Genomic DNA, 115,343 nt, shown 5'->3' with positions numbered 1-115,343 from the left:
AGCCCCGGTCATCCGGCAAGTGGCGGCTGGTCGGTCAGCGCCGTCCTCGAAGACCGTTATGGTGGCGAGACGCGGCTTGGCACCGGCATCGCTCCCGCGCCCGACAGCCGGGGCGAGACCAAGCGCGTCACCCGCATCGACGGCTCGCCGGCCAGCGGCCCTACCGCGCTGCTCGACTATCTCCGCTTCGTCTGGCTGACCCCGGCGCAGGACCGGCTGTTCATGGAAGGCGCCTCCGAACGCCGCCGCTTCCTCGACCGCATGACCATGTCCCACGATCCCGCCCATGGCCGCGCCGCCGCGACCTATGAAAAGGCGATGCGCCAGCGCACCAAAGTGCTGGAGCGCTGGCCCCAGGTCGATGAGACCCTGCTCGGCGTCCTCGAAACGCAAATGGCCGAAGCCGGCGTTGCCATGGCCGCCGCCCGGCTCGACATGGCCCGCCGCCTCGCTGCCGGGGCGCGGCAGATCGACGAGGCGGTGTTCCCCGCCGCCGGCGTCGCCCTCGACGGCACGCTGGAAGAACAATTGCAGTCGATGAAGGCGGCCGAGGTGGAGGAGGCATTCGAGGCAAGGCTGCGGGCCATGCGCCCGCGCGATGCCGAGGCGGGCCGCGCCCTTGCCGGGCCGCATCGCACCGACCTGCTTGTCACCCACAAGGCCAAGGGCCAGGCGGCACGGCTGTGTTCGACCGGCGAGCAAAAGGCGCTGCTGATCGGTCTCGTCCTCGCCAATGCCAGATCGCTGCGCCAGGAAGCCTCCGACATCATTTCAGGCGTGCCGCTCGTGCTGCTGCTTGACGAGATCGCGGCCCATCTCGATCCAGACCGCCGCGCCGCTCTGTTCGACATTCTGGAGGAGACCGGCCTGCAGGTTTTCATGACCGGGACCGACCCGGATCTGTTCGCCGCCTGGGGCCGCCGCGCCCAGTCTTTCACCGTCCGCGACGGCATGGTGAAACAGGCCGGTTAGTCTCAAAAAAACCCTTTGAAAAACAGGCGTTTACAATTGGACGTGGGCGGCCAAATCCGCTAGTTTGGACCGACTCAGAAACCTCATATTTTCAAGGAATTTCATGGCCGACGAGCCGACAGAAAACAGCCCCGCCAATCAGCCGGAAAACACGTCTGAAACGGCCCCTGAAACCCTCAGCGAACTGGCTGCCGAAAAGCACGAATATGGTGCAGGGTCGATCAAGGTCCTCAAGGGTCTGGACGCCGTGCGCAAGCGTCCCGGCATGTATATCGGCGACACCGATGACGGCTCGGGCCTGCATCACATGGTCTACGAAGTCGTCGATAATGCGATCGACGAGGCGCTTGCCGGCTATTGCGACACGGTCGAGGTGATCCTCAACGAGGACGGCTCGTGCACGGTACGCGACAATGGCCGCGGCATCCCGGTCGAATGGCACGAGGACGAGGGCATGTCCGCGGCGCAGGTCATCATGACCCAGCTGCATGCGGGCGGGAAATTCGACCAGAATTCCTACAAGGTTTCCGGCGGCCTGCATGGCGTCGGCGTGTCCGTCGTCAATGCGCTGTCCGACTGGCTGCGCCTGCGCATCCGCCGCAATGGCAAGCTGCACGAGATGATGTTCCACCTTGGCGATGCGCAGGGCGACCTGCAAGTCGTGGGCGAGGCGGCGGGCCGCACCGGCACGGAAGTCACCTTCCATCCGTCTGCGGAGATTTTCGCGATCACCGAGTTTGATTTCGAGACGCTGGAACGGCGCCTGCGCGAACTGGCCTTCCTCAATTCCGGCGTGACCATCATCATCAAGGATGGCCGCCATGTCGAGGGCAAGGAAGTCAGGCTGTTTTACGAGGGCGGGCTCGTCGAATATGTCCGCTATCTCGATTCAACCAAGACCGCGATCGTTGCCGACCCGATCTCCTTCGCGGTCGACAAGGATGGTATCACCGTCGAAGTCGCCCTGTGGTGGAATGACAGCTATCACGAGAAGGTGCTGTGCTTCACCAATAACATCCCGCAACGCGATGGCGGCACCCACCTGGCCGGTTTCCGCGCGGCGCTGACGCGCATCGTCAATAATTACGCGACGAGTTCCGGGCTGTTGAAGCGGGAAAAGGTCTCGCTGACCGGCGATGATGCCCGCGAGGGGCTGACCTGCGTCCTGTCCGTCAAGGTACCGGATCCGAAATTCTCGTCACAGACGAAAGACAAGCTGGTCTCTTCCGAAGTGCGCGCCGTGGTCGAAAACGTCGTCGGTGAACATCTCGGTTTCTGGTTCGAGGAACACCCGACGGAGGCGAAGAAGCTGGTCCAGAAAGTGGTCGAGGCCGCTGCCGCCCGCGAGGCAGCGCGCAAGGCCCGCGACCTGACCCGCCGCAAGGGGGCGCTCGACATGGCGTCCCTGCCGGGCAAGCTCGCCGACTGCCAGGAACGCGACCCGGCGCTCGCCGAATTGTTCATCGTGGAGGGTGACTCCGCCGGCGGCTCGGCCAAACAGGCCCGCGCCCGCGAGAACCAGGCGATCCTGCCCCTGCGCGGCAAGATACTGAACGTGGAGCGCGCGCGCTTCGACCGGATGCTGTCGAGCCAGGAGATCGGTACGCTGATCACCGCGCTGGGCACCGGCATCGGGCGCGACGATTTCAACATCGACAAGCTGCGCTATCACAAGATCATCATCATGACCGACGCCGACGTCGACGGCGCCCATATCCGCACCCTGCTGCTGACCTTCTTCTTCCGCCAGATGCCGGAAATCGTCAAGCGCGGCTATCTCTATATCGCCCAGCCGCCGCTGTTCAAGGTGTCGCGCGGAAAGTCGGAGCAATATCTGCTCGATGAAAAGGCGCTGGAAGACTATCTCTATGCGGATGGTCTCGATGGCGCCCAGCTGGAGCTGGCCTCTGGCGAGAAGATCATCGGCGCCGACCTTGCCGACACTATCGCCAAGGCGCGCTCCTTCATGGACAAGCTGGCCAATTTCCCGGCCCGCTTCTCGCGCGAGGTGCTGGTCCAGGCGGCGCTCGCCGGTGCCATGGGCAAGACAATCGACGACGGCGACGAAGGGCAGACGATTGCTGACAAGGTGGCCGCCCGTCTCGACATGGTCTCCGACGAGGTCGAACAGGGCTGGGTCGCCCGTCTCGATGGCGCCGGCGGTTTCTCGGTCGAGCGCGAGCTGCGAGGCGTCATGGAAGTCCATACGCTGCATGCGGAGCTTCTGGCGAGCGGTGATGCCCGCCGCTTGAATGAGGCGACGGAATCGATCCGGGAGATGTTCGACAGGCCGTCGGTGTGGCGCCAGGGCGATGATGAACGCCCTGTCTGGGGACCGGGCATGATGCTGGAGGCGATCCGCGCTGCGGGCCAGAAAGGCATCAAGATGCAGCGCTACAAGGGTCTTGGCGAGATGAACCCGGACCAGCTGTGGGAGACGACGCTCGATTCCAACGCCCGCACCCTGTTGCAGGTACAGATCGACGATGGCGACATCGCCGACAGCGTCTTCTCGCGCCTGATGGGCGACCTCGTCGAGCCGCGCCGCGAATTCATTCAGGACAATGCGCTGTCTGCGGCGCTTGATATCTAGATCGTATACGCCGCCTTGAGTGCGCCTTTCTCGTCATCAACCCCGGGAACTGACTTGATGACAACAGGGAAAAAGTAGAGAGATACTTATCCCCGCCTCCCGAAAGGCAAGTATAACTCTCCCCAAGCCGGGTGAGGACCCGGTGGAGACGCCGCTCGCGAAGTGTGACCTGCACGGAGCACCGGCGTATCAGGTTTCTGCCGGCATTGGAGGGTGTGTACAGCTTTGCATCGTCCGGCGGAACGGTGACCCGGGGTAGCCCCCGGGCGGGAGAGCTATGCACTTTGGCCCCGCATCGATCACCGCCGTGCATGGCGAGAGCTATGCCAGTCATTATTATTATAAATGAGGCGATGGCCGCCATGCACGGGCCCCCTCCTTGTCGCGCCGAAGCGTCAGCGAAGGCGGATCGTTCAATTCTTCACACCGCAGCCATGCTGACGGTGCTTTTGGTGCTGCCTTTCTTGTCTTCCCGGGGGATGCACAGCATCAACCCGGGATCCATTTTCCAGAGGCTTATCGGTGACGAGAAAAGAGAGCCCCATGCGGAACAAATTTTTTATCATGGCCACGCCTCTGGAAAATGGGTCCCGGCTCGCGCTTCGCTTGGCCGGGATGACAAGCGGGATAATATGAAAAGAAACTCGACGGCGAATCGCGCTGGAGTCTCGCTTCCGCATTCAACCCAAGCCCGCAAGACTGCCTTGCAGGCTTGGTGCACCTAAACCTCAGCCTACTGCATATTCATGTAGTATTCCGGATAGATCATCGGCTCGCTCGTTTCGAACCCGTCTTCGGTCACCTCGAAGGAGACTTGAGAAAAGCTCGGCGCGCCCATGATCGAGGTGACGTTATAGGCGCTCCAGCCATCTTCCGGCCAGCCCTGCGGGGCCATGTCGAATTGCTGGTTGGCGTTGATGTCATGCCAGATCGAAAACGCATAGGTGCCGGGCGCGATCCCGTCCAGCGTCACGGTGAGGTCGCCATCGGCATTGACGCTCATGCTCTCGCCGCCGACTGTGTTCATGCTCATATACTGGTCTTCGGTCTGCAGGCCGACATAGAGCGTGCCGCCTGCCTTGACGCCAGTCAGGGTGATCGACACGTCGGCTGCAGTCGCGGCGCTGGCAGCGCCGAGCGTCATGCTGGCTGCAGCGGCGGCGCAGGTCAGGCGGGTAATGAGTGACTTTGACATTTGACTTCTCCTCGGTTAGCGGGCTTCGAAAACCCATGTACTTTATAAAACAAAGTGCAAAGACATTTCAAGGAGGGACGGCCACGAATTTTGGTACCGGGCGCTGGCGGGATCTCCGGGCGGGCTTGAAAGTCGTGTAAAAACAAGGGGCTGGTCGTGCAACCAGCCCCCTCGAGAAGAAAGTCGATTGATGCGCTATTCAGTGTTGCTGTCGCGTCTCCGGGTCTTGCCGACGCCGGTCAGGATGCCGAGACCGGCGAGGACGACGCCGGTAACGCCGAGCCAGACGGGCGGTACGCCGAGGAGGCTCAGGCCCCAGACGACGCCGGCCACGAAAATGATATAGCCGATCAGGTAAATGCCAAATGTGGACATGCAGGGGGACTCCATCGGTTGATTTTCTATTGCGCTACAAACACTTCAAACTAGCCAAAGGTTCGCTCGCCCCCTGTCGCCGCAAGAGCGGGCGCGCCGTGGTGCCAGCCGCTGAGGCAAGTTGCCGTCGCGCCGGTGAAGGGGAAGGCGAGATCCGGGCGGGAGGCATCGTGACACCGGCGCTGATCCGCCGTCGCGCCTGGCTCCGACCCCATCCGCAAAGCGGGCTTTTTTGTGTCAGGGGCAACAGCAGGTCTCGCAATTGCGCCGATACAGGCTAGGGTGTCGCCAGGTATGGTATGGCTGACGCTGAGCAGAACTCGGGCGGCCCGGCGGTTGCAATGACCGCAAGCGGGCAGGGCACCCCCAATGTGGAACAACCGTGGCTGGACTACCAGCCGCGTGAGCGCATGGCCGTGCTCGCCGCGTCGATCCTCGGCTCGTCCATGGCGTTCATCAATGGCACGGCAGTGACCCTCGCCCTCGATCCGATCCAGGAGGGGCTGGGCGCAAGCCTCGGCGACATGCTCTGGATCGCCTCGATCTACATGATGTTCCTCGCCTCGCTGATGCTGATCGGCGGCTCGCTGGGCGATTTCTACGGCCGCCGCGCCGTTTTCGCCTGGGGCGTCGGCGTCTTCTCCCTCGGCTCGCTCGCCTGCGGCATCGCCCCGACGGAGGAAATCCTGATCGCCGCCCGCGCGGCGCAGGGGATCGGTGCCGCCTTGTTGACGCCGATGTCGCTGACCCTGATCGCCAATGCCTTCGACCGCGAGCATCGCGGCTCGGCGATCGGCATCTGGTCCGCCGCCTCGGCGCTGATGACCGGGCTCGGCCCGCCGATCGGCGGTATCCTCGCCGAACAGGTTTCGTGGCGCTGGATCTTCTTCATGAACATCCCTTTCGGCCTCGCCGCGCTCGCCATCACCCTGTTGATGACGACATCGCGCCCGCCGCCGCGCCAGCCGGACCGGATCGACTGGAAGGGGGCGGTGCTTGCCATTATCGGCTGCGGCGGTATCGCCTTCGGCCTGATCACGCTGTCGGAGACCCGCAATGTCGAGCCGATGAGCTTCCTGACCAGCGTCTGGGGACTCGCAATTCTCATCGGTATCATCGCCATCGGCGTGTTGATCCGTGTCGAGCGTACTGCCCGAACGCCGATGGCGCCGCCGCGGCTGTTCGAGTCGAGCATGTTCAACGCGGTCAATGTCGTGACCATGCTGATCTATGGCGCCCTTGGCGGCATCTTCGTGTTCTACCCGATCGTCCTCAACGACGCCTGGGGCTATTCGGTCGACCAGTCGGGCATTGCGTTTCTCGGCTTCGCCGTGCCGATGGTCATGATCACGACGATCTCCGGCTATCTGATGAAGCGCGTCGGCGTGCGTCTGATGCTCGCCGCGGGCTCGCTGACCTGCGCGCTCGCCTTCTGCTCCATGGGTGTCTTCCCGTGGTCGGATTCGATCTTCGGGGCGTTCATGTCGATGCTGATCTTCGGTGTCGGCATGGCGCTGGTCGCACCCGCGATGACGACCGCCATATTCAATGCGACACCGGAAGACAGCCATGGCGCGGCGTCCGGCATCAACAATGCGCTCGCGCGGGCTGCAACGCTGTTCGCCATTGTCGGCTTCGGCGTCATCTCCGCCTTCGCCTATGAGCGGGCCGGCGGCATGATTGCTGAAGTGATCGACTATGGCGCCGGCGATTACCTCTATGGCGAGCAGGCGGAAATCTATAAAGCCGCCATGGCCGAAAGCTTCCGTGCCCTCGTCTGGGTCTGCGTTGCCCTGTCCTTCGCCTCGGCCATGGTTGCGGCCTTTTTCATTGACGATACAATCGAAAAACAGTCATTCGAGACCAGACCGAAACATCAGATATTCGGCTTTCTGCGCATGTTCGAGACGGCCCCGTCGCGGGAGCGCGATCTCGACCGGGACCCGGATAGCTCAGATAAAGCCGGCAAGGAGACCTGAATGCTCGATACGATTCCCGCCACGGCGGCAGAGGCAAGCCGCCATGACTGGACGCGGGAGGAAGTAGAGGCGCTGTTCGCCCTGCCATTCACCGAATTGCTGTTCCGGGCACAGACGGTTCATCGCCAGCATCACCGGGCCAATGCCGTACAGGCCTCGCAGCTATGCTCGATCAAGACCGGCGGCTGCCCTGAGGATTGCGGCTATTGCAACCAGTCGGCCAAATTCAAGACCGGGCTGACCGCTTCAAGGCTGATGGCTGTCGAGGCTGTGGTTGCGGAGGCTGAGGCCGCCAGGGCAAGCGGTGCCTCGCGCTTCTGCATGGGAGCAGCATGGCGTGAGCCGAAGGACCGTGACATGGACACGCTGACCGAGATGGTCTGCCGCGTGAAGGCCATGGGGCTGGAGACCTGCATGACGCTCGGCATGCTGTCGGACAGTCAGGCGAGGGCGCTGTCCGATGCCGGGCTCGACTACTACAACCACAACATCGATACCTCGCCGGAGGATTATAGCCGTGTCATCTCGACACGGACCTTCGAGGACCGGATCGAGACACTGGAACGCGTGCGCCAGTCCGGCATGAAAGTCTGCTGCGGCGGCATTATCGGCATGGGCGAACAGGCGGAGGACCGCGCCGGGCTGCTGATCGCGCTCGCCCGCATGACGCCGCACCCGGAAAGCGTGCCGATCAACGCGCTGGTGCCGGTGCGTGGCACACCGCTGGGCGATGAGGTGCTCGATGGCGAGAAACAGATTTCCGGTATCGAGTTTGCCCGCGTCATTGCCATTGCGCGCATCATGATGCCGGCCTCCATGGTTCGGCTCTCGGCCGGACGTGAGGCGATGAGCGATGAGACGCAGGCTCTGTGCTTTGCTGCCGGTGCAAACTCGATCTTCGTCGGCGAGCGTCTTCTGACCACGGACAATCCGGGCGAGAGCCGCGACGAGGCGCTGTTCCGCGAGCTGGGGCTGGAACTGTTCTAGCCGGCGAGGATCAGCAGCAGCACTGTGACAGAGATCAGGCTGAGCGGGGTCAGCGTGACGAGCGCAGCGGCGCAGCGGCGCTCATAGACCCCGAAATGGCTTGCCTGCACCACGGCAGAGACGGCAGGCGGCAGGCTGGTGAAAAAGGTTGCTGTCGCGACCAGCGTCATGTTCCAGCCGGTGAACAGGCCGCCGAGCAGGAAGGTCAGGCCCGGCAAGAGCAACAGCTTCGCCGTGCCTGTCATCACGATCATGTCGACATATCTGCCGAGCTCTGCCTTCGGCAAGGCGGCGATATAGAGCCCGACGACGAACAGGCCGGTCGGCGCGGCGGCGGCACCGAAGAAGCGCGCGAAGTCGGCAATCATCGGCGGCAGGGCAGTTTGAGTGACGGAAGTGGCAAGACCTGTCAACGTCGCGAGTACGATCGGGGTACGCAGGGTACGTCCAAGGGCCTGAAGCAGTAACCGGCTTACCTTGACGCCGCTGCCATCGTTTTCCGGCCACTGAAAGAGAAGAACCGATGCGCCATAGACGAAGGTCCCTTCGATCAGCATCAGCATCAGGAAGGGCTGGCCCCAGCCATCGATACTGAGCGCGATCGGCAGCCCGAGAAAGATCGCATTGCCGCAGGTCGAGACGAAGGCATGGGCACCCGTTTCCGGCACGGTGAGGCCATAGCGCTTGCGTGCGGCAAGGCCGGTGACAAGCATCATGATCGCGGCTGCAAGGAAATAGGCCGCCATCATCGGCAATACCTGAGCGTCCGGCGGCGGCGCGGCGGCAAAGAAGCCGAACACCGCGACCGGCATGGCGAACAGGAAGACGAAGCGCGACAGAACCTGCGCCGCATTCTGCCCCATCACGCCGAGCCGGCCGGCGAGCCAGCCGGCAGCGATGACGCCGTAAAGCTGGATGAGCGTGGCAAACAGGCTGGACATAAGCCGAGGGCTAGCACAGCTTGCGCAGCGTCACAGCCAGAATTGTAGCGACGATGCGGAAAGGGAATGGTCCAGACGGGAGACGCGATACGTCAGCGGAGGGGCTGGGGGGCGTATTCCGGCGACGCACACTCCCGCCTGGAGGACCGGTTATCGCGGAGCATTCGGGCATCGGGATGGGCAAATTGCGGCGATTTCGCGCTTTCGGCCGCGAGCCGGTTTGATCCGCTACAAGAGTAACGAGACTTGTCAGAGGGCCAAAGCTGTCATACGTTTTTCACAATGACGCCCTTTGAACCAGCGCAGCAGCAGTCTCACCGGCAACCGGCCGTGGTTGCCTTCAATCGCGGCGAGCTTAGCAAGATCCTCAATGTCTACGGGTTCTTCGTCGCGTCGGGCGACTGGCGCGATTATGCCATCGACAGCCTCCGCGATGCCGCCGTTTTCTCGATCTTCCGGCGTACGTCGGAAGCACCGCTCTATCGCATCGAGAAAACCCCGAAACTGGCGAAGAAGCAGGGTGCATATTCGGTCATTTCAATGACCGGGCAGGTATTGAAGCGGGGGCACGATCTGGAGCAGGTGCTGCGCTACTTCGACCGCCAGAAGCTGAAACTGGCCAATTAAGCCCGGTGCCCGCCCCCCGGCATAGGCCGGCTTCATCATGACGCCAATGTGACCGAACTTCCACAGACTTGCCGTGTTTGCCGTCTGCATCGTTACGTCGAAAGAAATGTTGAGCGAATGTCTGCTACTCTCGAAATCAGTCCCGATATTGTCGAGCAAATCATTGTTTACCTGCGGAAATGGCACGCTGTAGAAGCGACGACCTCGCAGAATGATGGATCGAACGACACTGACGATGTTCACGACAATCTCGAAATGCACAGTACGCGGGTCGATCGTGCGGACCTCGAAGGCGTCTACACCTCGCTCAACGATTCGCAGAAAGAGGATATCTCCGCACTGGTCCTTATCGGGATGGAGGAGGAGAGCGAGTTGGACGCCGCCCGCGAACGCATCAAGCGGGAAGAGGGCCTGAGTCTCGACGACCTTCTCGAGATGCCGATGTCGTCGGAATATCTCGCCTCAGCGCTGAGCCGGATCGAGCAGGCTGACCAGAGCAATGTGGTCCGTCTGCACACGCCGGCGCAGTCCAAACAACCCTGATCTTCAGCCCGCGCTGTTGCTGCTGCCCTCGAAGGCCATGGTCAGCCTGCGGGCAGCGTCCAGGGTCTGCCCGAAAATGGCGCGCTGGGCATGGCTGCCACCGATTTTTTCCAGATAGGGCATTGCCGCCGTCAGGTGATTGACGGCATTGTCCGTGTCGCCACGAGCATAAGCGACGATACCGCGCGCAGCCGGCACGGCAGCTTGCTGCCAGGCGGTGCTCGTGTTCTCACAACATTCCCCCGCCCGATTTTCCAGCGAGTGAATGAAATCCTCGGTCTCCCCATCTCTGCCACAGCGCGCCAGGGCGAACAGATAGTGAAGGTCATGAAAGGGGAAGAGATGATCGTCCTTACGGGTACGGGCCTGGTCGGCCACCGGCTGCCAGCGGTCGCCGGCATCAAAGCCCTGCAATTCCAGCCGCCACAGCATCGATGCCGCGCCGATCTGCTCCTGCGGAAACTCCGGCCATTCGCCCCACAGATGGCCGTCGAAAATCTCGAACACCGCTGCCTCATTGCCGAGGGCCAGATGAAAAAGTGCCGTGTGCCACCAATTATGTTCACGAATGAAGGTCCCCTTGGCGTCCCAGATATGGGCGCAATGGGCCATCCACTTGACGCCCTCCTGCGCCCGGCCCTCCGTCTCCATCACATGGGCCAGAGCATGGTGTGCCCAGGCATCGTCGATCGCGACCTCAACGGCGAGGCGGGCTTCGCGCTCAGCCCCGCGCAGATCGTGGGACTGCTCAAGCGCAAAGGCTAGCAGGCCATGAACATAAGGCTTGCCGGCATGATGCTCCGTCGCGATCTGGCCAAGGCGTAACAGGGCGGCCTGATCGCCAAGATTGAAGGCGTGGTACTGGCCCCACTTGATCGCGACAAGGTCGGCTGGCCAGTCACGTGCCAGAGCCTCGAACCGGAAGAGGGCACCATTGAAGTCGCGCCGCGACCAGGCGGCGACAGCATCGCAGAACTGGCGCTCATGCTCGGTTGCAATGCCAAGCGCCTTGCCGGCTTTGACGAGATAGGGCGCTGCATGCTCCCATCCTTCGCGCCCTTCGAAGGCCAGGTGCAGACAGGCAGCATTGGCATTGAGCAGGATGCAGTCGGGTGCGGCATCGGCCGCCGCGAAGAGATCGCGCAGCCGGGGGCCATAGCCGAGGAGCTGGGCGCAATAGTGCTCATAGGCAGGCAACGCATTTGCATCGCCGCCTGTCATCGCGGGGAAAGACGGTTCGAAAAAGATCATACACTGAATACTAGATGCCCTGCCCGGCCCACGGAAACTCGCAAGCCCGTGTCTGGGCTCACTTTTCCGCTATGCGCGCTGATCCACAAGGGAAATCTTCGCGCCCGTATGGCGGCGGCAATAAAAAAGCCTCCCGAAGGAGGCTTTTTCTGAAGGAATATCAATCGCTTGTCGCTATTCGCGCATGATCCCGAGAATATTCAGGATATGGATGAAGATGGTCACGAAAGCCCCGTAAAGGGCGAAGGCACCGAAGATCGAGGCGCGGGCATTGGCTTCGCCGGCCCCTTCACGATACAGATTCTTGATCATCTGGGTCTCGAAGGCCGTGACGACCGCCATGAAGATGACGACGGCAAAGGAGATCAGCAGGCTCATAAGCGTCGAGGCAAAGAAGAAGTTGACGACGATTGCGAGCAGCAGACCGATACCGATCATGGTCAGGATCCCGCCCATGCCGGACATGTCACGCTTGGTGGTGTAGCCGTAGAGGCTGGTCGCACCGAACATGGCGGCGGTGATGAAGAAGGCCTGATAGACGATTTGCGCCATGCCAAGGCCGACATAGGCAGCGACCATCGGGCCGATCAGCACGGCCCAGAGGCCGACATACAGCCAGTAGATGCCGTGGGCGACGGCGCGTGAGCCGGTGCTGAAGATCATCTTGCTGCCGAACCAGCTGACCCCGATCAGGGCGATGAACGGGATGAAGCTGAGACCGCCGACGGCAGCGCTGAGCGCCGGATTGCTGATGAACAGCATGGCGATAACGGCCGTGGCCGCGAGACCGAGGCCCATATAGTTGTAGACGCCGAGCATGTAGCTGCGCAGGCCCTCATCAACGGCAAGACCTTCGCCGGTGCGCGTGGTGCTGGAATACTGGTTTAAATCGTTCATGTACCTCTCCAAGAGTTTCCTGACTAATATCGTCAATCCCCGTCCGCTTTTCAAGACAAACCGGTACCGACACTGATCGGAAAAACCTATCGGTTTCAGGTATTTGCCGGGATTGAAGGTTAATTCTTGCTTAATGTCACGCCGGCTTGCGCAGGGCGGCGGCGTAAAACCCGTCCATGCCGCCGGTCGTCGCCAGCATCGAAGGCAGTGTGCGGATCGTACCATCCTTGCGTATCGCCTTCTCAAGCCCCGGCAGGGCGACCTCCGCAATCGGGTCGATCGCCAGCCCGCCATGACGCGACAGCGCCGCCTTGACCTGGTCCTCGCCTTCCTGGACCAGCAGCGAACAGACGCAATAGACCAGAAGCCCGCCGGGCTTGAGGAAGCCCAGCGCCCGGTCGATCATCAACGTCTGGAGAGCGGTCAGGTCCTTCACATCCTGTTCCGACTTGGCCCAGGCGACATCCGGGTTGCGCCTGACCGTGCCGGTCGCGGTGCAGGGCGCATCGAGCAATATGGCATCGAAGGCGCCGCCGGAATCCTCTGCCGGCTCCCAGACCAGCATGTCGGCCTTGATCGTTTCGGCGGGCAGGCCCGTGCGCGCAAGGTTCTCCTGCAGGCGCCTGAGGCGATTACCGGAAATGTCGAGCGCCGTGACCCTGGCCCCGGCGGCGGCGAGCTGCAGCGTCTTGCCCCCCGGCGCTGCGCACAGGTCGAGCACGCGCTGGCCGGTGACGTCGCCGAGCAGGCGGGCAGGCAGGCTGGCTGCGATATCCTGTACCCACCAGTCGCCGGCCTCAAAGCCCGGCAGAGCGGTGACATCATGGGCGGCGGACAGACGGACATGCCCCGGCAAATGGGAGATCGTGCCGTCCAGCACCGTCAGGGCGGATATGTCGGCCCCCGGTTTCAGACTCAGATCCAGCGGCGCCTCGGTCCGGTGCGCCTCGGCGATCGCGGTTACCAGCGCCGGGCCATAGGCCCGTTCAAGCGAGCGCCACAGCCAGCCCGGCGTGTCGGTGCGCAGCGGCAGGGCGATCAGCTGGTCCTTGCCCTTCTCGGCGATGCGCCGGCAGATCGCGTTGACCAGCTTGGCATAGCCACGCGTTTCCTGCTTCTGCCCGGCGAGTTCCGTTGCGGTGGCAACGGCGGCATGGGCCGGCGTGTCGAGCAGGACGAGCTGTGTCGCGGCCAGACGCAGAATATCCATCACCTCGATGCTTTTGCCCGGCAGCGGCCGGTCGAGATAAGCCCCGATGATCGCATCGATGGACCCGCGCCGGCGCCAGCAGGTCGACACCATATTGCGGGCAAAGGCGCGGTCGGGGCCCTGCAACACGGTAAAGGAGCGCCCCTGCGCCAGCGCTTCGTCGAGCGAGCGGCCGCGGCGCATGATCGCGAGAATGTCGAGCGCGGCGCGGCGGGCCGCCAGGCCCGGCATCTTGCTCTCGAGGAAATCATATTTTTCTTCAGCGGCCTTGGCGAGGCGGCGGGCGCCTTCCTCGGCTGACTCGTCAGGACGGCGCTCCTCGCGGCGCGGCGGTCTTGGTCCTTTGAAGGGGCCTTTCGGCGGACCCTTGCGCGGTGGGCCCTTACGGTCGTCCGACCGCGAGTCCGACCGCGAGTCCGGGCGCGCTTCGCGGCGTTTGCCCTCGAAGGCGCGGTCATCGGGCTTGCCGCCAGAACGGCCAGAAGAAGGGCCGCCAGAACGGCCGGAAGATGGGGAGGGTTTGCCCCCGCGGGGCTTGTCGTTGTCGGTCATGGTCAAGGTGCTTCGCGTTTGAGGTAGGGACGCCAGCCACAGGGCAGGCACCGGAGAGTCGCGTCTAAGCACGGATTTGGTTACCTGTCAGTGAAAATCTGGCCTGTCCTGCGGGCTGAGGGCGCCGGCTATTGCGGACTCGCCAGAGCCGCATTTACCGGCTAGGCTTTTTACAGTAGCCTTGACGGGCAATGGGGTTGCCGAGGTTTTCCGGTCGTCGGGGAGGCCGGAAAGCATGGCCGAGATATCTGTGGGAAGGGGTTTGATCATGAAGAGACTGAGTGCAGGGATTGCGATTGCCGCGCTGGTGGCTGGCGCTGGTATCGGCGCCGCGGCGGCGCAGGGCAACAGCCTGTCGGCCAAGCCGGACGCGACCGAGATCATTACCGATGCCGGCAAGCTGATGTATGATTATGATGTCGAGAACATCGTCCCCATCCTGCAGGAGCTTGGCCTGAAATGGCAGGGCCGCACCGCCCCGCAGGGCCAGAAGGTGATCATCGCCGAGGCGCCGAGCGGCATGTCCTTCGTGCTGATGCCGACCGCCTGCAAGAGCGGCGTTGCCGCCGGCTGTGTCGGCGTGTCGATGACCGCTGTCTTCGGCGGCGATATCGACCAGCGCACGGTGACCTCGTTCAACTACCGCTACCCGTTCACCAGCGCCGGCGTCGAAGAGGGCGGGTCCGCCTTCATCAACCGCTACGAGATTGCCGATTACGGCATGCCGCGCGGCAATTTCGTTACCTCGCTCAGCGTCTTCCTCGTCCAGGCGGAGATGCTGCAGGAGAGCCTGATCACGGCGACCCAGACCGTCAGCCAGAAATCCTATCTTGGCGACCTGTCGGCCAATGCCCTGAACATGCAGCAGGTATTCGCCGATGAAGGCGCGGCGCAGCTCGCCGGCATCAGCGCTGACAGCCATCAGGCGAGCCTGGAAAGCACGGCCGAATTCGTCCGCGTCCTCGTCGAGGCAGACCGGCAGTCGCCGGGCAAGATCGTCAACATCACGGTCAACAAACCGGCCGCTGGCGACGAATAGGCATCAGCCGGCGCTTGGGCCAGCACTGGGACCCGCACCCGGATAAGAGCGAAGGGGCGGTCCCGTCAGGGCCCCGCCTTCATGGATGCCCTTTTGCAGGGCGGCTGTGCGCAAACGCATGTTGCCCGCCCCGCGAGTTTCCCCTATAGCCTAGCCATGGTCCGTTCCGAACAGGACCAACCGCACCCGTAGCTCAGCTGGATAGAGCGCTGCCCTCCGAAGGCAGAGGTCACAGGTTCGAATCCTGTCGGGTGCGCCACTTCGTTTTCAACGCAAAAGTCCTCCCCGATACTATCCCTGTGTAGGGGAAGCCTTTCAACTATCGGGCTGCGTGTAGCGGTTCTTACTGCCTCGTCGAAGGATCGCGGGTTCGTCGCGGTCTGTTACGCCAGGCAGCGGCCCATGTCACCGTCCCTCGGTGTCCGCCCCTCTGTGTCCGCCCCTCAGTTTACCAAATGTGAAATGAAGTGCCGAGGCAGGTATCATCCGGCAGGAATGCTGCGCCATCAAGACACTGGAGAAATACCCCCATTGCCCTATTATGGAGCAACCAAGCTCTACCGTGCGACCATAAGAGGAAATGCCATGAAACCGTTGCTGCCAGCCCTTGCCGGCGTCCTGACCCTCGTAACGCCGGTTCTGTCCTGGGCCCAGTCATCGGAATGCGCCGCACCGGCATCGGTCTGCTTCACCGGCCAGGGCGGTGCCATGGAACTGATTCTCTCGGGAATGCCCGCCGCCGTGCTGGTCGATGGCGACGCCGACCCGGCAGTGCGTCGTGTCGCCGCCGATCTTGCACGGGACCTGGAACGGGTCAGCGGTCAGGATGCGGTCCTCGCGACCGGGAAGGCCGGGGTCGAGGGCCCTGTCGTGATCGTCGGCGTTGCCGGCCATGCCGGAATGATCGACGATCTCGCCCGCGCCGGGCTGATCGACCTGTCCGCCATCGAGGGCGAGTGGGAGGCATTCTCCATCACCGTTGTCGATAATCCTTGGCCGGACGTGCCGGCGGCACTGGTGATCGCCGGGTCCGACCGCCGCGGCGCCGTGTTCGGCACCTATGATCTGGCCGAAGACATCGGCGTCTCGCCGTGGCATTATTTCGCCGATGTGCCGGTGGTGCAGCGCGACGACGTGTCCATCACAGCCGGCACCCGCGATGACCGTCCCGTGGTGAAATATCGCGGGCTGTTCATCAATGATGAGGATCCGGCGCTTGGCAGCTGGGCGCGGGAGAAGTTCGGCGGTGTCAATGCCGATATGTACGAGCATGTCTTCGAACTGTTGCTGCGCCTGAAGGGCAATTACATCTGGCCCGCCATGTGGGGGAAATCTCTGTATGGTGACGATCCGCGCAGTGGCCAGATGGCCGATGACATGGGTATCGTTGTCGGCATGTCGCATCACGAGCCGCTGATGCGCGCCCATGTCGAGTGGGAACGCCATGGCGAGGGCGCGTGGAACTACAGCACCAACCCGGAGGGCCTGCAGGAGTTCTGGCGCGAGGGGATGGAGCGGGCGAAGGATTTCGACAAGGTCGTCACCATCGGCATGCGCGGCGATGGCGATGAGGCGATGTCCGAAGACACGGCGATCGATCTGCTCGAACAGGTCGTTGCCGACCAGCGCGAGATCATCGCCGACGTCACCGGCGAGCCTGCATCCGAAACGCCGCAGGTCTGGGCCCTCTACAAGGAAGTGCAGGATTACTACGATCAGGGCATGTCCGTGCCCGACGACGTGACGCTGCTTTTTGCCGACGACAATTGGGGCCAGAACCGCCGCCTGCCGACGAAGGACCTCGACCGCACAGGCGGTTTCGGCGTCTATTATCATTTTGATTATGTCGGCGCGCCGCGCAGCTATAAATGGACGAACACGAACCAGATCGAAAAGACCTGGCAGCAGATGGATCTTGCCTGGCGCCGCGGCGTCGAGGATGTCTGGATCGTCAATGTCGGTGACATCAAGCCGATGGAATTTCCGCTCGACTTCTTCCTCACCCATGCTTGGGACCCGGAAGAGATGACCCCCGATGCCGTCGCGTCCTTCCCGGCGGAATGGGCAGCGGAAACATTCGGGCCGGCGCATGCGGAGGCGATTGGTGCGCTGGTGACCCGCTACAGCCGCTATGCGGCGCGACGCAAGCCGGAACTGATCGACGCCGGCACCTGGCCGATCGGCACGATACAGGGCAACAGCCTGACCCGTGGCGAACTCGGCATGTATCTCGATCAGTGGCAAGCGCTGGTCGCCGACATGGAAGCAGTGAAAGAGGTCCTCGATGAAGACCAGCTCAGTGCCTGGTACCAGCTGGTCGAATACCCGATCCTGTCCATGGCCAATATCTATGAGCTGTACCATGCGGTCGCGTGGAACCGGGCTCTGGCCGCAGCGGACGATCCGCGCGCGAATTATTTCGCCGATCAGGCAGAAGCGGCGTTTGCGCGCGATGCCGCTCTCGCCGAGGCCTATCACCTGCTCGAGGACGGCAAGTGGAACCATATGATGGCCCAGGCCAATATCGGGTTTGAGGACTGGCGCGGGCCGGATCAGGACATGATGCCGGAGGTGATCCGGGTGGCTGGCGATACGCCAGCCTCCGTTCGCTTCAGCGGCACGGTCGAGCGGGCGGACATGCTGATCGACGCCACCGACTTTGACCGGGCGGTACCGGGCGGCGATCTGGAATGGAGCGCGATCGCCAATCTTGGCCAGTTCGGCAGCGGAGCGATGATCGCCACGCCGCAGGGTCAGCCCGCGACCACTGTCGAGGATGGCATGCGTCTGGAATACGATATCGATCTAGAGAGTGCCGGCGATATCGTGGTCGGCGTCCGGCTCTCCCCGACACTCGATACCATTGGCGAGGAAGGCGTTCGCCTTGGCATCTCGCTCGATGATGGTCCGGTTGAGGTGCTGAACCTCGATCTCATTCCCCATTGCTGCGGGCCGGAACGCCAGGAGCAGGTGGATTGGGATGCGGCCGTGCGCGACAACGGATTCACCCTGACGGCAGAGTTCGATGACCTCAGTGCCGGCGCCCATACGATCAAGCTCTGGCGCCTCGACGACAATATCGTCATCGAGCATTTGCGGATTGAAACGAAATAATCAGCAGGCGTCGCGAGAACGGATACGAGACGGCCGGTTCATCAGTTTTTGTCGCCGGCAATTGCGCTCCACGCAGCTGGTCAAAAGCCCATGTGGACCTGCTCCTGCGCCAGCGCGGCCAGTCTCTCATCATGGGTGACGTAGACGACGATCCGGTTCCGGCATTCGACCAGCAGCTTTTGCATAAGGCGTTTTGCCTGGGCCGCATCCAGATGCTCGCCCGGTTCATCGAGCAGCACCACCGGCTCGCGGGAGAGGATGGCCCGGGCAAGAGAAATGCGCCGGGCTTCGCCGAGTGAAAGGCTGTCCTGCTCAAGAGCGCTGTCGAGACCACCGTTCTGCCGAATTCTGTCGGCGAGTTCGACAGTCTCAAGCGCTTGCCAAAGGCTGGTATCGTCTGCGCTTGAGAAAAGATTATCGCGCACGCTGGCTGCCATGATTGCGGCATCATGCAAGGACAGATGACATATCGATCGCGCGACAATTCTCCTTGCGCCGAGCGGGGCAGGGGTTTTCCCCCGCCAGTCCGTCCATCCGGCGATTTCCTTTATCAGCGACGTCTTGCCACATCCGGACGGCCCGGTGATCGCCACGGCTCTGCCGCGCTCGGCGGTGAAACCCGAGACTGTACAGAGCTTTGTCCCGATCGGCGAATATACATCTCTTTGTTCCACGGTCAGTCGTAGCGGCGTGGTAGAGTCGCGGGCGTATTCCTCTGCGCCCTGCCAGCTCTCCAGAGATTGCTCAGCATAGCGAGCCTGCGCCCGGGCGAGCAGAAGGCGGGGCAGGCCGGACACGGCTTCTCCGGCAGCAAGCCAAAGAAATCCTGCAAAGATGGCGGGTAGAAGTGTCTCACCCGTCATGCCGGTCTGCCACGCGATACCAATCGTCAGCATCATCAACATCGGTGCGGCCAGACCCGTGGCTGTTTCGACACCGGCGAGGAGGCGTGCCTGTTCGGAACGCGAGTGCGTGCTCTGTTCGATCAGCGCAAAGGACCCAGCCAACGCCGCCTTACGATCGCCATTCCCGGCGAGGGGAACGAGGGCATTGATCTGGCGGCCAAGCGTGCGGGACCAGTCGGCCTCCACCTGTTGGGCGTCATGGCACTGCTGTGCGGCCTTTTCGGCCATGTGGCGGGAATAGAACGCGACGACTACGAGAAGCAGGAGGGTAAAGGGCAGCGCCAGCGGTGCTGTGATGGCAGTGGCAACGAGGCAGACCGCCACCAGCACCATGCCTGTCATGGCAGGCAGGCTGGCCCGAAGAGTGGCGAACTCCACCTTCTCGACATCGTCGATGAAAGCGCCGAGCTGGTCGTCGCGCGACAGCTGCCAGCCATCTTCATAGACAGTACGCGCTGAAGCCATGTCGCGAAAGAGCCGGGTACGGTGCTTCATCTGGTCACGCAGCGCGGCAGCATGGCCGGCCAGACGCTCTGCATATTTTCCGGCAGTCCGCGTGATCGCGAACAGCCGGATCAAGCCCGCGGGCAGGTGATAATTATAGGCAAAAGCAGCGGCCCCTGCCGTTGCACCGACGCCGGCCGCTGCCCCTGCCAGCGCAACGGATGACAGGAACCAGCCGGAAACACCGACGAGCAACAGGCCCGATAGTGCCGTCACCAAGGCAATTATCAGCGCAGGCCGCCACGATTTGTCAGTCCAGAGGGCGGGCAGCGGTATACGGATCATGATGCAACTTCCCTCAGGCGGTGGTTGAATGAAACGACTTGATCGGCTGCCGCAATCAGGGCCCGATCGTGGCTTGCGACGACCAGTAGCCGGTCGCGTGACTCTGCTTTCAGCGTTTTGTGGATGTGGTTCGCACTGACAGGATCGAGCTTGGCGGTCGGTTCATCGATGAAAAGTACCTGCGCGTCGCTTGCCAGCGCCGCCGCGAGGGCCAAACGCATGCTCTGGCCGCCGGACAGGGTTTCGGGGGCGATGACGCCTCCCGCGAAACGCGGGTCACCGGAAAAAAGCGACGGGCGTTGATCATACAGGGTCCGGATTCTCTCCGGTGTCAGGTAGATATCGCTGCTGCTCCAAGCCTGTTTGATTTCGACGGGCAGGAGGATCTGCCCGGCAAGAGGCGGTTCGATCCCGGCGAGCGCGCGCAAGAGCGTTGTCTTGCCGCTGCCGCTGGGGCCGTTGACGATGACGAGGCCCTTTGCCGGCAGGGTGGCGTCGGGCACCGTTCCGACATAGGGCAAAACCAGATTGTGCCAGCCTATTGTGCTGTGGCCGTTTGCAGCAAGGCGCACATCCTCGGCCAATGGTGTCGCATCGATCGACGCCATAGAAGCAAGGGCGGCCTTTCCCTCGGCAGCGACATGGTAAAGCTCCGCATACCGCCTCAGGGGATTGAAGAATTCCGGTGCCAGCATCAGGACTGCAAGGGAAGAGCCGAGCGGCAGGCCGAAAAAACCGGGAATGTGCAGGAGCCCGAGATGGCCGAGCCCGAAAAAGATCGCCAGCATGGCGATGCTGAGCGACGAAAAGAAATCGAGGACCGCCGAGTTCAGGAAGGCGACTTTCAATACATCGAGACTGACGCGGCGGTGCTTTTCCAGCGCCGCCCCGATGACGTCTGCCTGGGCGGTCACATCATGATTGGCGGCAATTGTCGGCAGGCAGCGGATACGGTCGCCGAAAATGCCGGACAGCTGAGACAGCGCGGCCTCCTGGGTCTGTGCCCTGGACTTCGTCAGTCCGCCGACCAGGATGAAGAAGACGATCATGATCGGCAGGGAAGCGACAAGCAATCCGGCGGCCGCCGGTGACAGACAGGCGATCAGTCCGGCTGCCATTAACGGGCCGATCGCCATCAGGCTACGCGTGTTCTTTACCGTGATTACCGCGCTTGCAATGGCGCCGGGGTGACGGGAGATGCGGCTCACCAGATCGCCGGTATCATAGGCGTGAACCGTTGAGGGTGCACGTGTCTGGAGGAAGTGGCGATAGAGACCGGCAACGCGATTTGCAACGTCGCGCTCCGCCTGCCTTGTCGCTCTTGCTGCGACACGTTGAGCAACGATCAGGCCGACCGCGCACGCCCCTGCCGCCACCATGATCGGCAGAGCGGCGGCACCATCCATGACCAGCGCGCCGGTGATCACGGCAAGACCGGCCAGCATGGCAATGCGAAGGGCAAACGCCGCGCCGCCTGCAAGCAGGCTAAGGCGTGCGGCCATGCCAGCCTGCCCGCGCAAGCGCCGCTCCAGTGCCGTTTCGGGTGTCGGTGTTCTCTTCATGCCCGATACCTAGCCCGGACACCCGGTGGAGATTTTGAGCTAGGTCAAAAACCGCGCGGGCATTGCATGGCAAGTGGCAGACAAGAAACCGGAAAATCAACCAGGAGCCGTCCATGCCTGATCCCTTAATCGTTGACCTGTCGCGCCTGCAATTCGCGCTGACAGCGATGTATCACTTCCTCTTCGTGCCGCTGACACTCGGTCTCTCGATCCTGATCGCGATGATGGAGACAGTCTATGTCATGACCGGCAAGCCCATCTGGCGCGAGATGACGAAATTCTGGGGTGTCCTGTTCGGCATCAATTTCGCCCTCGGGGTTGCCACCGGCATCACGATGGAATTCCAGTTCGGGATGAACTGGGCGTTCTACTCGCACTATGTCGGTGACGTGTTCGGGGCGCCGCTGGCGATCGAGGGGCTGATGGCCTTCTTCCTCGAGGCGACCTTTGTCGGCTTGTTCTTCTTTGGCTGGGACCGCCTGAAGCCGGTGACTCACATGACTGTCACCTGGCTGATGGCACTGGGTACGAACTTTTCGGCGCTGTGGATCCTGATCGCCAATGGCTGGATGCAGAACCCGGTCGGATCGGCCTTCAACCCCGATACGATGCGCATGGAAGTCACCGATTTCATGGCTGTCCTGTTCAATCCGGTGGCTCAGGCAAAATTCGTTCACACGGTCAGCGCGGGCTATGTCACCGGCGCCGTCTTTGTGCTCGGCATCTCGGCATTCTATATGCTCCGCGGCCGCCATATGCAGCTGGCGAAGCGCTCCTTTGCCATTGCTGCGGCCTTTGGTGTCGCCTCGACCCTGTCGGTCATCGTGCTTGGCGACGAGAGCGGCTATGCGATCACCGATCATCAGAAAATGAAGCTCGCTGCAATGGAAGCGATGTGGGAGACGGAGGAAGCGCCAGCATCCTTCACCATCATCGGCCTGCCCGACATGGAGGCGCGCGAGACTCATTTAGCCATTCATGTGCCATGGGTCATGGGGCTGATCGGCACGCGGTCTTTCGATACGCAAATCCCCGGCATCTATGACCTCGTCGACCATGCCGAGGACCGTATCCGCAACGGGCTCTATGCCTGGGATGCGCTGGAGGCGATCAAGGCCGACCGGGCCAGTCCGGCTGCGCGCGAACAGTTTGCGCAGTATCAGGACGACCTGGGTTATGCCAAGCTGCTGTTGAAATACACTGAAGATCCGATGGCAGCGACCGAGGAACAGATCCGCGCCGCGGCGTGGGACACGGTACCCCATGTGCCGTCGCTGTTCTTCACCTTCCGTGTCATGGTGTTGTCCGGCGTCTTGCTGCTGGGGCTGTTCGTTGCCGCCCTGTGGATGATTTCGCGCGAGGATCCTCTGCCGCGCTGGCTGTTGCATCTGTCGGTATGGTCGATCCCCGTGCCGTGGATCGCCATGGAAATAGGCTGGTTCGTCGCCGAGTTCGGCCGCCAGCCATGGGTGATCGAGGGTGTCTTGCCGACCTTCCTCGCCGCCTCGAACCTGACCTTGCTGGACATCGCCATCACCATCACCGGATTTACGCTCGTCTACGGCATCCTCGCCGTGATCGAAGTGCGCCTGATGCTCGCCGCGATCAGCAAGGGGCCGGCGGTGGTCGATGCGATCGACGATCTCGTGCCAGGTATGGGTGAGGGCGGCAATCGCACGCCGGCGCTGACACCTGCAGAATAATTCCTGAAAGGACAAGACAATGCTGTTCGATTATGAAGTACTTAGACTGATCTGGTGGGCACTCCTGGGTATCCTGCTGATTGGCTTCGCCGTCACTGACGGTTTCGACATGGGTGCCGCGGCGCTGATGCCGTTTATCGGCAAGAGGGACGAGGAACGCCGGGTCATCATCAATACGGTCGGCCCGGTGTGGGAGGGTAACCAGGTCTGGTTCATCCTTGGCGGCGGTGCGATCTTCGCCGCTTGGCCGGCGCTATATGCGCTGTCATTCTCGGGTTTCTATCTGGCAATGTTCATTGTGCTCTTTGCCCTGATCTTGCGCCCGGTCGCTTTCAAGTATCGCTCCAAGCGCGATGGAGCGAAATGGCGGCGCAATTGGGACTGGGCACTGTTCATCTCCGGTGCCGTGCCGCCGGTAATCTTCGGCGTTGCAGTCGGCAATGCCATGGTCGGCGTACCCTTTTACTATACGGACGAATTGCGCCCGATGTATGAAGGCACGCTGTTCGGACTGCTCAATCCCGCTGCCCTTTTCTGCGGCATCGTCTCCATCGCCATGATCCTGATGCATGGCGCGGCGTGGATCGTGCTGAAGACCGAAGGTGAGATTGCCGCCCGGGCGCGACGGATCGGCTTCTACGCGGCGCTTGCCAGTGTCGTGCTGTTTGCCCTCGGCGGCGCCATTCTCTCATTTGGCTGGCTCGGCGGCTATGTGCTGACCAGCACGGCAGACTGGGCAGGACCGAGTTACCCGCTTGCCAAGAGTGTCGAGGTCGCGCGGGGGGCGTGGCTCGCCAATTACATGAACGTGCCACTGCTCGCCATCGTCCCGGCTCTCGGATTTATCGGCCTTGCCGGGGCAGCTGTCGGCTTCAAGACCGGTGGTGTCGAGCGATTGACGCTACTTGCCTCGGGCACCGGTGTTGCCTTCATCATCGCAACGGTGGGCGTGACCATGTTCCCGTTCATCCTGCCGTCGACGATCATGCCCGATCACTCGCTGATGGTTTTCGACGCCTCGAGCAGCCGCAACACACTGCGCAACATGCTGATCTCCGTTATCATCTTCCTGCCACTCATCCTCGGATACACCGCCTGGGTGTTCCACGTGATGCGCGGCAAGGTGACTGAAGACGGTATCGCCAAATCCTCACACGCTTACTGAAAGGACGACACTCATGTGGTACTTTGCCTGGATATTGGGCCTTGGTCTCGCCGCGACGGTCGGCATTCTCAACGCGCTCTGGTTCGAACTGAAATCAACGCGTGCGGATGAAAGTCCGGATCCGGAAATTGCGCCCTAGCAGGAACAGAACCTTTCCCAGAAAAAGAGCCGGTCAACCGGCCCGTTCGAATGCCTCTCCCAACTCGACAAAGCGGCCGGACACTGTCTTCAGGTGTCCGGTTTTTTTCAGCTTCGCGAAGGTGCGGCTGAGCGTCTCCATACGCAGGCCGAGAAAATCGGCAATATCCTGGCGCGGCATGGACAGATAGATGCGCGTCGATAATCGGTCGTCACCGCGGCGGGCGCGACCGATCAGTTTCAGGAAACTAAGCACCCGTTCTTCTGCCGTGTTCTTGCCGAGGAGAACGATGTGGTCCTGCGCCTTGGCAAGCTCGCTGGAGCCGCGGGCGATCAGCCGGTCCTTGATGCCGGGATGCTTCTCGCTCATCTGGTCGAGGAAATTATGGGCAAAACTGCAGATGAGAGAGGGCTCCAGAGCTTCTGCCGTATAGGAACTGTCACCCCGGCTCATGCCAACGAAATCGCCGGGGAACATGAATCCGGTGATCTGGCGGCGTCCATCTTCCAGCATCCTGACAAGACGGAACGTCCCGCTGACGATGATATTGAGATGGCTGACCGGTTCGCCCTCGGTCGCGATGGCGTGGCCTTCCTTGACGGAGTGGTGGGCCATTGTCTTGGAGATGGCACGGATTTCGTCCTCGTTCATCTCCGCGCAGATCGATTGCGGGCGCACGTCGCAAAGCGAGCAGAAATTCATCGCCCCGATAGTCTTGCCACAATGTATTTCAGGTGTATCGGTCCCACGCATCGGGGCAGATTAGGCAATTCCGCAAAGGATTGCTAGAGCGGCAAATCACACGGCCGGTGACAGGCGCGCGCCGCTATTATGCACTGCAGGATCGAACACGGCCGCGATCGCCCGTGACAACAGCCGCGCGCCGGGTTCGATGGTCAGCCGGTCGCCGGACAGTTGGATGAGACCGTCCCTTTGCAGGGGCGCCAGCCGGTCCATCAGGCTTTCCATTGCTGATTGCTCCCTGCCGGCAATGTTGAAATATTCGGCAAGACAGGCCTCGTGGCGGCAAAGCAGGCCGTGGATCCAGTCGCCGATGAGGCGCTGCTCCGGCGTGCTTACGATACCTCGCGTCGTCGCCCAATGTCCCTCGTCCAGTAGCCTTGTATAGCCGTCGACCGATTTTTCATTCTGGGCATGGACGCCATTGACCGAGCTGATGGCGCTGGGGCCGAGGCCGATGACACAGCGCGCCTGGTCTTCGGTGAAGCCCTGGAAATTGCGGTTCAGGCGGCCTGCCGCGTCCGCATTGGCGATCGCAGTATGCGGCAGGGCGAAATGGTCAAATCCGATACGGCGATAGCCGGCAGAGACAAGCGTGTCCGCGCCAAGCTCTGCCAGGGCCGAACGTTCGGACCGTCCCGGCAACTCGGCATCATCGATAAGCCGCTGGTGCCTCAGCCGGTCCGGCAGATGGGCATAACCAAACAGCGAGACACGGTCCGGGGCGAGGCTCAGCGTCTTGCGCAGGGTCTCGCGCATCGTATGCTCGGTCTGTCTTGGCAGCCCGTAGAGCAGGTCGAAGCTGATATCGCCGACGCCGCTTGTCCGCATCGCGGCGACACAGTCATGCACGAGCTCATAGGACTGGATGCGGTTGATCGCAGCTTGCACGAACGGGTCGAAATCCTGCACGCCGATGCTCATGCGGGTCACGCCGATCCGGGCAAGGTTGGTAATGCTGGCAGCAGAGGAAAGCCGTGGATCGAGCTCGATCGCGATGGGGGTGCCGTCGGTCAGGCCGAAGGCGTTCTCGATTTCGTCGAGAATGCTGATCAGGTCTTCGGCGTGGAGAAAGTTCGGCGTGCCGCCACCGAAATGCAGCTGCGAGGTTCGCCCGCGCCCGGCAAGCGCCGCAGCGACCTGATGGATTTCTCTCTTCAGGGCATCGAGATAGGGCCGCGTGCGCTCATAACGGTTCTCGACGCGCATATTGCAGCCGCAATACCAGCAAAGCTGCTGGCAGAAGGGCACGTGGATATAGAGGGAGACCGGTTCATAGGGACCGATCTCGCGCAGGGCATGGCGATAGGGTGCTGGCTCCATCGGCCCGAAGAATAGCGCCGAGGGATAGCTGGTATAGCGCGGGACCGACAGGTCCAGATATTTCTGCCAGGGTTCCTTCATGCGGCGAGCATTGCCCGATGCAATGCCGGGGCGGATGACTTAAGTCAAAATTCTTGTTGGGGGAGAATTGCTGTTGGTGCCGTTCCCGCGACCATCCCGACGCAGCCTGCCGTGCTTCATTGGATGAGGCCATTCGTTGACCGGCATCCGAAGGCGTGGCATTCATCTGGAATGCGCCCTTTTTTCTTCCCCGGCCTGAGCATCCTCACGGCATTCTGGTTTCTTTGTGCCCCGGCCATGGCCCAGGAGATACGGCCCACGATTGGTGTCGATCTCGAGGCAATAGGCCAGGTCCGTGCGCTGGCGGCGAACGAGATCGAGTCCTCTTCATGGTCGATCGGTGGCGAGACACTGGATCGCGACTACGCGGTATTTGCAAACTATGCCGACCATCTTGGCCCGCTCGGGGCCAAGGGAATCCGCTTGCAGGGCGGGTGGGCGAAAACCGAGACCAGTCAGGGTGTCTATGAATGGCAGTGGCTGGATGATATTGTCGATGGTGCAAGCGCCCTGGGCGTCAAACCATGGATACAGCTCAGCTACGGCAATCCTGCCTATCCCGGCGGCGGCGATTACGGGCTCGGGGGCGGGCTTCCGACGTCACCGGATGCGCTGGCAGCCTGGGACCGGTGGGTCGAGGCGATCGTTGATCGCTATGGCGACCGTGTCGACCAGTGGGAAGTCTGGAATGAACCCGATCTCAATCACACAGATACCGCCGGCGCAGCCGATTACGCGGCCCTCTTCATCCGCACGGCCCGGATCGTGCGCCGGGTACAACCGGATGCCGGGGTCTATGCCCTCGCGCTGGCCGATGATGTTGATTATGCCCGGGCTTTTTTCGACGAAGTGGCCGCGCGCGAGCAACTTCACCTGATCGATGCCGTCACGTTTCACAGCTATCCCGACAATCCTGACTCGACTGAAATCGTGGACCAGCTGCGACGGCACATAGCCGAGGTCGGCGGCGATTTCGATGTCCGTCAGGGCGAAACCGGCGCTACGTCCGGATACCAGGACTACTTCGCGCTTCAGGGCAGGCATATGACCGAAACGATCCAGGCGAAGTGGAATTTGCGGCGGATGCTTGCCCATCATGCCAAGAGCGTTCCTTTCAATCTCTTCACGATGGCCGACCTGCATTATCAGTGGCAAAAGGTTGAGATGAACTACAAGGGCCTGCTGGCTACCAACGCCGACAAGTCGATCGCCTATCGCAAGCCCGCCTATCGCGCAGCACAGTCGGTTTTCTCGGTTTTTGATGACCGGCTCAAGCCTGTAGCCCTGCCGTCATACAAGTCGACGTCGCTGCGATCCCTCAATGTCGATGCGTACGGCCAGGACGGCAAGGCCAGCGTGATCGCATACTGGTTCTTTGACGCCCCGCCCGACGATACCACCGGCGTCACCTACGCGGATCTCCGTCTCGAAGGGGTTGCGTTCGACACGCCTGTTCTCGTCGATCTGCGCACAGGCATCGTCTACGGCGTGCCTGAACAGTCGTGGCGGCGGGAAGATGCCGCAGTCGTTTTTCACCTGCCGATGTATGACAGTCCAATGCTGCTTGCCGAGCGTGACGCCATCCCCGTTCTTGAGTAAAAAACGTCCGGGTGCATCCTTGATCGGCTACGGTTTCCGAGAGACAAAAACGAGGCGATGCCGATATCCTGTGATTACGCCGCAGTGGTTCATCCCGTCGCCCTGGTTTATCGCTGAATCCGGACTGGAGGCATTAGCATGAGCGGCAGGCTGTTTGGCGGCATCGAGGCTGGCGGCACGAAATTCGTTTGCGCGGTGGGATATGGGCCGGACGATATCCGCCATCGGGTCACCATACCGACGACGGGGCCCGAGCAGACCTTCGCCGCCTGCCGCGCCTTTTTCGATCACGCGATCGGACAGCACGGCCGGTTGGCGGGTATCGGCATTGCCGCTTTCGGGCCGGTGAATGTCGACGCCGCGTCAGAGCAGTATGGTGTCGTCGGACGGACGCCAAAGCCCGGCTGGCCGGGGGCGAACTATCTGACGGCGTTTTCCGGCTATGGCGTGCCTGTCGCGATCAGTTCCGATGTCAGCGGCGCAGCGCTCGGCGAATATCTTGCCCAATTGCCGGGAGGCGCCAGGCAGGGCGCGCGGTCGCTTGCCTATGTCACGGTCGGCACCGGCATCGGGGCCGGGCTGGTCGCGGAGGGAAGGGTCCTTCAGGGCACGTCTCACTACGAATTCGGGCATATCTATCCGCCCAGAAACGGCGCTGACGCATTTGCAGGGCAGTGCCCCTATCATGGGGCCTGCCTCGAGGGGCTCGCCAGCGGCCCGGCGATCATGGCGCGGTGGGGCCGGTCCTTGTCCGACTTGCCCCCGGACCATGAAGCCCATGAGATCGAGGCCTTCTATCTCGCTCATCTCGCATTGGTGATTACGCTGACGCATATGCCGGAAAAGATCACCTTTGGCGGCGGGGTGATGAAGACGCCAGGGCTGATCGACCGTGTTCGAATGAAGACAGCGGAGCTGCTGAATGCCTATGCCGATGGCCCTTCAGCCGGGGATATGACCGCCTATATCGTGCCGCCCGGCCTGCCGGATATTTCCGGCATTGCCGGGGCATTGGCGCTTGCCCGACAGGCAGCGGATCTCGCCTGACAAGGCGCCTACTGCAGCACCAGTTCCGCGTGAAGGGCGCCAGCGGTTTTCATCGTTTTCAGGATGTCGATCATCTCGCGCGGCGAGACGCCGAGGGCGTTGAGGCCGGAGACGAGGTCGGACAGGGTCACGTTCTGCTGGACCGTCGCGATATTGCCGGGGCCGGTCTCGAACACATCGACCGTGGTGCGCGGCACGACGATGGTTTCGCCATTGCGCGAGAACGGGTTCGGCTGGGAGACCACGGGCGTCTCGGTGATGCGGATCGACAGATTACCCTGGCTGACGGCGACGGTCGAAACGGTAACATCCGCGCCCAGAACGATCGTGCCGGAGCGCTGGTCGATGACGACCCGCGCCTTCTGCGCCGGTTGCAGGGTGATGTTCTCGATACGACTCATCAGGCGGGCCGGGTCGATGCCATCGGCAAGCGACAGCTCGACCGTGCCGGCATCCATCATCCGCGCGATGGGCGTGCCGGTCGACTGGTTGATCGCGGTTTCGACCCGCTCTGCCGTGGTGAAGTCCGGATCGCGCAGGGCAAGACGCACGCGCGGCATCTGGGCGAAAGTGAAATCTATTTCCTTCTCGACAAAGGCACCGCCCGGGATCGTGCCCGCGGTGGGCACGCCCTCGACAACGGACTGGGCATCGCCTTCGGCCTTGAAACCGGAGACGAGGACAGAGCCCTGGGCGACGGCATAGATCTGGTTATCCGCTGCATTGAGCGGCGTCATGACCAGCGTGCCGCCTGACAGGGACTTGGCATCGCCGATGGAGGAGACCGTGACATCGATGCGCGAGCCGCGGCGGGAGAAGGGCGGCAGCTCGGCAGTGACGAGCACTGCAGCGACGTTGTTGGGCCGGAAATCCTCGCCCTGAACATTGACGCCGAGCCGTTCGAGGATGTTGGCGAGAGCCTCCTCCGTATAGGGAGAGTTGCGCAGCGTGTCGCCCGTGCCGTTGAGGCCGATGACGAGGCCATAGCCGACAAGATCGTTGCCGCGCACGCCTTCCACGTCGACGAGATCCTTCAGCCGCACATCGGCGCTAGCGGGCGACAGGGCGGCGAGACACGAGCCAATTGCCAGGGCGAAGGCGGCTGCTGTTCTTTTCATCATGGTGGTGCTCATATGCTGCTTCGCCTGTTGGATATAGTTGGCTAGCGAATAAAGTTGGTCAGGTTCAGGGCCGAGAGACGGGAGGTGAGCAGATAGCTCGTCTCCAGCTGCGTCTCCAGCTGTTTCAGTTCGGTTGCGGCTTCATACTGGTCACGGCCGACAAGGGTCTGGTAAACGGCGCTGAGCACGATGCGCTCATGGCCATCATTGTCGATGCCCTTCTCGATGGCGCCCAGCGTGACGCCCAGCTTCGCTTCCATGTCGAGAATACCGGCGCGGCCGACTTCCAGGCTATCGACCCCGGCGGTGACGACGGCGCGATAATCAGCACCCGGCTGTGTCATTGGCAGCGAGCGGTTCGTGGCCAGCACGGCAAGGCCGCGGATCGTGTCCTTGATCGCCTGATCGTCCGCCTTCACTGTATAATCCACGCGGGTACCATTGCCGAGCACGAGGCTGGAGGCATTGTTCTCGCCGCCCTTGTAGATCGTGGTCTGGAACCCGCCCGCGGGATCATTGAAGTAGAAATCCAGTGCGGCATTGACCACAACCGGGTCGCTGGACGAGGTCATGATCGATTCGACGTCGGCCAGCAGGTCCTGCGCCGGCCCGAGTGGTGCCGTCTGCGCCGCATCGCCGGAAAACAGCGTGCGGTTGCCCTGGCTGACATTCAGCATCGAGAAGACGCTTTCCAGCGCTACTTCGGCTTCGGTCGCAATCGTCCGCATGCCGGTGGAGTCGCCGGAATCGACCGTCGTCAGGGCGCGCGCGCCGATATCGTCGAAGGCGTTGCGGATATTGCCGAGCGAGGTGACCATCGTCTCGACCCGGGCCGAGACGAGGCCATAGAGCCCGATGCGGCTGTCGATATCCTGCAGGCCCTTCTTGATCAGATTGGCTTCGCCGATCTTCGCGCCGGTCGCGGCGGGAATATCGGCATGCCTGCCGGTCACGGCTTCGAGGGAGGCATCGCGCATGCGCGCCCGCATCTCCGTCGTCGCCTGGTTCATGCGCGTGTAGGTCAACAGGTTCGGCACGCCCTTGATCATCTTATATCTCCATCAGGCTGCGCATCATGTCGTTGACCGCCTGGATGACGCGCGCATTGGCGGCATAGGCCTGTTCGATCAGCAGCAAAGCCTGCATTTCCTGGTCGGTATCGACGGCGCCGACCTTCAGTTCCGCCTGTGCCAGGATGTCTGCACGGGCCATGGCCGAGGCGGTTGTTGCCTCTGACCGGGTGCGGGCCTCGCCGACGGCGCCGTTCACTTCGGCGATGGACTCTGCCATCGAAAAATTTCCCGGCAGGCCGGCGGTGCCAAGCGATGCAGTCTTGGTCGTCAGCGCGTCGATCATGTTATTGAAGATCGCGCCATTCCCTGTCGGGCCTGCAGCGGCGGCATTGATGCCATCGCGCAGGCGCCAGAGCTGGCCGCCAAGAGCCGGGTCAACGGCGGCATTGATCGACAGGCGCCCGGCAAGCCCGGCCGTGTCTGCCGGGTTCAGTGCAGCGCCATCATCCGTAAACAGACCGGCATCACCGGGTGTCAGTGTCGGGTCGAGCCCGGCACTTTCGAACCGGCTGACGAGGTCGGCGGCGAGAGCATCTATCTGGGCCTGGAATTCCGGCGCGATGCGGTCGCGAATATCGAAATAGCCCGCCATCGCCCCGGACTGAACGGCCATCTGGCTCGTGCCGCCGGGTGTGATGTCGACACCGTTCACGCTGAGCCCCGAAAGCCCGGACGCGGGATAGGAATCGCTGGCCGTGATCATATGGGACCGGGTGAACTCGACCTCGTGCACTTTCTCCGACAACAGATAGACGCCTTCGCGCGTCATCAGGTGAACCTGGTCATTATCGTTGCGGATGACCTTGACGGGGATAAGTCGTGAAACCTCGTCGATCAAACTCTCGCGCTGGTCCTGCAAGGTGGCAGCGGCCTCGCTTCCGGGATCGGCGCTCATCAGGCTCTTGTTGATATTGCGGATATCGGCGAGGGCTGTGTTGACCGTCTCGACGCCGGCAGCGATCGCCTCGTCGGCGGCGACGCGCTCCTGCGTGATCATCTCGCTGAGATTGTTGAATTCTGCGCTCAGGTCATTCCCCGCCAGGAGGAGCGCATTTTGCAGCGCTGCAGACTCCGGGGTCACTGACAGGTCGGTCAGGGTTGATTCGAAATTCCGGAAGACGGAAAAAAGTCCGTAGCCTGTCTCCGGATCGCCAAGGGCCTGGCTGAACTGGATGCGGCTGTTCGCCGTGACATCAGCGCGGGTGTAGGAGGCCTCGGCAATACGCCGGTCGGCGGTCAGGACAAGGTCCTGGGCGCGGTTGACGCCAGAGGCAATCACGCCGCCATAGGCACGCTCGGCAACGGACAAATCCCGGCGTGCATAGCCGGGATTGTTCGCATTGGCCACGTTGTTCGACGCGATCGAGGCCCTCAGCGCAGTCGCTGAGAGCCCGGATGTCGCGTTCGATAAGGCACGTGAAATACTCATTGTATCGCCTGTCGATGTGGATCGATGTGATCCGTCAGCCTAGGTCAGGAACCGGTTACCGTTTCAGGTTGGTGGTTTCCTGCAGCATCTCGTCAACAGTCTGCACGATCTTGGCGTTGGTCGAGTAGGCCCGCTGGGTCTCGATCAGATCGGTCAGTTCGGCGGCGATATCGGTCGTCGATTCCATCAGGGTGAAGCCCTGCGTGGTGCCGACGGCGCCGGTACCGGAATCCCAGAAGTAGACTTCACCGGAGTCGCGGGACAGGGAGTAGGCCTGATCACCCTGTGATTTGAGTCCGTTCATGTTCGGCACATCGGCGACGGGGATCTGGTAGAGGGTACGCCGCAGGCCGCTTTCATAGACGGCTTCCAGCATGCCCTTGTCGTCGATCTCGATCGACTGCAGCTCGCTTATCGGCGAGCCGTTCTTGGTCACGCTTGTCGGCGAGAAGGCTGCATCGAGCTGGGTCAGGCCATCGCGGCTGCCGGCGGTACCGACATAGAGGCTGACCGGTCCGTGTGCGGCGTTGATGGTGATCTCGCCAGTGGCTGCGTCGTAGGCCGCGCCGGCACCACCGGTCACCGTACCGACAGTACCGCCATTGGTAAGGCCGGTGTTGAAGTCGATGGTGAAGGAGGCAACCGGGGCACCGGGATTGGCGCTGTCGTTGACGGAAACGGTCCAGGCATTGCTGGCACCGGCGCCCGGCACGGTCGGCGAGAAGCTGAGCGTCAGCGTTTCCGAGGAACCGAGGCTGTTGAAATATTCGACCGGCAGGTCGAAGGGGGACCCTGCGGCGCCGGCTTCGGTTGCTGAGGACGGCAGGTTGACGCCGAGATTGATGTTGGTCGTCGGTGAGGCGACGAACTGGTTGGCGGCGACGTTTACCGGCTGCAGCCCGACGGCGGAGTTACGGCTGACGGACGGGATGTTGCCGCTGGCGTCTGCCGGCCAGCCCATCAGGTAGAGGCCGCTCAGCGTCGACATGAAGCCCTGGTCGTTCGGGGTGAAGGAGCCGGTCGGCGTCAGCATCAGCGTGCGGGCCGAGGCCGAGGCGGTGACGCCATTGCTGTCGGTCACCGGCAGCATGCCGCGGCCGTCGACGGCGATGTCGGTGGAGTTGCCCGTGTTGATCAGGGCGCCTTCCGCGTCGACATTCTTGTAGGACCGCGAACTGACACCACCGGCGCTGTAGCCGGTCTGGCCCTGGTTGAGGACCATGGCTGAGAAATCGACCTCGCTCTGCTTGTAGCCGATCGTTGCGGAGTTGGCGATGTTGTCTGAGATGGAGGCAAGGCGCGAGGCATTGGCCGCAAGGCCCATTACCCCCGCATTGAGGGAAGAAGATATACTCATAGCAAAATCCTATCGCTGTATGGTGCGTTAAGAATTGTGCACTGTGGTTAACAAAGGGCTAACGGACTGATTTCAATCGGTTGATATCGCTTGCATGGCCGGCGCATTGATCTGTCTACTGCAGGATCGTGATGGAAATCCGGCGGTTTTGCGCGGCGTAGATATCCTCGGCGATCAGGGGATCGGTCGCGGCCTTGCCCGACACCTCGGTGATCTGTTCTGCCGGGAAACCGGCATCGATCAACAGGCGGCGCGAGACATTGGCGCGGTCCGTCGACAGCTCCCAGTTCGAATAGCCGGTGCCCGAGCGATAGGGCTTGGCGTCGGTGTGGCCGACCAGCTTGATGTCGTTACCGATCTTTCCGAAGGAGCCGGCGACCAGCACCAGCAAGTCTTCCAGAAGCGGCGATGCCATGGCGTTACCGCTGGCAAACAGCGGCGCTCCATCGGATTCGACGAGCTCGATCACGAGACCTTCAGCCGTCATTTTCATCATGATGTGGTCGGAGATCTGCGCAGCCTCGCCGGCAAGTTTCTGCTTCAGGCTTTCGACGCTGTTGGCCGTCATCCCGTCAATTTCGGTTTTGACGGCTTCGTCAGTGTCCGTGGCGGAATATGCCAGCCCCAGATCGGCGACGTCGACCTTGCTGTTCCCGTCGAAATACTTGATATCCATGGAGCCGACGCCGTCCTTTGCCATTTCCTTGTCGCTGAAGACGGAGGAGCCGTTGAGCGCGTCCGCGCCGCCGCCGGAGATCCGGCTGATCGGGATCGACGGGTTGAAATAGTCTGCGATCCCCTTGCGCTGGTCCTCGGTCGTGGCGTTGAGAAGCCACATCAGCAGGAAGAACGCCATCATCGCGGTGACGAAGTCGGCATAGGCGACCTTCCACGCGCCACCATGGTGGGCGGCAGCGATCACCTTCTTCTTTCGCTTGATGATTGGCTGAACTTGGTTTGACAACACCCCGGTACCCATACGCAACTGAATGACAGGGTGAACACTACCCTATTGGCGTAAATACTCGTTTACACGGATAGTCGGCATTTCCGGGTTCCCGTTAACCATTCCTAAACCGGTCGATCACGACAATCGCACCTTCAGAAGTCACGCAAATCAGAGCAAGCCGGAGTCATGGGTTCCATCCTGCGCCAGAAACTGACGGCACGGCCGGCTGTCACAGACGAGACCAAGGGGTTGCAGCCCCTGTGGGATGGTTTTGCGCGCCTGGTCTGCCGCCGCCTCGAGGAAGAGGAAATCGGCGCGGTCATGGTGAAGTCGATTTCCTCCAGACGCGTGACGTATGAGGAATATCGCGCGGCCAATGAGGGGGCTCAGGCAGTCTTCCTGATGGCGTCAAAACAGGTGCCGGCCGCCTGTATCGGCCATGCGTCGCGGGCGCTTTGCGCCATCATCCTCGGCCGCAAGACCGGCGATGACAGCCTCGCCGGCGACGAAGCGCAAACCCATGAGCCGGGTATGCTGGACGTGCTGCTCCTGCAACCGGTCATGACCGCGCTGTTCGATGGCTTCAGGCAGTCCTGCGATGGCCTTGAGAAGGCGAGCCCCTTCACCGGCGCGTCCTACCGCAATGGCACGACCAAGCTTTCCGGCATTTCCATCGACGATGAGAAATCGCCGCTGCTGGCGCTGACCTTCGATCTGACTATCGGCCTCGACAAGACCGCGCCGCTGACATTCCTGATGCCGTTCCAGCCGATCGAGAAGCTCTCGACACTGCTCGCCAACGCGCCCTCGAAATCCGTCGATGATCCGGAAGATCCGTGGCCGCCGCATATGCTGAGCGCTGCCATGTCTGCGCGCGTCCAGCTTCGCGCCGTGCTGGAGCGCTGCCCGATGACCGTTGCCGAATGCGCGCGCCTGGAAGTCGGCCAGGTCATTCCGCTGCCGGGTGTCAGCCTGAACGAGCTCTGCCTCACGGCCTGGGGCGGCCACGGGCACCTGCCGGTCGCGACCGCGGCGCTGGGCGTCATGAAACAGTTCAAGGCGGTGAAGCTGATGAGCGATCCGTCGGAAGAGTTCTTTGCCGATTTCGCCGACGCGTCGTGACATGCTGGCGGGGGGAATCAACATCAGTGTGGCCGGTAAGGGACAGGTAAGGTTCCTTAAGACAATCCGGATATCGTTAAGAAGTGTTTACACTTTGTAAACCATCAAAAGGTTAATGCTGTCCTATGAACGCGCTGCTGGGTCTTTTTATCACTGTGGTCATGGTGTTCGGCGGGTATATGCTCGCCGGCGGCAAGCTTGGTATTATCCTGCATTCTCTGCCTTACGAGATGATGATGATCGGCGGGGCGGCGATGGGGGCGTTTATCGCCGGCAATTCCTTTTCCACGATCAAGCATGTCGGCAGCGATATAATGGCCGTGTTCAAAGGGCCGAAGTGGAAGAAGAACGATTACCGCGACCTGCTTTGCCTGATGCACGATCTTGTCAACGTGCTGCGCCAGAGTCCGGTCGATGTCGAGGCCCATATCGAGGCGCCGCAGGAATCCGCGATCTTCCGGAAATACCCCAAGATTCAGAAGGATCATTACGTCGTTGAGCTGATCTGCGACACGATCCGCTCGATGATCATGAATTTCGACAATGTCTACCAGGTCGAGGAGCTGCTGGAAAAGCAGCTCGAGACCATGGAAGAGGAGGCGCTGCACGGCGCCCACGCGCTCCAGAACATGGCCGATGCATTGCCGGCACTTGGCATCGTCGCCGCCGTTCTCGGCGTCATCAAGACCATGGCCTCCATCGACAAGCCGCCTGAAGTGCTCGGTCAGATGATCGGCGGTGCCCTCGTCGGTACCTTCCTCGGCGTGTTTCTGGCCTATGGCATCGTTGGTCCGTTTGCGGCCTATGTGAAACATGTGCGCGAGGAAGAGCACAGCTTCTATTCGCTGATTCGCGAAGTGCTGGTCGCCTCGCTGCACCAGCACCCGGCCAATATCTGTATTGAGGTTGCCCGCCGAAACGCTCCAAAAAGGGTACGTCCCAGCTTTGTCGAGATCGACGAGGCCCTCAAAGAGTCCAAGAAGGCGGCTGCATGACGCGGATTTTCGCATCGCTACTGTTTTCGACTGCCCTCAGCCTCGGCCCGACCGCCGGGGCTCTGGCGCAGGAAGCGGATGACAGCGAGGCCGGCAGCAGCCTGTCGCGTACCGAAGATGCGCTCGAGCGTATCCTGCAGGACGCGCTCGAAGAGGGCTATGTATCCCTGCGTGAGGACGAGCAATCTGCAGGGCCGGAACAGTCCGGTCAGCAGCCTGCGGCCGCGAACTCCCCCGCCGCCATCATTTCCGCCACGGACGAAGACGGCTATGCGGATATCGGCGCAATCCTGCAGGAGACCGGCTATACGACCAACGACGAGGTGCCGGCCGAGCTGATCAGCGCCACCTGCCAGGATAATGATCTCTTTGCCTTCCGCGAGCGGGTCTATTCCTGGGAGGAAGCCTCGCGCATGCAGATCGCGATCGCCGGTTCCGCAGCGGCGCCGGACGCGGAATCCTCCATCAGGCTGGCAAAACACTATCTCGCCCTCGGTTTTGCCGAAGAGGCGATGTCGCTTGTCAGGCCTTTCGCCACGGATGAGCGGGCACGGACAGTTCTTTACATGGGCGAAACGGTTGCCGGGCGCATCAGCGATGGCAACGTCCTGAAATCGGTCGATGCGGCCTGTTCCGGTCCGGCCCGGCTGTGGCGCGCCGTCGCCCTCGTCGAATTCCAGCCTTCGACGGCGGTTTTCCTGGCCGCGTCTGTCGCCAATGAGCTGAAACAATTGCCGCCGCATCTGCGTGTCGATTTTGCCACCCGCCTCGGCATTACCGCCGCAGAGAACGGCCAGTGGATCCTCGCCGAAAAGCTGTATGATATCGCCACCGAGGAAACCCTGCCAGGGACGACGCAGGTGATTTATCTCCGCGCGCTGATCAATGCCCATAACGGCGTCGATGTGGATGTCGCGCTGAACACGGTAGAGCGGTTCGCCCAGCAGGAGGGCCCGCTTCAGGCGCAGGCGATCCTGATGCTGAGCGACCTGCAACCGCAGCAGGAAGGCGAGCATTATCCGGGGTATTACCGCGACCTCGAGAATGTCGCCGTGCGGTCCAACGGTGCCCCTCAGAGCTTCCCTGAAGCGTTCATGGAAGTGCGCCTCGCTGCTGAAACCGGCAAGTATTCGCGTGCGGTGGAAATCGCCGCGCAATATCAGTATCCGACCATCGCCGACCGCGACACAATGAAGACGACGCTTGCAGGACTGTTCGAGACGGCGCTGTCGCGCACCAGTGCGACGACACGGTTTGCCGCGCTCAACGGTTACATTGCCCATCGGCCCTTTTTCGACGGGATCGACAGGGAGGCGGTGCTGACGATTGGGGCAGCCCGGGCGGCCCTCGATCTCGGCTTGCCGGAACAGGCGATCTCCCTGATGCAGCAATTGCCTTTCGAGACGCTGGGCGACGAGGAGCGCAAATTGCTGGCACGGGCCTATGTTGCCGATCGTCGCTATGACGAGGCGCTGTCACTGACGCGCAACAGCGAAGACCCCGTGATGATGGCGGTTGCTGCAACGGCGCTGCACCGGCTTGGCCGGGAACGGGAAGCCCTCGACGTATTGCGGCGGGGTCCGGGTACAATGCGCAATCTTGAAGGACAGGCCCGCATTGCCTGGGCGTCCGGCCAGTGGGCGCAGGCGCGCGATGCCTATGCCGCGATGCTGGTGGAGGATGCGAACAGCCAGACGCAAGCGCGTCACGCACTTGCCAGCTACATGTCGGGTCAGAGCGGTGCACTCGCCCAATTGCCGACCCAGGCAAGCCTGCAGGCGCTGGAGAAGCTGCTTGCAACGCACCCGGAAGATATATTGATTTTGAGGGAGGTGCTGACCAATGGATAGCGCAGCCTATATGACCGTATCGCGGCAATCGTCCCTGCTGCGGGAGATGTCGTCGATCGCCAATAACATCGCCAATGTCAACACGACCGGCTACAAGAAAAGCGGGTTCCTGTTCTCCGAGGCCGTCGATCGGCTGTCGGCCGCCGACAAAGAAGGCAGTATCGACAACGACCTGTCCGAAGGCAGTGTCGGCACGCAGTTCTATTCCAATGAGCAGGGCTTTCTCGACCAGACAGGCGGCGTTCTCGATCTGGCCATTGACGGCGACGGATACTTCGTCGTCGAGGGGCTGAACGGCGAGCGCCTTACAAGAGCCGGCGTGTTCATGCTCAACAACCAGCGCATGATCGTCAATCCGGAAGGCATGCCGCTCTTGAGCGCAGAGGGTGAGCCATTCGAGATTCCGATCGATGTCACTGACATCGTCATCGCACAGGATGGAACCATCAGTACCGACGGTAACCCGGTCGGGCGCATTGTCGTGGTCGATACACCGCCCGGCATGATCGCACGGGAGGGGTCGAATTTGTGGCGTCCTCTCGACGGGTTCGACCCGGTCGAGAGTGAAGTGCGTATCATGCAGGGCTATCTCGAAGCGTCGAACGTACAGCCGATCATGGAAATATCGCGCCTGATCGAGGTGCAGCGCAATTACGAAATGAACCAGAAAATTCTCGACCAGGAAGACCAGCGCGTCAGCGACGTCGCAAGGACGATGAGACAGGGCTAAGGGTCACGCCAGCAGGCAGCGAGGATAGCGTCTGCGGTCAAAGGGCATACGGACCATCAGGTCCGGCAGTAGATTAAGGGTACAGGACGTACCGGCAGTAGAGGCAGGAGGCCTTCATGAACTCACTGAAGATTGCCGCAACCGGAATGGCTGCGCAGCAAATGCGCGTCGAGGTCATTTCCAACAATATCGCGAATATGAGCACGACGGCCTATGCGCCGCGCTCGGCGCAATTCGCGGATCTGCATTACCAGCAATTGCTGCCGCCGGGTGCCGTCTCGTCGGAAACCGGTACGACCGTGCCTGCGGGGATCCAGCTCGGCATGGGTGTGCGCCCGTCCGTCGTCTCCATGGAAATGGTCCAGGGCGTCCTGGAAAACACCGGTGGCGACCTCGACCTCGCCATCGAAGGGCGGGGCTTTTTCGAGGTCGAGCTGCCCAGCGGCGAAAGCGGCTTTACCCGCGATGGAAAGTTCAACCGGTCGGCCGACGGTCTTGTCGTGACCGCCGATGGTTATCCGCTGGCTGACAATATCGTCATTCCCAACGACGCGCGGGAAATCACGATCAGCGCCGACGGCACGGTGACAGCGTTTTTCGATGACGCCCCTGCCGGCCAGCAGATCGGCCAGATCACGATGACGGTCTTTGCCAACGAAAAGGGTCTCGAGGCGATGGGGTCAAACCTCTATCGCGAGACGGCCGCCTCCGGCGCGCCGATCACCGCCGCCGCCGGCACCCAGGGCATCGGCGTCATGCGCCAGGGATATCTGGAAGAATCAGGCGTCGATGTCGTAGCCGAGATTTCGGAGCTGATCGAAGCGCAGCGCGGTTACGAACTGAATTCGAAAGTCATCTCCGCCGCCGACGAGATGCTGGCCGCCGCGACACGGGTGCGCTGATGATAAAGCTGACCGCCATCATCGTGACGTTTGCCGCCGCTCTCGCGCCAGCCGCCGCCGCCGATGTCATGGCGGTCACGACGCTGGAGCGCGGACGTATCCTGACCAATGCCGATATCGATATCTATCCGGCGGCGAACGAGGACCCCTATACCGTCCGCGACGCCTATATCGGCAAGCAGCTGAAACGGACTGTCTATGCCGGCAGCGAGATCACGCACATGCACCTGCAGGAGCCGATCCTCGTCCAGCGCAACGCCATGGTCACCATGACCTATCAGTTCGGCACACTGACCATCGTCACGGCGGGTAGGGCGCTCGGTGCCGGATCGACCGGCGAGCTGGTCGACGTGATGAACCTTGAATCCCGCAAGACGGTCCGGGCTCTCGTGACAGGGCCTGACCGAGTGACAGTACCATGATGAAAAGAAACCTCCTTGGCCTTGCCGTTCTTTCGCTCGCTGCCGCGGCCTGCGCGTCCGGCTCGCCGGCCTATTATCCGGCGCAGGCGCCACTGACGGCACCGGGCTCGTCCTATTCGCCATTGCCGGCATCCTATGCCGAGCCGCCAAGGGATGGTGCCTCGGCGACCTCCCTGTGGAGCAGCGGCCCGACTTCCCTGTTCGGGGACCGGCGCGCGTCCAAACTTGGCGACATCGTCACCGTGGTGATCGAACTCGACGAGGAAGCGGAATTCCAGAATTCGATGAGTGCAGGCCGCGCCAATGAAGAAAATTTCTCCGTAGACGCCCTTTTTGGCTTCCCGGAATGGGCGAACGGCGTGCTGCCGGGCGGCGCGACACTCAGCCCCGGGGTCGATCTCAGCCGTGAGCGGACTGCCTCTGGCAACGGGGCGATCAGCCGGCAGGAAAAACTCACCCTGCGCCTTGCCGCCCAGGTCATCCAGGTCCTGCCGAATGACTATCTCTATGTCGTCGGCACGCAGGAGATCCGGGTCAATCACGAGACGCGCCAGCTGCAGGTGACAGGCCTGATCAGACCGGAAGACATCACCAGGCTCAATACCATCACCTATGACAAGATCGCCGAAGCCCGGATCGCCTATGGCGGTGTCGGCCAGCTCAACGATGCAGTCTCGCGCAGCAATGGATCGAGAATCCTGAACAAGGTCATTCCGTTCTAGGAGGGGTATCCATGATCAAGAATCTCGTTGGCGGCTTCATCATGGTCATTTTCGTGATCGGCGGGGCGATCGCCGCCGATGCGCTGAAGCCCGGTGACAAGCGCTTCTTCGGCAATGCCGCGCCGGCTGCAACAGCCGCAGCGCCGGGGGAAAATGCGGGACCGGCGGGCGCGGAAAACGCCGGGGCGCAAGAGAAATCGTCAAAGAAAGATGCGCATGGCGGCAATCCGGCGAATACCGGCTCGACGGCCTATTACAAATTCTCCCGCCAGTTCATCGTGCCGGTCGTCAGCGATAGCAATGTCCAGTCCCTGGTCATTCTCGACCTCAATCTGGAGATCGATCCGAACCTGGGCGAGAGCCTTTATGCGATGGACCCGAAGCTGCGCGACGTCATCATGACGGAGCTTATCGCGCTGTCAAACGAGGGCCGGTTTGCCCGACGGATGACGGATCCGTCCAACTATGCCGAAATTCGCATGCGGCTGCTGACTGCCGTGCAGACGGTGCAGGCAAAAGGTGTCCGCGACGTCCTCATTCTGGATCTTGCCAGACAGGATCAGTAACAAGGCTGGACCAGGACAAAGATCCTACTGGGCACAGGCAGGTCAGGACGGGCAGTACCGCGTCCTGCCGGGCGATCATTCCCCCGCGACGCGGGTTACCTTGGTGGCGCTCTGGGTCATGTTGTTCTCGAACCCCAGCATGATCTCGCCATTTTCTATCGAGGCTTGCGTCACCTTTGAGATGATCTTCGGCTCCATCATGCCGAGCGGCTGACCGCCCTGATAGAGTTCGATCACCATCTGATACAGACCATGCTCGGCGTCGGCGTTCTTTGATGTCTTGCCGTCCCAGCTCCACGGCGATTGCGCCGGGTCGAGGGACTGGGTGTCGACCACTTCGCCGGCTGTATCGCGCAGCACCATCAGCGCCTGATCGGCCTCGGCCGGTATATCGGCGGTGAAGCTGACCGCGCCGCCCTGATAGGGCAGCCAGGATGTGGTCACGGCGGCATCCTGGCCGACCCAGTCACCGGCGGTACTGGTGAAGAGCTCGGCGATCATCAGCGAGATACTCTCGAGATGATCATTCGTCCGCACCTGCTGCTCGAGAGAGGAGAATGTCGCCAGCTGTTCGACGAATTGCGTCGAATCCAGAGGTGCCAGCGGATCCTGGTTGCGGATCTGCGCCGTCAGCAGCGTCAGGAACGTGTCGAAATCCTCGGAGATCGGATTGGAACTCTGATTTGCAGCCCCGGCGCTTGTCTGCGCCGAAGTCGAGGTGATGCCTGTAACATCCATGCCAGTCTCCTTCCTAGAGCCTGATATCTATCGTATCCGCAGACCATGCCGGTCTGTATCCCTTCGGCGCTTTCTGCGCCTGTGTTTCACTGTCTCTGGCCGATGCGTATTGCCCGCCTGCATGAGAGGGACGCTCGGCCTGTTGCTGGCCTGCCTGCTGCTGTGCGGCCTCGCGCCCGCCGCTGCCCATGCTCAGATTGATATCGGTAAAGCCGGCAGAAGCCAGATCCCGCATCAGAATATCGAGGCTGCGGCGCATCAGGCTGGCGGTTTCCGGCTGGTCCGCATGCAGAATGGCCGTGACCCGGTGATCGCCATCAAACCGGAAATCAATGCTGACACGACCGAGCTCTGGCGGGTCCAGACGCAGTTCCATCCTGCCCGATCCCTTGTGTGATGCTTCGATGGCGGTGGCAAGCTGCTGTAATGCCTGGCTCTGGATCGCCGGGTCAGCGATCATCCGTGTGACCCCGCTTGCGGGGGCGGTCGCGGATGCTGAGCTCCCGGGCGTCAACAAGGCCTGTTGTGCTTCCGCCTGGCCGGGAATTGATTGCTGTACGGTCTTTATCGGTCCTTCGGAAAAGTCAATCGCCGTGAAAGCCGTGTCAGTCTGCGGTGCGGCAGGTCCGCCCGCGGGGTGGGCCGGCGGGACAGGCGCAGGATTCCCGGGCGTCGCCTGCGCGGCGGCCGGCGCTGCCGGTGTTTGTGTCGCCGGTGCCGCTACCATGCCTTCCTGAGCTGGCTGATGCGCCGTACCCTGAATGGTTTGCGGCTGCGCCTGTGCCGTGCGGACGTCAGCTGCGATCGGCGGTGTGCGCACAGCCGGGTCGAGGGTCTGCGCGGCTGGTGCCGGCGCGGGGTCGACAGGCGCTGTCGCGACGGCGGCATTGGCCGACGGCGTGAGTACCGCACTGGCGACCGGTACGGAGAGACCCGTCTCGATGGCGAGACCTGCTGGGACTGCCGGCATCGCCTGAGCTGCGTTCGCCGGGACGGCCGCGCGGGTGACGACTGTGATCGCGAACGGAATATTTGGCAGTTTTGGCGCGTGCGATTGCGGCTTGGCCGAGTGCGGCGCGACCTGCTCGGTTATTGTGTCCTGTGGGGCAACAGGAGAGGCCGGATTCGTCTGTGTCGGAACGGCTACCTGCTCGCCGGCCTGGCGTGCCGCCAAGGTCTGTCCGGCGGTTTCGGTCAGGCTTATTGCTGCTGCCGTGCTGGCCGCTTGCGGCACAACCGCGTCGGCGCTTGCGCGCAACTCTCCGGGAGCCGCAGACTGTTGCAATACGGACAGTGCCGGTCTTTCCGCTGCCGGGCCCGCTGCCGGCGGGACGTTCGGTGCAGGGGAATTTCCGGGCCGGGAGGTATTGCCGAGGGCGCTGCTTTCCGGGGGCATGGGCGTTTCGGGCAGCGCTGCCATTGCCTGGGGCGCCGTGGCGCCACCTGCCGGCGCGGGTCGCGCCGGGATGCTGTTTATGTCGCGCGCCTTGCCTTCTGTCCATCCTGCGACGGACGCAAAGGGCGTCGGCTCATCGGCACGGTCACTCCGGCGCAGGTTGTCAGGCGCGCCTGTCACACCAGTGGCCCATGTGTCTCGTGTGATCTCGGTGGCAGCCGCACCCTCGGTGGCAACGGTGACCCCGGCCGTTGCCTTTGGCGCGATCTCGTCCGGCGTCGCTTCATGTCTTGCAGGGGTCTGCCTATCCAGAACAGGCGGCGTCGTGTCTGCGGCCGTCTCGTCAGCGGCTGCAGGTACTTGCCCGGAGTCGGATTGATTTGCAGGGCCGCTCGTCACGCGCAATTGTCCTGGTTCCCGCTCCACCGCGTTCGTCATCTCTCGCTCGCGCCTCTGTTCGTTCCCAGCAGGAGCCGGCGCCGTGGCAGCGGGCAGCTCGACAACCGCATAGCCCTGATCGTTCAGGCTATTGGCCTTACGGGGTTCTACACCATACTCCGTGACCGGGGATATCTCTTCAGGGGCGGCGGACAGGTCGTGCGCGAACCGGCTGGGGGAATACGCGGCAGCGGCAGGCACCACAGGGGCAGGGGCGGCAGTGGCAGGGGCTTCAGTGGCAGGGGCTGGCGGGGCAGGGGCGTCAAAGGTTAACGGATCTGCGGAAATTTCTACCCGGGAAACGGCATCGAAGGCGCTGGCGAAGGCGCGGCTTTCCTGTTGAAGTTGGAGCGAGATGCCATCTCCCGCGCGCGGGCCAAGCCCATTCGCGACGGGTGCTGCGGATGCCTGCAGCAGGTCTTCCCCAGAGAACAACAGGTCAGACAGAAATTGCATCGACTACCTTTCAAACTCTGCGAACCTTGTTAACCTTCAAATGGTTTACCAATCCTTTACGAACGCCTGTTTAGGGTTTGGTAACAGAGGTAAACAGACGGTTCTCAGCGCATGGCCGACGCAGTATCGCTCAACGCCCATTCAACGACCGCCGTGACAGGACCGGGCACCGGCGTCCGTGCCCCGGAACCAGCTGCGGACGAGGAGGCGCGTCTACGCGATGCGGCAAAGCGTTTCGAGCAGAGCTTCATTGCCCAGATGCTGGTCTATAGCGGTCTGGCAGACTCGCTGACGAGCGGCGATGGCAAGGGCGCCGAAGCGTTCACGACTTTTTATATAGACCAGCTCGCCGAGCGCCTCGCCGACCAGGGCGGTTTCGGCCTGGCGGATACGATCTACAAGCGGCTGGCGGTTTATCAGGACCGGAACGATGCACCGCCCGAAATTGACAAGGGTCTCTGACATGCCGGACGTCGTTGCCATCAAACAATCCCTGTCTGACCTGAATGGCCTGCTCGAGCAGGAAAACATCATGCTCCTGTCAGGCGACTATGCCGGGTTGAGAGAGATTGCCGATCGCAAGACCGCGCTCGTGCGGGAGGTGGAAACCTTTCTGGCGCAGTCCGGGCCCGATGGCTTCGATGAGACCCTGAGGCGGGGACTTTCTGTCCTTCAGAAACTCACCGTGCACAATGGCGTGCTGCTGAAAGCCGCCTACAATGGATCGAGGGCGGCACAGGCTCGCCTTGTTCAGATCGCCGGCGAGCGGTCGAATGTCGGCGCCTATTCACCGACCGGCAAAAGCATCGTTTCAACCGAGGCGATTATCTCCCGTCAGAAAACAGTCTAGCCGATTAACTAAAATTTATCGTTTGATTGTCTAAAGTCCGATCATACAGCCCGGATTGGCTGTGCCGGTGTACCCCGGAAACGTCAGGAAGACGTAGGTTACTGACCACACATTCATGTCAGTTCGAAATGGCTGTCCCCTTTGGGCAGGCATACGCAAATAAGCGCGTTTCAAACGCGCGCATTGAGGGATCAAACCTATGTCCAGCATCAATTTCAACCAGAGTGCGCTCGTCGCCCTCGACACCCTTAAGGGGATCAACAAGAATCTCGGCACCATCCAGTCGCAAATCTCGACCGGTAAAGCCGTTGGTTCGGCCAAGGATAACGCCGCCATCTGGGCGATCTCCAAAGTCATGGAATCCGACGTCGGCGGGTTCTCCAAGATCAGCGAATCCCTGAACCTCGGCTCTTCCACGGTCGCCGTCGCCCGCGCCGGTGCCGAACAGATCGAAGGCCTTCTGCAAGACATGAAGGGCCTTGTCATTTCCTCGCAGGAAGAAGGTCAGGACCAGGACAAGATCCAGACGGATATCGACCGCCTGAACGACCAGATCGGCTCGATCATCGACGCTGCCCAGTTCAACGGCGTCAACCTGCTCAAAGGCCAGGACACGCTGTCCGTTCTGTCCTCGCTTGACCGTTCGTCCACCGGCGTTGCCACCTCGACGATCTCTGTCAGCCGCCAGGACCTGAAAGCCACGCAATCCGTCGATACCGCCGGCACCTATGCTGCCGGTACCGGTGGCTCGGCTGCAACGCTGAACGCAACCCAGACTGCCAGCATCACGGTCGGCACGCCGACTGCCGGTGTTGCCTACTCTATTGGCCTGACGGGTACGGACGCTGATGCCTCTGCCTTCACGCCGGCCGATTACACAACCGCCGGAACGGCGACCGGTGCTGCCAGCATTGCCTATGTCGCCCGCGACGGTGATACAGCTGCTGACGTTGCTGCCGGCCTTGCTGCTGCCTTTGCAGCTTACGCCGCAGACAACTCGCTCGACACGTCTGTCCTGAACGTCACCGCCGATGGCGCCGACCTCGACTTCACGTCGGGTGCTACCGATGGTACCGACACGATCGCCGTTCGTCTCGACACGGTAACGTCTGACGACAACGTCGCTGCCGGTGTCCTGACTAATGTTGCCGCAATCGACGTCACCACGACCGAAGGGGCGGCTGCCGCTCTCGCAACGATCGAAACCGCCATTCAGGGTACCGTCAATGCGGGTGCTGAATTCGGTTCCGCCGAGAAGCGTATCGACAACCAGATGGAATTCGTTGGCAAGCTGATGGATGCCATGAAAGCCGGTATCTCGGCTCTGACCGATACCAACATGGAAGAGGCCTCGGCCCGTCTTCAGTCGCTTCAGGTCCAGCAACAGCTGGGCGTGCAGGCGCTGTCGATCGCCAACGGCTCCTCGCAGACCATCCTGTCGCTCTTCCGCGGCTAATCCAATAGTGGCGGCCCCGAAAGGGGCCGCCAGTTCTTTCGAAATCTATCTGAATTAAGGAATTTGTATCATGTCCAGTATCAACTTCAATCAAAGCTCGCTCGTCGCTCTCGATACCCTGAAAGGAATCAACAAGAGCCTCGGTAATATTCAATCGCAAATCTCCACCGGCAAGTCCGTTGGTTCCGCCAAGGACAACGCCGCAATCTGGGCGATCTCCAAGGTCATGGAATCCGACGTCGGCGGTTTCGCCAAGATCAATGAATCCCTGAATCTCGGCTCTTCCTCTGTTGCTGTCGCCCGCGCTGGCGCTGAGCAGATCGAAGGCCTTCTCGAGGACATGAAGGGGCTGATCATTTCTTCCCAGGAAGAAGGCCAGGACCAGGACAAGATCCAGACCGATATCGACCGCCTGAACGAGCAGATGACTTCCATCGTCAACGCTGCCCAGTTCAATGGCGTCAACCTGCTCAAAGGCGGCAACGAAGGTCTGTCCGTCCTGTCATCGCTTGACCGGTCATCGACGGGCGTATCCACCTCGACGATCTCGATCACGCGTCAGGACTTCACCACCAATGCCCAGTCCGTCGACACAGCCGGCACCTATGCTGCCGGTACAGGTACGGACACGGCAACACTCGATGCCACCCAGTCCCGTACGCTGACCGTCGGCTCGCCGACCGCAGGCGTTGCCTATTCGATCGGCCTGACAGGCACGGACGCTGACTCGTCGGCCTTCGTCCCGGCCGATTACACGACTGCCGGTTCGGCCACAGGCGCCGCCAATATCGCCTATGTCGCAAAAGATGGCGACACCGCCTCTGACGTTGCCGCAGGCCTGGCCGCTGCCTATGCGACCTATGCTGCCGACAACGCGCTCGACACGGACGTGCTGAACGTCTCCGCCAGCGGCGCCGACCTGACCTTCACCTCCGGGTCGACCGATGGTACGGACACGATCGCCGTCCGTCTCGACACGGTGACATCTGACGATAACGTCGCCAAGGGCGCTCTGAGCGATGTCAATGCCATCGACGTCACAACGGCCGAAGGTGCCGCTGCGGCGCTCGACACGATCGAGACCGCCATCCAGGCAAGTGTCAATGCCGCCGCCGAATTCGGTTCCGCCGAGAAGCGCATCGACAACCAGATGGAATTCGTTGGCAAGCTGATGGACTCCATGAAGGCCGGCATCTCGGCCCTGACCGATACCAATATGGAAGAGGCCTCGGCCCGTCTCCAGTCGCTTCAGGTCCAGCAGCAGCTGGGCGTGCAGGCGCTGTCGATCGCCAATGGTTCTTCGCAGACGATCCTGTCGCTCTTCCGCGGCTAGGGACTAACCGAAAGGCGGACCTTCCGGGTCCGCCTTTTTTCGGCGCCGTTGCTTATGGTTAATCAACCGTAACGGCCGGCTGAGGAACAGCTTCCGCCGATCCTTCGACAAAAGAAGAATCAAAACAGACGGGAGACCTGTCATGTCCAGCATCAACTTCAACCAAAGTGCGCTTGTCGCGCTCGATACCCTGAAGGGTATCAACAAGAATCTCGGTACCATACAGGCTCAGATCTCGACGGGGAAATCTGTCGGTTCAGCCAAGGACAACGCCGCAATCTGGGCGATCTCCAAGGTCATGGAATCGGATGTGGGCGGTTTCTCAAAGATCAGTGAATCCCTGAACCTCGGTTCCGCGACCATCGCCGTTGCCCGCGCCGGTGCCGAACAGATCGAGGGCCTGCTCGAGGACATGAAGGGGCTGATCATTTCTTCCCAGGAAGAAGGCCAGGACCAGGACAAGATCCAGACCGATATCGACCGTTTGAAGGACCAGATTACCTCGGTAACCAACGCGGCGCAGTTCAATGGTGTCAACTTGTTGAAAGACGGGGCTGCGATGAATGTGCTGTCCTCTCTCGACAGAAGCTCGACGGGTGTCGGTACATCCAATATCTCGGTCAATCGCCAGGACCTCAGTACCGCTACGCAATATGTCGATACCAGCGGCACATTCGCCTTTGGTGACACCGTTCTTTACCTCGATGCGACGCAGACGCGCACACTGACGCTCGACGATCCGGTCGCAGGCGTTGCCTATTCGCTCGGGTTCCACGGGATCGATATCGACAATTCCTCGTTTACGGAGGCAACCTATCAGAGTGGCAGCAGCGCCGCTGCCTCAGAACCGCTTTCCTATGTCGCAAAGAGCACCGATACGAAGGCTGATATTGCTGCTGCCCTCGCGGCTGCCTATGCCCAGTATGCAGTGGACAACGGTCTCGACACCAATGTGCTGAACTTCACCGCATCGGGCGATGACATCATCGCGACATCGACGGTCACGGACGGGACCGACACGATCGACGTGCATATCGATACGATCGTCAGCGACAACAACGTCGCGGGGGGGACCCTTGCCGATGTCGATGCGATTGATGTGACCACTGTTTCCGGTGCGACCGCCGCTCTTGCCACGATCGAAACTGCCATCCAGGCAACGGTAAATGCTGCGGCCGAGTTCGGCTCTGCCGAAAAGCGCATCGATAACCAGATCGAGTTTGTCGGCAAGCTGATGGACTCCATGAAGGCCGGCATCTCGGCCCTGACCGATACCAATATGGAAGAGGCCTCGGCCCGTCTCCAGTCGCTTCAGGTCCAGCAGCAGCTGGGCGTGCAGGCGCTGTCGATCGCCAATGGTTCTTCGCAGACGATCCTGTCGCTCTTCCGCGGCTAGACCCCTTAAGGGCCGGGCGATTTCAGCCCGTCCCTGAGCCCGGTTCCGCCGGGTAAAACATGAGCGCAGGCAGGCCGCGAGCCCTGCCAGGCCTTCCGGTCCGTTAAGAATTCTTGACGGGCCTTAAGGCTTTTTTGCGTTTCTTAAGGTTGTGTTTACCAAATGCGTTAAGAAATGTGTCTCAAAGTGGCACTTAACCATGAGGGAGCCAATCCTATGTCCAGTATCAACTTCAATAAAAGCGCGCTTGTCGCGCTGGATACGCTGAAGGGGATCAGCAAGAATCTCAGCGAGGTCCAGTCGCAGATTGCAACGGGCAAGAAGGTCGACTCCGCCAAGGACAATGCCGCGATCTGGGCGATCTCCAAGGTGATGGAATCCGATGTCGGCGGGTTCGCCAAGATCAACGAATCACTCAATCTCGGCGCATCGACGGTCGCGGTCGCCCGCGCCGGTGCAGAGCAGATCGAAGGCCTTCTCGAAGACATGAAGGGCCTGATCATCGCCTCCCAGGAAGAAGGCCAGGACCGCGAAAAGCTGCAGACGGATATCGACCGCCTGAATGACCAGATCACCTCGATCATCGACGCGGCACAGTTCAATGGCGTCAACCTGCTCAAGGGCGGTGACACGGTGAACATCCTGGCCTCGCTCGACCGGTCCGCCTCCGGGCTTGCCACATCCAGCATCCGCGTCGACCGCCAGGACATGATGGCGGCGCAGGTCGTCGATACTGCGGCCGGCGTCTATGCCGCCGGTACCGGCGGGTCCGCCGCGACACTCAACGCCACGCAATCGCAGGATATTGCCGTCGGCACGCCGACTGCAGGGGTCGCCTATTCTATCGGGCTGACGGGCACGGATGCAGACTCCTCCGCTTTCGTTCCGGCCAGTTACACGACGGCAGGAACGGCAACGGGCGCCGCCAATATCGCCTATGTCGCCCGCGATGGTGACACGGCTGCCGATGTCGCCGCGGGCCTCGCCGCTGCCTATGCGGATTACGTTGCCGCGAACTCCCTCGATACGGATGTCCTGAACGTCACCGCCGATGGCGATACGCTGAGCTTCACCTCGGGCGTCACCGACGGCACCGACACGATCGCCGTGCGCCTCGATACTGTGACCTCTGACGACAACGTCGCCAAGGGGGCCGTCTATGACGCCGCCAGTATCAATGTGACGACCTCTGAAGGCGCCGCCGCCGCCCTCGGCACCATCGAGCGCGCGATCCAGGCGACCGTGGATGTCGCGGCTGAATTCGGTTCCGCCGAAAAGCGGATATCCAACCAGATGGAATTCGTTGGCAGGCTAATGGATGCGATGAAAGCCGGCATCTCTGCCCTGACGGATACGGATATGGAAGAGGCCTCGGCCCGGCTCCAGTCGCTTCAGGTCCAGCAGCAGCTGGGCGTCCAGGCGCTGTCGATCGCCAATGCCTCGCCGCAGCAGCTGCTATCCTTGTTCCGTAGTTAACCAATTTTTATCCGCGCTGGCGATATCTTCAGCCCAGGGCGTCCGGATGAATAATGAGACGGCCAGGTAAAGGGTTATTTGAATGTTTAATAGTGGACTAGCTGCCAAGGCCTACGCGACAAGCAACCGCGAGACCGCTTCCGGCAAGCAGATCGAACTGAAAGTCTTCTCGTCGATCACGGCCCGCATCGCTGCAGCGGACACGGATACGATTGGCGGCTTTGCCGATCTCGCCGAGGCGATGCACGAAAATGTCCGCCTGTGGAATATCATCGCCGTCGATGTCGTCGACAGCGACAACCAGCTTTCCCAGGAGCTGCGCGGCATGCTCCTTCAGCTTGCGGACTTTACCAGCCGGCACACGATGAAAGTATTGCGCGGCGAGGCATCGCGCGACGTGCTGGTCGATATCAATAGGGCAATGATCGGCGGACTTTCCGGGATCGTTCCCGACGCGGAGGAGGCGGCGTAACATGGCTGGACTGGTACTGAACCTGCGACCGAACGAGAAGTTCATCATCAACGGTGTTGTCGTGCAGAACGGGGCCAAGCGTGCCCAGATCCGCATCGAGAATGACGACGCCAACGTGTTGCGGGTTAGCGATGCCATCCATCCGAAAGACGTCAACACCCCTGTAAAGCGCGCCTACTACATCGCCCAGCTCCTCATCTCCTGCGATATCGAGGAAGCCGAAGGCCGCAAGAAACTGGCCGGCGCCCTGCAAGACCTCCTTGGCGTATTCCGGATGGGCGACCCGGCCGAGCGACTCGGCAAAGCCGTTGAATCCCTGCAGGAGCGCCGCTATTATTCGATCATCTGCCATCTGAAGGCGATCCTGCCGGCCGAAGAAGAGCTCCTGAACTATGCCCATTCGCGCCAGGCGATGGGTGAGCCAATGCTGAAACAGGCTGTCTGATGAGCTTCACGCCGGTCATTCCCCTGAACGGTTATACCGGCTGGAAATTCGTTCAGCGGACCTATGACCGCCAGTTCGAAAGCTTTACCAAGTCGCCCGAGATCGCGCGCAATATCGATTATTTCAAGGAAAACATCCGCAGCGCGACCAAGGTCGAGGACCTGGTCACCGACCGCCGCTTGCTGACCGTCGCGCTCGAGGCCTTTGGCCTTGGCGATGATATCAACAAGGGCGCCTGGGTGCGCAAGATCCTCGAAGAAGGCACGCTGAGCGATGATGCTTTCGCCAACAAGCTCGGCAATCCTCAATACCAGGAATTTGCCCGCGCCTTTGGCTATGGCAATGGCGGGTTCGACCCGACCGACAAGCAGATCGAGCGTATCGTCGAGAATTACCGCACCCGCGCCTTCGAACAGGCGGTGGGCAATGTCGACAACGATATGCGCCTTGCCCTGAACTTCGAACGAGAGATCGGCGCGATCGCCAATAACGAAAACCTGTCACAGGTCGGTGGCTGGCTGAAGATCACCGCCTCGCTGCCGCTGCGCGAAGTGGTCGAGGCGGCGTTCAACCTGCCCCAGGAATTTTCCCAGCTTGATCTCGACCGCCAGACGGAAATCCTCGCCGACAAGTCGTTTCAGCTATTTGGTGACAAGTCCGTATCGGCGCTGGCCGATCCGGAAAATGTCGAGACCATGATCCGCCGGTTCCAGCTGCGCCGCCAGGTCGAGGCCGGTCCATCGGCGCTGACGCCCGGCTACAGCGCGCTGCAAGTGCTTCAGGGCGGCGGCGGGCTGGGGTCCGTCGGCATCGCCAACCTTTTGCTGTCCAATATCTGATCAGGCTTTATTGCCGGCTTCGTCCACTGCCTCGGGCTGCATGGCGAGGATCTGCATCAGCCTTTCATAGCTTTCATGGGTCTCGCCCGGAGATTTCTCGCCGATGAACCTGTCGAGCTGCGGCCAGACCTTGACCGCCTCGTCGAGCAGAGGATCGGTGCCCGGCGCGTACAATCCGGCGCGGATCATCGGCGCCGCTTCCTCATAGGCGCCCAGAAGCGCCCGCCCGCGCGACAGCACCCCATTCTCCGCAGCGCTGGCCGCATGGGGCAGCGACCGCGAGACCGATCGGCGAACATCGATGGCCGGATACCGGCCCCTTTCCGCGATCTGTCGATCGAGCACGACATGGCCGTCGAGGATCCCGCGGACCATGTCGGCGACCGGCTCTTCCATGTTCGATCCGGCGACCAGGACGGAGAAAACGGCGGTGATGTCGCCGGATCCGTCGAGGCCCGGCCCCGCCCGCTCGCACAGCCCGGCCACGGCGCGGAAGGTCGATGGCGGAAACGCCCTCAAGGAGGGCGTCTCGCCCGCCGAAAGGGCCACTTCGCGATGGGATTCGGCAAAGCGGGTCAGGGAATCGAACAGCAGCAGTACATGCTTGCCCTGGTCGCGGAAATACTCCGCCGTCGCCATCGCCATATAGGCGGCGCGCTTTTTCAGCGGGGCCGGGTCAGACGAGGTGGCGGCAAACACGACGGAACGTTTCAGCCCTTCCGGACCCAGCGCGTCCTCGGCAAAGGCGCGCACTTCGCGCCCGCGTTCGCCGATCAGGGCGAGGACGACGATGTCGGCCTCCATGTGGCGGGCGAGCTCCGACAGCATGACCGACTTGCCGACGCCTGACCCCGCGAACAGGCCGAGGCGCTGGCCCCGGCACAGGGGCAGGAAGGTATCGAGCGCGCACAGGCCGGTATTGAGCCGTGCACCGAGCGCCTTGCGCCGGGGGGCTGGCGGCGGCGGGTTCTTCAGCGGCATTTCCAGCGCGCCCGATGGCGGGCTCTTGCCATCCGCTGTCAGCCCGAACGGGTTGAGGATATGCCCGGTCCAGAACGGAGAGGGCTTCGGGCCGACCTGCCGGCCGAAACTTGCCTTGGCCCCGACGCGGATGGCGCTTGCCTCGTCATAGAGGATCGCTATGGCGCTTGCCTCGTCCATGGAAATGACCTCGCCGCCGATCTGGTGGCCATGGCCGTTCTCGATGGTGACCCGATCGCCGAGATGGGCGACGCCGGACAGGCCGGTAATGCTCGCGACATCGCCCTTTACCGCGCTGACATGACCCCAGAAGGGCTGGTCGGCGGCGGTCGACAGGGAGGACAGGGCTGATTCCAGCCGGGTGACGCGCATGAAAAGTTAACCGGTGTTAGGATTTATTAACCATTTGATAACGATATCGCGGCATTTTTTACTGAATCGTTAACCTTCGTAAACAAATCGCGAATTGCCCCATGAAAATTCTCGACAGCTTCTCTGCCCTGTCCCGCTACGCCGCCCAGCGCCATTCGGTGCTGTCGGACAATATAGCGAATGCCAACACCCCCGGGTATAAAGCGCAGGACCTCCAGCCCTTTGAGGATTACTTCAGCAAGGCCCGCCAGCTCGGGGCGGTCGACACCATGGAAGCTCCCATCGTTCGGATGGAAACGAAAGCCGTGGTTTCCCCGAACGGCAACAATGTCTCGCTCGACGAGCAGATGCTGAAAACGGCAGAGGCCAAGGGCCAGCATGACATGGCGCTGGCGGTCTACAAGAAGACGCTCGACATCTTCCGCCTTGCGCTCGGCCGGAACGTCTAGGCGGAAAAATCAGGGAGGGATAGAAAATGGACTCACTCGGAAAATCCATGAGTGCTGCGGCAAGCGGCATGAGCACACAGTCTTTCCGCATGCGCATCGTCACCGAAAACCTGTCGAATGCCGACACCAATGACTATCAGCGCAAGCTCGTCTCCTTCGCGACCGTTTATGACAACGAGACGGGCGAAGGGACCCTGACCGTCGGGCCGGTGCGCACGGACAAGACGCCGGGCGACAAGGTCTATGAGCCGTTCCACCCGCTCGCCGACCAGGATGGCTATGTCACCAAGTCGAATGTGGACATGATGATCGAAATGGCCGATGCCAAGGAGGCAGGCCGGTCCTATGAGGCCAACCTGACCGCGTTTCAGCAGGCGCGGGAAATGTATTCCAGCCTGATCGCATTGCTGAGACGGTAACCCGAACAAGGAGGTATTGAGACATGGAAGCGTCTTCTCTTGGTGCCTTGAAGAATTATGCCAGCGCCCGCCAGGCGCTGACGCCCGATTCCAAGCAGGCCTCAGGTCCCGATCTCGGCGGCGCCAAGCCGTCGAGCGCGACGGACAATCTTGCCGACGCGGCAAAACAGTTTGCCGATGTTTTCGAACACGCCGAGACTTCCGCCGAAGCGATGACGACCGGCAATGCCGATGCGCACTCCGTGGTTGAGGCGCTGGCCCGGGCAGAAGTCGCGCTGGAAACCGCAGTGACGATCCGCAACCGCGTCGTGGAAGCGTATCAGGAACTGCTCAGAATGCCGGTCTGACACCGGCACAGGACCGGAGCCGGAACGCGTATGAGCGAGCTTGAAATCCTCTCCATCCTGCGGGAATTCCTGTGGGCGGCGGCGATCATCTCGATGCCGCTGCTGATCGCGGCGTTGCTCGCCGGCGTGATTGTCGGCCTGTTGCAGGCGCTGACATCCATTCAGGAGATGACGCTGACCTTCGTACCGAAGCTCGCCATCATGCTGGTCGTGTTTTTCGCCTCGTCCGGGTTCATGGCCCGGGTGATGCTGTCTCTGTTCGATGAACGGGTTCTTCCCGTCATCTCGCAATAACAATAACCAGAAGAAGGGGCTGTCGTGCAGGGTCTATGATGGGGATCAATGCCTGAGCTGAGTATCCGGTCGCTCTACCAGCCGACAGTGCTGCTCGCGCTGGCGTTGATGGTCGTCATTGTCATGATGGTGCTGCCGATTCCGGCGTGGATGCTCGATGTCGGGCTGACGGCGTCCTTTGCCTTCGCGATCCTGATCTTCACCATCACCCTGTTCATCGAAAAGCCGCTCGACTTCTCGTCCTTCCCGTCGATCCTGCTGGCCTCGCTGCTGCTGCGGCTGTCACTGAACATCTCCTCGACCAAGCTGATCATCGGTGAAGGGCATACCGGCACCGATGCCGCGGGCGGGGTGATCGAGGGGTTCGCCATGTTCATCATGGGCGGGAACATGTTTCTCGGCCTGATCGTGTTCTGCGTGCTGATCATCGTCAACTTCATGGTCATCACCAAGGGCGCGGGCCGGATGGCTGAGGTTGGCGCGCGCTTTGCCCTCGACGCCATGCCGGGCCGCCAGCTCGCCATCGACTCTGACGTTGCCGCCGGCGCCATCAGCCATGAAGAAGCCAAGCGCCGCCGCGAGGTCGAACAGGAGGAAGCGTCCTTCCTCGGCTCGCTCGACGGTGTGTCGAAATTCGTCAAGGGCGATGCGATTGCCGGGCTTCTGATTACGCTCCTGAACCTGATCGCCGGCATGGCGATCGGCCTCGGCGTGCACCAGCTCTCCTTCGGCGAGGCGGTGCAGAACTATTCGATCCTGACGGTGGGCGACGGGCTGGTCTCGCAGATCCCGGCCGTCATCATCTCGATCTCGGCCGCGCTTCTCCTGTCCAAGGGCCGGGGCGAGGGGTCGGTCGACCTCGCGCTTTTCGACCAGCTCGGCAAGCATCCGGCCGCGCTTTATACCGTCGCCGGCATCCTTCTCGTTTTCGGCCTGATGCCGGGCCTGCCCTTCCTGCCGTTCACGGTCGCGGCGGGGATTCTCGCGTTCTTCGCCTGGCAGGAACAACAAAAGCGCAAGAAGGCAGCAGAGACCGAAGTGAAACGCCAGAAGGCGGAGGATGCGATCGAGCCGGAGAAGCTGCTCGGCGATGTGCTCGACCTTGACGATATCCATATCGAGCTTGCCAAGGACCTCGTGCCGGTGACGATGGACCCGGAATTCGGCTTCGACCAGCGTATCGAGAAGATCCGGAAATATATCGCCGAGGAATATGGCTTCATCGTTCCATCGATCCGTCTGACGGATTCTGCGTCGCTCGAGTCCGGGAAATACCGCATCAAGATCCAGGGCACGGAGGTTGCCGCCAACAAGATCGTGCCGAACCATCTGCTCGCCCTGATGGAAGACAATGCCCATCCGGAGATCCGCGGCGACAAGGTCAAGGAGCCTGTCTATGGCGCGTCGGCGCGCTGGGTGGCGACCGGCCAGCGCGAGGAACTGCTGATGAACGGCGTGCCGGTGGTCGAGGCGCCGGAAGTGCTGGCGACCCATATCCTCGAAACGATCCAGGCCAATTTCGGCAAGCTGATGACCCGCCGGGCCCTGCGCGAGATCCTCGACGCGTTCACCCATCTCACGAGCCCGGAGCGTTCCAAGGGCAATCAGCGCATTCTCGACGAATTCGTGCCGGATAAAGTGCCCGAGGACACGCTGCAATCGGTCCTGCGATTGCTGCTGGAAGAGCGGGTCTCGATCCGCAACCTCGCCGTAATCCTTGAGACGATCTCCGAAGTGAAAGGCTCGCTCAATTCGGCCGAACAGATCGCGGAGTTCGTGCGCCAGCGCCTGTCGTTCCAGTTCATCTTCAAGCTGCGCGACGATGCCGGCAAGCTGCCCCTGGTCCAGCTGGGCCCCAAATGGGAAGAGCTGTTCACCGAGCACGAGCTGACCGGCAAGAACGGCCAGACCGACATCGCCCTGCCGCCAGGCGAGTTCAATCGCCTCGCCGGCGCCATACAGGAGAAGCTGAACCATTCCGCCTCGCGCGGGACCTATGCGGCGATCGCGACCTCGACCCGCCGCCGCCGCTTCCTGAAGACCGTGCTGGCGGCCAAGGGCATCCGCAACCCGGTCATCGCCTATGAGGAAATCCCGCCGTCAGAACAGCCTGCGATCGTGGGAATCGCGTAAGACTCCGCGCCATGGAGTTTCTCGAACCCGTCAACCAGATGATCCTCGACAATGGCGACTATATCGCCAGCGTCATGGCCGTCTTCGTGCGGGTATCGGTGCTGGCGTTTTTCCTGCCAGGCATTGGCGAGACGCAGATCCCCATGCGGGCGCGGCTGATCGCGGCCTTCGTCATCACCTGGATGATCGTGCCGCCGGTGCTCGCGCGCTATGAAGTCGACACGACCAGCGCGGCGACGATCACGGCAGCGTTCTTTGCCGAGGCGTTCAGCGGGTTCATTCTCGGCTTTGCCTTCCGGGTGATGATCTGGGTGCTGCAGATGGCGGGCACGATCATCGCCCAGGCGATGTCGTTGTCGCAGCTGCTTGGCTCCACGTCGGAAGAGCCCAATACGACGATCTCCTCGATCCTGATCCTCGCCGGCACGGCGCTGGCGGTGACCATGGATCTGCATATCGAGGCGATCCGTGTGCTGATCCAGTCCTATGACACGTTCGCGCTCGGCGCGTTTGCCGATACCGATACGGCGGCCTATTGGTCCGTGGAGCGCTCGATGGAAGCGTTTTCCTTCGCGCTCGCCCTGTCGCTGCCCTTCGTGATCCTGAACTTCATCTATAACGTGATGCTCGGCGCGATCAGCCGGGCAATGCCGCAGCTGATGGTCGCCTTTGTCGGTATCCCGGCGATCACCGGGGCGGGGCTCTTGTTGTTCTTCCTGTGCGCGACGACGATCCTGACAGTCTGGGCCGGCGGCTTCTCCAGCGTGCTCGACGACATCATCGCGATGGGGAGATAGGCCGTGGCCGAGGGACAGGACGAAGGCCAGGAAAAGTCATTCGACGCCACCGCGCACAAGATTGCCGAGGCGCGCAAGAAGGGCGACGTACCGCAGTCGCGCGAGGCGAACACCTTCATGCTCTATGCCGGATTCGCGGTCATGATCATGCTGGTCGGCGGCAGTGCGGCGACGGCGATGGCGAGCCGGCTGACGAGCTTCCTCGCCATGCCCGATGCCTATGCCTATGAATTGCTGTTCAATCCCGACAAGAAGCTGTTTGCCGATCTGATGATCAGCTTCGGGTCGCTGCTGGCGCCGGTCTTCGTCATTCCGGCGGCGTTCATCATCTCCTCCCTCGTGGCGCAGCAATCGATCGTTTTCGCGACGGACAAGATCAAGCCGAAGATGAGCAAGATCAATCCGATCGACAATGCCAAGCAGAAATACGGCCCGGACGGGATCGGCGAGTTCGTCAAGAGCGGCGTGAAGATGCTGACCGTCGCGATCATCACCGGGCTATACCTGTGGCAGCAATATTTCGACCTGCCGGGCTATTCGCAGTTGCAGGCCGGCCTGTTGCCGGGCGAGCTGCGCGATCAGATCCTGATGCTGATGATCTATATCATCATCGCCTCCGGCGCGATTGCCGCCGTCGACCTGCCGTGGCAGCGCCACCGCCATGCGCAAAAGCTGAAGATGACCTTCGAGGAAGTGCGCAAGGAACAGAAGGACCAGGAAGGGGACCCGCACCAGAAGCAGGAACGGCGCAAGCGCGCCCAGGTGATCGCAACCTCGACCATGTTGAAAGATGTCAAGAGCGCCGACGTCGTCATCGTCAACCCGGAGCACTATGCCGTCGCGCTGAAATGGTCGCGCAAGAAGGATTCCCTGCCCGAATGCGTCGCCAAGGGCGTCGATGGCGTGGCGCAGCGGATCAAGGAACATGCGGCGGAAGCCGGTGTGCCGATCCGCTCGGACCCGCCGACCGCGCGCTCGCTCTATGCCGGTGTCGAGATCGGCGAGGTGATCCAGCCTGACCACTATGCCGCCGTCGCCGCCGCGATCCATTTCTCCGACACGATGCGCAAGAAGATGAAGGCGAGAGGCCGGTAAGGGAGCGAGGCGATGAAAGAGCTTGAGAAGTATCACGAAATCTTCCGCCTGCTGAAAATCCGCCAGACGGCAGCGGAACGGGCGCTGGCCGCCGTCCTGTCCGAAAAGCGCAGATTGACGGGACAGGCGGAGACGCTTCGCGAGCAGGCATTGGCCACGATCGCCGAAGGGGATGCGCCGAGCGCCGGGGCGATGCTGGCTGCCGACCGCACCGGGCTTGCCCTGCGCAAGCGCGCGGCTGAGTGTCTGAAGCAGGCGGAAAAACTGCAGCCGGAGATCGCAGCGCGCGAGGAGGCGCTGCGCGCGATCATCGGCAAGGTCACGGCGATGCAGGACGTTATCGCGCGGCTCGAAGTCGTTGCCGGCCAGCAGGAAGAGGAACGCCAGGACGAAACCAGCCTCAGCGCCCTGCAGCAGCGGCGATACTGATGAGGTTTGTGATAAAGTATCATCGCGAAATTAGAACTAGAGTATTAGTTAGGCTAAAAAAATTGCCGCTGGTAGCATTTTGTGGCCCGTTTATCGATTGCCGCTGGAAAATCGGGCGACCATTCCCACATAATGGACACGTTCAATCGCACCCTCGTGCGGTTTGAGCGAATCTTGGAAACCTGCGGTCTTACCAGCCGCGTGCCCGGGCGTTACCCACGCCCGGGTTTTTTTATTGGCCGGCTGTGCGCGTCTCCTCGATCTCGGCGAGGATCTGCTTCTTGTAGGACCGGCCGACCGGCACGCTGTCGCCATTGCGCAAATGCAGCGTATAGGCGCCGGTCGAGGAGTGGCTGAGACTCTCGATCTGGCGCCGGTTGACGATGGCCGAGCGATGGACGCGCAGGAAGGCACTTTCGGGCAGTTTCTCCTCTACCGATGTCAGGGTCGAGCGCATCAAATGAGTGCGTCCGTCGAGATGCAGCCGGACATAGTCGCGCTCGGCCTCGATCCAGATGATACTCGCTGCGGTGACGCGGGTGATAACATCCCTGTCCTTGATCCAGAAATCGGCGATCTCCGGCCTCGTGCTATCGTCGCGGCCTGTATTCAGCGCGGCGAGGGTCTTCTGCAGATCATCGACCCGCTCCATGGCGGAGACCTGTTCGAGCCGCGCACGGGCCCGGTCGATCGCGCTTTTGAGCCGCGCAAAGGCGACAGGTTTCAGCAGATAGTCGATGGCGTCACGCTCGAAAGCGCGCACCGAGTAATTGTCGAAGGCGGTGACGAAGATGATCGCCGGCACGACGGCGCGCTCCGTCAGCATGCTGACGAGGTCGAAGCCGTTCAGGCGCGGCATCTTGATGTCGAGCAGGATGATGTCGGGTGATTCCTGCTCGATCTTCTGCAGCGCCTCGGCGCCGTCGCGGGCCTCGCCGATCGCACCGATCCCCTCTATGCCGTCAAGGCCGTGGCGCAGGCGCCGGCGGGCGAGGGGTTCGTCATCGACGATGAGAACGGAATTGGCTTTCATTGGGCGGCCTCGATTCTTGGCATTGTTATGGTGGCTGCGGTTCCCCCTTCGTGCCGGGTCATCAGTGTCAGGTCGCTGTCCGTGCCGAACAGCAGCGACAGGCGCATGCGGATATTGCCGAGGCCGACCCCTTCCTTGGGAACTTCCCGAGGCAGGCCGGGGCCGTTATCGGCGACGCTGAGGACGAGGTTTCCATCCTCGATCCGGGCGCTGATGTCTATGTGCACCGCATCGGTTGCCCCGGAAACCGCATGCTTGATCGTGTTCTCGATCAGCGGCTGCAGGATGAGCGGCGGCAATAACAGGGCGCAAGTGTCGGGGCTGGCGCTGACCTTGACCGTCAGCCGGTCGCTGAAGCGGTTCTGTTCGATCGACAGATATCGGTCGATTGCCTCCAGCTCCGCCGCGACGGTGATGAGGTCGGTCGGATCGGTGTCGAGGCTTCGGCGCAGAAACTCGGACAGCTTCATGATCATGTCCTCGGCATCGTCATTGCGCCGTTCGACGACGAGGCTGGAGATCGAGTTGAGCGTGTTGAACAGGAAATGCGGGTTGAGCTGATAGCGCAGCATTTCCAGCTGGGCCGACTGGGCGAGGTTCTCCGCTTTCGTTGCCCGGTGCTCGTTGTCGATTGCCTTGCGCGCCATGACCCAGGTCACGATGATCAATTGCCAGACGCCGGCAAGGGTGCAGTTGACGAGGGACACCGACAGGGTCAGCTGCCAGAAGCTCATGCTGCGGAAATATTCCAGCGGCACGGCGAACTTGTACATCACCGCATAGAGCGCGCCGTGGAGCACCGAATTGATGATGAAGGCGAGAATGAAGAACGGCCAGCGGGCAGCATGGCGCGCCGTGAACAGGGCATAGATGATCACGCCGGTGAAGTAGGCCGGGATGATCGACAGGCCGTAAGTGCCGAAGCGCTGCCCCAGAAAGCGCCACTCGCCACTGTCCAGCAGAACACCGAGCGAGACGATGGAGAAGGACAGAAGCCAGTAGACGATGGCAGCGATCAGCAGGCCGATATAGATGCGTGGACGCAGACGAAACATGCGTGAGGGCCCAAATATTTGGTGCAATAATGCACCGTCTGTTGTCGCCGAGCCTCGGGGGGTGGTCAAAACCGTTCGTCGCAGTCTGGCCTCCATTGGTCGCAATTGTCCAGCGGCGGGTCGGGCTCCGGGGCTGTGAAGCCAGGCCGGTGCCGCTGCACAGAAGGCACCTGTTCATCCAGGCTTTTCGCGGCTATAGTTAAACGGGGAGAGGCATGGGGTATGGCTTCTCCGGGGAAGGGGTTTGAGGACATGCGGCTGATTCCGGTTCTGTTTATCGCTTTTGCGGTGGCGGTCAGTGTCGGGGCGATCAATGCCATTGCGCAATCGCTCGGGTTCGGCGTCGACGCCTGGTACGGGCCGCTGGCGGTCTTCAACAAGGTCTATCTCGACCTTCTGGAAAACGCCTTTGGCGGCGCGATGGCGATGATCGACAACCGCTTCGGCATCACGATTCCGGTCTGGACCCTGCACGCCGCGGTTCTCTATCTGGGCGCAGCCCTCGCCTTCGTCTCCGGCACGACCGGGGTCGCGACGCGCGAAAGGATCATGGAGAACGTCAAGGCGACGGCGCTTGGTGTCATTGTGCCGCTGGCGATCCCGGTTTTCATCTGGCATGTCTTCCGCATGGGCCTGGTCTCGCGCTTTGCCCGGGACAATTCCCTGTCCTTCATGGCCTATGCGCTGCTCGTTGCCGGTGCCTATTTCGCCTCGGTCTTCGCCAATAACCGGATCTATGCGCCGGACACCGAGGCTCAGGTGCAGGAGGCCAGCATCAGCGCCGAAGAGATTTCCGCCATGGGTGCGATGGCTGAACCGGGGCGGCGCGACGGCGCGACACGGATCGGGACCAACCTCGTGGCGCACGATCCGGGTGCCGACAGCCTTGCGCGGCAGGCCAGCTTCTCCGTCGAGCAAGACCAGCTGAGCCCGGAATATGCCCGCGTGCTGGGCGAGACCCTCGGCCGCAACCTGCACGAACGCGCCGAGCTGGCGCCTGCGCGCGGCGACGAGATCATCATCGGCACGGTCCCGACAGGGCTCGTCCGCCCGGCTGCTGCAGAGACCGAGTAACACCCCGGTCGCGCATTGCACCGGCGCAATCCCATTTCGCATCCGCAATGAATCAGGCCACATAGAAAGGCCTGTTTCAACGTCCGCGAAGTGAGTGCCGATGCAATCGACTGACATTCTTCTGCCCTGGCGCGACATCATGGTCGACTCCGTGCGCCGCGATGTGCCGGACCTGTCGATGCGACAATGGGCGATCCTGCTGTCGGTCTATCTCACCCCGGGCCCTCACACCGTGCGCAAGATGTCGGCCGATTTCGTCATTCCCAAGCCGGCGATCTCCCGGGCGCTCGATGCCCTGTCGATTCTCGGTTTCATCCAGCGGGTGCGCGACCCGAACGACAAGCGCATCGTGCTGGTGCGCAAGACCGCCGATGGCGCGCTGTTCGTCGACGAGTTCGCCCGCCGCGTCGAGGAACGCACCCGCCTGTCCGATCTCGGCGGTGGCTTCTAGATCGTTTCAGCGTTCTGTCGAAACGCTGAAACGACCCCGACACCTTGTTTTCCGCTCCCGCAACCTTACCGTTTTTTCGTGTGGCAACGCTCGCGTGTCATTCGTATGATGGCCGCCATGGACAAACGATTGACACCGGCCCGGCCCGACCTTGCAGCCAGCCACCTCGACGGACAGGTCGAGGCGGAGCGCTTCGTCGACGGCATGGCGCATCAGGTCATCCTGCCGGTCTGCGGTCTGCGCCGCGTGCCGGACCAGAAGGGCAGCCTCGAGACGCAACTGCTGTTTGGCGAGACCTTCACCGTATACGAGACCAAGGACGGCTGGTGCTGGGGCCAGGCCGGGTTCGACAATTATGTCGGCTATGTCGAGGCCGCCGCGCTGAACGCGGCGACCGTCCGCAATACCCACCGGGTCACCGCGCTGTCGACCTGGCGCTATAGCGAGCCGGACCTGAAATCGCCGCCTCTCGGCCCGCTGCCGATGAATGCCAAGCTACAGGCCGGGACCGATGCCGGGGATAAATATGTGCGTGAGGCGCAGGGCGGCTGGGTGTTTTCCGGCCATATCGCGCCCATGGCGGAATCCACCGCCGACATGGTCGGGCTGGCGCGGACATTTCTCGGCGTTCCCTATCTGTGGGGCGGGCGGTCGAGCGCCGGGCTCGATTGTTCCGGCCTGACACAGAACGTGCTCGAGCGGCGCGGCATCCCGGTGCCGCGCGACACCGATCAGCAGGAAGCCTGGTGCCGGGAAAATGGTGCCGCTGAAATCTTCCGCCGCAAGAAGGAGCGCGACGACTGGACCGGTCTTGCGCTTCATCCCGGAGACCTGGTTTTCTGGAAAGGGCATGTCGCGATGATGGTCGACAGCGAGGACATGATCCACGCCAACGCCACGGCGATGCAGGTCTCGATCGACGAGGCGCGCGAATTCTCCGGCCGGGTCAGTACCGAGTCCGGGGCGGTTCAGGCGATCTACCGGATCTGATCAGTCTTCTGAGGTGTCGGGGGAGGTGTCGGGTTTGTCGAGGCGGGCGCCGTCAAGCGTGCGCCTTGCCTGATCGGCCTCGAGCGCGTCCTTCTGCTTTTCCGGTTTCGAGCGGCCATGGCGACGGCGGTTTGCGTCGGCCGCCGTTTCGGCATCTGCCCGTTTGCGGGCCTTGCGGAAACGGCGGAGATTGACGATGTCAGCCATGGTCGCAATCCCGGAGTCCAGAATCAGTCTTCCTGGATTTCGCCCTGGTTGGTCTCGCCATCGCTTTCGGTCGCAGGCGTTTCCGGCTGGGCGGCTTCATCCTCGGCCTCATCGGCGAGCTGACCGGCTTCTTCCAGAGCCTCGGCGCCGGATTCGGTCATGGTCTCTTCAGAAGCGGTGTCGTCAACGGTGATGTCCGCGCCTTCGGCCTCGGCCATGTCCTCGGCCGGTGCCTCGGCGGGGGCGGGTTCGGGGAAGGGAACCGGCTCGCCGCTGGTCAGGGTCGCAAGATAGGCGAGAATGTCGGCGCGCCTGTCTTCCTTGCCGATGCGCTGGACCATCTGGGTGCCCGGAACATAGCCCTGGGAGTTCTCCAGATAGGCGTCGAGCTTCTCATAGGTCCAAGTGCCCTCCAGCGCGGACAGGGCGCCCGAATAGGAGAAGCCGGCATGAGCCGCAATGTCGGCACCGACAATGCCCCACAGGTTCGGACCGGTGCCGTTGGCACCGCCCTGTTCGAACGTATGGCAAGCCAGGCAGATGGCTATGGCGCGCTCGCCGGCTGCCGGATTGGCATTGGCGAGCAAGGTGCCGAGATCGACTTCGGCTTCTTCGACGGCCGGGCCGCCCTCGAGCGTGAACTCGATCGGATAGGCCAGACCCAGCGGGTTGCTCTCGTCAATCTCCTCGTCGTGGGCCGCGGAGCCATGATGCCCGCCGCCATAGAAGACATTCACCAGGATCGGCAAGCCGAAGAACATCAGCGCGACCGTCAGGCCTGCGGCGGCGAATTTGTTGAAAAAGAGCTCATCCTTCATGGATAGTTTTCCCGGGAATCTGGGTCACGCGGAACGGCAGCCCCGCGCGAAGGCTTGATTGACATTTTGGCGGTAATAGCGGCCTTCTTGCTGCCTTGCAACGGTGCACTTGCATCATTTGGCGCGTCGTTTAAGCACGGCCTGCCGCATAATGGCATCTGACAGGGATAATGAGGATCATGGGTGCAGGCAAAATAGCATTTCAGGGAGAAAACGGCGCCTATTCACAGGTCGCCTGCGGGCTTTATGCGCCGGGTCTGGAGCCGCTGGCCTGTGCCACGTTCGAGGAGGCATTCGAGGCCGTCTCCCGCGGTCTCGCCGACAAGGCGATGGTGGCGGTCGAGAACTCGCTCGCCGGCCGCGTCTCCGATGTCTATCACCTGCTGCCCGACACTGACCTGTCGATCGTCGACGAACACTTCCTGCCGGTCCATCACCAGTTGATGGTGGTCAGGGGCACCGACCCGGCGGGCATCAGGACCGTGCGCAGCCATGCCATGGCGCTCGGCCAGTGCAGGAGCGTGATCGCCCGGCGGGGCCTGAAGCCGGAAATCGCCGGCGACACGGCGGGCGCGGCGCGGCAGCTGTCGGAATCCGGCGCCCGCGACGTGGCGGTCATCGCCTCGGCCCTTGCCGCAGAACTTTACGGGCTGGAGATCATCGAGACGGATGTCGAGGACGCCGGGCACAATACGACCCGCTTCATGACCATGAGCCGCGAGCCGGACTTCGCCACGCGAGGCGATGGCAAAGTCATCACGAGTTTCGTCTTCCAGGTGCGCAACATCCCGGCGGCGCTGTACAAGGCGATGGGCGGGTTCGCGACCAATGCCGTCAACATGACCAAGCTTGAAAGCTATATGCGCGACGGCGAGTTCACCGCGACCATGTTCTATGCCGATATCGAGGGGCATCCGGACGAGGAACCGGTCCGGCTGGCCCTGGAAGAATTGAGTTTCTTCTCCTCGACGCTGAAGATTCTCGGGGTGTACAAGGCCGATCCCTATCGCGACAGGGCGGGCCGTTAAGGCCTGAGGAAAAATCATTTCGCGGTTCTGTGCGCGGTGGTAATGTCCGCTTCTTTCGGGTGGGGATATTTCTTGGACATTATTGCGCCTTACGCTTCCTGGATCGTCGGATTTCTTCTTGTCGTTTTGTTCATCGCCTTTGCGCGGGAATGGCGGCCGCCTGAAGTCAGTGCGGGGATGATCGTCGCGATCCTGTTGCTGCTTGGCCTGTTGAGCGAACAGGAATTCCTGAGCGTCTTCGCCAATTCCGCACCCGTCACCATCGCCGCCATGTTCGTGATCTCCGCAGCGCTGGTGCGCACCGGTGCCCTCGACCAGCTGGCCGAGGCGATGACCGGCCCCGCGAGGCGTTACCCGGTGCTGGCGGTGGCGGTCTTCCTGCTCGTCGTCGCCGTCCTGTCGGCCTTCATGAACAACACCCCGCTGGTGATGCTGATGATCCCGGTCGGCGTGAAACTCGCCGGGGAGATCAATGGCAAGGCTTCCGGCATTCTCATTCCGCTGTCCTATGCCGCGATCATGGGCGGCACCTGCACGCTGATCGGCACATCGACCAATATCCTCGTTGATTCCGTCGCCCGCCAGCAGGGAATGGCGCCGTTTCATATCTTCGAGATCGCACCGCTGGGCATCACCGGTGCGATCATCGGGCTGACCGTGCTCATCGTTTTGCGCCGGCTGATGCCGGACCGGGAAAGCCGCCAGGACCTCGGCGCCCGGGCGGCGTCATCGCGGTTCATGGTCGAGGCCGCGATCGAAGAAGGCTCGCCTCATATCGGCAGGCGCGCCGTCGATATTGCTTTCTTCAAGCGCGGCAATACGAGGCTGATCGACGTGCTGCGCGGCAATGAGTCCCTGCGCCGGGAGATGGAGGCGGTGGTGCTGGAAGCGGGCGATGTCGTCGTGCTGCGCAGCCCGGTCCAGGACATCCTGTCGATGAAGGAATCCGGCGAGATGACGGCCGTCGACGACCATTTCCAGAAACTCGGCACGCGGGAATCGACCGTCGTCGAAATCCTGCTGGTGCCGGGGGCGAGGATCCTCGGCAAGACCCTGCGCCACCTGCGTTTGCGCCGCCGCTACGGCGTCTATCCGATTGCGCTGCACCGGAGCGGCGAGAACCTCGCCGACCGGTTCGAATATGTGCCGCTCGCGGTCGGTGACACGATCCTGATCGAGGGCGCACCGGGCGACCTCAAGCGCCTCGTCGATGACAATGATCTCGTCAACGTCACCGAGCCGCGCGCGACCGGTTTCCGCCGGACCAAAGCGCCGATCGCGATCGGGGTGATCCTGGGTGTGGTGCTTGCCGCCTCGTTCGGCGTATTGCCGATTTCGATCGCCGCCATCGTCGGCGCCGTGACGGTGCTGGCGACGCGCTGCCTCGAAGCCGATGAGGCGTTCCAGGCGATCGACTGGCGCGTGCTGATGCTGATCCTCGCCATGCTTGCCATCGGCGCCGCCCTCGACAAGGCCGGGCTGATCTCCGACATCGTGGTGGCCATCCAGCCGCTGCTGGCCGGACTGCCGCCGCTGGCCGCACTGGCCGTCGTCTACCTGATCTGCACCACGCTGACGGAGATCGTCACCAATAATGCCGTCGCGATCATCATGACACCAATCGCCATTGCGCTCGCCGAGGGGCTGGGCGTCGATGCGCGGCCTTTCGTCGTGGCGGTGATGTTCGCGGCCAGCGCCAGCTTCCTGACGCCGATCGGCTATCAGACCAATACGCTGGTCTATAATGCCGGCGGGTACCGGTTCACGGATTATCTGCGCCTGGGCCTGCCGCTGTCGCTGGCGATGTTCATCGTGGCGATGGTGATGATCCCGCTGATCTGGCCGCTCTGAGCGGACCCTCTATTCGCGCACCCAGACTTCCATCAGCTGCCGGGCAATGGCGTATGTCGGCGGCACCCAGAGGTCGTCGCGGCGCTCGCCGCCCAGAAGCGCGGCAAGCTCGCCCTTCTCGACCCAGCGCGCGGCCTCGATCTCCTGCGGGTCGAGCAGGATTTCCCAGTCCTGCGCCTGCGCGATGAAGCCGATCATCAGGGAGGACGGGAATGGCCAGGGCTGGGAGAAGACATAGCGCGGACCGGTCAGGATGATGCCGACTTCCTCGCGGATTTCGCGGATGACGCATTCCTCCAGCGTCTCCCCCGGCTCCACAAAACCGGCGAGCGCGGAGTACATGTTGGGCGGGAAATGCGGCCCCCGCCCGAGCAGGCAATGGTCCTGCTTGACCGGCAGGACGATGGTGACCGGGTCGACACGGGGGTAATGCTCCGTGCCCGTTTCCGGCTCGATACGGCTGACACCGCCACCGCGCATCCTGGTCGGCCTGCCAGTACGGGCACAGAACAGGTGACGGCGGTGCCAGTCCAGCATCCATGCCGCCTGGCCGAGAATGGCGAGATCCTCGCGGCCCAGCAGGGCGCCGGTTTCGCGCAAGGGAATATAGGTGCCAAGATCGGCGAAAGGCTGGCCCGGCGCGGCGGAGGCATCGATGGCGGAATAGGGCACGTCGTCAAGCCAGCCGAGCAGGATATGGGGCGCATCCGCCGGCAGGTCGCTGCGCGCGGCGGGCGACAGCCAGAGCGGTTCCTTGCGCTCTGCATCGATCAGCGGCTGGCCCTTGTGGAACACCGCCATGCGGCCACTCGGGGCGGAGAGCTGGTCGGCGATCCAGGCCTCGTCCTTGCGGTTCTCGGACAGGCGGTCGAGCGGGTTGCCGGTAAAGGCATTGGGGTTCATCACGGGCATGGAGGCTATCTAGCACGGAAGCGGCGGAGGGGGAGGGGCGGATGCAGACACGCTCATGTGACCGCCAACCGGCGCGATTTCCGGTGCCATAAGCCGATTTTCCTTTATGTGGCGGGATTTTGCTGTATGGAGTGCCTTTTTGGCGCCGATGACGTGTTGTCTCTGCGCCCGGGAAGCGGTTTGTCTTTGTGAAGGGCTCCGCGATAATCCCGCCACCCCTCCTGAAAGAATTGCCATGTCTGCCGAATTTTCCGCCGAGTTGCCCGTCGCAGCCCCCCTCGCCGCCGCCCTGAACAAGAGGGGCTATGACACGCTGACCCCGGTCCAGGAAGCCGTGCTGGCACCCGAGGTCGGCACCCGCGACCTGCTCGTCTCCGCGCAGACCGGGTCGGGCAAGACCGTTGCCTTCGGCCTCGCCCTGGCGCCGTCGCTGCTGGAAGACGGCGAGAGCCTGCCGCGCGCCGACGCGCCGCTGGCGCTGATCATCGCACCGACCCGCGAGCTGGCGCTGCAGGTGACCAGGGAACTGGAATGGCTCTATGCCGGAGCGGGCGGGCGCATCGCGTCCTGCGTCGGCGGTATGGATGTGCGCACCGAGCGCCAGGCGCTGGCACGCGGCGCCCATATCGTCGTCGGCACGCCGGGCCGGCTGGTCGATCACATCAAGCGCCGGGCGCTGCGCATGGACGGGCTGAAGGCGGTCGTGCTCGACGAGGCAGACGAGATGCTCAAGCTCGGCTTCCGCGAGGAGCTGGAAGAGATCCTGACGGCAGCGCCGCAACAGCGCCGTACGCTGATGTTCTCCGCGACCGTGTCCAAGCAGATCGCCCATCTGGCCGAATCCTATCAGGACAAGGCGCTGCGCCTGAACACGATTTCCCGCCGGGAACAGCATGTCGATATCGACTATGTCGTGCACCCGGTCGGCCAGAAGGACGTGGAAAAGGCCGTCATCAATCTGCTGCTCTATCACGATGCCCCGACGACGCTGGTGTTCTGCGCCCGGCGCGAGGGCGTCAACAAGCTGACGGCAAGACTGACCAATCGCGGTTTCTCCGTGGTCGCCCTGTCGGGCGAGTTCAGCCAGAAGGAGCGCAGCAATTCCCTGCTGGCGATCCGCGACGGCCGGGCCCGGGTATGCGTTGCGACCGATGTCGCCGCGCGCGGGATTGACCTGCCGGGGCTCGATCTCGTCATCCATGCCGACCTGCCGCAGAACAAGGAAGCGCTGCTGCACCGTTCCGGCCGGACGGGCAGGGCCGGGCGCAAGGGCGCATCCGTTCTGATCGCACCGGGACGGGCCCAGCGGCGCGCGGAGCAATTGCTGCGCGATGCCGGCGTCACCGCGCAATGGACGCAGCCGCCGGGTACGGAAGATATCCAGCGCGTGCTCGACCGGCGCGTGCTCGACCATCCGGCCCTGAGCGAGGACCTGCCCGAGGGCGATATGGACCTGGCCGAGGCGCTGGTCGACAAATTCCCGCCCGAGAAGCTGGCGGCAGCGTTCATCAAGCTGGCGCGCACCCGCCAGTCGTCGCCCGAAGACATGCAGGCGGATGGACAGGATAGTTTCGAAGCCGCGCCGCCGCGCGGTGGCCGGGAGCGCCCTGCCCGCGAGCACACGGGCCGCGACGGGCGCAGCGGGCCGCGTGATAGTGGCGGGCGCGACCGCGCCCCGCGCGAGCCGGGCAAGCGCCCGCCTGATTTCGACAATGGGTCATGGATTTCCCTCGGCGTCGGGCGCGCGCGCAATGCCGACCCGAAATGGCTGGTACCGATGCTGTGCAAGACCGGCGGGTTCGAGCGCCGCGAGATCGGCGTGATCAAGGTCGGCGAAACGACCACCTGGGTCGAGCTGAAGCCGGAAGCGGCCGACCGGATCATGGAAAATGCCGGCGAGCGCCAGATCATCGACAAGAGCCTTTATGTCGCTCGCGTCGACGGCCCGGGGGAGGATGGCGACACGGCCGGCGGCAGCCAGACTCAGATGGCGCCGCGTCCGCCGCGCAAGCCGCGCGTGGCCGTGCGGCCGCAGGAAGAATGGTCGCCTGCCCCGGGCGACCCCGATGCGCCGGAACCGCGGTTCCAGCGCCGCCCGCGGAAACAGGACGGGGCGCCGTCCGATAGCGGCTTTTCCGGCGGCAAGCCCGGCGGGCAGGCCGACGATGGCAAGCCGGCCTGGGTGAAGAAGAAAAAGGGCCCGAAGAAAGCGCGCGGCCCCAATGGCGAGAAGAAGCGCGCCCCGGGCAAGAAAAAGCCGAGGGGGTAACGCCCGAGAGCCTATAGGACGTGAGGTGTTTCACCGGTGTCGATCAGTCAAGGGCGGCTGCGCCGCCGCGAAGCGGTTCCACCCTTGACTGATCGTCACCGGTAAAACGATGGCTCACCAAGCCTGTAAGGCAGAGTCTGCCTTACAGGCTTCGGTTGACAACTTTCTCTTTCGCCCCCCATCCCCTGCTTCGCAGGTACTTCCCCCGCAGGCGGGGGAAGAATGGCGAGCTATCGGACACAGCAACGACGTATTCCTCCCTCGTTCACGGGGGAGGTGCCCCAACGGGGCGGAGGGGGCAGCACGAAAAGCACCGTCAGGTTTCGCTGCGGTGTTGAGATAGAATGAGGAAGGCCCGTGACGGACATTCTTCCAGCGTTGAGCGCGAAAGCGACAAGCGGTGGAAGCGCTGATCGCCCGTCACGGCGGCATTCCGGTGCGCGGCCCTGAAGGAGCTCTCGCGTCCGCCCGTCTGGGCGGAATGCCGATCCCTGCCACGGACGCCGACGCGCGCCCGCTCCTCTCCCTCTTTCAAGGGCGACAGGGATGCCTGCTGGAGGACGCCGCCCGCAGGCAAGGGCGGCAACCTCCCTGTTTCCGGCTACCTTGAGACATTTGTCTCGCCGGAAACGGGAGCAGAATAACCGGGATGCGGGGCACGGGGATAAGATTGGCAACCGCCTGAATTTCCGGTCTTTTTCCAGACTCTGCACGTCACCCCCTTGCATTCCGGCTCTCAAACGGCGATATCGGCAAGTGGAAGGCTGGCGGACGAGTTCCTCGCCAACCCGGTCAGGTCCGGAAGGAAGCAGCCGTAACGAGTTTCCGCTCGGGTCGTTTCAGTCTTCCACCTCTATTTGTATCCCCTCGATTTATAACGGCTATTTGAAGCGGGGCCGGTTCCGGTGCATACTCATCCGCAATGAGTGATACCGAAACCCCAAAACCCGCCGAAGGGCAGAAGCCCCCCTATCAGGTGCTGGCCCGGAAATACCGGCCACAGAACTTCGAAGACCTGCTCGGTCACGATGCCATGGTGCGCACGCTGAGAAACGCGTTCGCGTCAGGCCGGATTGCCCATGCCTGGATCCTGACCGGGGTGCGTGGCGTCGGCAAGACGACGACGGCGCGGATCATGGCGCGGGCGCTGAATTACGAGACAGAAGACGGGATCGACGTGCCGACCATCGACATGGACAGGCAGGGCATCCACTGCCAGGCAATCGCCGAAAGCCGCCATCCTGACGTGATCGAGATGGACGCCGCCTCGCGTACCGGCGTCGGTGACATTCGCGAGCTGATCGAGAGCGTGCGCTATGCGCCGGTCCAGGCCCGCTACAAGGTCTATATCATCGACGAGGTTCACATGCTGTCGAACAGCGCGTTCAACGCGCTCCTGAAGACGCTGGAAGAGCCGCCGCCCCATGTGAAATTCATCTTCGCGACGACGGAGATCCGCAAGCTGCCGGTGACGGTGCTGTCGCGCTGTCAGCGCTTCGACCTCAGGCGCTTCGACCAGGACACTCTCGCCGATTATCTGCAGGGCATTTGCGAGAAGGAGAACGCGGTCGTCGAGCGCGACGGATTGCTGATGATCGCGCGGGCTGCCGAAGGCTCCGTGCGCGATGCGCTGTCGCTGCTCGACCAGGCGATCATCCAGCATGCGACCTCCGGCGGGGAGACCGTGACGGCGGGCGATGTGCAGGACATGCTCGGTCTTGCCGACCGCGCGACCAGCTGGGAGATGCTGGATGCGGCGATGACGGGCGACGCGGCTGAGGCCCTGCGGCTGTTCCGCCGGCAGTATGATGCCGGTGCCGACCCTGTCGTGATCCTGCGCGACATGCTGGAACTGGTGCATTTGCTCACACGGGTGAAGGCGGCAGGCGATGAAGCCGCGAGCCACGGCTCTGCCGGGACCGCCGAGGCGGCACAGGCAAAGGGCATGGCCGAGAGATTTCCCATGGCCGGGCTGACCCGGGCCTGGTCGCTGTTGATGAAGGGCCTGCAGGAGACGCAGGTCGCGCCTGACCCTGCCGCGGCGGGCGAGATGACGCTGATCCGCCTGTGTTATGCGGCCGACCTGCCGACCCCGGACGAGGCCGTCCGTATGCTGACCGAAGGCAAGGTAAGCGGCGGTGCCGCGCCGGCGGGGCCGGGGGCGGGAATGCAGGGTGCCTCTGCCAATGGTGGCGGCAATTCAGGTGGCGGCGCGCGCGCCGTGTCCGGAGGCGCCATGCGGCAGGACCCGCAGCCATCCGGCGCGCCAAAGGCGGGGTTGCGCAGCCAGCCGAAGCTGGAAGCGGCGAACCAGACCCGCCTGTCGAGCCTGAAAGATCTGGTCGCGCTATGCTCCCAGAACCGGGATGCGCGCCTGCGCCACGAGATCGAGAACTTCGTCCGTATCGTGAAGTTCGAGCCGGGCGTGATCGATTTTCACCCGGCCGATGGCGCGCCGCGCAATCTCGCCGGGCGCATCGCGGCGAAGCTGAAGGACTGGACCGGCGAGCGCTGGACCGTGTCGATCAACACAAGGGAGACGGGCGAGGACACGCTGCGCCATGACCGCGACAGCGTCGTCTATGCCCACCCGCTGTTCATCGCCGCGCGCGAGGCCTTCCCCGAAATCCCTGACGAGAATGTACGGATCAAGGCGATCGCCGAGGTCAGGGGCGAGCATGTCGAGGGCGCGGATGGTGCCCTCGACGAAGAAGAATAAGGCGGGGATATCATGGGGGGCGGGGGTATTCGGTTTTCATGCGTGGTAGACAGGGACGAGATATTCCGTCACCAGGCCCTGAAATGGCTGAGAGGGCTGACCGAACTGGCCGGCGTCAGCCCCGACGATATCATCATCCATCACACACACAGGACCAGCCCTGACGACGTTGCAGAATTCACCAGGCGGGGCATTCGCACGCGGGCCATCAAGGTGATCAATCCGCGGCGCCCCCATTGCAACAAGATCGAACAGCTGCGCTCGTCCTTCCTGCAGGAAGCGGACCTGGCGGTGCTGTGCGATTGCGATACGCTGTTCGTGACCGATCCGCGGCCATACCTGCCCGCCGGCGCCGTTGCGGCAGCGGTGGTCGACAGGCCGAACCCGCCCCTGTCGGTCTTCGAGGTGCTGCTGAACCGCGCCGGCCTGTCTCGTCAGTGTCCGGACATTCCAACCACCGTCGGCAAGGAAATGACGCTGTTCGAAAACCGCAATGGCGGGCTTTATTCCCTGCCGGGGCCGCTATTGCCGGCGCTCCATCCCTGCTGGCGCAAATGGGCCGAGTGGCTGGAGGGACATACGGATGTCTTGCAGACCTATGCCTTCCATATCGACCAGATTTCCTTCGCCCTTGCCTGTATCGAGATGAAGATCGAACCGGCACTTCTGCCTGCGGGGATGAACTATCCTGCTCATATGGCGGCGCACCGACTGGCCGATACGGCGCCGGTGATGTTGCATTATCATCGCAGTGTCGAGGATGACGGGACGATCAAACCCTCCGGCCACCCGGTCGTCGGCAGTGCCATCAGCCATGTGAATGCGCAGCTGGCAAGGCCTGCCCGGTTGAAAGTCCGCCGGCGCCTGGTGCTGCATGTCGGCCTGCCCAAGACCGGCACCAGTTCGCTGCAGCTATGGAGTTTCAATCACCGCGAGCAGCTGCGCGCGCAGGGGATCGGCTATCCCGCCCCGAGCGAGGGCACGGCGATGCCCAAGCATCAGTTCATCGTCACCGACCTGCAGCGGGGCCGGTTCGAGCGCACGCAACAGGCGCTGGCCGAATGTGACGAGCCAACGGTGATCCTGTCGACGGAAGGGCTGACCAACCATCTCTACGATTTCCGGCCGGCGGCGCTGCAGGCGTTCAGGACGCTGCTCGAGGATTTCGAGATCAGCATCTTCATGACCTACAGGCAGCCGGAGGCGTGGCTGAAATCCTATCACAAGCAATGCGAGATCAATCCCGGCAACGACGCCTATCATTACGGGATGGGGCTGGATGTGGCGGCGTTCGGGCAATTGCCACGGGTCAGGCGCCTGCTGGATATCGGAATGCTGAAACAGGATTGCCTTGCCGCCTTTGGCGCGAAGGAGATCGTCGCGGTCGATTTTGACGATGACTGGGCCGGCCGGTTCGTCGAGCTCTGCGGCTATCGGCCGGCGGGGCCGGTGGTGATGGGCCGTGTCAATGAAAGCGTGCCCGACTGGATTTTCGATGCGGTCCTGCGTATCAACCGCCAGAAGCTGCCGGCAGAGGCGCGCACGGCATGGCTCGGCACCTTGCAGAGGGTCAGTGCGACACGACATTCCGGCCTGATGCAATATGACCTCAAGGCGACGACGACGGGGCTGTGGCGTCACCTGGATCCATCCCTTATAGAGAAGATAGCCACCCCGGATGACTGCTGGAACGGCTATGACGGTCTGGTGCGGGACTTGATCGCCGCTGCCGGCACGCCAGATATGATATGCCCGGGGACAGCGACTGGGACAGAGACTGGGACAGCGACTGGGACAAAAACGGCGGCGACGGTAACCGGCAGGGCGTGACAAGAACGGGAGGCTCCGGCCTCCCTGCGGATGGAAGGACACAGATGATGAAGAATTTCGGCGACATGATGAAACAGGCCTCGCAGCTGCAGGGCAAGATGCAGGAAATGCAGGAGAAGATTGCCGCGATGCAAGTCGAGGGCTCGGCCGGTGGCGGCATGGTCAGGGTGACCCTGACCGGCAAGGGCTATGCCTCGAAAGTCAGTATCGAGAAGGATCTGCTGAACCCGGAAGAGGGCGAAGTGCTGGAAGACCTGATCACCGCCGCGATCAATGACGCCAAGGCGCGGCTGGAAGAGAAGTCGCAGGAAGAGATGAAGAGCCTGACCGAGGGCCTGCCCCTGCCCCCGGGCATGAAACTGCCGTTCTGAGGATGTGGCGCTGCAATCCTGCCTCTGTCACAAAAGGCAGTGAAAGGGTTCTCTGTGGAGAGTTCTGGTTCGATTTTGGCGATACATCTTTTCCTGATGAAAACTGGCTGGATTTTGTCTCTCCGGTTTTTGGTTGGTGGTGTGCGGAATTCGACAGATTAAAAGACACCGGAAAAGCCGAGTTCGAATTCATGGATAGTCCATGTGCCATCTCGGCAGTCAGCCAAAAACAGGATGTCAGTCTCGTTGGGTTCTGGAGCGGCGAGAGAAGGGCATCCTGTCAGATGCCGGTAAGCGATTTTCAGGCTGGCTTTGTTAAAATCCTGATCGCATTTGAAGACGCATGCCGCGACGCAAATTTTCAACAAGACGCTGAGTGGTTACAGGACTTGCGCGTAAGATATTTCGGAAAATAGCATTCATGCCCAGAACCCCCGCCGGCCCTGAACTCGACCGTCTTATCTCGCTGCTGGCAAAGTTGCCGGGGCTGGGGCCGCGCTCGGCCAAGCGGGCGGCGCTGCACTTGCTGAAGAAGCGCGACGGGCTGATGGCGCCGCTGTCGCTGGCGCTGAAAGAGGCGGCCGACAAGGTGACCGCCTGTTCGATCTGCGGCAATTGGGATTCGTCCGATCCGTGCCAGATCTGTGCCGACGAGGACCGCGAGACCGGCGAAATCTGCGTCGTGCAGGAGGTCGCGGATTTGTGGGCGCTGGAGCGCTCCGGCGCATTCAAGGGCAAATATCATGTGCTGGGCGGGGTGATTTCGCCCCTCGATGGTGTCGGCGCGGACGATCTCAATATCGCCTCTCTCGCCCAGCGGGCGTCGGCCGGCGGGATCACCGAGATCGTGCTGGCGCTGTCGGCAACGGTCGATGGTCAGACCACGGCGCATTACCTGGTCGAGCGGCTGGAAGGGCTGACGGTCGATATTACCCGCCTGTCCCACGGCGTGCCCGTCGGCGGCGAGCTCGACTATCTCGACGAGGGCACGCTGGCCGCAGCGATGAAATCCCGCCACAAGGCGTAAGGTCAAATTCTCCCACTCTCAACGCCCTGTTCATTTTTCATGAACAATGCTCTGCTTGACGGACAAGGAGAGACGCGATGAGCGAGCCGCTGATTGAAGGTTTCGTGCTCGACGGCAAGGGCGGGGCCCGGCCGATGAGCGTTGACGAATTGCACGCCGGGCCGGATGTGCCCAAGGGCGGGTTTTACTGGGCGCATCTCGACCTCGGTGCCGACCAGGACTGGCTGCGGCGCAAGGCGGGGCTGGATGCTGTCGTCGTGCAGTCGCTGCTGGCCAATGAGACGCGGCCGCGCTCCACCGTGCACGGGAGCGGCCTGATGATGACCCTGCGCGGGGTCAATCTGAATCCGGAAAGCCAGAGCGAGGACATGGTATCGCTGCGCGTCTGGGTCGAGAAGGGGCGCCTGATCACCGTGCGCAAGCGCCGCCTCGTCGCCGTGGAAGACCTGCGCAAGACAATGCGGGACGGACACGGGCCTGACGATGCGGGCACGCTGCTGTTCCAGATATTGCGTGGACTGACGAACAAGATGGAGCCGGTCGTCGACGACCTGGCAGACCGGGTCGATGTCTTCGAGGAGCAATCGCTGACGGCCACGGTGGAGGAATTGCGCGGACCGCTTGCCGCCATGCGCCATGACGCGATCGTTTTCCGCCGCTATATCGCGCCGCAACGCGAAGCCTATGCCCGCTTTGCCGCGAACGAGACCGGCCTGTTGCACGAGACGCTGCAAAACGCCTCGCGCGAAGAGGCCGACCGCCTGACCCGCGTGGTCGAGGAGCTGGACATCACCCGCGAGCGCGCCGGCATCATCCACGACCAGCTGGTCGACCGGCGCTCGGAGGAGATGAACCGCAACATGCTGGTGCTGTCCGTCGTCACTGCGATCTTCCTGCCGCTGGGCTTCCTCACCGGGCTGCTCGGCATCAATGTCGGCGGTATGCCGGGGGCAGGGATGGACCACGCCTTCTGGATTGTCTGTGGACTGCTGCTCTGCATCACGCTCGGGGAATTGTGGCTGTTCCGCATGATGAAGTGGATTTAGGGTTAATTAGTCCCGCGGGTATTTCAGGGAAAGAAAGCTGTCAAGGACACTTCGTGCCCGGAGGGTTTCATCCTTGACAGCTTTCTTTCCCTGAAATGAGAATGCCACCAAGGCCATTAAGGCATAAAGTGCCTTAATGGCCTTGATTGACTAAAAGAGTCTCATCCTCGTGACCTGAGCTGAGGAAGGCTGTTGTGATTCTCCCAAGCCTCTACTTCAACCGCCGCTCGAAGAAGTCGACCACCAGCCGGTCCATGTGGCGCTTGTTCTCGCGCTTGCGGAAGCCGTGCTTCTCGCCCGGATAGGTCATCATCTCGAAGGCGACATCGCGCTCATGCAGGGCGGCCATCAGGTCGACGGAGTTCTGGAAGATGACATTGTCGTCGGCCATGCCATGGATCAGCAACAGGCTGTCATCCTTCATGCCACCCAGATGGGCGAAGACGGCAGAACGGTCATAGGCATCGGCGACCTCGCGCGGATCGCCCATGTAACGCTCCGTATAGGCTGTATCATAGGTGCGCCAGTCGGTGACCGGCGCGCCGGAGACGCCTGCCTTGTAAAGTTCCGGGTTCTGGGCCAGCATGTGCAGGGTCATGTAACCGCCATAGGACCAGCCGAACACGCCGATATTGCCGGCATCGACGTAAGTCTGCGCGGCGAGCCAGCGCGCGCCGGCAGCCTGGTCCGCGACCTCGACCGAGCCCATGGCGCGGTAGAGCGGGTTCTCGAACGCCGTGCCGCGGTTCCACGCGCCGCGATTGTCGAGCCGGAAGACGACATAGCCCTTGTCGACCAGCATCTGGTCATAGGCGCCCGTCCAGTCCTTTTGCACGGTCTGGGCGTGGGGGCCGCCATAGACGCGGATGATGGCGGGGACCTTCTGCCCCGGAGCGAGGTCCGGTTTCATCACCTGATAGTGGAGCGGCGTGCCGTCATCGGCCTCGATCGTACCGAATTCCGGTGCGACATGGGACGCGATAAAGGGCGCATAGGGATGATCGGCATCGAGCCGGTTCTCCTTCAGCCAGAAAAGATGTTCGCCATCGGCCTTGCGCACCCGCGCCTGCGACGGCTGGTCTGGTGCCGAGAAGGTATTGATCCAGACATCGCAGCTGCCGGCAAAGCTCGCCCCGTGCCAGCCCTCGCCCTCGGAGACCTGCACCGGCGCGCCGCCGGACAGGGACACGCGATAGACATGGCGCTCGAGCGGGGTCTCGGTCCAGCCGGTGAAATAGAGTGCACCACTGGCTTCATCGACGCAGTCGATGCCGGAGACGACCCAGTCTCCTCGGGTGACCCGGGCAATCAATGATCCGTCTGCGGCGTGATGATAGATGTGGTTGAAACCGTCGCGTTCGGATTCCCACAGGAAGGAGCCGTCCTTGAGCGGCCGCATGCCGCCGCGCAGATTGATCCAGGTCTCGCGCGTCTCCTCCATGAGGGTGCTGCTGGCGCCCGTCTCCGGCGCGACAGCGAGAACGCGCAGCGTCTTCTGGTCGCGGGACAGGAGGGTGACATAAAGCTGCCCGCCATCGGCTGCCCATGTCGCATCGGCAAGATAGATATCCTGTTCGGTGCCGAGGTCGACCCAGACCGTTTCGCCGCCGGCCGCCGGCACGACGCCGAGGCGGATGGTGACATTGTCCGTGCCCGCAAAGGGATAGCGCTGGCTGATCGTGCGTGTGCCGTCAGGCCCGAAATCCAGCCGCTCGACGATATCGACGGGGCTTTCGTCGATCTGTGTATAGGCGATCAGCCGGTCATCCGGCGACCACCAATAGCCGGTGTCACGGTCAAGCTCCTCCTGGGCGACGAATTCCGACACGCCATTGCGGATGGTGCCGGTCGCGCCGCTGGAGAGCTGTTGCTCCGTGCCCGTCGCAAGGTCATAGACAAACAATTCGTCATTGCGAATGAAGGAGACATAGCGGCCCGCTGGGGAAATCTTCGGGTCGGTCTCGAAGGTGCCGGTGTCGGTGACCTTCACCGCCCTGCCGTCGGCCAGCTGGTAGAGGAAGATATCGCCGCCGAGGGGAAACAGGATCTGCGCGCCCTTCGCGTCCCACTGATAGGAGACGATGCCGCTGGCATAGATGCGCTGGCGCTCGCGCCGGTTCTTTTCTTCCTCGGACAGGTCGACATCGCCGACGAGATCGGTGGAGGAGACCAGCATCGAGGCGTCGCCCGTCGCGGTGTCATAGGCCCACAAGTCGAGCTGGCTCGCATCGTCCTCGCGCCCGCGCAACAGGGTGACCAGGCGGCCATCGGGCGAGACCCGCGGCTGGCGCAGGGCCGGGCCGTCGAGCCCGCCCTCGGCATGCAGGTCGTCTATCGTCAGCTGGCGGGCAGGGGGCATCCCGTTCTCCTGTGTCGTGGCCTCGATCCGGGCGGCGCTTGTCTGGACCATCGCGGACAGGGCCGCCATGACGCCGAGAATGGTGACTATCGGTCGTGTCGGAAAAGGCATGCTCGCTCCACTCTGGCTGATCCTCATCACAAGTAGCGCGATGAGCGACGCGTGCAAACCCGCAATACCGGTTGCGGGACGGCCTTGCCGGCGGCCGTATCGGCACGCCCGCAGACCACGCCCACGCAGCCCGCGCCTGTACAGACGCAGAAAATCTGCTCTAACGCTCTGGAAACGTTCAGCTTTTCCGCCGTCGCAGGGTTCCCTGTGAAGGCCCGGTTGATCTAGTCGAGCGGGCGGAAGATCAGCGTCATGATGATGCCGATCCCGCCGATGAGGGCCCAGAGCGGCACGTTGAGGATGAAATTGGCGACCTTCGCCGCCGCGCCGTCGCCGACATCGGCGGACACGCCGATCCCGACAAGGTTCATCACCTCTGCCGTGGTGCGGATGGTGATCTCGCCCGTTTCGAGCCAGGACACGATATCGGCCCCGACCAGCATCAGGCCGATGGCCACGAAAATCCAGGAAAGCAGCCGGAAAATACCCATGAAAACGCCCCGTTTTATACCCGTTGCCGCGCCGCGATCATGCCAGATCCCCGACACGGCACGGGCCTGACCCCGTTACTGACGCGCCAAGCCTATCGCAACAGGCCGACCCTCGCAAGAATGATGCAAGAGCCGTGAAAATCCGGCGAAAAACGGCAAAATCGGCGCTTGCATCGTCAGTCGGTGACGCTATAGTCCCGCTCTCTTGCTGGGCAGGTGGCCGAGTGGTCGAAGGCGCACGCCTGGAACGCGTGTAGGCGAGCAATCGTCTCGAGGGTTCGAATCCCTCTCTGTCCGCCAGCATTTTCCGAGCGAACCGGGGTCTCTGTAAGTCCTTGTAATTGCTCTTTGAATTTCAAATGCCTGGCTTTGAAATTCCGCTATATTCCGCGCACAGAGAGACCAGTTATTCGCCCAATTCCGGCCATTTTGACCGGGCGTCGCTGGTGCTCGTCAGGCGGTTCCGGAATAACGGAAACTCCAAAATGAAACGATCCAGTTTCAGGGGCTGACCTGAACCCGGCAGATTTGCGCTAGATTGACGTACCACAGGCGTAGTCTGAAGCATTCAAAACCAACGCATTTTCAGACAAGCGGCTGGTTGAACACTTCATTGCCGGTGCCTGTCGGCACGGCCTGTCTTCTGATGGGCGAAACCGCAATGCGGTGACGGCGTTCCATTACAAAGGCAAATCGCGGAGCAGAGCAAAGCGAATTAAACAAATTCAGTGTACAGTGAAATCGAGAATGTGCTGCTGTCCACCTGCGGTGATCGTGATGATCCCTGAGTCCCAGGGTGAGGAGACATACCGGCTTTCATATGCGAACTCAGGATTATAGTTTACCGGCTGATCATCAATCATTGGATGAGAGCGATCATCAAACATCGTCAGCCTTTTTCCGGACAGGCTGTCATATTGATAGCTGCCGCCATCATGGACGATCTGCGCGTTCAGCGCTGCCGTCCGGAAGGTCTCGAAGCTTGCATAGTCCCCATGCTCCGCAACTTCGATAATCACCGGCTGTCCATCGGCCTTCAGCCTGTAGAAATTTCCCCGATCTGCGTGCTTGGGGGCAAGCAGGTCATCCGCCTGTTCGAAGGTCGTGAAAGCGGCGCGGATCGCGACCCACGCATTCGGGCTGTCGATAAAGATGATGTCGCCGTCGACGGTCGTGTGTTCCTTCAGGCCCTCAGAGATGAAAATACCCATTGGATACTGCCTGTTATCACTCCCAAATTCGCTCCATACGTCTTCAAGTTTGCGGGCGATGAAACTGCCTTCAAATTGCACGGCATATTGTTCTCCCATGGCATCCTTGGGATAGATCAGTGTCGGGACAACCCGTTCCGGATAGGTCGGATCATCACCTGCCAGCAGAAGCCCATGCCACCAGCCTTGCGCACTGCCTGCTTCCCATGCCGTCGAGTGGTAGGGCGGGCGCATATTCGTGCCCAAAACGAAATTCGGGCTGACCCATGAATATTTAAGGACATCGGACTCCTCGACATCATAGAGTTTTGGCCTGATCGGATAGATGTTCTCCGGAACCGGTATCAGCTCTTCGGGAATATCGGGATCATCACCGGCGGACTTGCCGATCCGCCGTTGGGTAATCGAATAGGCAGGCGCGCTGTGCCTGTCTTCGAGGATGGCGTAGATGATCGGCGCCGGGCGATAGTCAGACAGGACCAATTGATAGTTTACCGCCCCTGCCGTGGTATCGTCCTTCAGGGTTTTGAGGTGATCAAGACCCCGACCGCCGGTGCCGAAATAGATCCAGGCAGGAATCATATGGGATTCCGAATTCGGCAAGAGCCCGCGCAGCTTGCGATGCCGCACCTTGCCGCCGCCGCGCTCGCCGGAAATCTGCTCCTCGGCCCAGAATGTCCACCACAGGTCCAGTGATTTCTGCGCCAGTGCCTTCATATTTTCATCAGGAGACAGATCGTAAATCAGGTAATACATGCTGTGCATGCGCCCGGAATAGCCGCCACTCGAAATCTCCGTCAGAAAGCCCTTGCTGGCACGCTGGATCATGTGCTGGCGCATGTATGCGCTGGTTGCGTCGAAATGTTCCTGCAAGGACTTTCCATCTTGCAATATGACATCCCTGAAGTCCGGATCCTCCTTGAGCACGAGCAGGTATCCCCAGGCGGTGACGATTTCCTGCCACCAGTGATTTTCACTGTTCCAGTAATAATAGGTCTGGTGCTTCAGGCTGAACTCATAATGATCGAGCTTGGACCAGAAGTTGAGATACTCAACCATGTAATCCAGTAGCCTGATTTCGACATCGCGCGGGATTGCTCCCTTTCTTTCTGTTCCGTTCGTGCCGAACATGGCAATGGCTGATGCATGATACTCACCGGCCCAGTAGGAACTGTGCGGTGCTTTGGTCTGGGCGGGATTGTCCAGATAATATTCAGCCACCTTGTCGAGCAACATGGCTGATTGCCTGTCCTTCCCGGGGTCGGTTTTCAATTGCAGATAGGCCCTGGCAGAGAGGGAGATATTGAACAGGCGAGAAAATATTTCCTCTTCATGTTCGGGGTGCTGGGTGATGGATAGTTCCGGGACAGGATTCGATACGAAATGAGTCAGCGCCTGGTCGATGCGCTCCTCCGTCTCCGGATCCATGCCGGCAGCAGCGGTAGCGAGGCTGGTCAGGGCGAATACGAGCCCAACGACTGAAATTCTGGTTTTCATGATCATTGCCTTCCCAGAGAGGACTTGCCATCTCATTATTATAGATCAGTGTACGGTAAAATCGATAACGTGCAACTCGTCGCCAACAGTGATCGTGATAATCCCGCTGTCCCAGGCAGACGAAATGTACCGGCTGTCATAGGCCATGGCAGGGTGAAAATTAACGGTTTGATCGTTGATCATTGGTGCGGATCGATCATCAAACATCGTCAGCCTGTCACCGGAGAGGCTTTCATAGTGATAGGCACCGTTTTCGAACGAAAGCTTCGCGTTCCGAACGGTTGCCTCAAACTCCGTGAAATCCGTATAGTCGCCATGCTCGGCTACCTCGATGATGACGGGCTGGGTATCCGTCTCAAGCAGGTAGAAGTTGCCTGCATTCTGTTGAGCGGCGGTAAGGATCTCGTCAGACCGCGCAAACCCTGTCTTGGCAGCTCTCACGGCGACCCAGGCAGTTGGGCCCTCAATGAAAATGAAGTCGCCATCGAGTGTCGTATCGTTCTTCAGCCCTTCCGAGACGAACACGCCCATCGGGAAGTCCGTATTGTCCGACACCTGGCTCCATGAATCGTTCAGCTTCCGCGCCATGAAACTCGTCTTCGACTGCACCGCATATTGCTCGCCCATCGAATCGCTCGGATAGATCAGTGTCGGCACGACCCGGTCCGGATAGCCGGTCTTGTTGCTCTTCAGCAGCAGGCCATGCCACCAGCTCTGCGCCTGGCCGGCGACCCATTCCTGGACGTCGTAGGGTGGGCGCATATTGGTGCCAAGAATGAAATTCGGGCTGACCCAGGAGTATTTCAGGACACTGCCGTTTTCATAGTCGAAAAACTTGTGCTTCGGGATGCCGGTGTTTCCATAGAGATCCCTTTCCGGGTTCGGAGCGATCAGTGCCTCCGGCAAATCCTCGTCCTGTCCGGCAGATTTTCCTACGCGACGCTGCGTGATCGCGTAGGCTGGTGCCGTCTCGCGGTCCGCCAAAATCTTGTAGATGATCGGGGCGGGGCGATAATTTGACAGCAGCGCCATGTAATTGCCCGCCATGACGGTAGAATCGCCGTCGAGATCCTTGAGATAGTCCTTGTTCCGGGTACCGATGCCAAAGTAATACCAGGCCGGCACCATGTGGATTTCCGTGTTGGGAAGCAGGCCCCGTAATCGCCGGTGCCTGACCTTGCCGCCGCCACGCTCGCCGGAAATCTGCTCCTCGGCCCAGAAGGACCACCACAGATCGAGGGTCTTGGCGGCAAGGGCCTTCAGATCCTCGTCGGGGGAAATGTCATGGATCAGATAGTACATATTGTGCATGCGGCCGGAGTATCCGCCGCTCGAGATTTCAACGAAAAATCCCTTTTTGGCGCGCTGCCGCATATGTTCTTTCATATAGGCGACAGTAACCTCGTAATGTTCCTGCAAGGTCTTGCCGTCCGCGAGCTTCGTGTCCCTGAAATCCGGATCGTCCTTCAGCGCGAGCAGATAGCCCCAGCTGGTAACGATTTCCTGCCACCAGTGATTCTCGCTGTTCCAGTAGTAATAGGTCTGGTGCTCAAGACTGAATTGATAACGGTCTGGACGCGACCAGTAATTCAGATAATCAACCATGTATTCGAGCATCGTGATTTCGGCGTCTCTGGAAATGGCGCCTTTGCGTACGGTGCCGTTGATGCCAAACATGGCCAGCGCTGCCGCATGATATTCACCCGCCCAGTAGGTCGCGTCCGGGTCAGGAATTTCGATCGGATTATCGATGTAATATTGCGCCACCTCTTGCAGGAGCGCGCTGGAATAGGCGTCCTGAGACGGGTCGGTGCTCAATTGCAGGTAGGCTCGAGCCGAACGAGAGATGTTGAAGTGCCTCGAGAAGACCTGTTGGGGTTTTACAGGGTGCTGGGTGACCGGCAACTCCTCGGAAGGATTTGCAACGAAGAGCGTGAGTACCTGTTCAATGCGCTCCTCCGATTCCAGGCCGGCCGCAAAGGCGTTCTGGCCAGCTATGGCAATTGCAAATACTGCAGCGAAGGCAAGAGTATGTATCTTCATGGTATTCTCCCTGTTTAAAAATCCCTATTTTGTTTGAAAAAAGGCTTCTTCATTTCTGGGTACTTCACAAGAGCGCACGCGTCGTCTTGCTGTCCAGAATGCTGGAGTTCCTGATCCGGCTGGCTCCAGCAGGAAGTCGCCAAAGCGCAACGCCTGACCATCGCCGATATAGGCTTCCTCGATTTCCCCCGAGCCGGATAAAGTCAGCACGGCGAAACGACCGAGAAATTCCACTGGCAGGTCCTCATGTGTGTAGGTCTCGCCAGCCTCCTGCGCGATAATACACTGAACAAGGTCACGGCCATCGACATTGCTGGCGCGGTCTGAGGAACTGACCCAGATCAAGGGACGGGAGGTTTCCCTTGAGGCGGGCTCCGAGTTGTCCGAAGCTGCGCAGCTGGTGCCCAGAGGTACAGCAAGGGCAGCAGTCATTCCGTATGCAAAGTGAATTATGGCTGTCCTGCTGGTCATTTGCCATCTTTCTGGCTTGTGGTCGAGGGGGCATGTATAGAGTGTCGCCGCGTCAGGCACTTATTCCGCTGCGATGAGTTGTGCGCAGAATGTCACCGCGTTGTCCGTGGAACGTGCCCTGAAATCGAGATAGCCGTTGGCGTTCATGCCCATCCAGAATGGGTAGCCGTCCAGTTTGATCCGGAAATAGCCATCGCCAGTATCTTCGAGGCTCATGAGCAACGCCGCTTTTCCCTCCGCCTGGGCAAACAGGCGTGTCTCTTCATCCATGAGCACGAACTGTTCATGACCAAAGCTGAAGAGGGCCACCGTGTCTTCAGTCGCGGCCTGTACGAACCGAAAGATACTGTATTCGTCCGTTACGGCACCGCGAACAGCAAGCCGGGGAACATCCTGGTTTCCGGCCCGGACATAGTTCTTTCCCTTGGCGCCTCGCAGGGCGAGGGCAATAATGTCCCCTGCGGCGGGCACGCCGGTCGAGCAGGTCTCATCAGGATCCAGAACAAGCTTGTCCCTGAAAGAATCTTGCCCTGCGGCTGTCGAAGCGAACAAGAAGGGCATGATGGCAGTCGCCAAAAGACCTGGAAGCGATAGACACCTCATGATTTCCTCCCGGGTGCGCAATTATGATTATTTGGCATCTTATACGATCATTTATGATAAAAAAAGTGCTCGATTTATGTTGAGTCCATGTGCGCTGAGGCCGGTGGCGCATACGCGTCACGGCGTTGCAATGCGTCGGGTTGTGAAAAGTATAATGAAAACAGAAGCCTAGAATAGGCTCATGCCCCTCGGCGGCAGGGTGCCCGGATCCGTATTGAAGCAAGGCGGCTAAGCTTCTTGCAGTATCGAAAAGTATAGGTCACAATTGCGCACGACGGCGCGAGCATCTATGCTGGGCCAAAACCGCTTGCATAGGTCGTTCATGCGGCGGAAAGGGAGCCAGTGATGATGAGGATGACATCCTACGATAATCTGCATCGTTTCTCGATGTCCTCAGGTCTTCGGAGCCTGCTTGCGGCAGTTGCCGCGATGCTCGTTGGACTGGCGCCGTTAATGGCCGTCGCCGCTGAAGGAAGCGACGCGATAATCGTCGATGCCGAGCAGGTAAAGGGGTCATCCCCTCAGCCCGATCTCGTGCTGTCCTATACCGGCACGCAAGGTCGCGACCACGATATCTATGTGTTCAGACCGGCGCAGGCCGCATCAGATACACAGTATCCGGCGGTGGTCATGTATCATGGCGGTGGATGGAAGAGAGGTACGCCCGATCAGTTCTACAGGCATGCCCGCGTGTGGAATGATCTCGGCCTCGTGGTCCTGCTGCCTGTTTACGGGCTGGAGGACACCCATGGCGCCACACCGAAACAGTCAGTCGAGGATGCGTTTCTGGCATGGCAGGCAATCGGTGAGCAGGCACAGGCCCTCGGAATAAATCCGGATGCGATTGGTGCCGGAGGCGGGTCCGCCGGGGGTCATCTGGCGGCAGCCCTGGCGACACTGGAGCCGCCGGCATCGGTGACGGGGCATCGTCCGCCTGCCGCCCTTGTCCTGTTCAACCCGGTCATCGACAACAGCCCCGGGGGCTATGGCGCTGACCGGATCGGGGCGGACTGGGAACGCTTCTCGCCATTTCACAATATCGGTCAGGAACATCCGCCCGTTCTCTTCATGCTGGGCGATTCCGATGAACTGATCCCGGTCGACACCGCAGAAGCTTATTGTGACCGCGTCAGGGCGCAGGGAAGTGACTGTGTCCTCAAAGTCTATCCCGATGCCGTGCACGGATGGTTCAATCGGGAGGGCTTCATCGAGACGCTGCAGGAGTCGACAAGGTTTCTCGTTGATGCGTTTTCGCTAAAGCCGGTCAGCTTTCTGCAGGGCGGTACGATCGATGCCTTCCTGTTGATACAGGATGGCGACGGGGATTATGTCCCGCTTGCCCATGACACCGCCTATGTCGCGCCGGAGGATCACAAACCCATGGGGCCGCTCCTGCGCTATGAGGGGCCGATCGTGGAGGGGCAGGCATTCGGCATGCGCGCCTATTTCGACGAGCGTGCGCGGTTCGACCTCTTCGCCAAGACGGGCCGAACCCTGGCCTTGCGCGGGGCCCGCAACAATTATCTCGAAATGGCGGAATGGGGCCGGGACCCGCTTTTCGTTGGCCAAAGCCTTGGCTTTGCTACGCCCGCGATCGTCACGCCCGAGGGGGCTCACGTTGCTGCCGACGTAAAGGAGCGCAGTGTGACGACCAGCGTGTCCGATACAGCAGCGCGGTTTACCCTCGGTCTGCGGGGCTGGAATGTTGCGGGCGTGGAACTCGACGCCACTCACACTGTGATGGTCGAGACCGGTGCGGATTTCATCATACACCGCCTCGCCGTCGATGGTGCCCTGCCCGGGGACCTTGTCGCCGGCCTTGTCCGGCACGAGGCAGCAGAAATGCGCGCGGGAGACGTCGGCAGTGTCAATTACCTGCTCACCTATGGCGCGCAAACAGACAAGCAAGAGGGTCTTGGCATGGCGATCGTCTACGCGGCCTCGGCGGGGAAAGAACCGTATAATGATGACCTGTCTCATCTGGCCGTTCTGGCACCAGAGGGAGAGGCGGCAAGCGTCGAATACTGGGCGACGGCGGACTGGGCGCTTGATCCTGATTTCGCCGCAGATATTGACGCGTTCGAGATGAAGGTCCGCGACCTGGCGCGACGGGCGAACGAACGATGGTCGCATGAACAATAACGGGGACAACAGCCTGCCTGATCGGGCGCGTCTTTGCCCATCATGACAATACGGCCTCAAGGAGGTTAAAATGAATATCGTGAAACAGCGTCAGCTCTCTGAAAATGAAATCCAGAAATACAAGGATGATGGATATCTTGTGCTGCCGGAATTTATCGACAGGGCCAGAATAGACGCCTTGGTCGACGAAATCTATGCGGCGCTTCACCATGAGACCGGCTTATCCAGGGCAGAGCTCGGGATCGCGACGTCAAACGCAGATCGCCTGAGACAGACACAAGCCTATCTGCGCGGGTCTCTGCTGGATGAGCTGATCAATGGCGAGGGCACAAAATCGGTCGCAAGCCAGCTGATTGGTGGGCCGGCAGTCCCATATAATCCGTTTACGGCGTATAAGGGCTGTAGCGGCGGTCAGTTCGACTTCCATCAGGATAATAATTATACGCGGCATGAGCCTGCGCTCGGGTCCATCAATATCTGGGTCGCTCTGACAGACATGACACCGGAAAACGGGTGTCTGCGGGTCGAACCGCAATCCCACAAGAAGGGTGTGCTGGGATCTATCGATGCCGGCGACAATGTTCACCGGAAACTTGCGCATGACCCCGATCACTACGAGGCCCTGTCGATGAGGGCGGGCGATGCCGTTGCCTTTACCCGGCTGACGGTTCATGGCAGCGGGCCGAACACGACCGACACGCCTCGCATTGCCTATGCGCTGCAGTATCATCGCGATGATGTCGAGTATCTCGATATGAAGGACAACGCCTGGAAACTGCTGGTGGATAATCCGCGCTTCCAGATCGCGCCGATGGACATTTTTCAGGGGTGATGTCCAAAAATGAAATCGCCGATCAATCACCATCGCTGTCGAGATGATGTCCGATGATTCGTGCGACCTCGATGCCTTGTAGCTCGCTGGCAGCTGGGGTGAAGTGAACATTGCCTGGGGCGACGATCCACGCGTCAAGATGTGGCAGGGTAAAGCTGTACAGATCGTTGATCGCAACGTCCGCGCTCATCATGACATCAATGGCAGCTTCGTTGTACCTTGCAGCGTCCTCGACAAATCGGCCCGGTTCCCCTTCCGGCACCGGCGTTGTCGTAGCGAATATGAGTGCAGCATCGGGCGCAATCTCCCGGAAGTAGCCGATCGCCTCGCGCAGATTGCTGGTATAGGTTCCGATCGAATTGACCTGTGTGCCTTTCTGCTTGTCCATCTTGCCCGCAGAGATGTATTTCAGATCATGGAGGCCGGCATTGAAATGGATTACATCCCAGGTCATCGCCCATGGATCGCTCAGTGCCGGGTCGCTCATACTGGTATGCATGGCCTTCATTTTCGAGATGATCATCCCGGAGTCTGATCCGTTTGCCGGCAGGCGGATCACGTTCGCTTTGCCGTCCAGTTCAGCGCGCACCGTCGCCGTATAGTCGATCGAGATGGAGTCCCCATAAATGAGGACATTTGGAAGCCCATTACTATAATCCCAATAATCGAGAGATGGATGAGCCTGTGTCTTTGGCCTGTTGCGAAAACTCTGTGTGACCAGAGCGTCCCATCTTTCACGCGCCGTTGTGCGTGTTTCCCTTGCGTCTTCGCGAGTCTCTTGCTGCTGTTGCCTGGCCTCAGCCGTTGAGACACAGGAGATGGTTCCCAGAACAGTGGAGCACATGAGAGAAAGAGACAGTGTGCGGTAGGGGATCATCAGCCTGTTCCTTTTGTCATTGAGAAGACACAGCGAATTTAGCGGCCATCAATGCTGCGAAGAAAGTCAAGGGCGTCCCGCAGGGTGCCTTCGTAACCAGCCTGATCATGGTTGAACCAGGCGTGACCGGCATTGTCGTAGATTTTTACAGAGCAATCGGAGCCGGCAAGGCGCACTTGGACGCAGTATGCCTCGGCTGTTGCGACCGGGATCAGCCGATCTGAATCGCCGAGGAGTATGACTGTCGGCGGATGATCTGCGCCGATATTGTGCAGGGGCGAGAAATCCTGCCAGTAGTCCTTGACGCGGGAATAGCCATAGCCATCGGGGCCGTTGTCGATCACGGGATTGAACAGGACAAGGCGTGCAGGAGACGTCAGCCTGGTGGTCGGCTCCGGCGGCGGAACTGTCGCAAGGGCAGCAGCGAGCTGGCCTCCGGCAGACGCGCCGCCTGCATAGATCCGGGCAGGATCGATATTCAGTGCCGGCGCTGATAGATGAACAAACGACCACGCGCGGAAGGCATCAACGAGCGCGTCGTGCGGCGTGCTCGCATCCTCATCGCTGATGCTGTATTCAGGCAAGGCAACGACAAAGCCGGCATCGGCGATGACCCGGGCCTGGCGGTAGAACTGGACCGGGCTGCCTTCGCGCCAGGCACCGCCGTGAAAGAGCACCAGTCCGGGATATCGCTCTCCGGGAACGGCATCGGCGGGGCGGAAAATCTCGATCCGGTGGGATTGTCCCTTGATGCCGGTATAGTCAAGGGACTGGTCCGGTGCGGCGCCCATCGACGCGGCGGCTTCCTCAAGGAAGCGCCAGATATCGGCGGGGCGCCCCGACGCCAGGTCAGCGGCTGGCGGGACCTGCGCACAGGCCGGCAGGGCACTGACGAATGATCCCAGCATGATCCAGCAGGCCTTGGTGAGAGATGTGACCAGCGAATGGATCATGGGTCGTCCCCTACAGGAGTGAAGCCGTCCGTGTAGCCTATATGTATTTTCGCAGGAATTCACCGAGCGCGCACATGGCCAGGCTTTGGCCATAGGGCATGGAAGTCAGGGGGATGTCGCGGTAGAACTGCAGATCGTCGCCCATATCGGTCCCGAAGCTGACCTGTTGCAGTTCGCCTGCATCGTCGATGTTTTCCAGAATGCCGCGGATGGCGGCAATGCCGATATCCTCGAACTCCGCCGGCAGATAATGTTTGCGCACGCCCTTGAGGATGCCATAGGCAAAGCCCGCCGTGGCTGATGCCTCGAGATAGCTGGAAGGATCGTCGATCAGCGTATGCCACAGACCGCTCTCGTGCTGATGGTTCGCGAGGGCCTTGACCTGGGACAGCAAGGTTTCGAGGAGAAACTCGCGGAAATGATCGCCCGGCTTCAGATCGAGCATCTCGATGATCTCCGGAATGGCGATCGTGATCCAGCAATTGCCCCGTGCCCAGCGCGCCCGGGCGAAATTGTGCCGCTCGAGGAACGTCCAGCCATGAAACCACAGGCCCGTTTCGGTATCGCACAGATACTTCGTGTGCAGCAGGAATTGCCGCTTGGCTTCTTCGATATAGTGCGGGCGGTCGATAACCTGGCCGATGCGGGCCAGCGGCAAGGCCGACATCATCAGCGTGTCGGCCCATATCTCGCCCGTGTTGATGTCGTTGTAGACGACGTGCTGGAAACCGCCTTCCTCCGTCCTCGGCAGTCCGTGCATGACCCATTCTGCCCATGTATCGAGATAGGGAAGATGGGACAGATCGCGGTCCGCATCATACATATTTGCGAGCGTGAGGAACGGGGCCACGGTGTTGATGTTCTTTGTTGCCGTGCCCTCGGCAAAGCGATCGGCAAACCAGCCCTGGATGATCGCCAGGATCTTCGGGTCCTTGTTCTGCTGGTAGAGATTCCACAGGCCGAAGAGGCCGACGCCATGGGTCCATTCCCAGCCAGACCAACCCTTGGTGTCTATGATGCGTCCGTCTTCGAGGTGAAGCAGGAACTCGCCTGTCTCGTCCTTGATGGTCAGCAGGTTATCGATCAACCTGCCGATCGCATCGGTAACGGTGGCTCTTTCGATAGAGTGGACAAGGTTGGGCATTTCTTACTCCGATTGCGGTGGTCTATGCCGGCCGTCAGATGACGTACCGGGATCATTTCATGTAGAAGACCTGGTCGAGGTCATGGGTAACAGGTTCATTTGTCGGCGCTGTTTCCATCAGGGGCGCCATATACTCCCACCATTGCCGCATGACCGGATGGTCAGGCAGGCTCGCCAGGCTGTGACCGGGTGCGAGCTTCATGCAGGCAAACAGCGTCAGCGATTGCCGGTCGAGAAAGATGGAATAGTCGTAGATGCCGGACTCCGACAGGAGCTTGCTGAGTTGCGGCCAGATCTCGTCGTGCCGCTTACGATATTCCTCAACGTTCCCGGGGAGAAGTTGCATTGTAAATGCGCGGATTTCCGCGGTCTGATCCATGTCTACCCTCCTCCTGTGAACGGGGGCTGAATGCCGTATCTGTTATGGGCCCGGTGCGGTTCAGGATTTATGCGGGGGCCAATGCGCGTACCTGGAAATCGGCATACTCCGCCTTCAAGGGTGCCATTTGCCTGAAACCGATATGACCGCTGCCCGGCATCGGTTGATCCTCCGGCGCGGTCCAGTCGACGAGCTTGAGATCGTCCACGGTAAAGGTGACGCGGCGGCCCTGCTTGCGCAGGACCAGCTGGTGAAGCGGATTTCCTTCATGGACGCAAGGGATCGGGTCCGGACCGGTCTGCAGCAACTTGAACCCCGGCGCGTATCTGAGGTTGACGACATGCAAACCGCGCTCCGATTCCCAGCGGCGCCGGAAATAGGACATGCTGAGATATTCCAGATCGCTGCTATTATACTGGTCATAAAGACCATGACGCTCGGCAAGGCGGGCATCGAAAGGAGAGGTCAGCGCGCCATTCACAATTCCCTTTGTCGCAAAAATCAGGATACAGAGGCCAGGTTCGCGCACTGGACGAAATTTCCAGCTGACTTCGATATCGGCCGGAAATTCTTCCGGACACCAATGAACGAAATTTGCGGCCTGCCCGTCTTCCATCGGCCGGGCATTTTCCATCACCATCAGGCCGTCCTCGGCCTTGATGATGGCCGAGCCCTCGACACGCCAGTCCTTGATGTCGCTTGCTGACGAAAAGCTGTTTTGATAGATAAGTTGCCCTGAATCAGCATTTCCGGCCGCCTGTGCTGCCATCAAGGGGAGCGTCGGGCCGAGTACAGCGCCTGCACTCGCGATCTTCAGAAAGTTTCGTCGTGTATCGGCCATGATGTCCTCCTGGTACCGGCAATGTCATTCGTGCATTGTTCGACTCACACAGTGTCACGGAAAGAAATCAGACGCAAGATAATGCGCAAAAATGACAATATATGATTGCATGTGATGGAAGCGTATGCTTTTAGTCGCCTGCCGGCTCCGCGTATGCTGCCATGGCTTGCATCGGCAGGCTGCGTGTCGGCCAGGACCGGGAAACGGCCCTGTCAGCGTACACTCCGGCAATTAACAGGAGAATGCCATGAAAATTGCGCTTATCATCGAAAACAGCCAAGCCGCGAAAAGCAGCATCGTTAATGATGCGCTAACTTCAATCGCGGAGCCGCTGGGTCATACGGTTTTTCATTATGGTATGTATTCCGCGGATGATGCAGCGTCCCTGACCTATGTCATGAATGGTCTGCTCGCCGGGATCCTGATCAATTCGAGGGCGGCGGACTTCATCGTGACCGGGTGCGGGACGGGCATGGGCTCGAACCTCGCCTGTAACGCCATGCCTAATGTGATCTGCGGCCTCGTCTATGACCCGACCGATGCCTTCCTCTTTGGCCAGATCAATGACGGCAATGCGATCGCCATGCCCTATGCCAAGGGCTTTGGCTGGGCCGCGGAACTGAACCTGCAGGATTGCTATCGCAAGCTGTTCGAGGTTGAGCGCGGCCTCGGCTATCCGAAAGAGCGCGCCGCGATCATGGCCAAGAACCGCGGCATTTTCAACGAGGTCAAGGACGCCGCGACCCATGACATGCTGACGATCCTGAAGACCGTCGACCAGGACCTCCTCAAAGCTGCCATCGCCGGCGAAAAGTTCGAGGAGTATTTCTTCGCCAACGCCGAAGACGGTGCCCTCAAGGACTATATCAGGGACGTTCGCGCATCCTGATCAGCGTGATGAACGCGACCATTTATCGTATTGAGACGGAGGAAAGCGCATGAGCAAGGCGAGTTTCAGTCTTGAAGGCAAGACAGCGATCGTGACGGGCGCCAATACCGGTCTGGGGCAGGGGATGGCTGTTGCGCTGGCCGAGGCTGGTGCGGATCTCGCACTGGTCGGCCGCTCGGCGCCGGACGAAACGGTAGGCATGGTCGAGGCAGCCGGGCGCAAGGCGCTTGTCATCGAGGCTGACCTCGGCTCCCTAGATCCGGTGGACGGGATCGTTCAGGAGACACGGGACACGTTTGGCGGGGTGGATATCCTCGTCAACAATGCCGGCATCATCAAGCGGAACGACGCCATCGATTTTACCACCGAAGAGTGGGATGCCGTGATGAACATCAATCTGCGCACCCTGTTCTTCCTGAGCCAGGCCGTTGCCCGGGCAATGCGTGACGCTGGAAAAGGCGGCAAGATCATCAATATCGCGTCGATGCTGTCCTTTCAGGGGGGTATCCGGGTGCCGTCCTATACCGCGTCGAAATCCGGCGTGATGGGGCTGACCAGAATCCTGGCCAATGAATGGGCGCAGTACGGAATAAACGTCAATGCGATTGCGCCCGGATACTTCGCGACCAACAACACCGCCGCCCTGCAGGCTGACGAAAAGCGCAATGCCGAGATCCTCGGTCGTATCCCGTCCGGGCGCTGGGGCGATCCCTCGGACCTTGCAGGCGCCGTCGTTTTTCTCGCGGCTCCGGCGTCTGATTATGTCCAGGGCATTACGCTGCCGGTTGATGGCGGCTGGCTCGCTCGGTAGGCCTGACCGCTGTCGAGCCCTGGCGGTCAGTCGTCCAGCTTTTCGATCTCGATAAACTCGAAGCCATTCTTCTCGCCGTCGATGACGACCCAGGCTTCGAGGCGCAGCGGTCCCTCGCTGAGATCTATTGCCTCGATACGCGCTTCCAGTTCCGACTGCAGGATCTGGCGCTGTATCGTGCGGTCACCGAGCCTGATCGTCACGTCATGGGGGGCGTCGAGCAGCTCGCTCCAGCGAAACGTCATCCGGTAGCGACCCGCCGCCCGGACGGTAAGGTCATAGTGACCGTTTTCGCCATCGATCAATCCGCCATCGATCCAGTCCTGCCGGCTGAGAGTGACAGGGTTCTGCACAGTATCGCCGATCCATGTGCGCTGCGGCTCATAGGATCCTGTGCGTGTCCGGGACAGCCAGTCCTCATAGGCGGTGGTCAAGGCCGCAACAATCTCCGGGCGATCCGCGGCAATATCCCGGGTCTCGTTCGGGTCCTCTGCGAGGTTATAAAGCTCGAACCGTGCCGTCTCCTCGGAGAACGGCTCGACACCGCGCCCCACAGGCTGGACCAGCTTGTAGTCGCCGCGACGGACCGCGATGTTGCGGTAGGGAACCGGTACGGAGCCCCGGTGAAACTGGAAGAACAGGTCACGAGCGGGGAGCTTTGCCTGCGGATTGGCCAGAACCGGCAGCAGGCTGATCCCGTCCAGCTCCGCTTCCGTCCGGACATCGAGAATATCGAGGATTGTCGGCATGACGTCTTCGACAATGCCAGGCTCGGTGCGTGTGCCGGGGCGGGCAATTGAGCCCGGTGCTCTGATGATCATCGGAACGCGAATACCGTTTTCATAGACAAAGGTCTTGCGCCCCCGCAGTCCGCTTTCCCAAAGATCTTCCTGTTTGTGCAGGCTGGATGTTCCATTGTCTCCGACGAAGATGATCATTGTACGGTCATCTATTCCAAGCTCGGCAAGCGTATCCAGTACGCGGCCGACATTGTGGTCGATATTGGAGATCATGCCGTAATAGCGGGCAGTTTCCTCGCTCAGCCCGATCTCCCGGTAGGGATCGGCAAAGGAATCGCCGACCGTGAGCGGGTGGTGTGGCGTGTTGAACGATATGAAGGCAAAAAACGGTTCGCCGTCGGATTGCGCCGAGCGGGTGATGAAGTCGATTGCCGCGTCGGCGAATAGATCCGGTGCGTATCCGTCGAAGTCGCGGTCCGTGCCGTCATCGATCAGTATCGGATCGAAATAGGACCGTCCTTGCGGTGGATTGTACGGCATGCCGATCATGCCACCGATATGGGTCAGAACCCTGTCAAATCCCTGGTCCTGCGGCCGGGCCGGCGCATTGTCTCCCAGATGCCATTTGCCGAAAAGGCCGGTAGCGTATCCTTGCTCGCGCAGAGCCTCGGCGAGAGTGATCTCTTCCGATGGAAGGATCGCGTTGCCGCTTTGCGTATCCAGTACCCCAAGGCGCATGGCATGACGCCCGGTCATCAAGGCGGCGCGGGTCGGCGAGCAAACCGGTTGCGCATAGAACTGGTCAAACACGACGCCGCTCGCTGCCATGGCATCGATCCTTGGAGTCTTCAGCACGGGATTTCCGTTATAGCCGACGTCACCATATCCCTGGTCATCGGTCATGATGACGATCACGTTTGGCCGGTCGTCCCCTAGTGCAGCCGATGGCAGGCACGAGGCCAATACGAGGGCAGCCGATAGCGCGACTGCGGCGGAGGGGTTGATCCGTTGCATGTCCAGTTCTCCTTGCGGGACGCGGCCTTGGCGCTATCCCTTGCGAATGGTCAGTCCCGTCAGGTCCTTTGTGGGCGAGGGGAATAACCAGCTTGCCGCATACCCCACGACGATACAGGTGAAGACCCCCACGGTGAGGAACACTGTGGCATGCAGGTCAAAATATGTCTTGGCGATGAAGTTGGCAGCGACCGAGGCAATCACGCCAGCCCAGATCCCGGCGGCATTTGTCCGGCGGCTGAATATGCCGAGGACAAAGGTCCCGGTAACCGGCCCGACGATCAGTCCGGTGACGGCGAGGAACAAATCCCAGATCGACTGCAAGCCACTCAAGGTACTGAGGATTACCGCCGCGCCGGTTGCGAACAAGCCGAGACCGACAGTGAGCCATTTCCCGAGGCGGAGGGCGCTTGCATCGGTGGCGTTAGGGTTGAGGCGCCGGTACAGGTCCTCGACCATGATGTTGGACGTGCTGCTGAGCGCGCTCGAGACCGTCGAGATCGTTGCTGCGAGCAAGGCGATGACCACCAGGCCGGCCATGCCGGGAGGAAGGGCGGTTGCCGCAAAAAACGGGAAGATTCCGTCTGGCGGCATCGCCGGGCTGAGCATCTCGGGCCTGCTCGAGTAGTAGAGGAACAGCACGGTGCCGAGGCCGAACAGGACGAAATTCAGGGGAACGGCGACGCCGAGCTGGGAGACGGCGGCGAGCTTCGCCCCTTTTTGGGTCTTGGTTGACTGCACCCGCTGAACGAAGTTCTGGTCGCCAATATAACCGAGCGACGTTACCAGCGAATTGAGGAAGAGGACCAGGGCAACAGGTGCCGAGAAGTCGATCCGCAGGTCAAACATCTTCAGCTTGTCGAGGCGGTCAATCAGAGCAACCGATTCTGCCTGGGTCGTTTCCATGCCCAGGACGGCGAAAGCCAGGCTTCCGACGATTGCTGCGACCATGATCATGGCTAGAAATACGTCAGTCCATACAACGGCCTCAAACCCGCCCAAGGCGACAAAGATGGTCGTGCAAAGGCCCATGATCAGGATGCAGTAAATGATGGGCAGGCCAAAGATCGCGTTGATGGCGACCGCCGGCAGCAGCAGGATCGCGGCGGCCCGTCCCAGAATCTGGTTCAGCGAAAAGCCGAGGAAACCGAGGAATCGGACTGAAAAGCCGAACCGGTTCTCCAGATACTGATTGGCGGATGGAAAGTTCAGACGGCGGATGATCGGTACGTAAAGGAACGTATAGAGGGGGACCTGAATGATCACGAGGTAGATGGCGATCGTGAGATAGGTCCAGTCGCCGCGGAAGGACATAGCCGGCATGGCCATGACCGTAATCGCACTCGCGCTCGTCGCGAAGATACTGAGGGCGGCGGCCCACCATGGAATGGCTTTCGAGGACCGGAAATAATCATGGGTCGACTTGCTGCGGCCCGAATAGCGAAGGCCGATCAGGAAAATCATCGAGAACAGGCCGATGACGATGATGTAGTCCAGCATCCTGAGACCGGCCTTTGGCTGGACCACTGTTACGTCGAAGATACCGTCGGTCGAGATCACGGAAAATCCCGGCGAGGCCTGGACGGTGCCGAGGACCTGGAGTCGCTCCCGGTTTGCATCAGCATAGAACCACTGGTCGGTCACGACATGATACAGAAGGGTTCGTGTATCGGCCTCCAGCCGGTTGAAGAAGGCGATGTGGGTCGAACCGACCCCGACGCTGGTCCAGCCTGCGAGCGCCTCAGGCGACGGAGAGAGGGTTGTCCAGCTCGTATTCTTCGGATCCCAGACGACACTCGCCCTGTCCGATGTGACGAACAGTCTGCCGTTCAGTGTCGTGAGGGATGACTGCCCGGCGATCGGGGTTTCCTGCACATTGACCGGCTGCCAGCGGGCGTCGGTGCTGCTGACATCAAGTGTCCAGAGCTGCGGGGCGGGGGCCGAGGAGAGAAGGAAAAGCTCGCCATTGAGCAAGGCGGCCGAGGGGGCGTCGACGGTCCCGGGCAACGGCCATGTCGTCTGCGGTGATGCCGTATCACCGTCGATTGTGAGGGCTTGCACATCAGTGTTGGTGATCAGGTATGCGGCATTGTCCGCTGAAAAACCGGTCAGCAGCAACTGCGCCGAGGGGTCTTGCTCCAGGGTCTCAAGAAGGTTTGCGGGAAGGGTGACCTGCTCTGCCCGCGACCAGTCGAAATAGTCGAAGTCGATCGATTCCTGTGCCGCAGCAGGGGTGATGATGGTGTGCACCAGCCCGGCCAGCAGCAGAAGCCATGCGAAGAGTGATTCTTTATTTTGGACCTGGGTCATCAAGCCTCCCCTTTGTTTTATTGCCAGGCAGGATGGAGCGAGAGACCCTGTGCCGATGGCGAATGCGGGCAAGTCAACCTGCCAGCGACGCCCGACGATGATATCGAACCAGTACGACCCAGTCTTTGATTTTTATGGCTTACGCCTTCGTTTCGAACATGAATTATCACAAATGAACAGAAATGCACATTAATTAATCCTGCGACGACGTTTTGTGCGCGCCTCAGCGCGGTCCGGGATCGTTGATTCGGGTCGCGCCTGCCTGTTCGCCGGGGATTGTTCCATTCGGCGGGCGCCCGCCGGGGTATAGTTGTTCGAAGGTGTCAGGGTCATGCCGGTTGACCGTTTGTTGTTCTACCGGCGGGATCGTGTCGCCTGTGCGGTCTCGCCATTCGTTCAGAAGCTGGCGGAGATCCTGCAATATCTCGCCATGCTCCGGCGATGAAACCAGATTGTTCGTCTGCTGCGGATCTGTGGAAACGTCAAAAAGAAGTTCCTCGGGCCGATTTGTCGAGAATGCTTCCAGCTCGACTGTTGTCAGTTCTCCGCTCTCACGCAATCTGAGCAATTCTGCATAGGTCCCCGTGTCATGGTCGACCATCTGGAAACTGTATTCGCCGGGCGTGAAATCGCGGATATAGACGAAATCGCCCTTGCGCACCATTCTCCCCACGCCGCGCTGGACGTGCCAGTTGCGCTCACCGAAGACGACTTGTCTGGTTTCCGCCTCCGGGTCCTTCAAGACGGGGAGCATACTGACACCTTGAACAGTCTCAGGAACCGGAAGGCCTGCAACCTCGAGAAAGGTCGGGGCGATGTCGATGAGGCTGACAAGGGCGTCGCTTACCTGACCGCCCTGTAGCCCTCCATCGGGCCAGTGAGCGACAAGCGGGGTGCGCATACCTGCATCATACAATGTTGTCTTGCTCCTAGGAAAGGGCCGGCCGTTGTCGCTGGTGACGATGACGAGCGTATTGTCGAAGACGTCCTGCGCCTTCAGTTCCGCCACGACCTCGCCAACAAGCCGGTCATACCTGCGAACCTCGTCCAGATAGCTCGCATAGTCCTCGCGTGATGCCGGCGTGTCCGGAACCCCTGCGGGCAAAGTGACTGACGAGGGGTCGTGCGGCGTAACAGTACTGTCAGCCTCCCATGGCCTATGGGCGTCGAAGCTGGCAAGCCAGAAGAAAAACGGCTTGTCCCCGGGGCGTTGCTGCAGTTCCGAAATCCAGGTATCGGCTCCTGTGTAGTCATCAGTATACAAAATATCGTTTACTTTATCGAAGGCGGATTTCGGCGCAGGGCCCATATGCCATTTCCCGGCGGCGAGGGTATAGTAGCCGGCCTCCTTCAGGGCTTGCGGGAAGGCAAACTGGCCTTCCGGCAGGGGCATGTGCAGTTCCGGAGCGCCGTGATTATGGGGATATCGCCCGGTGATCAGACTGTTCCGGCTCGGACTGCACGAACTGGCAGCGACATAGGCATTGTCGAACAGCACGCCATCGCGCGCCAGCTGATCGAAATGCGGCGTTGATATATCAACGCCGTAGGCGCCGAAATCCTGCGAGATATCGTCGGCGATGATGAGCACGATATTGGGGCGATCCGATGGGGATTCCTGTTCTACGTCCGGTGCGCAGCCTGCGACAGCAACACAGACCAGAACACAGAGAAGTTTTCCGAATGCTGACATGATGTTTCCCCTATAGTCTTGGATTAAAGTTTCTGATCAGTACCGTGACTTAATTGCCTGGCGGCGTTTCGGACATCTCGGCGCCGTGCCTCAACAGCGAAGGGTCGCGAGCATCTGCGGCGCGGCGTCGCCATTCGCGCGCATATCCGTCGAGGCCGGGCAGATGGAGGGGGCGTGCCGGGTGCGCGAAGTCGAATGACGTGGGGTTGCCATCGGTCATTGCCGCATAGCAGCCTGAAATGACGCCGCCTGATGCCCGGAACTGGTGGACGGCCTGGGTCGGACGCAGCGCCGCGAGGGTGGCGCAGAGCAGATCATTGGAGGCGAAGCTGCCTTCAATGACGATGTCGTTGCGGGAGGAAAGATTGGTCAGAAGCTGGTCAAGCATCAGCGCCGAATAGAGCGTTGCGAGCGCCTTGCCGTTCCAGGGCCTTCCGACAAGGGAACCGGCTCTGCCAGCAAAGGGGCCGGAGCCGTGTTCAAACGAGGGGAGACCGAATATCCCGGCATCAATCGTTTGCGCCAGATCCTGTTCCTGGCAATCGGTTGCCACATCGCAATTGGTCATCTCGCATATCCTGGCGAACTCACGGCCGCCCATGTAGCGAGCGGTCGCCACCGGCGTGCCGTCGGCATCGACATTTGCCAGCATATCGAGCTCTGGCCGGAGTGAGGTGAGAGGCGTTTGCGGGCTCATCGCGACGCTCCACGTGCCCGTGGAAATCACCGTTGGCCGTTTCGCCGGCGGCATTGCCAGATGCGGGTAATAGCCGGCATTGCTGTCATGCATACCCGGAAAGACGATACAGTCCGGCGGCAAGCCGGTGACGGCGCAAATATCGGGCAGTACACGGCCGAGCGGCTCCGATGCCTTGCGCAAGGGAGGCAGCATTGCGCGTATGCCAAGCCGGTCGACGAGCGAGGAAAATTCTCCGCGCGGGACATCCCACAGATCCGTATGACAACCGAGGGATGTCACCTCTGAAGACATCACACCTGTCAGCAGCCATGCCCAGTAATTGGGATAGAGCAGGATCGCCGCGCGCTCCTGCTGGTCACCCGTCAGCAGACTGAGCTGGTGGTGGATTTGCCGGCCGAGATTCAGCCCGGAGGGCATCAACGGCGAATATGTCTGGTCGAAGGGAGGGCGAAGGCGGTCATACCGGTCGTCGCCATAGCCATCATATTCATAATCCATTGCAGGCAGCGCCGGCCGGCCCGTCTCCCTGTCGATGATGACCGCTGCTGCGCCGTGGGTTGCGATACCGATCTTCCTGATGGTCTGATCCTTTCCGACTTCGCGCAGCTGTTCGAAGAGGAAGGACCGGATCCCGTCCAGGTCCAGCGCAGTATACAAGCCATGCTCTATCGGCGCGTTGCTTGTGCGACGGGAATAGACGATCTCACCATCGGTCGAGAGAACCGATACTTTCACATGTGTCTTGCCGACATCGAAGACAAGGTAATTATCACTCATGGTCAGCCACATCGTCCTTGTCCGGCGCGCCGAGAATAACAATCAGTATAGAAATGAAAAAGTACACGATCGTCGGCACCAGAAGCACATTCTTGGCGGTAGTATCCTCTCCCGAGATATAGCCGTAAAGGCCTGTTGCGAGGAGCACGATCAGGCAGGTAGCCGACAGCGCCAGGCCGATATGGTGCCACCCGACGCCCGGTCGGGAGACGGAGACACTGCCGGCATCCAGCCATGCCTTTTCATCACGCCGACGCCGGACTTCGGCTTCCTCCATCGCCGCTGCCTGCGAACGATCGACAGACCCGGCGCCAAGGGCCAGGGCGAGCAGGGGATAGATAATCAGTGCGACAAACCAGGCTGGCAGGAACAGGAACAGGATGTGAATGGCGGCGGCGAAATGGAGGAAGGCTGCTGCGAGTAGCGCCAGCAGCCAGGTTGCGACAGCCGGAATATTGATGAGGGACCCCCTGACGGCACGCCAGTACCGGATCCCGCCGAGTCGCCTGAGCAGATAGTGTTCAGCGACGATGATGCCACCGGTCGGTGCCATCACCAGCGCCATGATGCCGAGGAAATTGAGCAGGCCGGTAAAGACGAACGGAAAACCGGCGATCACTGTCGTTACGACGCCTACGGCAATGGTAACTTTCGTACGTGACAGGCCGGGGAAAACCGACTGGAAGGCCAGCCCGGCACGATAGATCGTCGGGTTCGAGGTCGTCCAGCCCGCTATGATGACGGCCAGGATGCCGACAGGTCCGAGTGCCTGAAACGCGACCGCACCCGCATCGAGCGAGGTCAGGCTGGTAGACAGCAGGACCGCAGCGCCGGCCCCCATGACCCCGGCAGCCAGCCATGCCGCAAAATGGCCGATAAACATGCCAAGAGCCGAGTACCAGCCATACCATGTCTTACGGGCAAATCGCAGCATCGACATATCGCCGAGGGCGCCGTGAAAGGCAAGATTTGCCCCCCATGCGATGGCAACCACATGCCAGAAGTTCATGCCGGACTGCTGGTCGATCCAGATCGATGTTTCTGCCAGCAGAATGAAGTCGCCGAAAGTCTTGATACCGGTGACGGCGGGCGTGGCCTCAATCAGGACCGGCATGATCACCAGCGCTCCGACGAGGAACATGCAGACCAGCCAGGGCGCCGATACCTCGGCAAAGCGCGCCACGAATGTGAAACCTTTGGCGGCCGCGAAGGTCACGACTGCGCCAACGCACATAACGACGAGAATGAAGCCGGTATCGGACGGATACCACTCCACCTGAGGGGGTATGTCGAAAAGGATCCTGACGGCACTCGCGGAGACCGTGATCATTGCGCCTGCAAGGATACAGAAGAGGGCCCCGTTGATGAGGCTGTAAATTTTCATGAAACCCGGGCCGGCAATCTTTTCCATATAGGCGTAGAGTGTCAGGCGCGTGTTTGTTGCAATCGGTGTACAGATCAGGACCCAGGTGAGCACCGCGAGCAGGTTTCCGAGGGCAAGACCCTTGATGACGTCCATGGCGCCGACGCCCCATGCGACGAACATGGCCCCGATGACGAATTCCGTCCCGGCAATATGTTCGCCGGCAAAACCGGCGGCAAAATACCTGCCAGGCTTCAATCCGCTTGGGGAGACCGGGGTGCGAACATACTCGCTCATGGGGCGTTTCCAGCTTGCATTATTGTCTTGCTTCTTGAACGCTAGCCATGGATGCGCAAAAGTGCAACAAAATGATTGAAAATGGCGTAATGCGTGTTAGTTTGCCCCTGACGCAATGTGGCGCGGCATTCGAAGGATAGTAAATATGAGCAACGTAGAATTTTTGACCCGCGGTCTGGAAAGCCTGTGGGACGATGCCGCTGCCAGGGGAATGACCGAACCGGAGCTTCTGAAATATCGTTCGAATCTGCTTGGATCGGATCTTCGAGTGACCAATTACGGTGGTGGCAATACGTCAGCGAAACTCACCGAGACCGACCCGCTGAGTGGTGAAGAGGTCGAGGTGCTCTGGGTCAAGGGGTCTGGCGGCGATCTGGGCTCGATCGGTCTCGACGGTTTTTCCACGCTCTATCTCAACAAGCTGCACAGCTTGATGCATCTTTATCGCGGGATCGAGCATGAGGATGAAATGGTTGGATATCTGCCTCATTGCACGTTCAACCTCAATCCGCGTGCCGCCAGCATCGACACCCCGCTGCATTCCTTCATCCCTCACAAACATGTCGATCACATGCACCCGGATAGCGTGATCGCCATTGCCTGCACGTCCAGATCGCAGGAGCTCACCGACGAGATCTTTGGCGGCCGTCTGGGATGGTTGCCCTGGCAGCGGCCGGGGTTCGACCTCGGGGTGAAGCTCGGCGAGCTTGCGAAGGAAAGGCCTGACCTGGAAGGCGTCATTCTTTCGGGCCACGGCCTTTTCACCTGGGGTGACACCTCAAAGTCCTGCTATCTCAAGACGATCGAAATCATCAACACGGCGTCCGAATGGCTGCACAGGAACAATAACAGCGTCGCATTCGGCGGCGTGCGCTATGGCCGTTCGCTGGACAAGTCCGTTCGTGAGCAGGTCGCGGCGAGATTGATGCCCGCCATTCGCGGACGCATTACCGGCGATCAGATGAAGGTGGGCCACTTCAATGATTCCGCTGAGGTGCTGGAATTCGTCAATTCCCAGAGGCTCGAAGAGCTAGCAGCGTTGGGTACAAGCTGTCCGGACCACTTCCTGCGTACGAAAATCCGGCCACTGGTGATCGGCTTTGATCCGGCCGCCGGCCGCGTGGACAAGGAGATCGACCGCATTCTGACGGAAATCGATAATGCCCTTGATGCCTATCGTTCCGATTACGCAGCCTATTACGAGCGGTGCAAGCGGGCCAATAGTCCGGCGATGCGCGATCCGAATGCGGTCGTCTACCTGATCCCGGGAGTCGGCATGATCACCTTTGCCAAGGACAAGGCGACGGCACGGATCGCGGGTGAGTTTTATGTCAATGCGATCAATGTCATGCGGGATGCCGATGGTGTTGATACCTATGTCGGGCTCGACGAACAGGAAGCGTTCGATATCGAATACTGGCTTCTGGAGGAGGCCAAGCTTCAGCGTATGCCGAAGCCCAAGAGCATGGCCGGCCATATTGCGCTGGTGACCGGCGGCGCTGGCGGTATCGGGTCGGCGACGGCGGAGCGGCTGCTTCGTGAGGGCGCCTGCGTTATGCTCGCCGACATTGAAGGGGACTCGCTGAAGGCGAAAATAGAACAGTTTTCGGAACGATTTTCCGCAGACGTCGTTAAGTCGATCCTTTGCGACGTGACGAAGGAAGCCAGCGTTGCCGATGCCCTCGCGGCTACATCCGTCGCCTTTGGCGGTCTCGATGTTCTGGTATCGAATGCCGGTATTGCGAGTTCAGCGCCCCTGGAGGAAACCGGACTCGACGTCTGGCAACGCAATATGGATATCCTGTCGACGGGCTATTTCCTGATGGCGCGCGAGAGCTTCAAGGTGATGAAGGCGCAGGATATCGGCGGCTCGATCGTTTTTGTGGCCAGCAAGAATGCGCTGGTCGCCTCGGCCAACGCCTCTGCCTATTGCACCGCCAAGGCCTCGGAAGTCCAGCTTGCCCGCTGTATCGCGCTCGAGGGCGCGCCGCACGGGATCCGGTGCAATACCGTGAATCCCGACGCTGTGCTGCGGGGTTCCAAAATATGGACCGGCACCTGGCGCAAGGAGCGGGCAGACGCCTATAATATGTCCGAAGACGAGCTGGAAGAACATTACCGCCAGCGCAGCATGCTGAAGCGAAATGTCTTCCCGGAAGACATTGCCGAGGCAATCTATTTCTTTGCGTCCGCCATTTCGTCAAAATCGACCGGCAATATCATCAATGTCGATGCAGGACACGCGCCTTCATTTACTCGATAACCATGATCTACGGGGAGGATAAGAATGATAAATCCCGTCACGGATGAATTCATTGGGCAGCGCAACCAGCGCCATGAGGCGGATCTGCGGTCGGATTACAATGCGCTGGGAGAAAAGCTCGCGCGCGATGGAATCGACATTGAGGCCCTGACGCGAAAGGCGCAGGAATTCCGGATAGCGGTGCCGAGTTGGGGTGTCGGCACCGGCGGGACGCGCTTTGCCCGGTTCCCCGGCCTCGCGGAACCGCGGCATATCTTCGACAAGCTTGATGACTGCGCCGTCATCAACAGGCTCTGCCGCGTGACCGATGAGGTCTCTCCGCATTTCCCGTGGGACGTCGTCGACGACATGAGCGAGGTTCGGGAGCATGCGGCCGCGCACGGCTTGTCCTTTGCGTCGGTCAATTCCAACACTTTCCAGGATCGCGACGGACAGTCGGCCTCGTTCAAGTTCGGCAGTCTGAGCCATACGGATAAATCTGCCCGCGACATCGCGGTTGACCATAACATCAAATGTATCGAGTGGGGTCAGCAACTCGGGTCCCGGGTTCTGACGGTCTGGGTCGGGGACGGCAGCAATCTGCCCGGTCAACAGCATTTCACCCGGGCGCTCGAGAGATATCTCGGATCAATGCGCGAAATCTACGCCGCATTGCCCGATGACTGGCGCGTGTTCATCGAACACAAGATGTTCGAGCCTGCCTTTTACTCAACGGTAATCCAGGATTGGGGGACGAATGTCCTTTGTGCGCTGGAGCTGGGTGACAAGGCCTATTCGCTCGTGGATCTTGGCCATCACGCTCCAAATGTGAATATCGAGATGATCGTCGCGCGGCTGATCCAGTTTGGAAAACTTGCAGGCTTTCACTTCAATGATTCCAAATATGGTGATGACGACCTCGATTCCGGATCGTTGCATCCTTATCAGCAATTCCTGATCTTCAACGAACTCGTCGATGCCGAGCATCGCGATGCCTACAAGGTCAGACCCGACTATATGCTGGATCAATCGCACAATGTGACGGATCCTATCGAAAGCCTGGTTACATCTGCTGTCGCCGTGCAGAGATCATACCTGCAGGCGTTGCTTGTCGATCGCGGCGCTCTTGAGGGGTATCAGGAGAATAATGATGCATTGATGGCGAGCGAAACCCTCAAGCGCGCTTTCAACACAGATGTCACCCCGATACAGAAGGCGGCCCGGCTCAATTCAGGCGGTGCCATCGATCCGATCGAGTGCTATCGCGCTGCCGGATATCGCGAGGCCCTCGCGACCGAGCGTCCGGCCGTAAAAGGCGGTGGGTCAGGCATTGTGTGACGCTGGGCCACGCCATGTTTGCCGGGAACCTTGACAATTGTCTGAATATTGAAGACCTGCGCCAGGCCGCCCGGCGGCGGGCGCACAGGATGGTGTTCGACTATATCGATGGCGGTTCTGATGACGAAAAGACGCTGAAGCGAAATTCGTCCGCATTTGATGACTATGAATTACTATACCGTGTACTGAGCGGAAATGATACGCCGGACATGTCCACCACGATCATGGGCCAGCGTCTCGAGGTTCCGTTTTTCCTGTCGCCGGCTGCCGGCAACAGGCTGTTTCATACCGACGGCGAAGTTGGCCCGGCTACCGCTGCGGCACAGGCGGGTACGGCATATTGTCTGTCGACCCTGTCCTCTGTCTCCATCGAGGAGATCGGCGCGCTGACCGACGGGCCGAAATGGTTTCAGCTCTATGTCTGGCGCGATCGTGTCCTTGTGAAGGAGATGCTGGATCGCGCGAAAGCGGCCGGGTTCAGCGCCCTCATCCTCACCGTCGACTTTCCGATTACCGGCAATCGCGAGCGTGACCCGCGCAATGGTTTTACGATTCCGCCGAGGGTCGGCGCCCGGCAGATCTGGCATGCGCTGCAGGCGCCGTTCTGGTCACTCGACTATGTGACCAAAGCACCGATTCGCTATGCCAACATCTCCGGCAAGACGCCGGCGACCACGCTGAACGCGTTCGTGGCGGAAAAGCTCAGTGCCGCCTTCAACTGGAAGGATGCCGAGTGGCTGCTCGCGGAGTGGGGCGGGCCCGCCATGTTGAAGGGCGTCGTGCGCCCCGACGATGCGCGCCTGGCTGTCGAGACGGGGTTTCGCGCCATTTCACTGTCCAATCACGGCGGGCGTCAGCTTGATACGTCCCCGGCTCCGCTGGATTGCGTCCAGAGGGTCCGGGATGAGATCGGTGACGCTGTGGACCTGGTTGTCGATGGCGGCGTGCGACGGGGGACCGATGTTCTCAAGGCAATAGCGCTCGGCGCGGATGCGGTCAGTTTTGCGCGCCCCTATCTGTATGGCCTTGCGGCGGCAGGTACGCCGGGTGCAGTTCACGCAGTAAAACTGATGGTTGAAGCTGTTCGCCGCGACATGATATTGTGCGGTATTGCGTCTCCGGCTGAGTTGAATGTAGATTTTCTGCGTAAATGCGCTCAATAAGGTCGAGATAGCGGCCGGCATGTGACCGGATCTGATGTCGAGTACGTTTATGTCCAAGACCGATTTCAGGTCGACTGGCCGTGAGGAGCAGATGCAGACGAAACCGCTTGAAGGACGAGATGAAGACCGCCTGTTCATCCATGATCGATGGAACCGGATCGTAGACTTGCTTCGGGTGGACAGCGTGACATCGGTCGAGCAACTGGCTGATGACCTGTCTGTATCGGCGGCGACGATCCGCCGCGACCTGTCGGAGCTCGATGCTGTGGGGCGGTTGAAGCGGGTGCGCGGCGGCGCGGTGGCTGCCAGCCTTGATTCGGCAAAACCCCAGATGACGTCGACCTTGCGGACTCTGCAGGGGCAATTGGGTCATGCCGACGCCTTGAAGAAAAACCGCGAGGCCAAGCTCGCTATCGGCCGCAAGGCTGCCGAGCTTCTCGATGCCGGCGAGGCGGTGATCATTGATGGCGGGACGACTACGCTGGAGCTCGCCAATGCAATCGACGTCGACAGCTTGACCGTTTTGACGACGTCCATCCTGATCATGAACGCACTGCTTTTACGCCCCGATCTGCGGGTGCTGATTGCTGGTGGCGAAATCTTTCACGAACAGAGTGTGGTGCTTAATCCCTATGGAAACGGCATTGTCAGCAAATACTCGGCAACGAAGATTTTCATCGGCGCCCAGGCAATTACATCCCGCGGCCTGATGCAGACTGATCCGTTGCTCGTTCATAATGAGCAGGAGCTGATCGAGCGTGCGGAAAAGGTCATCGTGCTTGTGGACAGCAGCAAGTTCGGCGCCAAGGCGAGCCTGTCCGTCTGCGGACTGGACAGGATTGATGTCATCGTTACCGATGACGGGCTTGCCCCTGAGGCGCGCCGGATGTTGCAGGATTTCGACATCGAGATCCTGACGGTGCCCCTGGCGGGATAAGACGGCGCATCTTCGCCAATGAGGTTTCGGTTCCCTCGAAAATCGATAGTCCTGCGTTGGTTTTCGGTTCCCGGCGCCGTGTTAGCGCTATCTCCACGGATCACTATCGGAGTGTTGCGGTGCAGCTCGATACTGTCAGGGTGCAGATTTCTTCATGAGTGTGTCATTTCGAAGACACTGACTGACTGGAAAATCAGGCCGCCCGATTTCGACGATCAAATTCAGACTTTCCGGTGCTTATAAAAAACACCTTTTACGCCAATGCCTTAAGGCGAATCTCTTGCGATCTCCGGGATGCTCGCCAGATCGCTTATGGCCAGTAATGATCAATAATGACTGATATTGCTGTTCATAAATGATCATAATTGGCTTATTGCCATCGCTTTGTGACGATTGTTGATTGACAATTGAGCGGATATTGTTCCATCTTCAAAAAAACCGTTCGATAACAAAAATGAACGGACCGATATCGCGCTGTAATAGGGCAGTGCGTGTGACAGGGGCCAGTCCATCGCTGATTGGCAGAGGAGGAAACAATGAAATTCGATCAAAACCTTTTTACGTCCGTAAGCGCGGCAGCGGTGATCACCCTGATGGCTGGCAGCGCGTTTGCGCAGGACACGGCTACTTCCGATGACACTCAAGCCGAGGGCGATGACGTCATCGTCGTCAGAGGTATTCGCGGCGCTCTCGGCGAGGCGCTGCGCACCAAGCGCGACGCCGATATCATCGGCGAGGCAATCTCGGCCGACGATTTGGGCACCTTGCCGGCGCTGGACCTCGCAGAAGCGCTGCAGGTCATTCCTGGCGTACAGGTCAACCGGGAAAACGATGACGGTCAGTTCCGTTATGGCGAGATCAGCCTGCGCGGTCTGCCCGGATCTTTCACGAATGTGACTGCCGACGGCCAGGGTTTTGCATCGCCTTCGGGCAGCGTGACGCCAGCCGAAGGCGTGCCGAACTCTTTCGGCGCGTTTGGCGGCCAGGTCTTTGACGGTGTCTTCGTCAACAAGACCAATCGCGCCGACCTTGTCGAGGGCGGTATCGCCGGTACGGTCGACGAGAAGATTGCCGATGCGCTGTCCAAGCCGGATGGCCAGCTGGTCGTGCGGGCGGGTGTTCAGTATGAGGATCTGCCGGAGGATTTCCTGCCCAACATCTTCGTGACGGGCACAAAGCATCTGATCGAAGACAAACTGGCTGTTACTTTCAAGCTCTCGCATGAGGAAGAGTCTTTCCGCCGGGATGCCTTTAACTTCACGACTTATCAGGTCCTGCGGACCGACGGAACAAGAAACCGTGGCGGCTTCTTCGATCCCGAAGGTGGCACGTTCGAGGACTGGAAAGCAGCGAACGGCATCGCCGAGGATGAGACCGTGCTTTATCCCGCCGCGTTCCGGCAATACTCCGAATCGCGTGAAGGCTTCCGGACATCTTTTGTCGGCGGTGCTGAATTCCAGGCTACTCCGGAACTCAAGCTCGGTGCCGACATTCTCTACACAAATCGTGAGCTCGATCTTGACGCGCAATGGATTCTGGCTGGCGCCAACGGCATCACCACCAGCATCACGCCGACGTCCGATCCCTTCGCCGGGTACGAAGACGCAAATGGCAACACGGTATGGGTCGTTCCCGGTTACGATTACCAGGATATCACCTATTCCCAAAGCACGCGCGGCGACACGCTGAAACAGGATGCCCAAGGTCTTTTCCTGACCGCCGAATACGAGCTCGACAAATGGTTTTTTGATGCGTCGATCGCTTTCTCTGAAGCTGAATTTGCACGGGTTGGCGGCAACTTCCAGGCGCAATATTTGTCCCATTCGGCCAATGGTCATGAAAATACCAATGGCACGTTCGGCTCCGTCAATTCCGGCTCCGGCAACAGTGACGACTATCTGTTTACGCTCGAATTCGACCCCGCAGTGACGACACTTGGAACCAATCTTGATCTGACCTATCCCAATACAGACAACCCCACGGCGAACTTTGTTCAGGTCAACGATCCCAATGGTGTGGCACGTCAGCGCTTCTTCTCGGCCGGCAACGAGGTCTTCCGCGACCGTAGCGATAATGCGATCAACTTCAATGCAGAGCGAGAGCTCGATCTCGGCCTGCTGAAAAGTGTCAAGGTCGGTGGCCGCTACAATGAGCAGTCCGTGGAATCATGGATCTACCTGCATTCCATCGCCGGCCTGAATGTCGAAGGGGTCAGCAACGATCTCTTCCGTCCCGGCCCTGGAGAGGGTGACTTCTTCGGCGGTGAGGCGCCCGGTGCCCTCATGACTGGCGAATGGGAGTTCCTCGATCAGAGCGCCACCCGGGACGTGCTGCTTGCCAATGGTGTGGTAAATCCCAACAACTACCCCACCTCTCCGCTCAACGGCTTTATTTATCGTCAGGATAACAACGGAAACATCCTGCGGGCAAACGAGCGGGCTACGACGGACACGACGATCAGTGCCATCTATGCTCTCGCGAATTTCGAGGCGACGGTCGGTGCCTTTGATATTGGCGGTAATGTCGGTGTACGCTATGTCGAAACCGATCTGAAGGGCGAAGGCTTCGGGACGGTCAATGGAGAAGTGGTGCCGTCCACCGCAGAAAATTCCTATTCCAACACTCTGCCGGCGGCAAACCTGTCGATCGAGCTGCTCGAGAACCTCTATCTGCGCCTTGGTTACTCCCAGGCCATGAATCGGCCAAACCCGGCTGGATTTACTCCATCTCTTGCAATCGAGGAGATTGAGCCAGGTACGGAAGATACGCTCGGTCGCGTGAATGTCACCCTTCCTGGAACAGAGGTCGAAGCATATACGTCGGACAACTACGACCTGTCGCTTGAATGGTATAATCGCACGGGCAGCCTCGTATCCCTCGCGATGTATCGCAAGGACGTGAACTCCTTCATCGATCAACGCCTTATCTGTCCGGAGGACGGTGCCGGCCTGGGCTTCGGCACGCTGTCGGAAGTCGACCTCGGTGGCGGCATCGTGGAGTGCCGTATCGATGCAGACGGGCGCGAGATCCGGATCGAGGAAACCTTCAACTTCGATACGACGATCACCATCGACGGTATCGAAGTTGCCGTTCAGCAGAACCTCGATTTCCTCGAGAACCCGTTCCTTGCCGGGTTTGGTGTTCAGGCCAGCGCGGCATTCCTGGACGTCAGCGGTGAGGACCAGAATGGCGATCCGGCGAGCATCCCGCGGATTTCCGATGAGTCCTATAACATCGCGGGCTACTGGGAGAATGA

The 115,343-nt window shown here is 61.0% G+C and carries 99 protein-coding genes, 2 tRNA genes and 1 other RNA gene (2 of these 102 running past the window's edge); 63 read left to right on the top strand and 39 right to left on the bottom strand.

Translation table 11 applies throughout. From position 1 onward, the window contains the following. The 3 genes from recF to IEV88_RS10990 form a co-directional block, all read left to right on the top strand. Window positions 1–972, top strand: the 3' portion of a protein-coding gene (gene recF, locus IEV88_RS11000; RefSeq protein ID WP_188158400.1) for a DNA replication/repair protein RecF. Its footprint begins 198 nt before the window's first position; the window shows 972 of its 1,170 coding nt (coding positions 199–1,170); the start codon falls outside the window, past its left edge; it ends in the stop codon at window positions 970–972. Window positions 973–1,075: 103 nt separating this feature from the next. Further along, entirely contained in the window at window positions 1,076–3,565 is a 2,490-nt protein-coding gene (gene gyrB / locus IEV88_RS10995; RefSeq protein WP_188158401.1) for a DNA topoisomerase (ATP-hydrolyzing) subunit B, read from the top strand. Window positions 3,566–3,888: 323 nt separating this feature from the next. Continuing rightward, window positions 3,889–4,290: a hypothetical protein gene (locus tag IEV88_RS10990; protein ID WP_188158402.1), complete on the top strand. Its 402-nt coding sequence runs from the start codon at window positions 3,889–3,891 to the stop codon at window positions 4,288–4,290. Window positions 4,291–4,298: 8 nt separating this feature from the next. Here the strand turns inward: IEV88_RS10990 and IEV88_RS10985 are convergent, their stop codons facing one another. Both IEV88_RS10985 and IEV88_RS10980 read right to left on the bottom strand, forming a co-directional pair. Then, on the bottom strand, window positions 4,299–4,760 hold the full coding sequence (locus tag IEV88_RS10985; protein WP_188158403.1) for a DUF2141 domain-containing protein: 462 nt from the start codon (window positions 4,758–4,760) through the stop codon (window positions 4,299–4,301). A gap of 195 nt (window positions 4,761–4,955) precedes the next feature. Then, window positions 4,956–5,135 (bottom strand): hypothetical protein, encoded by a 180-nt coding sequence (locus tag IEV88_RS10980; RefSeq protein WP_188158404.1) that lies wholly within the window; start codon window positions 5,133–5,135, stop codon window positions 4,956–4,958. 299 nt (window positions 5,136–5,434) lie between these two features. On the opposite strand from IEV88_RS10980, the gene IEV88_RS10975 reads away from it, so the two are divergent. Next, window positions 5,435–7,114: an MFS transporter gene (locus IEV88_RS10975; RefSeq protein WP_188158405.1), complete on the top strand. Its 1,680-nt coding sequence runs from the start codon at window positions 5,435–5,437 to the stop codon at window positions 7,112–7,114. Further along, entirely contained in the window at window positions 7,115–8,101 is a 987-nt protein-coding gene (gene bioB, locus IEV88_RS10970) for a biotin synthase BioB (RefSeq protein WP_188158406.1), read from the top strand. On the opposite strand, the gene IEV88_RS10965 is transcribed toward bioB, so the two are convergent. Next, window positions 8,098–9,042 carry an AEC family transporter gene (locus IEV88_RS10965; RefSeq protein ID WP_188158407.1) on the bottom strand — a complete coding sequence of 315 codons (945 nt, stop codon included), beginning with the start codon at window positions 9,040–9,042 and terminating at the stop codon, window positions 8,098–8,100. The genes bioB and IEV88_RS10965 overlap by 4 nt on opposite strands. 282 nt (window positions 9,043–9,324) lie before the next feature. Here IEV88_RS10965 and IEV88_RS10960 point away from each other — a divergent pair, with 282 nt between their 5' ends. Together IEV88_RS10960 and IEV88_RS10955 are read left to right on the top strand one after the other, a co-directional pair. Beyond that, window positions 9,325–9,669, top strand: a complete 345-nt coding sequence (locus IEV88_RS10960; RefSeq protein WP_188158408.1) for a DUF2794 domain-containing protein — start codon at window positions 9,325–9,327, stop codon at window positions 9,667–9,669. A 117-nt stretch (window positions 9,670–9,786) separates the two neighbouring features. After that, window positions 9,787–10,212, top strand: a complete 426-nt coding sequence (locus IEV88_RS10955) for a DUF3775 domain-containing protein (RefSeq protein ID WP_188158409.1) — start codon at window positions 9,787–9,789, stop codon at window positions 10,210–10,212. Between the two features lie 3 nt (window positions 10,213–10,215). Here the strand turns inward: IEV88_RS10955 and IEV88_RS10950 are convergent, their stop codons facing one another. From IEV88_RS10950 to IEV88_RS10940, 3 genes are all read right to left on the bottom strand, one after another. Beyond that, window positions 10,216–11,463 carry a tetratricopeptide repeat protein gene (locus tag IEV88_RS10950; RefSeq protein WP_188158410.1) on the bottom strand — a complete coding sequence of 416 codons (1,248 nt, stop codon included), beginning with the start codon at window positions 11,461–11,463 and terminating at the stop codon, window positions 10,216–10,218. Between the two features lie 174 nt (window positions 11,464–11,637). Then, window positions 11,638–12,360: a Bax inhibitor-1/YccA family protein gene (locus tag IEV88_RS10945; protein WP_188158411.1), complete on the bottom strand. Its 723-nt coding sequence runs from the start codon at window positions 12,358–12,360 to the stop codon at window positions 11,638–11,640. A 136-nt stretch (window positions 12,361–12,496) separates the two neighbouring features. Further along, a complete protein-coding gene (locus tag IEV88_RS10940; protein WP_206711200.1) occupies window positions 12,497–14,122 on the bottom strand; it encodes an RsmB/NOP family class I SAM-dependent RNA methyltransferase in 1,626 nt (541 codons plus the stop codon). Window positions 14,123–14,390: 268 nt separating this feature from the next. Between IEV88_RS10940 and IEV88_RS10935 the strand changes: the two genes are divergently transcribed. The 3 genes from IEV88_RS10935 to IEV88_RS10925 all read left to right on the top strand — a co-directional run bounded on the left by IEV88_RS10935 (window position 14,391) and on the right by IEV88_RS10925 (window position 18,275). Next, the gene (locus IEV88_RS10935; RefSeq protein ID WP_188158412.1) at window positions 14,391–15,161 is read left to right on the top strand and encodes a type III secretion system chaperone family protein; all 771 of its coding nucleotides are present in this window, start codon (window positions 14,391–14,393) and stop codon (window positions 15,159–15,161) included. 182 nt (window positions 15,162–15,343) lie between these two features. Next, a tRNA-Arg gene (locus IEV88_RS10930) sits at window positions 15,344–15,420 on the top strand. A gap of 326 nt (window positions 15,421–15,746) precedes the next feature. After that, a complete protein-coding gene (locus IEV88_RS10925; RefSeq protein ID WP_188158413.1) occupies window positions 15,747–18,275 on the top strand; it encodes a glycosyl hydrolase 115 family protein in 2,529 nt (842 codons plus the stop codon). Window positions 18,276–18,355: 80 nt separating this feature from the next. Here IEV88_RS10925 and IEV88_RS10920 read toward each other — a convergent pair whose 3' ends face one another. Continuing rightward, complete coding sequence (locus IEV88_RS10920; RefSeq protein ID WP_188158414.1) at window positions 18,356–19,969, bottom strand: ATP-binding cassette domain-containing protein; 1,614 nt, start codon at window positions 19,967–19,969, stop codon at window positions 18,356–18,358. Further along, window positions 19,966–21,531 (bottom strand): ATP-binding cassette domain-containing protein, encoded by a 1,566-nt coding sequence (locus IEV88_RS10915; protein WP_188158415.1) that lies wholly within the window; start codon window positions 21,529–21,531, stop codon window positions 19,966–19,968. Before IEV88_RS10915 ends, IEV88_RS10920 begins: the two co-directional genes overlap by 4 nt. A gap of 113 nt (window positions 21,532–21,644) precedes the next feature. Here IEV88_RS10915 and IEV88_RS10910 point away from each other — a divergent pair, with 113 nt between their 5' ends. Genes IEV88_RS10910 through cydX form a run of 3 tightly spaced genes read left to right on the top strand, consistent with a single transcriptional unit; the run spans window position 21,645 to window position 24,538 of the window. Further along, window positions 21,645–23,234 carry a cytochrome ubiquinol oxidase subunit I gene (locus IEV88_RS10910; protein WP_188158416.1) on the top strand — a complete coding sequence of 530 codons (1,590 nt, stop codon included), beginning with the start codon at window positions 21,645–21,647 and terminating at the stop codon, window positions 23,232–23,234. Between the two features lie 19 nt (window positions 23,235–23,253). Next, a complete protein-coding gene (gene cydB / locus IEV88_RS10905) occupies window positions 23,254–24,399 on the top strand; it encodes a cytochrome d ubiquinol oxidase subunit II (protein WP_188158417.1) in 1,146 nt (381 codons plus the stop codon). Between the two features lie 13 nt (window positions 24,400–24,412). After that, complete coding sequence (gene cydX / locus IEV88_RS10900) at window positions 24,413–24,538, top strand: cytochrome bd-I oxidase subunit CydX (RefSeq protein WP_188158418.1); 126 nt, start codon at window positions 24,413–24,415, stop codon at window positions 24,536–24,538. A 33-nt stretch (window positions 24,539–24,571) separates the two neighbouring features. Here cydX and IEV88_RS10895 read toward each other — a convergent pair whose 3' ends face one another. Further along, window positions 24,572–25,240, bottom strand: coding sequence for a Crp/Fnr family transcriptional regulator (locus tag IEV88_RS10895; protein WP_188158419.1), 669 nt, complete (start codon window positions 25,238–25,240; stop codon window positions 24,572–24,574). Window positions 25,241–25,336: 96 nt separating this feature from the next. Beyond that, window positions 25,337–26,683, bottom strand: coding sequence for an oxygen-independent coproporphyrinogen III oxidase (hemN, locus tag IEV88_RS10890; RefSeq protein ID WP_188158420.1), 1,347 nt, complete (start codon window positions 26,681–26,683; stop codon window positions 25,337–25,339). Between the two features lie 171 nt (window positions 26,684–26,854). Between hemN and IEV88_RS10885 the strand changes: the two genes are divergently transcribed. Beyond that, window positions 26,855–28,282: a GH39 family glycosyl hydrolase gene (locus IEV88_RS10885; protein WP_188481219.1), complete on the top strand. Its 1,428-nt coding sequence runs from the start codon at window positions 26,855–26,857 to the stop codon at window positions 28,280–28,282. A gap of 138 nt (window positions 28,283–28,420) precedes the next feature. Next, on the top strand, window positions 28,421–29,329 hold the full coding sequence (locus tag IEV88_RS10880) for an ROK family protein (protein ID WP_194420135.1): 909 nt from the start codon (window positions 28,421–28,423) through the stop codon (window positions 29,327–29,329). 8 nt (window positions 29,330–29,337) lie between these two features. Here the strand turns inward: IEV88_RS10880 and IEV88_RS10875 are convergent, their stop codons facing one another. From IEV88_RS10875 to IEV88_RS10855, 5 genes are all read right to left on the bottom strand, one after another. Further along, on the bottom strand, window positions 29,338–30,462 hold the full coding sequence (locus IEV88_RS10875; RefSeq protein WP_229731458.1) for a flagellar basal body P-ring protein FlgI: 1,125 nt from the start codon (window positions 30,460–30,462) through the stop codon (window positions 29,338–29,340). 29 nt (window positions 30,463–30,491) lie between these two features. After that, entirely contained in the window at window positions 30,492–31,499 is a 1,008-nt protein-coding gene (locus IEV88_RS10870) for a flagellin (protein WP_188158422.1), read from the bottom strand. A 1-nt stretch (window position 31,500) separates the two neighbouring features. Beyond that, on the bottom strand, window positions 31,501–32,952 hold the full coding sequence (gene flgK / locus IEV88_RS10865; RefSeq protein ID WP_188158423.1) for a flagellar hook-associated protein FlgK: 1,452 nt from the start codon (window positions 32,950–32,952) through the stop codon (window positions 31,501–31,503). Between the two features lie 55 nt (window positions 32,953–33,007). After that, window positions 33,008–34,309 (bottom strand): flagellar hook protein FlgE, encoded by a 1,302-nt coding sequence (locus tag IEV88_RS10860; RefSeq protein ID WP_188158424.1) that lies wholly within the window; start codon window positions 34,307–34,309, stop codon window positions 33,008–33,010. Between the two features lie 115 nt (window positions 34,310–34,424). Next, window positions 34,425–35,276 carry a flagellar motor protein MotB gene (locus tag IEV88_RS10855; RefSeq protein ID WP_229731457.1) on the bottom strand — a complete coding sequence of 284 codons (852 nt, stop codon included), beginning with the start codon at window positions 35,274–35,276 and terminating at the stop codon, window positions 34,425–34,427. Between the two features lie 168 nt (window positions 35,277–35,444). On the opposite strand from IEV88_RS10855, the gene IEV88_RS10850 reads away from it, so the two are divergent. From IEV88_RS10850 to IEV88_RS10815, 8 genes are all read left to right on the top strand, one after another. After that, a complete protein-coding gene (locus tag IEV88_RS10850; protein ID WP_188158426.1) occupies window positions 35,445–36,380 on the top strand; it encodes a FliM/FliN family flagellar motor switch protein in 936 nt (311 codons plus the stop codon). A gap of 125 nt (window positions 36,381–36,505) precedes the next feature. Continuing rightward, window positions 36,506–37,375 carry a flagellar motor stator protein MotA gene (motA, locus tag IEV88_RS10845; protein WP_188158427.1) on the top strand — a complete coding sequence of 290 codons (870 nt, stop codon included), beginning with the start codon at window positions 36,506–36,508 and terminating at the stop codon, window positions 37,373–37,375. Then, a complete protein-coding gene (locus IEV88_RS10840; RefSeq protein ID WP_188158428.1) occupies window positions 37,372–39,225 on the top strand; it encodes a tetratricopeptide repeat protein in 1,854 nt (617 codons plus the stop codon). The genes motA and IEV88_RS10840 overlap by 4 nt, the downstream gene beginning before the upstream one ends. Then, window positions 39,218–39,955 carry a flagellar hook-basal body complex protein gene (locus IEV88_RS10835; RefSeq protein WP_188158429.1) on the top strand — a complete coding sequence of 246 codons (738 nt, stop codon included), beginning with the start codon at window positions 39,218–39,220 and terminating at the stop codon, window positions 39,953–39,955. The genes IEV88_RS10840 and IEV88_RS10835 overlap by 8 nt, the downstream gene beginning before the upstream one ends. 116 nt (window positions 39,956–40,071) lie before the next feature. Beyond that, the gene (gene flgG, locus IEV88_RS10830) at window positions 40,072–40,857 is read left to right on the top strand and encodes a flagellar basal-body rod protein FlgG (protein ID WP_188158430.1); all 786 of its coding nucleotides are present in this window, start codon (window positions 40,072–40,074) and stop codon (window positions 40,855–40,857) included. Further along, window positions 40,857–41,279 carry a flagellar basal body P-ring formation chaperone FlgA gene (flgA, locus tag IEV88_RS10825; RefSeq protein ID WP_188158431.1) on the top strand — a complete coding sequence of 141 codons (423 nt, stop codon included), beginning with the start codon at window positions 40,857–40,859 and terminating at the stop codon, window positions 41,277–41,279. The genes flgG and flgA overlap by 1 nt, the downstream gene beginning before the upstream one ends. After that, window positions 41,276–42,001: a flagellar basal body L-ring protein FlgH gene (locus tag IEV88_RS10820; RefSeq protein ID WP_229731456.1), complete on the top strand. Its 726-nt coding sequence runs from the start codon at window positions 41,276–41,278 to the stop codon at window positions 41,999–42,001. Before flgA ends, IEV88_RS10820 begins: the two co-directional genes overlap by 4 nt. An 11-nt stretch (window positions 42,002–42,012) precedes the next feature. Then, complete coding sequence (locus IEV88_RS10815) at window positions 42,013–42,567, top strand: hypothetical protein (RefSeq protein ID WP_188158432.1); 555 nt, start codon at window positions 42,013–42,015, stop codon at window positions 42,565–42,567. A gap of 75 nt (window positions 42,568–42,642) precedes the next feature. Here the strand turns inward: IEV88_RS10815 and IEV88_RS10810 are convergent, their stop codons facing one another. Continuing rightward, on the bottom strand, window positions 42,643–43,305 hold the full coding sequence (locus IEV88_RS10810; protein ID WP_188158433.1) for a flagellar hook assembly protein FlgD: 663 nt from the start codon (window positions 43,303–43,305) through the stop codon (window positions 42,643–42,645). Between the two features lie 13 nt (window positions 43,306–43,318). Beyond that, a complete protein-coding gene (locus IEV88_RS10805) occupies window positions 43,319–45,595 on the bottom strand; it encodes a flagellar hook-length control protein FliK (protein ID WP_188158434.1) in 2,277 nt (758 codons plus the stop codon). 111 nt (window positions 45,596–45,706) lie between these two features. On the opposite strand from IEV88_RS10805, the gene IEV88_RS10800 reads away from it, so the two are divergent. From IEV88_RS10800 to IEV88_RS10760, 9 genes are all read left to right on the top strand, one after another. Continuing rightward, window positions 45,707–46,057, top strand: a complete 351-nt coding sequence (locus tag IEV88_RS10800) for a rod-binding protein (RefSeq protein WP_188158435.1) — start codon at window positions 45,707–45,709, stop codon at window positions 46,055–46,057. A 1-nt stretch (window position 46,058) separates the two neighbouring features. Then, entirely contained in the window at window positions 46,059–46,445 is a 387-nt protein-coding gene (locus IEV88_RS10795) for a hypothetical protein (RefSeq protein WP_188158436.1), read from the top strand. A gap of 199 nt (window positions 46,446–46,644) precedes the next feature. After that, window positions 46,645–47,901 (top strand): flagellin N-terminal helical domain-containing protein, encoded by a 1,257-nt coding sequence (locus IEV88_RS10790; protein WP_188158437.1) that lies wholly within the window; start codon window positions 46,645–46,647, stop codon window positions 47,899–47,901. 70 nt (window positions 47,902–47,971) lie between these two features. Beyond that, on the top strand, window positions 47,972–49,234 hold the full coding sequence (locus IEV88_RS10785) for a flagellin N-terminal helical domain-containing protein (RefSeq protein WP_188158438.1): 1,263 nt from the start codon (window positions 47,972–47,974) through the stop codon (window positions 49,232–49,234). Window positions 49,235–49,376: 142 nt separating this feature from the next. Further along, on the top strand, window positions 49,377–50,630 hold the full coding sequence (locus IEV88_RS10780; RefSeq protein ID WP_188158439.1) for a flagellin N-terminal helical domain-containing protein: 1,254 nt from the start codon (window positions 49,377–49,379) through the stop codon (window positions 50,628–50,630). Window positions 50,631–50,846: 216 nt separating this feature from the next. After that, the gene (locus tag IEV88_RS10775) at window positions 50,847–52,106 is read left to right on the top strand and encodes a flagellin N-terminal helical domain-containing protein (protein ID WP_188158440.1); all 1,260 of its coding nucleotides are present in this window, start codon (window positions 50,847–50,849) and stop codon (window positions 52,104–52,106) included. A gap of 82 nt (window positions 52,107–52,188) precedes the next feature. Next, window positions 52,189–52,578 carry a flagellar biosynthesis regulator FlaF gene (gene flaF, locus IEV88_RS10770; protein ID WP_188158441.1) on the top strand — a complete coding sequence of 130 codons (390 nt, stop codon included), beginning with the start codon at window positions 52,189–52,191 and terminating at the stop codon, window positions 52,576–52,578. A gap of 1 nt (window position 52,579) precedes the next feature. After that, on the top strand, window positions 52,580–53,023 hold the full coding sequence (locus IEV88_RS10765) for a flagellar biosynthesis repressor FlbT (RefSeq protein ID WP_188158442.1): 444 nt from the start codon (window positions 52,580–52,582) through the stop codon (window positions 53,021–53,023). Continuing rightward, window positions 53,023–53,862 (top strand): DUF1217 domain-containing protein, encoded by an 840-nt coding sequence (locus IEV88_RS10760; protein ID WP_188158443.1) that lies wholly within the window; start codon window positions 53,023–53,025, stop codon window positions 53,860–53,862. Before IEV88_RS10765 ends, IEV88_RS10760 begins: the two co-directional genes overlap by 1 nt. Here the strand turns inward: IEV88_RS10760 and IEV88_RS10755 are convergent, their stop codons facing one another. Next, window positions 53,863–55,215, bottom strand: a complete 1,353-nt coding sequence (locus tag IEV88_RS10755; RefSeq protein WP_188158444.1) for a FliI/YscN family ATPase — start codon at window positions 55,213–55,215, stop codon at window positions 53,863–53,865. It abuts the gene before it with no gap. A 101-nt stretch (window positions 55,216–55,316) separates the two neighbouring features. Between IEV88_RS10755 and IEV88_RS10750 the strand changes: the two genes are divergently transcribed. Genes IEV88_RS10750 through IEV88_RS10715 form a run of 8 tightly spaced genes read left to right on the top strand, consistent with a single transcriptional unit; the run spans window position 55,317 to window position 61,178 of the window. Beyond that, a complete protein-coding gene (locus tag IEV88_RS10750) occupies window positions 55,317–55,664 on the top strand; it encodes a flagellar basal body protein (protein ID WP_188158445.1) in 348 nt (115 codons plus the stop codon). A 26-nt stretch (window positions 55,665–55,690) separates the two neighbouring features. Continuing rightward, window positions 55,691–56,083, top strand: a complete 393-nt coding sequence (gene flgC / locus IEV88_RS10745; RefSeq protein WP_188158446.1) for a flagellar basal body rod protein FlgC — start codon at window positions 55,691–55,693, stop codon at window positions 56,081–56,083. A gap of 23 nt (window positions 56,084–56,106) precedes the next feature. Then, window positions 56,107–56,430 (top strand): flagellar hook-basal body complex protein FliE, encoded by a 324-nt coding sequence (gene fliE / locus IEV88_RS10740; protein ID WP_188158447.1) that lies wholly within the window; start codon window positions 56,107–56,109, stop codon window positions 56,428–56,430. 30 nt (window positions 56,431–56,460) lie between these two features. Next, the gene (locus IEV88_RS10735; RefSeq protein WP_188158448.1) at window positions 56,461–56,724 is read left to right on the top strand and encodes a flagellar biosynthetic protein FliQ; all 264 of its coding nucleotides are present in this window, start codon (window positions 56,461–56,463) and stop codon (window positions 56,722–56,724) included. Window positions 56,725–56,772: 48 nt separating this feature from the next. Continuing rightward, on the top strand, window positions 56,773–58,857 hold the full coding sequence (gene flhA / locus IEV88_RS10730; protein ID WP_188158449.1) for a flagellar biosynthesis protein FlhA: 2,085 nt from the start codon (window positions 56,773–56,775) through the stop codon (window positions 58,855–58,857). 11 nt (window positions 58,858–58,868) lie between these two features. After that, window positions 58,869–59,654 (top strand): flagellar biosynthetic protein FliR, encoded by a 786-nt coding sequence (locus IEV88_RS10725; protein ID WP_188158450.1) that lies wholly within the window; start codon window positions 58,869–58,871, stop codon window positions 59,652–59,654. 3 nt (window positions 59,655–59,657) lie between these two features. Then, window positions 59,658–60,749, top strand: coding sequence for a flagellar type III secretion system protein FlhB (flhB, locus tag IEV88_RS10720; protein WP_188158451.1), 1,092 nt, complete (start codon window positions 59,658–59,660; stop codon window positions 60,747–60,749). Between the two features lie 12 nt (window positions 60,750–60,761). Then, complete coding sequence (locus tag IEV88_RS10715; RefSeq protein ID WP_188158452.1) at window positions 60,762–61,178, top strand: hypothetical protein; 417 nt, start codon at window positions 60,762–60,764, stop codon at window positions 61,176–61,178. A gap of 232 nt (window positions 61,179–61,410) precedes the next feature. On the opposite strand, the gene IEV88_RS10710 is transcribed toward IEV88_RS10715, so the two are convergent. After that, window positions 61,411–62,211 carry a LytR/AlgR family response regulator transcription factor gene (locus tag IEV88_RS10710; RefSeq protein ID WP_188158453.1) on the bottom strand — a complete coding sequence of 267 codons (801 nt, stop codon included), beginning with the start codon at window positions 62,209–62,211 and terminating at the stop codon, window positions 61,411–61,413. After that, window positions 62,208–63,266, bottom strand: coding sequence for a sensor histidine kinase (locus tag IEV88_RS10705; protein ID WP_188158454.1), 1,059 nt, complete (start codon window positions 63,264–63,266; stop codon window positions 62,208–62,210). The genes IEV88_RS10710 and IEV88_RS10705 overlap by 4 nt, the downstream gene beginning before the upstream one ends. 252 nt (window positions 63,267–63,518) lie before the next feature. Here IEV88_RS10705 and IEV88_RS10700 point away from each other — a divergent pair, with 252 nt between their 5' ends. From IEV88_RS10700 to IEV88_RS10690, 3 genes are all read left to right on the top strand, one after another. After that, a complete protein-coding gene (locus tag IEV88_RS10700; RefSeq protein WP_188158455.1) occupies window positions 63,519–64,340 on the top strand; it encodes a hypothetical protein in 822 nt (273 codons plus the stop codon). Window positions 64,341–64,440: 100 nt separating this feature from the next. Beyond that, on the top strand, window positions 64,441–64,791 hold the full coding sequence (locus IEV88_RS10695; protein ID WP_188158456.1) for a MarR family transcriptional regulator: 351 nt from the start codon (window positions 64,441–64,443) through the stop codon (window positions 64,789–64,791). Window positions 64,792–64,908: 117 nt separating this feature from the next. Beyond that, complete coding sequence (locus tag IEV88_RS10690; protein ID WP_188158457.1) at window positions 64,909–65,781, top strand: C40 family peptidase; 873 nt, start codon at window positions 64,909–64,911, stop codon at window positions 65,779–65,781. Here the strand turns inward: IEV88_RS10690 and IEV88_RS10685 are convergent, their stop codons facing one another. Further along, window positions 65,782–65,988 carry a DUF4169 family protein gene (locus IEV88_RS10685; RefSeq protein ID WP_188158458.1) on the bottom strand — a complete coding sequence of 69 codons (207 nt, stop codon included), beginning with the start codon at window positions 65,986–65,988 and terminating at the stop codon, window positions 65,782–65,784. It abuts the gene before it with no gap. A 23-nt stretch (window positions 65,989–66,011) separates the two neighbouring features. Beyond that, window positions 66,012–66,806 (bottom strand): c-type cytochrome, encoded by a 795-nt coding sequence (locus IEV88_RS10680; RefSeq protein ID WP_188158459.1) that lies wholly within the window; start codon window positions 66,804–66,806, stop codon window positions 66,012–66,014. Window positions 66,807–66,985: 179 nt separating this feature from the next. Between IEV88_RS10680 and IEV88_RS10675 the strand changes: the two genes are divergently transcribed. Both IEV88_RS10675 and IEV88_RS10670 read left to right on the top strand, forming a co-directional pair. After that, a complete protein-coding gene (locus IEV88_RS10675; protein ID WP_188158460.1) occupies window positions 66,986–67,834 on the top strand; it encodes a prephenate dehydratase in 849 nt (282 codons plus the stop codon). A gap of 72 nt (window positions 67,835–67,906) precedes the next feature. Next, complete coding sequence (locus tag IEV88_RS10670) at window positions 67,907–69,685, top strand: SLC13 family permease (protein ID WP_206711202.1); 1,779 nt, start codon at window positions 67,907–67,909, stop codon at window positions 69,683–69,685. Between the two features lie 9 nt (window positions 69,686–69,694). Here the strand turns inward: IEV88_RS10670 and nudC are convergent, their stop codons facing one another. Beyond that, window positions 69,695–70,597 (bottom strand): NAD(+) diphosphatase, encoded by a 903-nt coding sequence (nudC, locus tag IEV88_RS10665; RefSeq protein ID WP_188158462.1) that lies wholly within the window; start codon window positions 70,595–70,597, stop codon window positions 69,695–69,697. Window positions 70,598–70,832: 235 nt separating this feature from the next. Here nudC and IEV88_RS10660 point away from each other — a divergent pair, with 235 nt between their 5' ends. The 8 genes from IEV88_RS10660 to IEV88_RS10625 all read left to right on the top strand — a co-directional run bounded on the left by IEV88_RS10660 (window position 70,833) and on the right by IEV88_RS10625 (window position 79,859). Continuing rightward, a complete protein-coding gene (locus IEV88_RS10660) occupies window positions 70,833–72,866 on the top strand; it encodes a DEAD/DEAH box helicase (RefSeq protein WP_188158463.1) in 2,034 nt (677 codons plus the stop codon). Between the two features lie 756 nt (window positions 72,867–73,622). Then, window positions 73,623–73,720: signal recognition particle sRNA small type (gene ffs, locus IEV88_RS10655), an RNA gene on the top strand. Between the two features lie 68 nt (window positions 73,721–73,788). Then, a complete protein-coding gene (locus tag IEV88_RS10650; protein ID WP_188158464.1) occupies window positions 73,789–75,585 on the top strand; it encodes a DNA polymerase III subunit gamma/tau in 1,797 nt (598 codons plus the stop codon). Window positions 75,586–75,627: 42 nt separating this feature from the next. Further along, entirely contained in the window at window positions 75,628–77,415 is a 1,788-nt protein-coding gene (locus IEV88_RS10645; RefSeq protein WP_188158465.1) for a hypothetical protein, read from the top strand. Window positions 77,416–77,462: 47 nt separating this feature from the next. Continuing rightward, on the top strand, window positions 77,463–77,786 hold the full coding sequence (locus tag IEV88_RS10640; protein ID WP_188159211.1) for a YbaB/EbfC family nucleoid-associated protein: 324 nt from the start codon (window positions 77,463–77,465) through the stop codon (window positions 77,784–77,786). A 2-nt stretch (window positions 77,787–77,788) separates the two neighbouring features. After that, on the top strand, window positions 77,789–78,202 hold the full coding sequence (locus tag IEV88_RS10635; protein ID WP_188158466.1) for a hypothetical protein: 414 nt from the start codon (window positions 77,789–77,791) through the stop codon (window positions 78,200–78,202). 5 nt (window positions 78,203–78,207) lie between these two features. Further along, on the top strand, window positions 78,208–78,813 hold the full coding sequence (gene recR / locus IEV88_RS10630) for a recombination mediator RecR (RefSeq protein WP_188158467.1): 606 nt from the start codon (window positions 78,208–78,210) through the stop codon (window positions 78,811–78,813). Between the two features lie 77 nt (window positions 78,814–78,890). Continuing rightward, a complete protein-coding gene (locus tag IEV88_RS10625; RefSeq protein ID WP_188158468.1) occupies window positions 78,891–79,859 on the top strand; it encodes a zinc transporter ZntB in 969 nt (322 codons plus the stop codon). A 211-nt stretch (window positions 79,860–80,070) separates the two neighbouring features. On the opposite strand, the gene IEV88_RS10620 is transcribed toward IEV88_RS10625, so the two are convergent. Together IEV88_RS10620 and IEV88_RS10615 are read right to left on the bottom strand one after the other, a co-directional pair. Beyond that, entirely contained in the window at window positions 80,071–82,329 is a 2,259-nt protein-coding gene (locus IEV88_RS10620; RefSeq protein WP_188158469.1) for a S9 family peptidase, read from the bottom strand. Window positions 82,330–82,553: 224 nt separating this feature from the next. Continuing rightward, window positions 82,554–82,820, bottom strand: a complete 267-nt coding sequence (locus IEV88_RS10615; protein WP_188158470.1) for a hypothetical protein — start codon at window positions 82,818–82,820, stop codon at window positions 82,554–82,556. A 210-nt stretch (window positions 82,821–83,030) separates the two neighbouring features. On the opposite strand from IEV88_RS10615, the gene IEV88_RS10610 reads away from it, so the two are divergent. After that, window positions 83,031–83,120, top strand: a tRNA-Ser gene (locus tag IEV88_RS10610). Window positions 83,121–83,545: 425 nt separating this feature from the next. On the opposite strand, the gene IEV88_RS10605 is transcribed toward IEV88_RS10610, so the two are convergent. The 4 genes from IEV88_RS10605 to IEV88_RS10590 form a co-directional block, all read right to left on the bottom strand. Beyond that, window positions 83,546–85,528, bottom strand: a complete 1,983-nt coding sequence (locus IEV88_RS10605; RefSeq protein ID WP_188158471.1) for a hypothetical protein — start codon at window positions 85,526–85,528, stop codon at window positions 83,546–83,548. A gap of 45 nt (window positions 85,529–85,573) precedes the next feature. After that, a complete protein-coding gene (locus IEV88_RS10600) occupies window positions 85,574–87,571 on the bottom strand; it encodes a hypothetical protein (RefSeq protein WP_188158472.1) in 1,998 nt (665 codons plus the stop codon). 24 nt (window positions 87,572–87,595) lie between these two features. Further along, complete coding sequence (locus IEV88_RS10595; RefSeq protein WP_188158473.1) at window positions 87,596–87,916, bottom strand: endo-acting ulvan lysase-like protein; 321 nt, start codon at window positions 87,914–87,916, stop codon at window positions 87,596–87,598. Between the two features lie 186 nt (window positions 87,917–88,102). Next, window positions 88,103–88,603, bottom strand: coding sequence for a hypothetical protein (locus IEV88_RS10590; RefSeq protein ID WP_188158474.1), 501 nt, complete (start codon window positions 88,601–88,603; stop codon window positions 88,103–88,105). Between the two features lie 471 nt (window positions 88,604–89,074). Here IEV88_RS10590 and IEV88_RS10585 point away from each other — a divergent pair, with 471 nt between their 5' ends. Both IEV88_RS10585 and IEV88_RS10580 read left to right on the top strand, forming a co-directional pair. Further along, window positions 89,075–90,787 (top strand): DUF4861 family protein, encoded by a 1,713-nt coding sequence (locus tag IEV88_RS10585; RefSeq protein ID WP_188158475.1) that lies wholly within the window; start codon window positions 89,075–89,077, stop codon window positions 90,785–90,787. Between the two features lie 70 nt (window positions 90,788–90,857). Continuing rightward, a complete protein-coding gene (locus tag IEV88_RS10580) occupies window positions 90,858–91,619 on the top strand; it encodes a phytanoyl-CoA dioxygenase family protein (protein ID WP_188158476.1) in 762 nt (253 codons plus the stop codon). Between the two features lie 22 nt (window positions 91,620–91,641). Here the strand turns inward: IEV88_RS10580 and IEV88_RS10575 are convergent, their stop codons facing one another. The 5 genes from IEV88_RS10575 to IEV88_RS10555 all read right to left on the bottom strand — a co-directional run bounded on the left by IEV88_RS10575 (window position 91,642) and on the right by IEV88_RS10555 (window position 95,813). Beyond that, window positions 91,642–92,496: an SGNH/GDSL hydrolase family protein gene (locus tag IEV88_RS10575; RefSeq protein ID WP_188158477.1), complete on the bottom strand. Its 855-nt coding sequence runs from the start codon at window positions 92,494–92,496 to the stop codon at window positions 91,642–91,644. Between the two features lie 38 nt (window positions 92,497–92,534). Next, window positions 92,535–93,449: an alpha/beta hydrolase gene (locus IEV88_RS10570; protein ID WP_188158478.1), complete on the bottom strand. Its 915-nt coding sequence runs from the start codon at window positions 93,447–93,449 to the stop codon at window positions 92,535–92,537. Between the two features lie 37 nt (window positions 93,450–93,486). Beyond that, on the bottom strand, window positions 93,487–94,593 hold the full coding sequence (gene bglB / locus IEV88_RS10565) for a beta-galactosidase BglB (RefSeq protein WP_188158479.1): 1,107 nt from the start codon (window positions 94,591–94,593) through the stop codon (window positions 93,487–93,489). Window positions 94,594–94,645: 52 nt separating this feature from the next. Then, window positions 94,646–94,972: an L-rhamnose mutarotase gene (gene rhaM / locus IEV88_RS10560; RefSeq protein WP_188158480.1), complete on the bottom strand. Its 327-nt coding sequence runs from the start codon at window positions 94,970–94,972 to the stop codon at window positions 94,646–94,648. Between the two features lie 67 nt (window positions 94,973–95,039). Then, a complete protein-coding gene (locus IEV88_RS10555) occupies window positions 95,040–95,813 on the bottom strand; it encodes a DUF1961 family protein (RefSeq protein WP_188158481.1) in 774 nt (257 codons plus the stop codon). Window positions 95,814–96,060: 247 nt separating this feature from the next. Here IEV88_RS10555 and IEV88_RS10550 point away from each other — a divergent pair, with 247 nt between their 5' ends. Together IEV88_RS10550 and kduD are read left to right on the top strand one after the other, a co-directional pair. Beyond that, complete coding sequence (locus IEV88_RS10550) at window positions 96,061–96,702, top strand: RpiB/LacA/LacB family sugar-phosphate isomerase (RefSeq protein WP_188158482.1); 642 nt, start codon at window positions 96,061–96,063, stop codon at window positions 96,700–96,702. Window positions 96,703–96,751: 49 nt separating this feature from the next. After that, window positions 96,752–97,513 carry a 2-dehydro-3-deoxy-D-gluconate 5-dehydrogenase KduD gene (gene kduD / locus IEV88_RS10545; RefSeq protein ID WP_188158483.1) on the top strand — a complete coding sequence of 254 codons (762 nt, stop codon included), beginning with the start codon at window positions 96,752–96,754 and terminating at the stop codon, window positions 97,511–97,513. A gap of 26 nt (window positions 97,514–97,539) precedes the next feature. Here the strand turns inward: kduD and IEV88_RS10540 are convergent, their stop codons facing one another. The 5 genes from IEV88_RS10540 to IEV88_RS10520 form a co-directional block, all read right to left on the bottom strand. Next, window positions 97,540–99,267 carry an arylsulfatase gene (locus tag IEV88_RS10540; RefSeq protein ID WP_188158484.1) on the bottom strand — a complete coding sequence of 576 codons (1,728 nt, stop codon included), beginning with the start codon at window positions 99,265–99,267 and terminating at the stop codon, window positions 97,540–97,542. Window positions 99,268–99,300: 33 nt separating this feature from the next. Then, window positions 99,301–101,649: a sodium:solute symporter family transporter gene (locus IEV88_RS10535; RefSeq protein WP_188158485.1), complete on the bottom strand. Its 2,349-nt coding sequence runs from the start codon at window positions 101,647–101,649 to the stop codon at window positions 99,301–99,303. A 151-nt stretch (window positions 101,650–101,800) separates the two neighbouring features. Further along, window positions 101,801–103,270, bottom strand: coding sequence for a sulfatase family protein (locus tag IEV88_RS10530; RefSeq protein WP_188158486.1), 1,470 nt, complete (start codon window positions 103,268–103,270; stop codon window positions 101,801–101,803). 49 nt (window positions 103,271–103,319) lie between these two features. Then, on the bottom strand, window positions 103,320–104,747 hold the full coding sequence (locus IEV88_RS10525) for an FGGY-family carbohydrate kinase (RefSeq protein WP_188158487.1): 1,428 nt from the start codon (window positions 104,745–104,747) through the stop codon (window positions 103,320–103,322). Beyond that, entirely contained in the window at window positions 104,740–106,407 is a 1,668-nt protein-coding gene (locus IEV88_RS10520; RefSeq protein ID WP_188158488.1) for a purine-cytosine permease family protein, read from the bottom strand. The genes IEV88_RS10525 and IEV88_RS10520 overlap by 8 nt, the downstream gene beginning before the upstream one ends. Window positions 106,408–106,552: 145 nt before the next feature. On the opposite strand from IEV88_RS10520, the gene IEV88_RS10515 reads away from it, so the two are divergent. The 5 genes from IEV88_RS10515 to IEV88_RS10495 form a co-directional block, all read left to right on the top strand. Beyond that, complete coding sequence (locus IEV88_RS10515; protein ID WP_188158489.1) at window positions 106,553–108,670, top strand: bifunctional rhamnulose-1-phosphate aldolase/short-chain dehydrogenase; 2,118 nt, start codon at window positions 106,553–106,555, stop codon at window positions 108,668–108,670. A 24-nt stretch (window positions 108,671–108,694) separates the two neighbouring features. Continuing rightward, on the top strand, window positions 108,695–109,987 hold the full coding sequence (rhaI, locus tag IEV88_RS10510; RefSeq protein WP_188158490.1) for an L-rhamnose catabolism isomerase: 1,293 nt from the start codon (window positions 108,695–108,697) through the stop codon (window positions 109,985–109,987). Between the two features lie 14 nt (window positions 109,988–110,001). Further along, on the top strand, window positions 110,002–111,150 hold the full coding sequence (locus IEV88_RS10505) for an alpha-hydroxy acid oxidase (protein ID WP_268235732.1): 1,149 nt from the start codon (window positions 110,002–110,004) through the stop codon (window positions 111,148–111,150). Window positions 111,151–111,199: 49 nt separating this feature from the next. Then, entirely contained in the window at window positions 111,200–112,087 is an 888-nt protein-coding gene (locus IEV88_RS10500) for a DeoR/GlpR family DNA-binding transcription regulator (RefSeq protein WP_206711205.1), read from the top strand. 536 nt (window positions 112,088–112,623) lie between these two features. Next, window positions 112,624–115,343: the 5' portion of a TonB-dependent receptor gene (locus IEV88_RS10495; RefSeq protein WP_188158492.1), read on the top strand. It continues 277 nt past the right edge of the window; 2,720 of the gene's 2,997 nt are visible here — the first part of the coding sequence; it begins with the start codon at window positions 112,624–112,626; the stop codon falls past the right edge of the window.

The sequence above is a fragment of the Aquisalinus flavus genome (genome assembly GCF_014640095.1).
Classification (GTDB): Bacteria; Pseudomonadota; Alphaproteobacteria; order Caulobacterales; family Parvularculaceae; genus Aquisalinus; species Aquisalinus flavus.
Note: the sequence above shows the minus strand (reverse complement) of the source record. Positions and strands in the feature narration are given on the sequence as shown.

Coding starts and splice junctions, on each gene's coding strand:
- gyrB (WP_188158401.1), top strand. CDS start 1,076: ATGGCCGACGAGCCGACAGAAAACAGCCCCGCCAATCAGCCGGAAAAC.
- IEV88_RS10990 (WP_188158402.1), top strand. CDS start 3,889: ATGCCAGTCATTATTATTATAAATGAGGCGATGGCCGCCATGCACGGG.
- IEV88_RS10985 (WP_188158403.1), bottom strand. CDS start 4,760: ATGTCAAAGTCACTCATTACCCGCCTGACCTGCGCCGCCGCTGCAGCC.
- IEV88_RS10980 (WP_188158404.1), bottom strand. CDS start 5,135: ATGTCCACATTTGGCATTTACCTGATCGGCTATATCATTTTCGTGGCC.
- IEV88_RS10975 (WP_188158405.1), top strand. CDS start 5,435: ATGGCTGACGCTGAGCAGAACTCGGGCGGCCCGGCGGTTGCAATGACC.
- bioB (WP_188158406.1), top strand. CDS start 7,115: ATGCTCGATACGATTCCCGCCACGGCGGCAGAGGCAAGCCGCCATGAC.
- IEV88_RS10965 (WP_188158407.1), bottom strand. CDS start 9,042: ATGTCCAGCCTGTTTGCCACGCTCATCCAGCTTTACGGCGTCATCGCT.
- IEV88_RS10960 (WP_188158408.1), top strand. CDS start 9,325: ATGACGCCCTTTGAACCAGCGCAGCAGCAGTCTCACCGGCAACCGGCC.
- IEV88_RS10955 (WP_188158409.1), top strand. CDS start 9,787: ATGTCTGCTACTCTCGAAATCAGTCCCGATATTGTCGAGCAAATCATT.
- IEV88_RS10950 (WP_188158410.1), bottom strand. CDS start 11,463: ATGATCTTTTTCGAACCGTCTTTCCCCGCGATGACAGGCGGCGATGCA.
- IEV88_RS10945 (WP_188158411.1), bottom strand. CDS start 12,360: ATGAACGATTTAAACCAGTATTCCAGCACCACGCGCACCGGCGAAGGT.
- IEV88_RS10940 (WP_206711200.1), bottom strand. CDS start 14,122: ATGACCGACAACGACAAGCCCCGCGGGGGCAAACCCTCCCCATCTTCC.
- IEV88_RS10935 (WP_188158412.1), top strand. CDS start 14,391: ATGAAGAGACTGAGTGCAGGGATTGCGATTGCCGCGCTGGTGGCTGGC.
- IEV88_RS10925 (WP_188158413.1), top strand. CDS start 15,747: ATGAAACCGTTGCTGCCAGCCCTTGCCGGCGTCCTGACCCTCGTAACG.
- IEV88_RS10920 (WP_188158414.1), bottom strand. CDS start 19,969: ATGATCCGTATACCGCTGCCCGCCCTCTGGACTGACAAATCGTGGCGG.
- IEV88_RS10915 (WP_188158415.1), bottom strand. CDS start 21,531: ATGAAGAGAACACCGACACCCGAAACGGCACTGGAGCGGCGCTTGCGC.
- IEV88_RS10910 (WP_188158416.1), top strand. CDS start 21,645: ATGCCTGATCCCTTAATCGTTGACCTGTCGCGCCTGCAATTCGCGCTG.
- cydB (WP_188158417.1), top strand. CDS start 23,254: ATGCTGTTCGATTATGAAGTACTTAGACTGATCTGGTGGGCACTCCTG.
- cydX (WP_188158418.1), top strand. CDS start 24,413: ATGTGGTACTTTGCCTGGATATTGGGCCTTGGTCTCGCCGCGACGGTC.
- IEV88_RS10895 (WP_188158419.1), bottom strand. CDS start 25,240: ATGAATTTCTGCTCGCTTTGCGACGTGCGCCCGCAATCGATCTGCGCG.
- hemN (WP_188158420.1), bottom strand. CDS start 26,683: ATGAAGGAACCCTGGCAGAAATATCTGGACCTGTCGGTCCCGCGCTAT.
- IEV88_RS10885 (WP_188481219.1), top strand. CDS start 26,855: ATGCGCCCTTTTTTCTTCCCCGGCCTGAGCATCCTCACGGCATTCTGG.
- IEV88_RS10880 (WP_194420135.1), top strand. CDS start 28,421: ATGAGCGGCAGGCTGTTTGGCGGCATCGAGGCTGGCGGCACGAAATTC.
- IEV88_RS10875 (WP_229731458.1), bottom strand. CDS start 30,462: ATGAGCACCACCATGATGAAAAGAACAGCAGCCGCCTTCGCCCTGGCA.
- IEV88_RS10870 (WP_188158422.1), bottom strand. CDS start 31,499: ATGATCAAGGGCGTGCCGAACCTGTTGACCTACACGCGCATGAACCAG.
- flgK (WP_188158423.1), bottom strand. CDS start 32,952: ATGAGTATTTCACGTGCCTTATCGAACGCGACATCCGGGCTCTCAGCG.
- IEV88_RS10860 (WP_188158424.1), bottom strand. CDS start 34,309: ATGAGTATATCTTCTTCCCTCAATGCGGGGGTAATGGGCCTTGCGGCC.
- IEV88_RS10850 (WP_188158426.1), top strand. CDS start 35,445: ATGGGTTCCATCCTGCGCCAGAAACTGACGGCACGGCCGGCTGTCACA.
- motA (WP_188158427.1), top strand. CDS start 36,506: ATGAACGCGCTGCTGGGTCTTTTTATCACTGTGGTCATGGTGTTCGGC.
- IEV88_RS10840 (WP_188158428.1), top strand. CDS start 37,372: ATGACGCGGATTTTCGCATCGCTACTGTTTTCGACTGCCCTCAGCCTC.
- IEV88_RS10835 (WP_188158429.1), top strand. CDS start 39,218: ATGGATAGCGCAGCCTATATGACCGTATCGCGGCAATCGTCCCTGCTG.
- flgG (WP_188158430.1), top strand. CDS start 40,072: ATGAACTCACTGAAGATTGCCGCAACCGGAATGGCTGCGCAGCAAATG.
- flgA (WP_188158431.1), top strand. CDS start 40,857: ATGATAAAGCTGACCGCCATCATCGTGACGTTTGCCGCCGCTCTCGCG.
- IEV88_RS10820 (WP_229731456.1), top strand. CDS start 41,276: ATGATGAAAAGAAACCTCCTTGGCCTTGCCGTTCTTTCGCTCGCTGCC.
- IEV88_RS10815 (WP_188158432.1), top strand. CDS start 42,013: ATGATCAAGAATCTCGTTGGCGGCTTCATCATGGTCATTTTCGTGATC.
- IEV88_RS10810 (WP_188158433.1), bottom strand. CDS start 43,305: ATGGATGTTACAGGCATCACCTCGACTTCGGCGCAGACAAGCGCCGGG.
- IEV88_RS10805 (WP_188158434.1), bottom strand. CDS start 45,595: ATGCAATTTCTGTCTGACCTGTTGTTCTCTGGGGAAGACCTGCTGCAG.
- IEV88_RS10800 (WP_188158435.1), top strand. CDS start 45,707: ATGGCCGACGCAGTATCGCTCAACGCCCATTCAACGACCGCCGTGACA.
- IEV88_RS10795 (WP_188158436.1), top strand. CDS start 46,059: ATGCCGGACGTCGTTGCCATCAAACAATCCCTGTCTGACCTGAATGGC.
- IEV88_RS10790 (WP_188158437.1), top strand. CDS start 46,645: ATGTCCAGCATCAATTTCAACCAGAGTGCGCTCGTCGCCCTCGACACC.
- IEV88_RS10785 (WP_188158438.1), top strand. CDS start 47,972: ATGTCCAGTATCAACTTCAATCAAAGCTCGCTCGTCGCTCTCGATACC.
- IEV88_RS10780 (WP_188158439.1), top strand. CDS start 49,377: ATGTCCAGCATCAACTTCAACCAAAGTGCGCTTGTCGCGCTCGATACC.
- IEV88_RS10775 (WP_188158440.1), top strand. CDS start 50,847: ATGTCCAGTATCAACTTCAATAAAAGCGCGCTTGTCGCGCTGGATACG.
- flaF (WP_188158441.1), top strand. CDS start 52,189: ATGTTTAATAGTGGACTAGCTGCCAAGGCCTACGCGACAAGCAACCGC.
- IEV88_RS10765 (WP_188158442.1), top strand. CDS start 52,580: ATGGCTGGACTGGTACTGAACCTGCGACCGAACGAGAAGTTCATCATC.
- IEV88_RS10760 (WP_188158443.1), top strand. CDS start 53,023: ATGAGCTTCACGCCGGTCATTCCCCTGAACGGTTATACCGGCTGGAAA.
- IEV88_RS10755 (WP_188158444.1), bottom strand. CDS start 55,215: ATGCGCGTCACCCGGCTGGAATCAGCCCTGTCCTCCCTGTCGACCGCC.
- IEV88_RS10750 (WP_188158445.1), top strand. CDS start 55,317: ATGAAAATTCTCGACAGCTTCTCTGCCCTGTCCCGCTACGCCGCCCAG.
- flgC (WP_188158446.1), top strand. CDS start 55,691: ATGGACTCACTCGGAAAATCCATGAGTGCTGCGGCAAGCGGCATGAGC.
- fliE (WP_188158447.1), top strand. CDS start 56,107: ATGGAAGCGTCTTCTCTTGGTGCCTTGAAGAATTATGCCAGCGCCCGC.
- IEV88_RS10735 (WP_188158448.1), top strand. CDS start 56,461: ATGAGCGAGCTTGAAATCCTCTCCATCCTGCGGGAATTCCTGTGGGCG.
- flhA (WP_188158449.1), top strand. CDS start 56,773: ATGCCTGAGCTGAGTATCCGGTCGCTCTACCAGCCGACAGTGCTGCTC.
- IEV88_RS10725 (WP_188158450.1), top strand. CDS start 58,869: ATGGAGTTTCTCGAACCCGTCAACCAGATGATCCTCGACAATGGCGAC.
- IEV88_RS10715 (WP_188158452.1), top strand. CDS start 60,762: ATGAAAGAGCTTGAGAAGTATCACGAAATCTTCCGCCTGCTGAAAATC.
- IEV88_RS10710 (WP_188158453.1), bottom strand. CDS start 62,211: ATGAAAGCCAATTCCGTTCTCATCGTCGATGACGAACCCCTCGCCCGC.
- IEV88_RS10705 (WP_188158454.1), bottom strand. CDS start 63,266: ATGTTTCGTCTGCGTCCACGCATCTATATCGGCCTGCTGATCGCTGCC.
- IEV88_RS10700 (WP_188158455.1), top strand. CDS start 63,519: ATGCGGCTGATTCCGGTTCTGTTTATCGCTTTTGCGGTGGCGGTCAGT.
- IEV88_RS10695 (WP_188158456.1), top strand. CDS start 64,441: ATGCAATCGACTGACATTCTTCTGCCCTGGCGCGACATCATGGTCGAC.
- IEV88_RS10690 (WP_188158457.1), top strand. CDS start 64,909: ATGGACAAACGATTGACACCGGCCCGGCCCGACCTTGCAGCCAGCCAC.
- IEV88_RS10685 (WP_188158458.1), bottom strand. CDS start 65,988: ATGGCTGACATCGTCAATCTCCGCCGTTTCCGCAAGGCCCGCAAACGG.
- IEV88_RS10680 (WP_188158459.1), bottom strand. CDS start 66,806: ATGAAGGATGAGCTCTTTTTCAACAAATTCGCCGCCGCAGGCCTGACG.
- IEV88_RS10675 (WP_188158460.1), top strand. CDS start 66,986: ATGGGTGCAGGCAAAATAGCATTTCAGGGAGAAAACGGCGCCTATTCA.
- nudC (WP_188158462.1), bottom strand. CDS start 70,597: ATGCCCGTGATGAACCCCAATGCCTTTACCGGCAACCCGCTCGACCGC.
- IEV88_RS10660 (WP_188158463.1), top strand. CDS start 70,833: ATGTCTGCCGAATTTTCCGCCGAGTTGCCCGTCGCAGCCCCCCTCGCC.
- IEV88_RS10650 (WP_188158464.1), top strand. CDS start 73,789: ATGAGTGATACCGAAACCCCAAAACCCGCCGAAGGGCAGAAGCCCCCC.
- IEV88_RS10640 (WP_188159211.1), top strand. CDS start 77,463: ATGAAGAATTTCGGCGACATGATGAAACAGGCCTCGCAGCTGCAGGGC.
- IEV88_RS10635 (WP_188158466.1), top strand. CDS start 77,789: ATGTGGCGCTGCAATCCTGCCTCTGTCACAAAAGGCAGTGAAAGGGTT.
- recR (WP_188158467.1), top strand. CDS start 78,208: ATGCCCAGAACCCCCGCCGGCCCTGAACTCGACCGTCTTATCTCGCTG.
- IEV88_RS10625 (WP_188158468.1), top strand. CDS start 78,891: ATGAGCGAGCCGCTGATTGAAGGTTTCGTGCTCGACGGCAAGGGCGGG.
- IEV88_RS10620 (WP_188158469.1), bottom strand. CDS start 82,329: ATGCCTTTTCCGACACGACCGATAGTCACCATTCTCGGCGTCATGGCG.
- IEV88_RS10615 (WP_188158470.1), bottom strand. CDS start 82,820: ATGGGTATTTTCCGGCTGCTTTCCTGGATTTTCGTGGCCATCGGCCTG.
- IEV88_RS10605 (WP_188158471.1), bottom strand. CDS start 85,528: ATGAAAACCAGAATTTCAGTCGTTGGGCTCGTATTCGCCCTGACCAGC.
- IEV88_RS10600 (WP_188158472.1), bottom strand. CDS start 87,571: ATGAAGATACATACTCTTGCCTTCGCTGCAGTATTTGCAATTGCCATA.
- IEV88_RS10590 (WP_188158474.1), bottom strand. CDS start 88,603: ATGCCCTTCTTGTTCGCTTCGACAGCCGCAGGGCAAGATTCTTTCAGG.
- IEV88_RS10585 (WP_188158475.1), top strand. CDS start 89,075: ATGCTCGTTGGACTGGCGCCGTTAATGGCCGTCGCCGCTGAAGGAAGC.
- IEV88_RS10580 (WP_188158476.1), top strand. CDS start 90,858: ATGAATATCGTGAAACAGCGTCAGCTCTCTGAAAATGAAATCCAGAAA.
- IEV88_RS10575 (WP_188158477.1), bottom strand. CDS start 92,496: ATGATCCCCTACCGCACACTGTCTCTTTCTCTCATGTGCTCCACTGTT.
- IEV88_RS10570 (WP_188158478.1), bottom strand. CDS start 93,449: ATGATCCATTCGCTGGTCACATCTCTCACCAAGGCCTGCTGGATCATG.
- bglB (WP_188158479.1), bottom strand. CDS start 94,593: ATGCCCAACCTTGTCCACTCTATCGAAAGAGCCACCGTTACCGATGCG.
- rhaM (WP_188158480.1), bottom strand. CDS start 94,972: ATGGATCAGACCGCGGAAATCCGCGCATTTACAATGCAACTTCTCCCC.
- IEV88_RS10555 (WP_188158481.1), bottom strand. CDS start 95,813: ATGGCCGATACACGACGAAACTTTCTGAAGATCGCGAGTGCAGGCGCT.
- IEV88_RS10550 (WP_188158482.1), top strand. CDS start 96,061: ATGAAAATTGCGCTTATCATCGAAAACAGCCAAGCCGCGAAAAGCAGC.
- kduD (WP_188158483.1), top strand. CDS start 96,752: ATGAGCAAGGCGAGTTTCAGTCTTGAAGGCAAGACAGCGATCGTGACG.
- IEV88_RS10540 (WP_188158484.1), bottom strand. CDS start 99,267: ATGCAACGGATCAACCCCTCCGCCGCAGTCGCGCTATCGGCTGCCCTC.
- IEV88_RS10530 (WP_188158486.1), bottom strand. CDS start 103,270: ATGTCAGCATTCGGAAAACTTCTCTGTGTTCTGGTCTGTGTTGCTGTC.
- IEV88_RS10525 (WP_188158487.1), bottom strand. CDS start 104,747: ATGAGTGATAATTACCTTGTCTTCGATGTCGGCAAGACACATGTGAAA.
- IEV88_RS10520 (WP_188158488.1), bottom strand. CDS start 106,407: ATGAGCGAGTATGTTCGCACCCCGGTCTCCCCAAGCGGATTGAAGCCT.
- IEV88_RS10515 (WP_188158489.1), top strand. CDS start 106,553: ATGAGCAACGTAGAATTTTTGACCCGCGGTCTGGAAAGCCTGTGGGAC.
- rhaI (WP_188158490.1), top strand. CDS start 108,695: ATGATAAATCCCGTCACGGATGAATTCATTGGGCAGCGCAACCAGCGC.
- IEV88_RS10505 (WP_268235732.1), top strand. CDS start 110,002: ATGTTTGCCGGGAACCTTGACAATTGTCTGAATATTGAAGACCTGCGC.
- IEV88_RS10500 (WP_206711205.1), top strand. CDS start 111,200: ATGTCCAAGACCGATTTCAGGTCGACTGGCCGTGAGGAGCAGATGCAG.